This window comes from Paraflavitalea sp. CAU 1676, assembly GCF_029223285.1.
GTDB lineage: Bacteria > Bacteroidota > Bacteroidia > Chitinophagales > Chitinophagaceae > Paraflavitalea.
Map to the genome: position 1 here is coordinate 403,700 of NZ_JARHUJ010000008.1, position 115,343 is coordinate 519,042.

Annotated in this window: 80 protein-coding genes (1 of these 80 cut by a window edge); 31 read left to right on the top strand and 49 right to left on the bottom strand. The window is 50.5% G+C overall.

What is annotated here, in order from left to right:
* The 18 genes from P2H89_RS26435 to P2H89_RS26520 all read right to left on the bottom strand — a co-directional run.
* Positions 1-2,429, bottom strand: the 5' portion of a protein-coding gene (locus tag P2H89_RS26435) for an ABC transporter permease (protein WP_275832749.1). Its footprint begins 16 nt before the window's first position; only the first 2,429 of its 2,445 coding nucleotides appear in the window; its start codon is at positions 2,427-2,429; its stop codon lies off the left edge, out of view.
* 18 nt (positions 2,430-2,447) lie between these two features.
* Entirely contained in the window at positions 2,448-4,889 is a 2,442-nt protein-coding gene (locus P2H89_RS26440) for an ABC transporter permease (protein WP_275832751.1), read from the bottom strand.
* A 102-nt stretch (positions 4,890-4,991) separates the two neighbouring features.
* Entirely contained in the window at positions 4,992-6,029 is a 1,038-nt protein-coding gene (locus P2H89_RS26445) for a hypothetical protein (RefSeq protein WP_275832753.1), read from the bottom strand.
* Between the two features lie 26 nt (positions 6,030-6,055).
* Positions 6,056-8,440, bottom strand: coding sequence for an ABC transporter permease (locus tag P2H89_RS26450; RefSeq protein WP_275832755.1), 2,385 nt, complete (start codon positions 8,438-8,440; stop codon positions 6,056-6,058).
* A 20-nt stretch (positions 8,441-8,460) separates the two neighbouring features.
* Positions 8,461-10,872 carry an ABC transporter permease gene (locus P2H89_RS26455; RefSeq protein ID WP_275832758.1) on the bottom strand — a complete coding sequence of 804 codons (2,412 nt, stop codon included), beginning with the start codon at positions 10,870-10,872 and terminating at the stop codon, positions 8,461-8,463.
* A gap of 28 nt (positions 10,873-10,900) precedes the next feature.
* Entirely contained in the window at positions 10,901-13,306 is a 2,406-nt protein-coding gene (locus tag P2H89_RS26460; protein ID WP_275832760.1) for an ABC transporter permease, read from the bottom strand.
* A gap of 23 nt (positions 13,307-13,329) precedes the next feature.
* A complete protein-coding gene (locus P2H89_RS26465; protein ID WP_275832763.1) occupies positions 13,330-15,723 on the bottom strand; it encodes an ABC transporter permease in 2,394 nt (797 codons plus the stop codon).
* 54 nt (positions 15,724-15,777) lie between these two features.
* Entirely contained in the window at positions 15,778-18,168 is a 2,391-nt protein-coding gene (locus tag P2H89_RS26470; RefSeq protein ID WP_275832765.1) for an ABC transporter permease, read from the bottom strand.
* Positions 18,169-18,224: 56 nt separating this feature from the next.
* On the bottom strand, positions 18,225-20,666 hold the full coding sequence (locus P2H89_RS26475) for an ABC transporter permease (RefSeq protein WP_275832767.1): 2,442 nt from the start codon (positions 20,664-20,666) through the stop codon (positions 18,225-18,227).
* Between the two features lie 37 nt (positions 20,667-20,703).
* Positions 20,704-23,115, bottom strand: coding sequence for an ABC transporter permease (locus P2H89_RS26480; RefSeq protein ID WP_275832769.1), 2,412 nt, complete (start codon positions 23,113-23,115; stop codon positions 20,704-20,706).
* A gap of 56 nt (positions 23,116-23,171) precedes the next feature.
* Positions 23,172-25,544 (bottom strand): ABC transporter permease, encoded by a 2,373-nt coding sequence (locus P2H89_RS26485; protein ID WP_275832771.1) that lies wholly within the window; start codon positions 25,542-25,544, stop codon positions 23,172-23,174.
* 46 nt (positions 25,545-25,590) lie between these two features.
* The gene (locus P2H89_RS26490; protein WP_275832772.1) at positions 25,591-28,005 is read right to left on the bottom strand and encodes an ABC transporter permease; all 2,415 of its coding nucleotides are present in this window, start codon (positions 28,003-28,005) and stop codon (positions 25,591-25,593) included.
* 68 nt (positions 28,006-28,073) lie between these two features.
* Entirely contained in the window at positions 28,074-28,337 is a 264-nt protein-coding gene (locus P2H89_RS26495; RefSeq protein WP_275832775.1) for a hypothetical protein, read from the bottom strand.
* Between the two features lie 35 nt (positions 28,338-28,372).
* Positions 28,373-30,796 carry an ABC transporter permease gene (locus tag P2H89_RS26500; RefSeq protein ID WP_275832777.1) on the bottom strand — a complete coding sequence of 808 codons (2,424 nt, stop codon included), beginning with the start codon at positions 30,794-30,796 and terminating at the stop codon, positions 28,373-28,375.
* Between the two features lie 104 nt (positions 30,797-30,900).
* Complete coding sequence (locus tag P2H89_RS26505; RefSeq protein WP_275832779.1) at positions 30,901-31,578, bottom strand: ABC transporter ATP-binding protein; 678 nt, start codon at positions 31,576-31,578, stop codon at positions 30,901-30,903.
* 47 nt (positions 31,579-31,625) lie between these two features.
* On the bottom strand, positions 31,626-31,844 hold the full coding sequence (locus tag P2H89_RS26510) for a hypothetical protein (RefSeq protein WP_275832781.1): 219 nt from the start codon (positions 31,842-31,844) through the stop codon (positions 31,626-31,628).
* A 79-nt stretch (positions 31,845-31,923) separates the two neighbouring features.
* The gene (locus tag P2H89_RS26515; RefSeq protein ID WP_275832783.1) at positions 31,924-33,180 is read right to left on the bottom strand and encodes an HlyD family efflux transporter periplasmic adaptor subunit; all 1,257 of its coding nucleotides are present in this window, start codon (positions 33,178-33,180) and stop codon (positions 31,924-31,926) included.
* Entirely contained in the window at positions 33,173-33,421 is a 249-nt protein-coding gene (locus tag P2H89_RS26520) for a hypothetical protein (protein ID WP_275832786.1), read from the bottom strand. The genes P2H89_RS26515 and P2H89_RS26520 overlap by 8 nt, the downstream gene beginning before the upstream one ends.
* A gap of 88 nt (positions 33,422-33,509) precedes the next feature.
* Between P2H89_RS26520 and P2H89_RS26525 the strand changes: the two genes are divergently transcribed.
* Positions 33,510-34,874 carry a sigma-54 dependent transcriptional regulator gene (locus tag P2H89_RS26525; RefSeq protein WP_275832788.1) on the top strand — a complete coding sequence of 455 codons (1,365 nt, stop codon included), beginning with the start codon at positions 33,510-33,512 and terminating at the stop codon, positions 34,872-34,874.
* Positions 34,875-34,948: 74 nt separating this feature from the next.
* Positions 34,949-36,295 carry an ATP-binding protein gene (locus P2H89_RS26530; protein WP_275832790.1) on the top strand — a complete coding sequence of 449 codons (1,347 nt, stop codon included), beginning with the start codon at positions 34,949-34,951 and terminating at the stop codon, positions 36,293-36,295.
* Between the two features lie 971 nt (positions 36,296-37,266).
* Here the strand turns inward: P2H89_RS26530 and P2H89_RS26535 are convergent.
* Positions 37,267-39,543, bottom strand: coding sequence for a glycoside hydrolase family 95-like protein (locus P2H89_RS26535; protein ID WP_275832791.1), 2,277 nt, complete (start codon positions 39,541-39,543; stop codon positions 37,267-37,269).
* 93 nt (positions 39,544-39,636) lie between these two features.
* Between P2H89_RS26535 and P2H89_RS26540 the strand changes: the two genes are divergently transcribed.
* Complete coding sequence (locus P2H89_RS26540) at positions 39,637-40,545, top strand: glutamate--tRNA ligase family protein (protein WP_275832793.1); 909 nt, start codon at positions 39,637-39,639, stop codon at positions 40,543-40,545.
* Between the two features lie 13 nt (positions 40,546-40,558).
* Here the strand turns inward: P2H89_RS26540 and P2H89_RS26545 are convergent, their stop codons facing one another.
* The 12 genes from P2H89_RS26545 to P2H89_RS26600 all read right to left on the bottom strand — a co-directional run bounded on the left by P2H89_RS26545 (position 40,559) and on the right by P2H89_RS26600 (position 52,976).
* Entirely contained in the window at positions 40,559-41,218 is a 660-nt protein-coding gene (locus P2H89_RS26545) for a hypothetical protein (RefSeq protein ID WP_275832795.1), read from the bottom strand.
* The gene (locus P2H89_RS26550) at positions 41,215-41,757 is read right to left on the bottom strand and encodes a hypothetical protein (RefSeq protein ID WP_275832797.1); all 543 of its coding nucleotides are present in this window, start codon (positions 41,755-41,757) and stop codon (positions 41,215-41,217) included. Before P2H89_RS26550 ends, P2H89_RS26545 begins: the two co-directional genes overlap by 4 nt.
* Before the next feature lie 295 nt (positions 41,758-42,052).
* Entirely contained in the window at positions 42,053-42,844 is a 792-nt protein-coding gene (locus P2H89_RS26555) for a nuclear transport factor 2 family protein (protein ID WP_275832799.1), read from the bottom strand.
* A 92-nt stretch (positions 42,845-42,936) separates the two neighbouring features.
* A complete protein-coding gene (locus tag P2H89_RS26560) occupies positions 42,937-44,292 on the bottom strand; it encodes a DUF3526 domain-containing protein (protein ID WP_275832801.1) in 1,356 nt (451 codons plus the stop codon).
* A 3-nt stretch (positions 44,293-44,295) separates the two neighbouring features.
* Positions 44,296-45,744 (bottom strand): DUF3526 domain-containing protein, encoded by a 1,449-nt coding sequence (locus P2H89_RS26565; RefSeq protein WP_275832803.1) that lies wholly within the window; start codon positions 45,742-45,744, stop codon positions 44,296-44,298.
* 10 nt (positions 45,745-45,754) lie between these two features.
* On the bottom strand, positions 45,755-48,232 hold the full coding sequence (locus P2H89_RS26570; RefSeq protein WP_275832805.1) for a TonB-dependent receptor: 2,478 nt from the start codon (positions 48,230-48,232) through the stop codon (positions 45,755-45,757).
* 20 nt (positions 48,233-48,252) lie between these two features.
* Entirely contained in the window at positions 48,253-48,954 is a 702-nt protein-coding gene (locus tag P2H89_RS26575) for an ATP-binding cassette domain-containing protein (protein WP_275832806.1), read from the bottom strand.
* Positions 48,955-49,149: 195 nt separating this feature from the next.
* On the bottom strand, positions 49,150-49,509 hold the full coding sequence (locus P2H89_RS26580; protein ID WP_275832808.1) for a hypothetical protein: 360 nt from the start codon (positions 49,507-49,509) through the stop codon (positions 49,150-49,152).
* Positions 49,510-49,591: 82 nt separating this feature from the next.
* Positions 49,592-49,990, bottom strand: coding sequence for a DUF2809 domain-containing protein (locus tag P2H89_RS26585; RefSeq protein ID WP_275832810.1), 399 nt, complete (start codon positions 49,988-49,990; stop codon positions 49,592-49,594).
* An 87-nt stretch (positions 49,991-50,077) separates the two neighbouring features.
* A complete protein-coding gene (locus tag P2H89_RS26590; protein WP_275832812.1) occupies positions 50,078-51,379 on the bottom strand; it encodes a hypothetical protein in 1,302 nt (433 codons plus the stop codon).
* 221 nt (positions 51,380-51,600) lie between these two features.
* A complete protein-coding gene (locus tag P2H89_RS26595) occupies positions 51,601-52,110 on the bottom strand; it encodes a hypothetical protein (protein ID WP_275832814.1) in 510 nt (169 codons plus the stop codon).
* A gap of 89 nt (positions 52,111-52,199) precedes the next feature.
* Positions 52,200-52,976, bottom strand: a complete 777-nt coding sequence (locus tag P2H89_RS26600) for a (Fe-S)-binding protein (protein ID WP_275832816.1) — start codon at positions 52,974-52,976, stop codon at positions 52,200-52,202.
* 81 nt (positions 52,977-53,057) lie between these two features.
* On the opposite strand from P2H89_RS26600, the gene P2H89_RS26605 reads away from it, so the two are divergent.
* From P2H89_RS26605 to P2H89_RS26640, 8 genes are all read left to right on the top strand, one after another.
* Positions 53,058-53,759: a Crp/Fnr family transcriptional regulator gene (locus tag P2H89_RS26605; RefSeq protein ID WP_275832818.1), complete on the top strand. Its 702-nt coding sequence runs from the start codon at positions 53,058-53,060 to the stop codon at positions 53,757-53,759.
* Between the two features lie 62 nt (positions 53,760-53,821).
* Positions 53,822-54,286 carry a YHS domain-containing (seleno)protein gene (locus P2H89_RS26610; protein ID WP_275832820.1) on the top strand — a complete coding sequence of 155 codons (465 nt, stop codon included), beginning with the start codon at positions 53,822-53,824 and terminating at the stop codon, positions 54,284-54,286.
* Between the two features lie 75 nt (positions 54,287-54,361).
* Positions 54,362-54,751 (top strand): DoxX family protein, encoded by a 390-nt coding sequence (locus P2H89_RS26615; RefSeq protein WP_275832822.1) that lies wholly within the window; start codon positions 54,362-54,364, stop codon positions 54,749-54,751.
* Positions 54,752-54,842: 91 nt separating this feature from the next.
* The gene (locus tag P2H89_RS26620; protein ID WP_275832825.1) at positions 54,843-55,385 is read left to right on the top strand and encodes a YceI family protein; all 543 of its coding nucleotides are present in this window, start codon (positions 54,843-54,845) and stop codon (positions 55,383-55,385) included.
* An 87-nt stretch (positions 55,386-55,472) separates the two neighbouring features.
* Positions 55,473-55,973, top strand: a complete 501-nt coding sequence (locus tag P2H89_RS26625; RefSeq protein WP_275832827.1) for a hypothetical protein — start codon at positions 55,473-55,475, stop codon at positions 55,971-55,973.
* Positions 55,961-56,689: an NRDE family protein gene (locus P2H89_RS26630; RefSeq protein WP_275832829.1), complete on the top strand. Its 729-nt coding sequence runs from the start codon at positions 55,961-55,963 to the stop codon at positions 56,687-56,689. Before P2H89_RS26625 ends, P2H89_RS26630 begins: the two co-directional genes overlap by 13 nt.
* Positions 56,689-57,753, top strand: coding sequence for a hypothetical protein (locus P2H89_RS26635; protein WP_275832831.1), 1,065 nt, complete (start codon positions 56,689-56,691; stop codon positions 57,751-57,753). Before P2H89_RS26630 ends, P2H89_RS26635 begins: the two co-directional genes overlap by 1 nt.
* Positions 57,754-57,765: 12 nt before the next feature.
* On the top strand, positions 57,766-58,413 hold the full coding sequence (locus P2H89_RS26640) for a LysE family transporter (protein ID WP_275832832.1): 648 nt from the start codon (positions 57,766-57,768) through the stop codon (positions 58,411-58,413).
* 215 nt (positions 58,414-58,628) lie between these two features.
* Here the strand turns inward: P2H89_RS26640 and P2H89_RS26645 are convergent, their stop codons facing one another.
* Complete coding sequence (locus P2H89_RS26645) at positions 58,629-59,957, bottom strand: (Fe-S)-binding protein (RefSeq protein WP_275832834.1); 1,329 nt, start codon at positions 59,955-59,957, stop codon at positions 58,629-58,631.
* Between the two features lie 236 nt (positions 59,958-60,193).
* Between P2H89_RS26645 and P2H89_RS26650 the strand changes: the two genes are divergently transcribed.
* Positions 60,194-60,688, top strand: coding sequence for a phosphoribosyltransferase family protein (locus P2H89_RS26650; protein WP_275832836.1), 495 nt, complete (start codon positions 60,194-60,196; stop codon positions 60,686-60,688).
* Between the two features lie 9 nt (positions 60,689-60,697).
* Here P2H89_RS26650 and P2H89_RS26655 read toward each other — a convergent pair whose 3' ends face one another.
* The gene (locus P2H89_RS26655) at positions 60,698-61,717 is read right to left on the bottom strand and encodes a DUF2279 domain-containing protein (protein ID WP_275832838.1); all 1,020 of its coding nucleotides are present in this window, start codon (positions 61,715-61,717) and stop codon (positions 60,698-60,700) included.
* Between the two features lie 160 nt (positions 61,718-61,877).
* Here P2H89_RS26655 and P2H89_RS26660 point away from each other — a divergent pair, with 160 nt between their 5' ends.
* Positions 61,878-63,605, top strand: a complete 1,728-nt coding sequence (locus P2H89_RS26660) for a phospho-sugar mutase (RefSeq protein ID WP_275832840.1) — start codon at positions 61,878-61,880, stop codon at positions 63,603-63,605.
* 92 nt (positions 63,606-63,697) lie between these two features.
* Positions 63,698-64,270, top strand: a complete 573-nt coding sequence (locus tag P2H89_RS26665; RefSeq protein ID WP_275832841.1) for an OmpH family outer membrane protein — start codon at positions 63,698-63,700, stop codon at positions 64,268-64,270.
* A gap of 120 nt (positions 64,271-64,390) precedes the next feature.
* On the opposite strand, the gene P2H89_RS26670 is transcribed toward P2H89_RS26665, so the two are convergent.
* From P2H89_RS26670 to P2H89_RS26685, 4 genes are all read right to left on the bottom strand, one after another.
* Entirely contained in the window at positions 64,391-66,583 is a 2,193-nt protein-coding gene (locus P2H89_RS26670) for a PQQ-binding-like beta-propeller repeat protein (RefSeq protein ID WP_275832843.1), read from the bottom strand.
* On the bottom strand, positions 66,564-67,361 hold the full coding sequence (locus tag P2H89_RS26675; protein WP_275832846.1) for a hypothetical protein: 798 nt from the start codon (positions 67,359-67,361) through the stop codon (positions 66,564-66,566). The genes P2H89_RS26670 and P2H89_RS26675 overlap by 20 nt, the downstream gene beginning before the upstream one ends.
* Positions 67,362-67,439: 78 nt before the next feature.
* Positions 67,440-68,633 (bottom strand): Gfo/Idh/MocA family oxidoreductase, encoded by a 1,194-nt coding sequence (locus tag P2H89_RS26680; RefSeq protein WP_275832848.1) that lies wholly within the window; start codon positions 68,631-68,633, stop codon positions 67,440-67,442.
* Between the two features lie 68 nt (positions 68,634-68,701).
* On the bottom strand, positions 68,702-69,910 hold the full coding sequence (locus P2H89_RS26685; RefSeq protein ID WP_275832850.1) for a nucleoside permease: 1,209 nt from the start codon (positions 69,908-69,910) through the stop codon (positions 68,702-68,704).
* 445 nt (positions 69,911-70,355) lie between these two features.
* On the opposite strand from P2H89_RS26685, the gene P2H89_RS26690 reads away from it, so the two are divergent.
* From P2H89_RS26690 to P2H89_RS26730, 9 genes are all read left to right on the top strand, one after another.
* Positions 70,356-70,847 carry a MarR family winged helix-turn-helix transcriptional regulator gene (locus P2H89_RS26690; RefSeq protein WP_275832852.1) on the top strand — a complete coding sequence of 164 codons (492 nt, stop codon included), beginning with the start codon at positions 70,356-70,358 and terminating at the stop codon, positions 70,845-70,847.
* A 2-nt stretch (positions 70,848-70,849) separates the two neighbouring features.
* Positions 70,850-72,418, top strand: a complete 1,569-nt coding sequence (gene hutH / locus P2H89_RS26695; RefSeq protein ID WP_275832854.1) for a histidine ammonia-lyase — start codon at positions 70,850-70,852, stop codon at positions 72,416-72,418.
* 38 nt (positions 72,419-72,456) lie between these two features.
* The gene (gene hutU, locus P2H89_RS26700; protein ID WP_275832856.1) at positions 72,457-74,139 is read left to right on the top strand and encodes a urocanate hydratase; all 1,683 of its coding nucleotides are present in this window, start codon (positions 72,457-72,459) and stop codon (positions 74,137-74,139) included.
* Positions 74,140-74,504: 365 nt separating this feature from the next.
* Positions 74,505-76,739, top strand: coding sequence for a bifunctional alpha,alpha-trehalose-phosphate synthase (UDP-forming)/trehalose-phosphatase (locus P2H89_RS26705; protein ID WP_275832858.1), 2,235 nt, complete (start codon positions 74,505-74,507; stop codon positions 76,737-76,739).
* The gene (locus tag P2H89_RS26710) at positions 76,726-78,504 is read left to right on the top strand and encodes a glycoside hydrolase family 15 protein (RefSeq protein WP_275832860.1); all 1,779 of its coding nucleotides are present in this window, start codon (positions 76,726-76,728) and stop codon (positions 78,502-78,504) included. The genes P2H89_RS26705 and P2H89_RS26710 overlap by 14 nt, the downstream gene beginning before the upstream one ends.
* Before the next feature lie 22 nt (positions 78,505-78,526).
* Positions 78,527-79,774, top strand: coding sequence for an imidazolonepropionase (gene hutI / locus P2H89_RS26715; protein ID WP_275832862.1), 1,248 nt, complete (start codon positions 78,527-78,529; stop codon positions 79,772-79,774).
* Positions 79,775-79,802: 28 nt separating this feature from the next.
* Positions 79,803-81,827 carry a site-specific recombinase gene (locus P2H89_RS26720; protein WP_275832864.1) on the top strand — a complete coding sequence of 675 codons (2,025 nt, stop codon included), beginning with the start codon at positions 79,803-79,805 and terminating at the stop codon, positions 81,825-81,827.
* A 30-nt stretch (positions 81,828-81,857) separates the two neighbouring features.
* A complete protein-coding gene (locus tag P2H89_RS26725; protein ID WP_275832866.1) occupies positions 81,858-82,922 on the top strand; it encodes an arginase family protein in 1,065 nt (354 codons plus the stop codon).
* A gap of 143 nt (positions 82,923-83,065) precedes the next feature.
* Positions 83,066-87,463 carry a hypothetical protein gene (locus P2H89_RS26730; RefSeq protein ID WP_275832868.1) on the top strand — a complete coding sequence of 1,466 codons (4,398 nt, stop codon included), beginning with the start codon at positions 83,066-83,068 and terminating at the stop codon, positions 87,461-87,463.
* An 11-nt stretch (positions 87,464-87,474) separates the two neighbouring features.
* Here the strand turns inward: P2H89_RS26730 and P2H89_RS26735 are convergent, their stop codons facing one another.
* From P2H89_RS26735 to P2H89_RS26750, 4 genes are all read right to left on the bottom strand, one after another.
* Complete coding sequence (locus P2H89_RS26735) at positions 87,475-89,718, bottom strand: patatin-like phospholipase family protein (protein WP_275832870.1); 2,244 nt, start codon at positions 89,716-89,718, stop codon at positions 87,475-87,477.
* A gap of 127 nt (positions 89,719-89,845) precedes the next feature.
* Positions 89,846-90,220, bottom strand: a complete 375-nt coding sequence (locus tag P2H89_RS26740; RefSeq protein WP_275832872.1) for a LysM peptidoglycan-binding domain-containing protein — start codon at positions 90,218-90,220, stop codon at positions 89,846-89,848.
* A 15-nt stretch (positions 90,221-90,235) separates the two neighbouring features.
* Entirely contained in the window at positions 90,236-90,745 is a 510-nt protein-coding gene (locus tag P2H89_RS26745; RefSeq protein ID WP_275832874.1) for a BON domain-containing protein, read from the bottom strand.
* 153 nt (positions 90,746-90,898) lie between these two features.
* On the bottom strand, positions 90,899-92,905 hold the full coding sequence (locus P2H89_RS26750; protein WP_275832875.1) for an ATP-binding cassette domain-containing protein: 2,007 nt from the start codon (positions 92,903-92,905) through the stop codon (positions 90,899-90,901).
* Positions 92,906-93,077: 172 nt separating this feature from the next.
* Between P2H89_RS26750 and P2H89_RS26755 the strand changes: the two genes are divergently transcribed.
* The 3 genes from P2H89_RS26755 (at position 93,078) to P2H89_RS26765 (ending at position 96,854) form a co-directional block, all read left to right on the top strand.
* Positions 93,078-93,671, top strand: coding sequence for a DUF3347 domain-containing protein (locus tag P2H89_RS26755; protein WP_275832877.1), 594 nt, complete (start codon positions 93,078-93,080; stop codon positions 93,669-93,671).
* The gene (locus P2H89_RS26760; RefSeq protein ID WP_275832880.1) at positions 93,668-96,016 is read left to right on the top strand and encodes a TonB-dependent receptor; all 2,349 of its coding nucleotides are present in this window, start codon (positions 93,668-93,670) and stop codon (positions 96,014-96,016) included. The genes P2H89_RS26755 and P2H89_RS26760 overlap by 4 nt, the downstream gene beginning before the upstream one ends.
* A gap of 109 nt (positions 96,017-96,125) precedes the next feature.
* Positions 96,126-96,854, top strand: coding sequence for an Abi-alpha family protein (locus tag P2H89_RS26765; RefSeq protein ID WP_275832882.1), 729 nt, complete (start codon positions 96,126-96,128; stop codon positions 96,852-96,854).
* A 194-nt stretch (positions 96,855-97,048) separates the two neighbouring features.
* On the opposite strand, the gene P2H89_RS26770 is transcribed toward P2H89_RS26765, so the two are convergent.
* Complete coding sequence (locus P2H89_RS26770; protein ID WP_275832884.1) at positions 97,049-98,131, bottom strand: DUF4365 domain-containing protein; 1,083 nt, start codon at positions 98,129-98,131, stop codon at positions 97,049-97,051.
* A 768-nt stretch (positions 98,132-98,899) separates the two neighbouring features.
* On the opposite strand from P2H89_RS26770, the gene P2H89_RS26775 reads away from it, so the two are divergent.
* A complete protein-coding gene (locus P2H89_RS26775; RefSeq protein WP_275832886.1) occupies positions 98,900-99,184 on the top strand; it encodes a hypothetical protein in 285 nt (94 codons plus the stop codon).
* Between the two features lie 1,085 nt (positions 99,185-100,269).
* Here P2H89_RS26775 and P2H89_RS26780 read toward each other — a convergent pair.
* Positions 100,270-101,328, bottom strand: coding sequence for an SDR family oxidoreductase (locus tag P2H89_RS26780; protein WP_275832888.1), 1,059 nt, complete (start codon positions 101,326-101,328; stop codon positions 100,270-100,272).
* A 126-nt stretch (positions 101,329-101,454) separates the two neighbouring features.
* Here P2H89_RS26780 and P2H89_RS26785 point away from each other — a divergent pair, with 126 nt between their 5' ends.
* The 4 genes from P2H89_RS26785 to P2H89_RS26800 all read left to right on the top strand — a co-directional run bounded on the left by P2H89_RS26785 (position 101,455) and on the right by P2H89_RS26800 (position 105,301).
* On the top strand, positions 101,455-102,237 hold the full coding sequence (locus P2H89_RS26785) for an AraC family transcriptional regulator (RefSeq protein WP_275832890.1): 783 nt from the start codon (positions 101,455-101,457) through the stop codon (positions 102,235-102,237).
* Positions 102,238-102,390: 153 nt separating this feature from the next.
* On the top strand, positions 102,391-103,416 hold the full coding sequence (locus tag P2H89_RS26790; RefSeq protein WP_275832891.1) for an Atu2307/SP_0267 family LLM class monooxygenase: 1,026 nt from the start codon (positions 102,391-102,393) through the stop codon (positions 103,414-103,416).
* 149 nt (positions 103,417-103,565) lie between these two features.
* Positions 103,566-104,477, top strand: coding sequence for a hypothetical protein (locus tag P2H89_RS26795; RefSeq protein ID WP_275832893.1), 912 nt, complete (start codon positions 103,566-103,568; stop codon positions 104,475-104,477).
* Positions 104,478-104,581: 104 nt separating this feature from the next.
* On the top strand, positions 104,582-105,301 hold the full coding sequence (locus P2H89_RS26800) for a hypothetical protein (protein ID WP_275832895.1): 720 nt from the start codon (positions 104,582-104,584) through the stop codon (positions 105,299-105,301).
* 111 nt (positions 105,302-105,412) lie between these two features.
* Here the strand turns inward: P2H89_RS26800 and P2H89_RS26805 are convergent, their stop codons facing one another.
* The 6 genes from P2H89_RS26805 to P2H89_RS26830 all read right to left on the bottom strand — a co-directional run bounded on the left by P2H89_RS26805 (position 105,413) and on the right by P2H89_RS26830 (position 114,984).
* On the bottom strand, positions 105,413-106,102 hold the full coding sequence (locus P2H89_RS26805; protein WP_275832897.1) for a hypothetical protein: 690 nt from the start codon (positions 106,100-106,102) through the stop codon (positions 105,413-105,415).
* 41 nt (positions 106,103-106,143) lie between these two features.
* Positions 106,144-107,574, bottom strand: coding sequence for a hypothetical protein (locus P2H89_RS26810; RefSeq protein ID WP_275832899.1), 1,431 nt, complete (start codon positions 107,572-107,574; stop codon positions 106,144-106,146).
* Positions 107,575-107,974: 400 nt separating this feature from the next.
* The gene (locus tag P2H89_RS26815) at positions 107,975-109,135 is read right to left on the bottom strand and encodes a VWA-like domain-containing protein (RefSeq protein WP_275832901.1); all 1,161 of its coding nucleotides are present in this window, start codon (positions 109,133-109,135) and stop codon (positions 107,975-107,977) included.
* A 3-nt stretch (positions 109,136-109,138) separates the two neighbouring features.
* On the bottom strand, positions 109,139-110,239 hold the full coding sequence (locus P2H89_RS26820; protein WP_275832903.1) for an AAA family ATPase: 1,101 nt from the start codon (positions 110,237-110,239) through the stop codon (positions 109,139-109,141).
* A gap of 3 nt (positions 110,240-110,242) precedes the next feature.
* A complete protein-coding gene (locus tag P2H89_RS26825) occupies positions 110,243-111,811 on the bottom strand; it encodes a BRCT domain-containing protein (protein WP_275832905.1) in 1,569 nt (522 codons plus the stop codon).
* Positions 111,808-114,984, bottom strand: a complete 3,177-nt coding sequence (locus P2H89_RS26830) for a tetratricopeptide repeat protein (protein ID WP_275832907.1) — start codon at positions 114,982-114,984, stop codon at positions 111,808-111,810. The genes P2H89_RS26825 and P2H89_RS26830 overlap by 4 nt, the downstream gene beginning before the upstream one ends.
* Between the last annotated feature and the right edge of the window lie 359 nt (positions 114,985-115,343).

The following is a 115,343-nucleotide window of genomic DNA, read 5'->3' on the forward strand; positions in this document are numbered from 1 at the left end:
CTCTTCACCGGGCTTGTGATCACGGCTTTGGCGGCCTGCAATATGATGGTGGTGAGTGCGATGAACAGGGCCAATATGCCAGCCACCACAAATACCCACCAGGCGATGCCTATGCGATAAGCGAAATCCTGCAGCCACTGATGCATGATGTACCAGCCTACGGGGATGGCCACCAGCAGCGATACCAGGATCAGTTTCATGAAATCTTTCGACAGCAATACCAGGATGCTTTGTGCCGATGCGCCCAGTACTTTCCGGATACCGATCTCTTTGGTGCGCTGTATCACGTTGTACGCTGAGAGGCCCAGCAGGCCAAAGCAGGCGATCAGGATGGCGAGGAAGGCGAAGATGCCAAAGACCTTACCAAACAGGATATCGGCTTTGTATTGCGCCCCAAAGGTTTCGTCGAGGAAGGTATAGTTGAACGGATCGCCGGGGAAATACCGGTTCCATTCCTGTTGTATGGCGGCGACCGTTGCCTGCACATTGCCCGTATTTATTTTAATGGAATAGTAGCTGCGAATATCCGGCATATAACGTACCAGCATGGGCTCAATGGCTTTTTGCAAACCCTGGTGGTGATAGTTGGCCAGCACGCCGACCACGGTATTCGTATCACGGCCGCTGTTGATCCGCTGGCCAAGGGCTGCTGCTGCATTGGGGAATCCGAGGGTGGTCACTGCCTTTTCGTTCAGCAATACATTACGGTTTTCTGTACCATAAGTAGGGGAGAAGTTTCTGCCAGCTATGATCTTCATACCGAACATCGGTACAAAATCGGCATCCACACCCAGGTTGTACAGGGTGTTGGCCGCCTGACCTTCTTTACTTACCTGCTTGTGGGAGTTCGTCCAGTATATTTCCTGTCCCATCACGTTGGAGGAGTTCGCCAGCTGCTTTACCCCCGTTTGTTGTAATACAGCTGTTTTAAATGGCTGGAAGGCATTCCGGTAAACAGAGTCAGTTTGTGCCATGGCGCCTTCCACCACTAAAGTCTGATCGATATTGGCGCCCAGCTGTTGGTTGCGCATATAGCTCACCTGCTGGTACACGATGATGGTGCCGGCGATGAGTACTACTGAAGTGGCAAATTGCACCACGATCAGTCCCTTGCGTAGCAGAACGCCGCTGGTGGAGTTCCGGAACACGCCCTTGAGTACTTTGATAGGCTGGAAACCCGAGAGTACAAAGGCGGGATACAAACCCGAGAGAAAGGTGCCTGTTACAAACACCAGCAGGAACAATTGCCAGTAGTGGGGAGATAAGGTTAAATCGTTATCCGGCTGACCGGTAAAGCGCCCGAAGGGATGTATCAGCAGGAAGAACAATCCCAGCGATAAGATCAGTGCTGCCAGGTTCAGTAATAAACTTTCCATCAGGAACTGGCGGATGAGGTCAGTGCGCAGGGCACCGAGTACTTTTCTAACACCCACTTCTTTCGCGCGCTCTACCGAGCGTGCGGTGGCGAGGTTAATATAGTTGATCCAGGCGATGCCGATGATGAATATCGCTACAAGGAATAGAAATCCTACGGCCTGCCCGTTGCCATTCACTTCCGCTTCCTGGTTGAGTTGGGAGTACAGGTGAACATTTTTCAATGGCATCATGCCCAGGATAGTCTTCTGGTTATTCTTTTTGGCGTATTCCGAACTGTTCATGTATTTGTCGGCGAAAGCAGGCAATTTAGCCGCCAGCTTCTCGCGATCGGTGCCAGGCTTTAATTGTACATAAGCATAGAAGTCGTACCAGCCCCAGGCATTCTCCAACGGATTGCTGCTATCGCCCCAGGTGGTAAGGATGATTTTCTTCAGCGCATCATAAGGTGCGATGTATTTTATATCGAGGTGCGAATTGGCCGGGTAGTCTTTGAATACGCCGGTGATCTCATAGGGGAGCGATAGTCCGTTGTATTTTACCGTGAGGGTTTTGCCTAAGGCATCAGTAGTGCCGAAATACTTATTGGCCATCGTTTGCGACACCACCAGTTTGTCGGGACCGGTAAGGGCGGTTGCTGCATTACCCTGCGTGAGGGGGATGTTGAACAACCTGAGCACGGAAGCATCGGCAAAGTAGCCCTTTGTCTCGTTGAACTTTTGGCGGTTACTTTCGTTGGTGATGAGCGCATTGGCATCCATCAGCCGGCAGAAGTCGGCCACTTCGGGAAAGTCCTTCTTCATAGTAGGCGCAATGGCCGGGAAAACCGTCGCCGATTTCCATTGCAGGTCGCCCTGCTGGTACTTTTCGATGTGCAGGCGCACAATGTCATCGGCGTTCTTATGGAAGGTGTCGTAACTCTTTTCGTACGACACGTAGTGAAAGATGAGCAGGCAACAGGTCATGCCGATGACCAGGCCGGTTAAGTTCAGGAACGTATGTCCTTTCTTTTTAAGGAGGTTACGGAGGGCAATCCTGAGATAAGTGGCGATCATATAAATTTTTTTATGTTGTTATTCACTGCGCAGGCTCTTCACCGGGTTCGACAGGGCCGCTCTGATGGCCTGGAAGCTCACGGTAAACAGGGCGATGCCGAGGGCTGCCACGCCGGCCAGCAAAAATACCCACCATTGCAGGTTGATGCGGTAGGCAAAATCCTGTAACCACTGGTACATGGCCCAGGCCGCCAGCGGAAACGCGATCACGGCGGCTACCAGCACCAGCTTCAAAAAGTCTTTCGATAACATCGCAATGATGCTGCCAACGCTGGCGCCCAGCACCTTCCTGATGCCGATCTCCTTGATCCTTTGTTCTGCCGCATAGGTGGCCAGGCCAAACAATCCCATGCAGGCAATGAGGATGGTCATGCAGGCTACCGACAGGAAGATGACTTCCCGCTTGTGGTCTTCCTGGTAAAACAGGTCCCATTGATTGTCCAGGAAATTGTATTCAAACAAGTGCGATGCATCGATGGAGTGCAGGATGCTTTCCATCTGCTTCAAGGTTTCCGGAATGTTGGCTGTATTGATCCTGGCAGTGAAATAATCGATGTTGTGGATGGGCATGCGTGGATGGCCGATGATCATCGGGGCGATCTTTTCGCGCAGCGAACGGAAGTTGAAATCATTCACAATGCCGATAACCCGTACTTTAAAGGGGGTGGCAAATGTGTTCAGTCCGTCGCCGAAGATGGCGGCGGGTATCTCGATCAGCTGCTCAGAAGCGGCTGTGATGTTAAGGGCTTTGGCGGCGGTAGCATTGATGAGTACGGAAGGCGAATCGCTGATGTCGTTACCGGGTAAAAAGTTGCGGCCGCTCTTCAATTGTACTTCAAAGGTGCTGAGGAAATGATCGTCGGCCGCAATGTAGAACATATCCTGGGTAGCAGCTCCCTGCGATGCATTGCTTTTGATCCTGACCTGTGGAATATTCTTCCATTCACCCGGTACCCGGGATGTAACCGTAACATCTTTCACGGCGGCCAGTTTGGCATATTCGCTCTTGATGGTGGCGGCTCCCCGGCGAACGGCGCCGCTGTTGATATCCACCACCAGTAATTGATCTTTGTTGAAGCCCATGTCTTTGGAGTCGACGAACTTCAATTGCTGGAATACGATCACGGTGGCGATCATCATAATGATCGATATGGAGAACTGAAATACGACGAGTGCACGCCGGAAGGAGAGATGACCTTGACTCAGCTTCAGTTTGTTCTTCAGTAGTTGTAGTGGCCGCAGGCCCGATTGGAAGAGGGCGGGATATACGCCGGCCATCAGCGCTGCCAATACGGTGGCTGAAAACACGCCCAGCCAGATGCGGTAATCGGTGTGCAGGTTGAGGCTAAGTTCTTTGCCGGTGAAGGCGTTGAAGCGTGGAAGGATCATTTGTACGGCAGCGAGCGCTATGGCCAGTGCAATGGCCGTAACGAGAAATGCTTCTGCCAGGAACTGGACCACGAGGCTGCCGCGCAGTGCACCGGATACTTTACGCACAGCAATTTCTTTTGAGCGGCTGGCGAAGCGGGCCGTGGTGAGGTTCATGTAATTGATACAGGCGATGAACAATACGAACAGCGCCACCATGCCAAATACATAGAGGTGCATGATGCCGCTTTTGGACCTTTCATCATTTTGTCCGTCGGGGCGGAAATGTATTTCCTTCAATGGTTGCAATCCGAATTGGCTCACTCGCTTATTCTCTGTGTCGGGACGCCGGGCAGCCATCTGCTTGTTCAGCTTGGTAGCCGCTATGGTTGATTGGTTGTTATCTTTTAGTTGTACGTAGGTCGTAAAGTTCGTGGAGGTCCAGTCGGCCGCAGCAAACTGCCGGAACCGGGCATTCGTAAACTGGGTGGCTTCCGAGAAAAGGAGGTTGAATTGCAGGTGCGAGTTGGATGGTACGCTCAATACGGCAGTAACGCGGTAGGGCAGACTGTCGTCTTCTACTTTAATGGCCCTGTTCAGCACGTCTGTGCGGCCAAATAATTTGATCGCCATCTTATCGGTGATGGCTACGGTGAAGGGCTCTTTCAAAGCATCCTTGTTTCCCTGCAGCAGGGTGAAATCGAAGAGGTGGAGAAAAGCCGCATCGGCTGTCGTGTAATCGTTGTAAAAAACATTGTTGTTCTCCTCGGGCTGTACATTCACCCGCCCGTAGGTGGTAATCCGTGAACTGGCTTCCACTTCGGGCAACTCCTTCAGCACGATGGCAGAGGTATTGAAGGCTACGCTTACTGCGGTCCTTTCCTTGCCGGTTGGTGTGGTATAAGATTCCGTAACCCGGTACAGCGAGCCTGCCTTGCTGTGGAAGGCATCGAAGGTCAGTTCGTCGGCCAGGAATAGCGCAATCAGGAGGAAGCAGGTGAGGCCCGCCGCCAATCCAAATATATTGATGGTGGAAAAGGCTCTTTGCTTTAACAGATTGCGCCAGGCAATCTTAAGATAGTTTCTAAACACGGGTGGTATGTTAGTTGGTTAATCTTTATTTGACCTGCAGTTTCCTGAAGCATCACCAGTCCTCAAACAGTTGGCTCAAGGACCGGCGATGCCCGGAGCTGATTATTTGATCGTCAGGGTTACCCTGCCGCTGCTTCCTTTTACGGTTACGGGTATGCCGCCACCGTTGAGCTTGCCGTCGATAGAATCCTCATCTACCGTACCGCTGAAATTGTTGAGTGCGCTGGCTTTTACTTTGTCACCAGTAATACGAAGATCGAGGCCTTTGTTGCCCGGCAACTCGACGTTGATATTGCCGCCGGAGTTGGACAGTTTTACAAAGCTGCCCAGTTCCTTAATGGTGACGTTCATATTACCACCGCTGGTGGAGGCATTCACGCTCGCAGAAAGATCGGAGAGCATAACATTGCCGCCCGAGGTAACGGCCGAGAGGTCACCTTTGATGGCATTGCCACGCACCGTACCACCGCTGGTCGTTGCATCGATATTGCCACTCAGGTCCTCGAGCGTTACGTTTCCGCCGGAAGTGGTGAGGTGCAATTTTCCATCGCAGTTGCGGGCTTCTACATTGCCGCCACTGGTAGTGAGGGTAATATCGTCTTTAGAGTCTTTAAGGTGAATATTGCCGCCCGAGGTAGCCCCCTTGATCTTGCCGGTGAGGTCTTCGAGGTGGAGGTTGCCGCCACTGGTGCGGAAATCCTGTACGCCGGAGAGGTGAGCGAGCGATACGTTACCGCCACTGGTGGTGAGGTTGGTCGCTACATTGCGGGGCACATAGATCTTGAAGGAAACAGAAAGCGCCTTCTTCCAGTCCCAGCGACCCGATTTGGTTTTCGGTTTAGCGATGGCTGTCAGTACATGGTTGGCCGTGGAAACGGTAAATTCATAGTCCTCATTCAGCTTCTTTTCTATCTCCTCTTTAGTGAGATCATTTTTGCGGCCATTGTTGGGACGCACATACACTTCGATCTTCAGGTCGGTGGCATTGCCGGTGATCGAGATATTACCACCGGAGGTTTCGGCCGTTACTTTCTCAATGGCGGCGTCCTTCAATGATTTGGTCATGTAAGGTAGTTCTTCCTGAGCCTGTGCCAGGGAAACTATGCTGCTTGCCAGCAGGAGGGTGAGTATCTGCTTCATAGTATGCTGTTTATGTTGTTTATTGATTATTCATTTCTTAAACTTTTAACCGGGTTGGCGATGGCTGCCCTGGTAGCCTGGAAACTGATGGTGAGCAAGGTGACCAATAAAGCGCCCGCTCCGCTCAGCAGGAATATCCACCACGACATGGGGATGCGGTGTACATAATCCTGCAGGAAGTGGTGCATGGTAATGCCAGCTATCGGCGCTGCGATCACGAACGAAATGCCGATGAGCCATACGAACTCCTTGTTGAGCAGGCCCATTATGTCCATAAACCCTGCGCCCAGTACTTTCCGGACTCCGATCTCCTTTGTTTTGCGCATGCATACATAGGCAACAAGGCCGTACACGCCCAGACAACCTATCAATATGCCAATTATGGAGAACAGCGAGAGGAACCGCGCGAGTTTGGTCTCATCACTGTAAAAGCTCTTCAGGTTATCATCGAGGAACTCATATTTGAAATAGTAATCGGGAAAGAGCGCTTTCCATTCCTTCTCCACCAGTTGCAGGGCTGCTTCCTGTTGGACAGGATCGATACGGATAGAAGCGTTAAAGAATCGTCCATTGTACATGAATATATGGGGTGTTGTACCCCATTGCAGACTTTGCGACTGGTAGTCCTTTACTACACCTGCTATGGTGTATGTATCTTTCCAAAGGGTAACCTGCTGCCCCAGTGCTTTGGCGGGGTCGGTTATGCCCATATCACGGGCGCCTTTTTCGTTGATCAGGACAATGGCCTGGTTGCTGTCGGCTATGGTGAATGACCGGCCTGCCACCAGGGGTATCTTGTAAAAAGATAAGTAGTTGGTGTCGACGAACTGCTGGCGGAATTGCTGTTCGCCATCTTTCAGTCCGTAGTGTTTTACATTGGCCCACCACCAGTTGGTAGTGCCCGATGGGGTAGTGAGTCCGAAGGTGACATCGCGGATCGCAGTAGATTGCTGCAGGCCACGACGCAGCCTTTCCCGCAACAGCTGACTGCGTGCTTCGGGCATGGGTATCCTGATCACTGATGCCTTATCGAAGCCCAGATCTTTGTGCTGGAAATAATTGAGCTGTTTTACTCCGATCAGGGTGCAGATGACGAGGATAAGGGCTATCGTGAATTGCGTTACCACCAGCAGGCGACGGAGTGAGAAGCCTTTTCCAGGCATTCCGAATACTTGTGTGCGCAACATATTCACGGGTTTGAAACCCGATAACATGATGGCCGGGTAGATGCCCGAGAGGAGGGTGAGTACCAGTCCTGTGATGCCGAGGAACAGCAGGAGGTCGCTGCGCCAGGGATCCCATTGGGCTACCTGCGTTTGCAGTAGTTCGCCGGTAAAGGGCAATAACACATAAGCCAGCAGGGCACCACCCGCGAGGGCTGCTGTTACGACCAGACCGGTTTCCAGCAGGAATTGTCCGATGAGACTGGCGCGGCTGCCGCCTAATATTTTACGGATACCCGTGGCCTTGTTGCGTTGCATGGCTTGTACGGTGGCCATGTTGACGAAATTGATGCAGGCGATCATTAACAGGAAAATACCTATGCAGGTAAGCGTATACAGCAACCAGCGGGGCATTGCGTAATTGAAGAAGTCGATCTCGGGGTTGGCATTGAAATGCTGGTCGGACAAACGTACCAACTGATAGTTGATGATGCTGGCCTGGTCTTTCCGCGCTGCTGCTTCTTTATTGAGGGCAGTGACTATGCTGGCCGGCTGAACGCCGGGTTTCAACAGTACAAATCCCTGGAAATGCGAATCGCCTCCGCTCCAGTAATTCTCATCCTTGTACCAGTCCATGTATTTCAATAGCGATGCGTACGACAGGATCATTCCCATCCTGAACTGGGTGTTGGGCGGCATGGCTTTGATGATACCCGTCACGGTGAGGTCCAGTGTGTTCTCGTACCGGATGGATTGGCCCATGGCCTGTGTGGTCGATTTGAACAAGCGGATGGCAGTTGGCTCATCCAGTACTACCTGGTAGGGTTGACCCAGCGATGCCTGTGGAGAACCTTCGATCCATTGCACATCGATAATGTCGAACAGATCGGGCGAAGCAAAATAGGTTTTATCCTGTTCCAGGTTTTGTTCTTTGACCTTGATCACGGAGGGGGTGTATTGCAACACATTCACGGCTTTTTCAACACCCGGCACTTTGTCTTTGAGTGCGCGGATGGCTCCTTGTGGTATATGGGAGTTGAGGCCGTCAAATTTATCGGTGCCCAGCAGTTGGTAAATCCGGGGGCTATTGGTATGCCAGGTATCGAAGCTGTGTTCGAACCGGATGATCATGAATATGACGATGGCGATCCCTATACTCAACGACAGGCCGAGTATATTGAGGATCGTGTACATCCTGTTTCGGACAAGGTTGCGCCAGGCGCTGGAAAGATGGGTGGTAGGAATCATGGCAATTTCCTTTAATAATATTATTCGGTCTTCAGGCTTTTCACCGGATTCATCAGTGCCGCTTTCAATGCCTGAAAGCTGATCGTGAACATGGCTATTGTGAGGGCAATGCCGGCAGAGGCGGCAAATACCCACCAGTTGATCGTAATGCGATAAGCAAATTGTTGCAGCCAATGGTGCATAGTCCACCAGGCTACCGGCACGGCCAGTACGATCGCAATGCCCACGAGCTTCAGCAGATCGGCCGACAGCAGGGCCACGATATGGGCGATACCGGCGCCTAATACCTTGCGTATCCCGATCTCCCGGATCCGCTTATGGGCTGTGTAAATGATCAGGCCCAGCAAGCCGAGACAACCGATCAATACTGAGAGGCCGGCTGCAATACCGAAAAAGCTTTGCAGGTTTTCTTCTTTACGGTACTGGCGTTGGTAATCTTCATCGAGGAAGCGGTATTCGAGCGGGTAACCTTTAAACACTTCATTCCAGGTGGCCTGCAGGTTTGCTACGGCCTGCGATGGCGTTATGTTGTCATAGCGTGCCGCGAACAGCGAATAATAACCTACAGGGCTCAATACAACCGCGTTGATCTTTGCTTGCAGGCCGTGCTGATGATAGTCTTTCAACACGCCGACTACGATGCCTTCTTTGCCCGAGGTGGATAATTTGCGGCCCAGGGCCTGCTGCGGATTGACCCAGCCAAATTCTTTGACGGCCGTTTCGTTGATGATAAACGACTCTTTGGTATCCGCTTCGCTGTTGGGCAAGAAGTCGCGGCCGGCAACCAGTGGCAGGCCGATGGTCTTCACATAATCATGATCGGTGGTGATGTACTCAACCACGAGGGCTTCTTCTTTGGTTTTGCCTTCGGGATAGGCAAACTGACCGGCCCAGCCCGAACGGCCGGGAACGGCGCCGGCGGCAGTCATTGCCCGCATACCGTTCTTGCGCAACAGTTCGGTTTTGAACAGCGGCGCTTTATCATGTCGCAGGGTCCAGGGCAGTTTGTTGATATCTACCACGAGCATTTTGTCTTTGTCGAAACCCAGGTCACGCCCCTGCATGTATTTCATTTGCTGCCACATGATCACGGTACACATAATGAAGCCTGCCGAGATCACGAATTGCAGCACGACCAACGACTGGCGCAGCAACGTGCCGGAGCTGCTATGCGAAAAACTACCCTTGAGTACTTTGATGGGTTTAAAGGACGATAACACCCAGGCAGGGTAGAAGCCCGCTAGTGGTACCAATGCCAGGATAATGCCCAACAGCAGCAACAGGTTGCCGGGTGATAACAGGGAGCTTACCGTAAATGATTTACCCGCAAAGGCATTGAAGGCAGGTAGCAGCGCCACCATCAGGATGATGCTGATGAGGGCAGCGATGCTGCATAACATAGCCGCCTCAGTCAGGAATTGCAGGATGAGTTTGGGGCGATCGTTGCCGAGTACTTTTTGAATGCCGATCTCTTTGGCCCTATCCACCGAACGGGCCGTAGACAAATTGATGAAATTGAGGCAGGCAATCAGCAGTATAAAAATACCGATAGCCAGGAACAACTGTATGGTCTTGATGTTGCCAACCGTACCCCGTGCCGTAGGCATATCGGAATAGAGGTAGATATCTTTAATTGGGCGAAGCGATAAGGTTGCTTTGAAACCCGACTGAGCTACAGCTTCCTTGCCTGCCATCTGCACCAGGTTTTTGATCTTGGCCGATGTAGAGGCTACACCGGCGCTTTTCTTCAGGCGCACATAGTTGTAGACGTTGATGTCGAACCAGCCCTTGGTGAATTCTTCTTCGCACATGCCGGGGTTGAGGCTGCAGCCAGAAGCAAATGAACCGATCATATCGAACCGCAGGTGCGAATTGGCGGGTAGATCACCGAATACACCGGTTACCTTAAAAGGAACCGTATCGTAGATCATGATCGTTTTGCCGAGCGCCGACTCTTTGCCAAAGTATTTCTCTTTTAGTGCTTTGGTAAGTACCACGCTGTAGGGATGCTGCAACGCAGTGGCGGCATCGCCCTCTACCAACGAATAGCCGAATACGGGAAAAAACGATTCGTCGGCATACAGGGCATATTCAAAGAAGCGATCGTCTTTCATCTTTACGATGGGGCGCCAATCGCGCAGGTAAGTGAGTGCTTCTATTTCGGGATACTGTGCTTTCAGGGTTCTGCCAATGGGCCAGCCTACATTGCTGCTTTTGCTTGCCTGCCCATCGGGCATGACGAGGTCGCTTTCCAGGCGGCAAACCTGTTCCTGTACGGCGAAGGCGTCGTCGTAAGACATTTCATCCCTCACCCAAAGGCTGATGAGGAAGAACAGGGTAATACCTAATACGAGGCTTCCCAGGCTGATGGCCGTGAAGCTCCGGTTACGGATGGCGGTTCGCCAGGCGATCTTACAATAGGTCTTGAGCACTGTTTGTCATTTTAACGTTAACGGTCATCTACTCACTTTTGAGACTTTTTACAGGATTGGTCAATGCTGCCCGCACGGCACGATAACCGACCGTGATCCAGGCTATGATGATCGATCCTCCCATGGCGAGTGCAAAAATGCCGGCGCCCATGGGGATACGGTATTCGAAATCGGCCAGCCAGCGGCTCATCAGGTACCAGGCCACCGGCGCCGCCACTACAAAGGCCAGGAGGATCAGCAGCGTAAACTCACGGGAAAAGAGATACACGATATTGCCCACGGAAGCGCCGAGCACCTTGCGAATGCCAACTTCTTTAACACGCTGGGTGGCCATGAACGACACGAGTCCATAGAGGCCAAGGCAGGAGATAAAGATGGCGATGCCGGCGAAGATGGAATAGAGTTTAGATAATTGGGTTTCCCGACGATACAGCCTTTCTACCTTTTCATCGAGGAACTGGTATTCGTATACGAAATCGGGATAAGTGGTGGTCCAGAGTTTCTCAATGGCGGCCAATACTTCTGTTGTTTTTTCGGGTTTGATGCGCGCCCCGAACATACGATAGGTCGATTTGCCAGGCGCCAGGATCACCGGTTCAATGGCATCGCGGAGCGACTGGGTATGAAAGTCCCTGACCACCCCACAGATGGTACCCACCTTGTCGCCATCCCAGAGATCGATCTTTTTTCCAATGGCTTGTTGCGGGTTAGTTAATCCTGCTTTTTTTACAAATGTTTCGCTAACCACGAATTCACGGACAGTATCGCTAGGGAAATAGGAGCGTCCTGCCACAAATGCCAGATCGTAGGTCTTGAAATATTCGGCATCGGCAAATTTCAGGTTGGCTTCAAATGAGGCGTTCTTGGGACTATTGTCGAATTTAAAATCGGTGCCCCAGTTGCCATTGTCGAACGGACTGGTGAAGGCAAAGCTGACATCCGTGATGCCGGGTTGCCGCAGCAGTTCCGACCTCAGGTAATTGATGCGCGCACGTCCGGCGCTATCGCCGGGAATAGGTACGGTGAGTATATGGTCTTTTGTGAAGCCCATGGAGGTATTCTTGAAAAAGTTCATCTGGCTCACGACTACCAACATGCCAATGATCAGCACCTGGGCAATGGCAAACTGGAATACGACCAGCCCCCGGCGCAGTGTAAGTCCGCCGGATGATATCGCCACCACTTTACTCTTTAAGGCTGTAATTGGATTGTAACCAGATAACACGAGGGCCGGGTAGAAGCCTGCCAGCAGCGTAACGATGGCCGTAGTGCCAAACATGAACAAGGGTACGGCAGGCGAGGTAAGAAATGATCGTGACACTTCTATCTGCAAAAGCGTATTAAGTGCTGGCACTGTTAGCCAGGCAATGCCGGCTGCCAGCAATACTGCTGTGAACGTGATCAGGAAGGTTTCTCCCAGGAACTGGGTGATCAGGTTCCACCGGCTGCTGCCTAATACCTTGCGCACACCCACTTCCTTGGCCCGGTTTACTGCCTGTGCGGTAGCGAGGTTGATAAAGTTCACGCAGGCAATGATCAGGAGAAACAAACCTATTAGTGAAAGTGCGGTGATCAGTTCCCGGCTGAAAGCCTGGCGCGAGTACACGCCCAACCGGGTATCGAAGTGCATTTCGCCGAGCGGTTGTATGGCAAGCCCTTCCTTTAAATATTCTGCCGGTTTGTTTTTCTTGACAAAAGCCGGCAATTGACCAGCGAGGCGGGAGGCGGGATAATTTTCAGGTAATGCAATATAACAATGATGCCCACTCCAGACGCTGACCCAATCGGTGAGATTGGCTTTCCGGAAGGTTTTCATCGATGCCACGATTTGAAGCGGGATATCGGTGGTTGGCCGCGGGTTGTCCAATATGCCCGTTACTTTCAATACGGCATCATTTTCCAGTTTCAGGGAGCGTCCGATCGCCGAATGCCAGTCGCCAAAATATTTTTCTGCCATCTCTTTGGTCAGCACCACCATATCGGGGCCGGATAATGCCGATTTCGCATCACCTGCCAGCCAGGTGAAGTCGAACACTTCGAACAACTCCGGTTCTGCAAAGTAAAATCCTCTTGGTTCCTTGAATTTCTTACCAGGCTGATTACGTTCATCGAGTACCGTGATCTGATCGTTATTACTGCCGAATACACCAGCTACTTTTATCTCCGGAAATTCCTGGCGCAGGGCATTGGGCACGGGAAAGGGTACGCCCGGCGTACGGTCTTCGTTGGTTTCGGCTCCCTCTATTTTTGTAAAGACCCGATAGATGCGGTCTTTCTTTTGGTGATGCGTGTCAAAACTCAGGTGGTAACTGATGACCAGGTAGATCATGAGTGCGGCAGCGACGCCTACCGCCAATCCGGTAACGTTGATAAAAGCATAGCTTTTATTCCTCATCAAACTGCGGAAGGCCGTCTTGAAATAGTTTTTGATCACGGTGAATGATTTATTGTTGGTAATTATTCGTTCCTTAAACTGTTGATAGGGTTGGCCCGGGCTGCCCGAACGGCATGTATGCCGATGGTGACCAACGTAATGAACATCGCCAGCACTCCGGCCAGCACAAATACCCACCACTGGATACCGACGCGGTAGGCGAAGCCCTGCAGCCAGTTGTGCATGCCCATCCAGGCAATCGGCGTAGCGATCACGATAGCGATCACCACCAACCTGATAAAGTCTTTGCTCAGCATGCTGACGATCGATGGTACAGAGGCGCCCAATACCTTGCGGATGCCGATCTCTTTCACCTTTTGCTGTGCTGTAAACGCGGCAAGTCCGAATAAGCCAAGGGCTGCAATGGATACGGCCAGTATCGTGAATATCAGTGCCAGGGTTTCCTGTTTTTGTTCGGCGGCATACTGGCGGGCAAAGTTTTGATCGAGGAAGTTGAACTCGACAGGATTGCTCTTGTCGAGCTCGTGGTACACTTTTTCAATCCATGCCAGCGCCTCTTTCGTATGCGCCGTATTGATCTTTACATACACATTGTCTTCCATCGAAGCCACCGGCGGCATCATCAGCACCATCGGCTCCACTTTGTGTTGCAGGGAATAGGTATGAAAATCCTTGACCACGCCTACTACTGTTCTTTCACCCACCTCTCCTTGTCCGTAGGTAAAACGGACGCGTTTGTGCAGGGCATCTTTCCACCCCAGTTCGCGCAGCAGGGTTTCATTGATCAGGGCCGATCCGTATTTGTCGGCTTCATTGCCAGGTGTAAAATTTCTTCCCTGGCTTAACTGAATACCCATGGTGCCGAGGTAATCCGCGTCTACCATCAGTTCCTGCGACATTTTATTGCTGGTGGAGAAGGAGCCGTCATTCATTTCAAATACAAATCCATGCGCGCCGAGGTCATTGTTGCCGATGGGGTTTCCTGCTACCGCAACGCCTTCTATCAATGGGTTTTGGGTAAGCTGGATCTTCATGGCACCGGTTTGCTTGCGCACTTCCCGGTCATGTATATGGAAGGTGAGTACCTGCTCTTTATTGAAGCCCAGGTCCTTTTTGGAGGTGTATTGTAATTGCCGGTATATAATGATCGATCCGGCGATCATGATCACGGTGATGGTGAATTGGAATACGACCAGCGATTTGCGGAAGAGTATATTGTTCGACAAGTTGCCCATTTGCCCCTTCAAGGCCGGGATCGCTTTGAAGCGGGAGAGGAACAGGGCAGGGTAGAGGCCGCTGAAGGCGCCGGCCAGCAAGGCAAATACAATCACGCACAACAGCGTGGTGAAAGTACCAAAGCGCCAGAGGCTGAGCTCCTTTCCCGAGAGCGTATTGAATAAAGGTAGCAGCACGGTGGTGAAAAAGCCTGCGGCCAGTGTGGCTACTACGGTCAGTATCAGGGCTTCGGCGATGAACATGCCGATGAGGTGCCCCCTTCCCGAGCCGATCACTTTACGCACCCCTACTTCTTTGATGCGGGTAGAGGATCGTGCCGTGGAAAGGTTGATATAATTGATGATGGCGATGATCAATACCAGTATCGCAATAGAGGCAAAAATATACACCCGTGTAATGCTGCTGTTGGGGCCGATCTCTATCTGCAGATCGGAATGCAGGTGAATGGCGGTGAGCGGCTGCAACTCCATCCGGTAATCGTTCACCCGCATGATCTTTTGAATAGTTCGGGCGGCGAAGGCTGGCAGGGCTGCTTCGAGCTTCTTTACCTGCGCTCTTTCGCGAAGCAGCAGGTAAGTATAGCTGTTGAAGTTTTGCCAGTTGTCGGTATAGTTGGCAGGCAGCGAACGCAGGCCGCTGAAACGCATGTGCGTGTTGCCAGGCACATCCTTCATGACACCGGTTACTTTATTGGGAAAGTTATTCGAAAAGAAGACGGTTTGGTTGAGCGCCTTCTGCGGATCGTTAAAGAGTTTACGGGCCAGGGTTTCGGAGATGACGATCGATTGTGGCTCACGCAGTGCGGTTGCAGGATCGCCGGCAATAAATGGATACGTGAATACCTTGAATATGTTCGCATCGGCAAAGAAGACGTCCTCGGCCTTAACCGGGTTATTTTTAAAGGAAACGATGCCTCCGCCTTCCGGTATAATACGGGTAGCTTCCTGTATGTCCGGGAAGGTTTCCTTCAACGCCGGTGCAAAGGGGGCTGAGGTAGATGCCTGGTGTATATCACCACCATCCCAGCGGGTATGCTGCGCTACGCGGTACACCCGGCTGGCGTTGGTATGGAATCGGTCATAGCTCAGTTCATCGGCCACATACAGGGCAATGAGCCAGAAGGCGGTGAGCCCAATGGTGAGACCCGCGATATTGATGGCTGCATACGCTTTGTTGCGCTGCAGGTTGCGGAAGGCCGTTTTGAAATAATTGCGAAACATAGACTAAAGGTTTATAGTGCAAAGGCGGTGCAGGCACCGCCTGTTGTTGCCATATTATTCGCTTCGCAGGCTTTTCACCGGGTTGCTAAGGGCTGCCCGGATGGCCTGAAAGCTTACTGTGCCGGCAGCGATCGCCAATACAATTACACCAGCAGCGCCAAATAAGATCCAGCCAACGCTGGTGCGGTAAGCGAAATCTTCGAGCCAACGCTGCATCGCCCACCAGGTAGCGGGTACCGTGATGGCAAATGCGATCAACACCAGTTTCATAAAACCTTTCGATACCAGCAGCAATATCTGGGGCACAGTAGCGCCCAGTACTTTGCGGATGCCAATCTCTTTGCGACGTTGCTGCATGGCGTGGTACGATAATCCAAAGAGACCCATACACGCCAGACCGATGGCGATGGCGGCAAACAGGTTCATGATCTGCGACAGTCTTTGCTCGCCCTGGTACATTTTATTGTAATCCTCATCCAGGAAATGGTAGTCGAACGGCCGGTGAGCTACGAGCTGTTTCCATTTCTGTTGCAACGTACCGATCGTTTGCGGCAGGTTGGCGCTGTTCACTTTTACCAACAGGTTGTAGCTGTAAGCGGAAGGAAACAACACCAAAGGTTGAATGGCTTTGTGCAGGGATTGAAAATGGAAGTCTTCCATTACACCCTTCACAACGCCCGGGCGGCCCCCGTCAAGGAACATCCGTTGACCAACTGCGTTGGCGGCCGTCCACCCAAGGGCTTTGGCAGCCGATTCATTGAGGAGGAAGTGATACTGAATGCCCTCCTTTTGGTCGTCGGATACGTCTATGATGTCCTGCCTGCTCAGGTTTGATCCTGCAAGCAGTTTAATATTCATGGTGGGAAGGTAGTCTTCATCAATCGGGTTGGCGATCACCGACATATTATCGCTTTCGGGCATGGTAGCTGTGCGCATATTGTAACCACCTGCGATGGTGGTGGGCAGGTGGCCGGTGCGTGACACCGACTGAATGCCGGGTATAGCGGCCAGCTCCTGTTTGATGGTGCTGCCGATGTCATTCATTTTATTATCCCAGGGTAATACCAGTACATGGTCTCTGTCGTACCCCAGTTTCTTGTCTTGGATAAAACGCATTTGCTGGTGAATGACCATCGTGCCCACTACCAGGAATACTGATATGCCGAATTGGAACACGATCAGGGTCTTGTGCAGCCAGGCGCCGCGACTGCCTGTTTTGCTGAGCGATCCTTTCAACACCTTTATAGGTTGAAAAGAGGATAAAACCAATGCGGGATAACTACCAGCCAGCAGGCTGATGCACACAATGATCAACAATATAAAGCCGCCCACCACCGGCGTGAAGAGGGATGCGGTAGTGAGTTCGGTACCGGCCAGCCGGTTGAAGGCCGGCAGTAAGGCGATCACCATTGCAAGGCTAAGCAGTACCGCGAGTACCGACAGTAACAACGACTCGCTGAGGAATTGCCGGAAGATCTGCTGACGCAGCGCGCCAATGGCTTTGCGGATGCCCACTTCACGGCCCCGGTCGAGCGAACGGGCCGTGCTTAGATTCACATACGTAAAGCAGGCGATCACCAGGATCAATACGGCTACTCCAGTAAGGATGTAGAGGTACGCAATATTGGTATTGGGCTCGAAGCTGTCGAACTCCGAACGCAGGTGAATATCGTTGAAGGGTTCCAGTATGAAACGTACAGAAGCATTTTTGCCGGCCATGTCTTTTTCCATGTAGGCATCCACCTTCGGCTGCATGGTCTTCATGCCCGCTTTATCTTTCAGCAACAGAAAGGTGGTATAGTTGGCATTCCACCAGGTTTCCACCTGGTTGGCTTCCAGCGAAGAAAAAGAGGCGAGGAAATCGAACTGCATCTGTGAATTCGACGGACAGTTGGGAAGGATGCCCGTTACTTCATACGGCACACCACTGCTACCGATCTTTAATAGCTTACCCACGGGGTTCTGTGTCCCAAAATACTTTTGAGCCGTAGCTGTGGTGAGTATCACTTTATTGAGACCTGAAAGTGCCTGCCGCTGATCGCCCTCGAGCAGTTTGAAGGAAAACAGGTTGAAGAAGGTGGAGTCGGCAAACATGAAACGTTTCTCTTCGAATTGCTTGTCACCGATGGCTACTACCCGCTTCAATTGGGTCATACGCACGCCGTTTTCCACTTCGGGAAAGGTGGTGGCGAATACGGGCAATACCTTCGTGCTGGTCACAGGTACTTTTTTCCAGTCGCCACTCGAGAATTTGTAATCCATCAATACCCGCGTTATGCGGTCGCCTTTTTGTTGAAACCGGTCGTAGCTGTATTCATGCTGAATATAGAGGCCGATCAGTAAGCAACAGGTAATACCGGTCATGAGGCCCAGTATATTGATGAAGGCCATCGTCTTATTCTTCCACAGGTTCCGCCAGGCGGTTTTCAAATAGTTCTTAAACACGTGCCGTTGTTTTTATATTTTAATCGATCCAGGGCGCTTACGTCCTGACAATTCATTTATTCACTACGCAGGCTCTTCACCGGATTGGCAATAGCCGCTTTAATGGCCTGAAAGCCGATGGTACAAAAAGTGACCACCATGGCAATGGCGCCGGCCAGCACCAGTATCCACCAGCTAATATCAGTTCTGTACGCAAAGCTTTCCAGCCACCGGTGCATAAAGTACCAGGCAATGGGCGATGCGATCAGTGTTGCGATCAGCACCAGTTGGAGGAACTCTTTCGATAACAGGGAGGTGATACTGGCAACGCTGGCGCCCAGTACTTTCCGGATGCCGATCTCTTTGGTCCGTTGCTGCATCAGGAAAGCTGCCAGTCCAAACAGGCCGATACAGGATATAAAAATGGCCATGCCCATTGCGGTGTTCATCAGCCGGGCTGTTTTTCTTTCCTGTTCGTAAAAGGATGCAATGGTCTCATCAAAGAAGGAAAGGTTCAGTTCTTTGTCGGGATAGATCGCCTGCCACTTGCTTTCGATGGCGGCCATGGTCTTTTGCCAGGTTGCTCCGGGTTGTGCGCCAGTCTGGAGCTTCACACTGATAGTGCGGGCAGCCTTGGCTGTCGTGGTGAGGAAGAAAGGGTTGATGGCTTCACGGAAGGATTTCGAGTGAAAGTCTTCTATAACGCCTACGATGGGGCCTCTTTTCCCGGAAATACCTACTTCTACCAGGTTGCCGATGGCTTTTGCGGGATCTTCATAACCCAGCGCACGCGCGCAACTGGCGTTAATGACAAACTCGCGTAGGGTATCGGAAGGCAATAGGTTGCGGCCTGCTATCAGTTTAATGTTATAGAGTGGCAGGTACTGGGCATCCGCAAAGCCGAAGGAAGCGATCAGTTCATTATCTGGCAGATTTCCGCCAATATTTTTCATCGAGGTGCCACCATGACGGTTGGCCGCCGGCGTTTCTCCATGCAGACTAACAGCGGTAACACCGGGTAGTTGCTGCAGCTGTTGGGCCAGTAATATCTTTTTAGCAGGGGTTTCTTCCCTGCCGGGTTTAAGGTTGATGATCGCCTCTTTGTCGAAGCCGGCATCGGTGGTAAGCATGTAATGGATCTGCTTGCCCACTACAAGCGTTCCGATGATGAAGACCAGGGATACGGTAAACTGAAATACGATGAGTGATTTACGGAGGTATTGTCTGTGTTGTGGTGCACTGGCTGGTTGCCCTTTGAGGCTCGATACCGGATTGTACGCTGCAATGACCCGGGCCGGATAGAAGCCGGCCAGCAGGGTAGTAACGATCGTGATGCCCAGCAATATCACCCAGGTATGGATGGTAAAGGGTTGCAGGATCAAACCAGCCGGAATAAAGTCGTTAAAGGCGGCCAGTACCGGTTTTAGCATAAGGGCCGCTATTGTTACTGCCGTCAGGGTGATCAAAAACGTTTCTCCGAAGAACTGCAGGCGCAGGCCCAGGCGGCCACTGCCCAATACTTTGCGGATTCCTATTTCTTTAGATCGTTTGATGGATTGAGCCGTAGACAGGTTGATGAAATTGATTACGGCAATCAGCAGTATGAAAACGGCAATGCCCAGCAGGCCATACAAGGTTGGCAGGTGCACTTTGCGTGAATATCCATCTTCGTAAAGCGCATTGAAATGAAGGTCGGCCAAAGGCTGTAATGAAAGCGTATTCCCTTCGCCCCTTAAATTGTCTTTGGCGAATCGGGCCAGGCGGCTTTCCAGCTGGTTGCGTTGAACGCCGTTTGCCAGCTTTACATAGGCCTGCGAATAGTAATCCCACACCCCCCAACCTGTGAGGTCAATATCGTTTTTCAGGAAACTGTGTTGAACAGTAGGGAGGGAGATAAAATCAGTAAAGTTGAGATCGGTGTTCCCTTTCCAGTCCTGCACGATGCCAGCTACCTGCAGTGGCAGTGAGTCGCGGTAGATCACTTCGCGGCCAATCAGGTCTTGCGCAGGAGCTTCGCCAAAATATTTCCTGGCGGCCGAGGCGGTGAGCACTACCTGGAAGGGTTCGTTCATTACCGCTGCGTTGCCTGCCAGCCATTCGTAGTGGAAGATGGAGAAGTAGTCTTTTTCTGCTACGATGATGGGGGAAGGCTGTTCACGGAGTTGTTCAAACTTCAGGGGCTCCTGGCCGGCACGTGGGATCGTTACATTGGCGTAGTAGTTATAAAAGCCAGCTACCTCACCAAGGCCGCTCACCTGCTCGCGCAGGTGCATGGGTAGGGGAGAGGGGACGTAGCCTTTTGGTTTGGGCGGTTCATTTTTGAACTGACTCGACCCTACTACCCGGTAAATATTTTCTCCACCGGGATGGAAGGTATCGTAGCTCAGCTCATGCCTGGCGATCAGTACGATCACCAGGCAGGCGCTGATACCCATTGCCAGCCCAAGTATGTTGATCGTGGTATAGGCTTTATTTCTTAGTAAAGACCTCCATCCTGGCTTTAAGTAGTTCCACAACACTGGCAATGGTTTTAGTTGTTGATTAAATAATGTATGCTTATTCGCTTCTTAAACTTTTAACGGGGTTCATCAAGGCGGCTTTGATCGCCTGGAAACTGATGGTGACGGCGGCTATCGCCAATGCGATGAAACCGGCCACTACAAATACACCTGCATTGATCGTGGTACGGTAGGCAAAGTCTTCGAGCCACTGCGTCATGACCCACCAGCTGGCCGGTATGGCCACCACGAGGGCTATGCCTACGAGGTACAGAAACTCTTTCGATACCAGCAGCAATACCTGCTGTATAGAAGCGCCCAATACTTTGCGGATACCGATCTCGCGGGTGCGCTGCTCTACGGTATAAGCCACCAGTCCAAACAGGCCAAGGCAGGCTATTACGATCGAGATCACGGCAAACACCGTAAACAATTGGCCGCTCTTTTCTTCAGCCGCATATAGGGTGGCAAACTGTTCATCCAGGAACATATACGTAAATGGGGTCGATGGGCTAAAAGACTCCCACGCCGCCTTGGTATCGGTCAGGAATTTCTTTATATCGGTTGTCTTAACCTTGGCCATCAGGGTGCCACCATTTCGGCCCATCAACATCATCAGGGGGGCGATCTTTTGACGGGCGGTCGCTGTGTGAAAATCCTGTACAACACCTACAATGGTATATTCTATTTGACCCGACCGTACGATGGTGCGCCCTAGCGGATTGCCGCGGATACCCAGCGATTTGACCGCTGTTTCATTGATCACAACGCCCGATGAATCGGATGGGAAATCGGGTGAGAAGTTTCTACCCGCAACCACCTTCATGCCGAGGGTTGGTATGTAGTCATAGTCTATCCGGTAAATGCCCGATTGTATCTCTTGCCTTGTTTCTCCCTGTTGCTCCGCTTTCAGGTAGACCTGTGAACCATCCTTCTTGTCACTGGTGGGAATGGCCCAGGAGGTTGTGGCATGCAGGATGCGTCTGTCTTGTTTCAACTTTTCTTTGAAAGCGGTTTCATTAGCGCCTAACCCGGCATAGGTGTCCTGGATCACCAGTACCTGATCTTTATCATATCCCAGCTTTTGGTTTTGCATGAAATTCAACTGGCGGTATACGATCAGGGTGGATATGATGAGTGCCGTTGAGATCACAAATTGGAATACCACGAGGCCGCTCCTCAGAAGGTGCCCGCGTGGTTGACTGGCCAGGCGTCCTTTCAGTACTTTGATGGGCGCGAAAGAGGAAAGTACCAGCGAAGGATAAAGACCGGCGAGTACGCCTGTCAGCAAACTGAATCCGAATGCGGTCAGTAAAGAAGGCACCTGCAGGAAAAAGGTAATCCTGATATCCTTGCCCGACAGGTGGTTGAACGCCGGCAGCAGGAAGTATAGAGCTACGAGTGCGATGACGGTTGCCAGCAGGCTCAGCAAGATCGACTCGGCCAGGAATTGTGCGATCAGTTGCCCCTTCAATGAACCCATTACCTTGCGAATGCCCACTTCCCGTGCACGACGGGCTGCGCTGGCGGTAGAAAGGTTGGTGAAGTTTACGCAAGCGAGCAACAATATAAAGATTGCCAATGCGCCGAATATGTACAGGTAATTGATATCGCCATTGGCCTGCAATTCATATTTCGTATTGGAGTGGAGGTGAATGTCTGTCAGCGGCTGCAGGAAGAAGCGGAAAGTGTTCACCGATTTCTGCGCTTCGGCCAGCGATATGCCCATATCCTGCTGCACTTCCGGAACCACATATTTGGCTACCAGTTGCGGGAATTTGGCTTCAAGTTTCTTCGGATCGGTACCGGGCTGCAGGGTCAAATAGGTGTAGCGCGAAACATTACTCCAGGTTTCGTTTCTTGCCGGCAGGCTGCTCATGCTGATGGCCAGGTCGAAATGGAAATGCGAATTGCCTGGCAGTTGATCGAAAACACCGGTTACTTTATAGGTTTTGTCGTTAGCCGTCAACAGCTTGCCAATCGCTGGTTCCTTGTCAAAGTATTTGATAGCGACAGCCTTTGACAGAATGATCGAGTTGGGCTCCGTGAGTGCAGTTACCTGATTACCTTCCATCAATGGTATGGAAAAGGTATGGAGGAAGTTGGAATCGAGAAAAGCAACTTTATTTTCTTTAAACTTCTGTCCGTTGAAGGTGAAGTACCATTGTCCCAGTCCGGCAAACCTGGTGAAGGAGGTCACTTCGGGGAAAGCTTCTTTAATGCCCCTGCCAACGGCAGCGTCCACCAATGGAAAATCGGTCGTACCGCCGTTTTCATCCAGGTGCAAGGCGACCCGGTACATATTATCCGACTCTTTGGCATACCGGTCATAGCTGAGCTCATCGTACACGAATGCGGCAATGAGTAAAAAACACGTGAGACCCACCGTTAAGCCGAAAACATTGATGAACGAAAAGGTCTTGTTCCGGACCAGGTTTCGCCATGCAATTTTGAAATAATTTCTGATCACTGTTAATTGTTTAAATGGTTTTCTATGCTTTATCGAGGGTGGTGTATACTATAGTTCTATTCGCTTTTCAGGCTTTTTACCGGACTCGTCACGGCTGCTTTAATGGCCTGGAAACTGATGATAGCCAGTGCAATGACCAGGGCTGTTACGCCCGCCAGTACAAAGATCCACCAGGTTATCGTTGTTCTATAGGCAAAGCCTTCCAGCCATTGGTGCATGAAGTACCAGGCGGCAGGCGCTGCAATAAAGAAGGAAATGGCTACCAGTTTCAGGAAATCTTTCGACAACAGGTTGACAATGCCTGCTACGGAGGCGCCCATCACTTTGCGGATACCGATCTCTTTGGTGCGTTGTACCGTGCTGTAGGCGGCGAGACCCAGCAAACCCAGGCAGGATATGAAGATGGCCAGGATCGCAAAATTGAGGAACAGCCTGCCAAACCTTTCTTCCGCGCGGTATTGTTTGTCGAACATTTCATCGAGGAAGGTGTAGCTGTACGGCCTGCCTGGTATAACGGTCTTCCATTTGTTTTCTACAGCGGCCAGGGTAGCAGGCAGATCGGCTGCTGCTATTTTTGCCGACAGTACATTGCAGCCACCCGGTTCTATGCGCATGGTGAGCGGCTTAATTTCCTGCTGCAGGGAGCGGAAGTGGAAGTCTTTTACTACGCCGATGATCTTGCCTTCGCGGCCCCATTGTTTAAAACGGCGGCCAATGGCTTGTTGCGGCGAAGCATAGCCAAACAGCTTCACGGCTGTTTCATTCATCACCATCGCTTGTGTAGTGTCCGTAAGGAATTCACGCGAGAAAGCCCGGCCTGCCACCAGCTTTATTTCATATTGTTTGATATAGTCGAAGTCTACAAAGTAAAGATCCAGGTTGGCCACCTGCAGATCGCCTTTGCTGTTCTCGATCTCGGAATAGGCGCCGAGATTACCGCCACCGGGTACACTCGAGGCGAGTGATACTGATTTTACAGCAGGGATGGTGGTAAGTGCCTGCTTGAGAGCTTCTTTGCCCTTATCGCCTTTTGTATCAATGATGAGTGTTTGATCTTTATTGAAGCCGAGGTCGCGGTTGCGCATAAAGCTCATCTGGCGGTAAACAACGATGGTGCCGATGATGAGTGCAATGCTGATGCTGAACTGTGCTACCACCAAACCTTTCCTCAACAGGATGCCGCGCATGCCGGTGGAAAAGCGGCCTTTCAATACCACGATAGGCTTGAAAGAGGAGAGCACCAGGGCAGGGTAGAGGCCTGCCAGCAGACCAATACCAATAGAAGCTGCCGCCAATAAACCAAGGTATGGCCAGTTGCTGAAGATACCTGCATTCACTTGTTTGCCCGCCAGTTGATTAAAGAGCGGCAGCAACAAGGCAGCCAGGCCTACGGTCAGCAGGCAGGCTACGAGGCAAAGGATCACCGATTCTCCGATAAACTGGCCGGTTAACTGTCCCTTGAGAGCGCCCACTACTTTACGGATGCCTACTTCACGGGCGCGCTCTGTCGAGCGGGCGGTGGTGAGGTTGATAAAGTTGATACAGGCGATCAGTAATATGAATACGGCTACAATGGAGAATATATAAACGTTGTTGATATTACCCTTGCTGCCGCGCGTAGAATACAGGTACACGTCGCGCAGGGGTTCCAGTAATAAAGTTGCATACATCTGGCTTTCTGCTTCTGCTTTGCCATTTCGTTTTTTAACGAAGGCAGGGAATTGGGCTTCCAACGTTTTGGCGTTGGTACCGGGTTTCACCAGTATATAAGCTGCCGAACCATAATTGCCCCATTCCTGGTCGAGGCTGGGGCGAAAGCGCTTTGTTAGGGTGCTCATCGATAACAGGATATCAGCTTTTAGCTGCGTATTCTCCGGCATGTCTTCCATTACACCGGTTACGGTGGCGGGTATCGACTCGCTGGTTACGAGTATGGTTTGCCCAAGCGGATTGGCGCTACCAAAATATTTCTTTGCCGCCGTTTGCGAGAGTACAATACTCATCTGATCCGTTAGGGCTGTTTTGGCATTGCCTTGCAACAGCTTGAAATCGAAGACCTGGAAAAAGGAAGAATCCGCATAAACAACATCTTCCTGGAACTTGATATCGCCTTTACGGAACAAGGTGCTTTGGTTGCTCACGCGTACAAAGTGCTCTACCTGCGAAAACTCGTCTTTGATATTGGGAGGCACCGCCCAGGATGGCCCGGAGGTGTGGAGCACTTCCGAAGGTGTTTTGAGGTCAGTGACCACCCGGTAAATGCGATCGGATTTGCTATTGAAATTTTCGTACGACAGTTCGAACTGCACGTACAGGAAAATGAGAAAACAGGCCGTGAGGCCCACTGTCAATCCCATCACGTTGATAAAGGAAAAGGCCCTGTGTTTCCACAGGTTCCTGAAGGCCGTTTTTAGATAGTTCCTGAACATAAGAGACAAATTATTTTGGGTGAATGGGTGGCGGTGTTGATAACGATCACTCGCTTCGCAAACTCTTGACAGGGTTTCTCAAAGCTGCTTTGATCGATTGCATGGAAAGGGTAATGAAGGCGATCACAAGGGCCATTACGCCGGCCAGTGCAAATACCCACCAGGCAATATCGATGCGGTAATAGAATGACTGCAACCATTTATGCATGGTGAACCAGGCGATGGGTGATGCGATGACGATAGCGATCATCACCAGCAGCATAAAGTCTTTCGATACCAGGCCCACGATCTGCGGTACACTGGCGCCAAGTACTTTGCGTATGCCGATCTCTTTAGTGCGTTGCAAAATGGCGAGCAGGGCAATGGCAAACAATCCCATACAAGAGATCAGGATGGCCAGTACGGCGCCGCTCATGAATATTCGTGACATTCTTGTTTCCCGCTGGTAACTACGGTCTGTATTCTCATCGAGAAAAGATCCGCGGTAAGGAGTTTTGGGATTCACTTCCTTCCAGGCCTTTTCCACCACGGCTACCGAGGCAGGCAGGTTTTCGGGTTGAACACGAATAAAAATGTAGGTGAGGGGCCAGTTGGGGCGTATCACCATAGTTAATGGAGCCAGCTCCTGGTGCAGCGATTTGAAATGGTAATCCTTTACTACGCCCAGTACCTTCAGTTGACCACCATCGAGGTTGAGTACGGCGCTGAGCGGATCTTTTTCGCCCAATTGTTTCGCCATGGTTTCATTGATGAGCACACCGCCCGAGTCGAGTCCATAACTGCGGTCGAAATCCCGGCCGTTGAGCAGGCGTACATCCATCGTCTTGAGGAAGTCGTAATCTACGCGCAGCCAGTGGGTGGTTACCGTTCTTTCCTTGTAGCCAAAACCCATCATGGAAGTAGTGGAAGACCCATCGCGCCCGCGGCCCATGTTCATATCGGTACCGGTGATGCTGAGTATCTTCGGTTCGGCTGCCAGCTTATTGCGCAACAGGTTAAGCACCGTTTGTCCCTCCATATCGGGGCCTACCGGTATACTAAGCACCTGTTGTTTATTATAACCAAGCGGTTTATTGCGCAGATAATCGAGCTGTTGCCATACGATGAGGGTGCAGATGATCAACAGGGATGAAAGCACGAACTGTACCACCATCAGGCTATTGCGCAGACGGTTCGATTTACCCACCGGTAACTTCCCCTTTACGGTTTGAATGGTGTTGAACTTCGATACCAGCCAGGCAGGATAACCGCCTGCTATTAACGTGATCAGTGCAAAGGCAGCGAGGATATAAATGATCAGCAAAGGCGAGCGCAGCATTTCTACCGACAGCGAAGGGTAGAATACCTGTTTGTAAAAAGGTAAGAGCAGCCAGGCGATCAATACACCGGCGGCCAGCGCCAGGACGCTAACGATAAAGGCTTCTCCCCAGAACTGGCTGATAAGCTGCCAGCGTAAGGCGCCCATCACTTTGCGAATGCCGATCTCTTTGGAGCGGGTGAATGAGCGTGCCAGCGACAGGTTGACAAAGTTTACGCAGGCGATGAATATGATAAAGAGGCTGATGCTCAACAGCAGGTAGGTGTAAAAAATGCTAACACCGGCCCCGGTATTACTGATCTCATTAAAGTGGATGTCCGTAATAGGAATCGTGCGCAAGCGCATCAGCGTCCCTTCTCTATCAGGTCGCACTCCATCGCGTTTAAGATCTTCCAGCCTTTGTACATAGTATTTTTTTACAATGGACTGCATTTGTTTTTCGAAAGCGGCGGTAGTAACACCCTCGCGCAGCTCTACGAAAACTTCATGGTTTTCCGAATCCCAGGCATCCTTCCGCTCGTCATAACCGCTGAAATGTTCAAACCGGGATAGCACATCAAAGGTTAGACTGGAGTTTTCGGGAAAGTCCTCCGTCACGGCGGTGACGCGGAATGACTGCCATCCTTTGGGCGTTTTGATATCGATGGTTTTGCCTACGGCTTCTTCTTTATCGAAAAAACGGTTGGCAGCATGTTTGGTAATGACAATATCGTTCAGCTCCCGTAGCGGCGCTTTTTTATCACCCGCACTGATGGGGAAGGTGAATAGGGAAAGAAAGTCCGGGTCTACTGAGCGAATACTTAGATTGAGCTCTTTACCGTTGTATCGACCGATCTCTCCGCCGCTACTGCCCCAGCGTGTAATATGCTTGATGTCGACGAGCTCCGATTTCAGGGCCGGCGTGAGCGGCACCGCGAGGGTAGAACTTTTTTCGACGCCCCGGGGCGATTGACTTTCTGTGTAGAGCTGGAAGATGCGTTCCTTGTTTTGGTGGAACTGATCATACGACAGCTCGTGATAAGCTGTAACCGACAGCAGCAAAGAAGCTGCGAATGCGATGGCCATACCGAAAACAACAATCACGGAGAACGTCTTGTGTTTCCAGAGATTGCGCCACGCAATTTTGATGTAATTACTAAACATGATTAAAGAGTTGGTTGGGTCTTTATAAATATTCGAGGGTGGTATGGCCAGGCAAGGTGTATCAGATCCTATCTATCTATATTGGGCAAAGCGGCAAACGAGTCGATGACCTTTTTGCCCAATGCATCCCGTTCTTCTTTGGTTAATCCGTGAACATCGACTTCTTTCTCATAATCCTTTAACAGTTTGCCATCGATCTTTTCATACAGGGAAACCTTCATCACATCTTTGTTAAAGGAGATCGATTTCTTGATGACCGTGTTCCGGTTGCAGGCAGCCAGCGAGGCTACGAGAGCGGTGCAGGTCAGAGCGGTGATCATTGTTTTGCGCATAAGGCGATGTTGTACTTGTTTGTTAGGGTGATTTTTTATTCGCTCCGCAAACTCTTCACAGGGTTTGCCGTAGCGGCTTTGATGGCCTGGTAACTGATCGTAACCAGGGCAATGAGAACGGCAATAATGCCGGCCCCGGCGAATATCCACCAGGGAATAGTGCTGCGGTAAGCAAAATCTGCGAGCCAGCTGTTCATGGCATACCAGGCAACCGGGAAGGCGATCACGGTGGCCACGATCACCAGTTTCAGGAAATCTTTTGACAGCAGGGTAACGATGCTCGATACGGAGGCGCCGATCACTTTGCGAATGCCGATCTCTTTGATGCGCTGGTTGATGGCGAAGGCCGAAAGTCCAAATAAACCTAGGCAGGCGATCACGATGGCTATGCACGAAAAGATCGTGAACAGGGTGCCTTGTCGTTGCTCGGCCCGGTAGAGATCGCTGAACCTTTCGTCGAGGAATGTATAGTTGAAAGGCGTTTCGGGTAGAAACTTCTTCCAGGTGTTTTCTATATGAGCTATGGCGGCAGGCATATTGGCGCCGGCCACTTTTATCGACATCCTGTTGAAGCGGCCATCCTGCGGTATCAGCAATACGAGCGGAATAATGCGTTGGTGCAGTGATTCGAAATGGAAGTCATTGATAATGCCAATGATCTTACCTCTTTGTCCGCCATACCGGAAATTCTTACCCACGGCAGCTTCATTGCTGACAAGGCCCATGGCTTTTACGGCGGCCTCGTTTACCATAAAGCTGGCTGTATCCAGTCCATAATCGCGCGAAAAGGAACGGCCGGCAACGGTTTTAACACCATAGGTGCTGATGAAGTCCTGGTCGGCTTCCACATACTTGATGTCGGCCGATACGGGCGTGAGGGAATCACCGCGTTCCAGCGAGGCGCCCTGCGCATCGAGCAGGCGACCCGTTGGGATACGGGAAGAGCGGGCCACGTTCTTCACATTGGTATTGGCCATCAGCTCGGTGCGGAAGGCATTATACCGCTCTGTAAGGGCACCATCGTAGTTCATGGTCACGATGTGTTCGCGATCGAAGCCCAGTGATTTTTCCTGTATAAATTTCAGCTGGCGATAAACGACAGCCGTGGCAATGATGAGCATGATGGATACGGCAAACTGCGTAGTAACCAGTACCTGACGGAAGGAGATATTGGCGCCGCCTGTCTTCATGAATCCTTTAAGCACCTTCACGGGTCTGAAGGACGACATAAAGAGGGCAGGGTAGATGCCTGCGAGCAAACCAACGAGGAAGGGTGCGGCTATAATGGGTAACAATATTTCCCAGCGCAGCAATGCCTGGATGCTGAGCGTTTGTCCGGATACTTTATTCAATAAGGGGATCAACTGCCAGGTGAGGGTGAAGGCCAGTATCATGGCGATCCAGGTAATGAGGGTCGATTCGCTGAGGAACTGGAATACCAGCTCTCGCCGTTCGGCGCCTACTACTTTGCGGATGCCGATCTCCCGGGCACGCAATACCGACCGGGCCGTGGCCAGGTTCATGTAGTTGATGCAGGCGATAAGCAGGATGAATAAGCCAATTGCCGAAAAGATATATACCCGCCTGATATCGCCATTCTCTTCGATCTCCGAATCGAGGTGCGAATGCAGGTGAATATCGGACAGCTTTTGCAGAGAGAGCTGGGTCCACTTCGAGGCTTTTATGGTCGCGCCCTCCTCCGTTACGTGACGGTCCAGGAATGCAGGGAACTGAGCTTCCAGTTTGGCGGCATCATAGTTGGCCGGCAGGCGCATGTAGGTGTAGAAAGAGTTGTTGCCCCAATTGGTGGCCAGGTTGCGCTCGCCATAAATGAGAGTATCCCGCAAGGTATTGAAAGATACCAGCAGGCTCGGATGCAGGTGCGTGTTGGAAGGGAATTCCTTATAGACTCCGGTTACCTTAAAGGTTTGCTCGTTGTTGAAGCGCACCATCTTGTTCATCGGGTCGGCGGCGCCGAAATACTTGCGGGCCACGTCTTCGGACAGCATTACGGTAAAGGGTTCCTTTAAGCCCGTTGTGCGGTCGCCGGCTACCATATTCACGGTAAAGAATGAAGGGAATTGTTCGTCGGCAAAGTACACGTTGCGTTCAGTAAACAGTTTGTCCTCGTACCGCATCGTTACGCTGCCGGTTGGCAGTACCCGCGTGATCTGTTCGATCTGTTTAAAATCGTTGGCCAATAAAGGTGCGAACGGAGGTGCTACAGAAGCGAGGTTGAGATTGGTAGCGCCGGTCTCGGCATTCCGGAACAGGCGGGTAACGCGATAAGTTCGGTCGGCCTGCGGATGTTGCTGATCAAAACTGAGCTCGTGGAGTATATACACGAAGATGAGCAAACAGCAGGTAAACCCTACGGTAAGGCCAAAGAGGTTCGTGAAGAAGATAAACCTGTATTTTAACAGGCTGCGAAATGCTATCTTCAGGTAGTTGTAGATCATGACTATACGCTTTAGCGGTATATAATATGCTTGCCGCTGCGGGCGCACCTGGGGAGGCCCTTGGTATAAGGGCCGCTGTCAGCACGCCGGCGCGGATGGCTGGCTTATACCATGATGTTTTCCAGCACGGCTTGTCCGTCCAGCATACGAATGATGCGGTGACTGTAACGGGCGTCGTGCTCGGAGTGGGTCACCATCACGATGGTAGTACCTTGTTCGTTGAGGTCTGTCAACAGGGTCATTACCTCATTACCGTTCGAGGAGTCGAGGTTACCCGTGGGCTCATCCGCCAGGATCAGTTTGGGGTTGTTCACCACGGCGCGGGCTACAGCTACACGTTGTTGCTGACCACCGGAAAGTTGTTGTGGGTAGTGATTGCGGCGGTGCATGATCTGCATCTTATCGAGGGCTTCTTCTACCCGTTTCTTACGGTCGGCCGATTTAACACCGGTATAGATCAGGGGCAATTCCACATTCTCGAAAACTGTCAGCTCGTCGATGAGGTTGAAGCTCTGGAACACGAAACCGATATTGTGCTTACGCAGGTCGGCACGTTTGCGCTCATTGAAATGCGCGATCTCCTGGCCATTGAAAACAAAGCTGCCGGCATCGGGATCGTCGAGCAGGCCGAGGATATTCAACAAGGTCGATTTGCCGCAGCCCGAGGGGCCCATAACGGCTACGAATTCGCCTTCTTTTACTTCAATGGAGAGTTTGTTCAACGCCACAGTTTCAACTTCTTCTGTACGGTAGACTTTCTCGAGGTCTGTGATCTTGATCATGTTATTTGTTTTACTTGTTTCCCCCGGCATACCGGGATATTATGTGTTTAGTTTGCAAAGACGATGTTCAGTCCGGGCAGGTAACCGGTAGCTTCCGGCAGGGCCAGCGCTTCGGTACCCTTTTCTGTCTGTTCATTTCCTTCCGTCAAAACGGCCTGGCTATTGTGTTCTTTCAGTGCATCGCAGTTACCCGAATTCCTGTTGGAGGAGGCGCCCAGTGTACAGCAAAGCAGTACAAACAGTGCGTAGGTGAACTTGGTCTTCATGACGTATAAAGGTTGATGAATGTTACAGGTTGTTGTGTTGTTTTATGCACACCGGTGCTGTTGCATCGTTTTGATTCGGTTACTCTTTCTTCAATACCAGTTCCTGCATGTCCCCATAGTTCTCATAGCTGGAGGTCACCACTTTGTCGCCGGGTTTCAGGCCTTCCAGTACTTCGTAATAATCAGGGCTTTGACGGCCCAGGCTGATGTTGACCTTATAAGCCGTGCTGCCGCTTTCGCTCACCTTAAAGATCCAGTTGCCACCCGTTTGTTGGTAGAAACCGCCCTTCGCCAGCAGGATCGCTTCTGTTTCATCGCTCAGCGCCAGGCGGATCTGCAGGGTTTGACCACGACGGATGCCCTTGGGTACATCACCTACAAACAGCATATCTACCTGAAAGCGGCCCGCAGTAACCTGTGTATACACTTTGGTAATGCGGAGCTTGTAGGATTTGCCGGCAAAGTCGAAAGAGCCGCTGAGTTCGTTGTATATCCGGGAAAGGTAATGTTCGTCGATATCGGCCCTAACCTTGAATCCGCTCAGTACGTCGATCTGGCCAAGGCGTTCGCCTTTATTCTTGTTTTGACCCAGTTCGGCATCGAGCGAGGTCAGTTGGCCGTCTACAGGAGCGCGAACGATCAGGTCGCCCACTTTCTTACGGGTGAGGTCAAGGGCATTTTGTGAGCCTACATACAGCTGGCGGGCCTGGGCGATCTGCTGGTTGGTCGATACAGAGTCCTGGCGCAGGATCTCGGCCGTCAGTTTTTTCTTCTGCAGGTTGTAGTTGTAGGTGTTCTCCGATTGGCGGAATTCCTGTTCGCCGATCACTTTTTGGCCATACAGCTTCTTATTGAGGTTGTATACGCGCTCAGCTTCCTTCAGGGCATTCTCCACATCAGTCATCTGGTTGAGCTTGGTTACGGTATTTTGCTGCGCGTTGTTGCTCGCGATCTGCATCTGGGTAAGCAGGTTATAAACCGAAGTTTCCTGGTTTACGAGGTTGAGGGCCAGGTCGGGGTTCGAGAGGCGCAGGATCGGCTGTCCTTTTTTCATCACCGTACCATCTTCTACAAATTTCTCTTCCACACGGCCGCCTTCCTGGGCATCGAGGTAAATGGTGGTAATGGGGAGCACAACGCCATTGATGGGAATGGTTTCCTGGAAGGCGCTTTTCTTGACTTCACTAATGGTGATGCGCTGCGTATCGACATTCAGGCGTTTTTTGCCCGAAGTAAAGTAGATGCTGGCGCCGATCAATCCGGCCAGGGCTACTATCCCTCCGATCGTTAACAACTTCTTGGTTGACCACTTCTTTTTGGCAATGACTCTATCCACGGTATAAACTTTTAGAATTTAGCTTTTTTAAAAATGCCATCCGGCTGGCTGAAGGCCGGATGGCCGAAATAACAATCACATGAGAAATACCTAATTGCCGTACAATGAAAGCAACAACGTGCCAGAATACAATTCCTATGATTACCAAAACCTTAGAGGGCCGATGACTACGAATCTGTTCGTTACCGCTACAACCACTGTCCGCTTTCGATACAGTTGCCGCCGGACGGTGTTTTTGCATAAAAAATTGTTTGCCATGCCTTTGTATTTATGGTATAATTGTAGTTGGGATTTGTTGCATCCATCTCAATATTTATTTTTTTCCCATTATGTTACTAAAGAACGCCAGTGTTTTAATAATAGACGACGATACCGACGTGCTGACGGCCGTGCGCCTGCTGCTCAAAACGGAAGCAAAAGAAGTGGTGACCGAGAAGAACCCGGAGAACCTCCGGTGGCTGCTGTCGAAGCAAACTTTCGACGTGATTTTGCTCGACATGAATTTCACCAGTTCCATCAATACCGGCAATGAGGGCATCTTCTGGCTCACCAAAGTGAAGAAGGAGTTCAAGTCGGAAGCCGCCGTGATCATGATCACGGCTTATGGCGATATCGACCTGGCGGTACGCAGCCTGAAGGAAGGGGCCGCCGATTTTGTGGTGAAGCCCTGGCACAACGAAAAGCTCATTACCACCATCAAGGAGGCGCTGAAACGGCAGGGGAGTGGTAAGGCGGCGGCCGGTCCGTCGCTCAGTAATGATTCCATTATCGGCAAAGAGCTCCTGGGCGAATCGGAGATCATGCGCGATATCTTCTATAAGATCGAGAAGATTGCCCCAACCGACGCCAATATCCTTATTTTGGGCGAAAACGGTACCGGCAAGGACCTCATCGCCAAAGCCATTCACCAGCATTCGCTGCGGTCGGACAAAGCCTATGTGAAGGTCGATGTAGGTGCGTTGACGGAAAGCCTGTTCGAAAGCGAATTGTTTGGCCATAAGAAAGGGGCCTTTACCGATGCACGCGAAGACCGTGTGGGCCGTTTTGAAGGCGCTAATGGCGGTACGCTTTTCCTCGATGAAATAGGCAATATTTCCCTTCACCAACAGGCAAAGCTGCTGAGCGTATTGCAGAACCGGCAGGTAACCCGCCTGGGTACCAACGATGCGCTGCCCATCAATATCCGCCTCATTTGCGCTACCAACGTGCCGTTGGCAGAACTGGCCAACGAGAACCGTTTCCGGAAGGACCTAATCTACCGTATCAATACGGTAGAGATCATGGTGCCGCCATTGCGCAAACGTGATCATGACATCATCCTGCTGGCCAAGCATTTCAGCCGTATGTACAGCAACAAATACCTGAAGCCGGTATTGGAGTTCGATACCAGGGCGATGGAGAAATTGTTGCAATACCATTATCCCGGCAATATACGCGAGCTGCAGTATACGATCGAGCGGGCGGTGATCATGGCCGATGGCAATGTGTTGCAGGCTTCTGACCTGATCTTCTCGCCGATCGAGTCGACCGTAGTGGTAGATTCTGAGCCAGATGAACTGAAGCTCAGTTCGGTAGAAAAGAACACCATCCTGCGGGTGATCGAAAAGCACAATGGCAATATCACCAAGGCGGCGAAGGAATTGGGGTTGACCCGTACGGCATTGTACAGAAGGCTCAGTAAATACGATATATAACAGTCCGGGTTGGGTGATGCGTTTTTTCGGCGGCTCCCCTTGATACGAACCCCGGTACGCGAAATGGTTTTAATATGATGGATTTTCGAAACATAGAATGGCGCATCCTGAGCCGGATCTTCTTACTGCTGATAACGCTTACAGCTACAGCCTTCCTCATCGTTCACCAGCTCTTTATTTACCTGGTGATCATGCTGCCGGTGATCGCTTACCAGGTGGTAGACCTGTATCGTTTTCAACGCAAGGCGCATGATGAGCTGGATCAGTTTGTGGAGTCGGTCCATTACCGTGATTTCTCCCGTTATTTCGATGTAAAGCATGCCCCGCTGGAGTTGCAGCCCTTGCGCAAGGGTTTCAATGAGATCAATTCTACGTTCAAGGTGATCAGTAAGGAAAAGGAAACCCAGTACCAATACCTGCAAAAAATATTGGAATTGATCGATACCGGCATCCTTATGTTCAAGGAAGAAGGGGGCGAAGTGGTGTGGATGAACGAAGCGCTGAAGCGGATGCTGCAATTGCCTTACCTCAAAACGATCCATTCGCTGTCCAAACGCGATGGCGACCTGTACCGGCAGGTATTGATCCTGAAACCGGGCGACAGTAAGATCGCGACTGCCCACCCCGATAAGAACGCGGTGAAAGTATTGCTTTCTGCTACTGCGTTCCAAACGGAAGGCCTAAAGTATAAACTTGTAGCTTTTCAGAACGTAAATGAGGCATTGGACGAAACGGAATCAAAAGCCTGGCAAAAGCTACTGAGTGTAATGACGCATGAGATCATGAACTCCATTGCGCCGATCTCCTCGCTGGCGGCCACGTTAAAACTGCGCTTGCAGGAATCGGTGGGTACGCTCAATAACCAGGGCGGACAGCTTGAAGACCTGGAGTTGGGTATCGATACCATCAAACGGAGAAGTGAGGGACTGCTCAAGTTTGCCGAAACCTACCGGAACCTGAACAAGATCACGGCGCCGAATGTGAAGAAAGTGTATGTGCGCGACCTGTTCGAGAACCTGCACCAGCTGATGGAGCCAACGCTCGAGCAAAAGAATATCGAGATGGAGATCATCCTCAAAGATCCCGACCTGATGCTGGAAGCCGATACCAGCCTGGTAGAGCAGGTGCTCATCAACCTCGTCGTAAATGCGATGGAGGCGGTGAAGGATCAGGCAGAACCGCGGATCGTGTTATCGGGTTACCTGGCTTCGAATCGTAAAACGGTGATTAAAGTGGCTGACAACGGCATTGGCATGCCGGAAGAGCTCATCGATAAGATCTTCATTCCCTTCTTCAGTACCAAGAAAAGCGGCAGCGGTATAGGTTTAAGTCTGTGTAAGCAGATCATGATGCTGCACCGCGGTCATATCCACGTAAACTCCGTAGAAGGCGAGGGAACGGCCTTCGTACTCCAGTTTTAGATGCATTTTGTTGTCTTTCCTCGATTGGGATTTCCAGTTTTGGGAAGTTTAGGTGAGGAACTCTTTATGCCTGAGCGCCGCTCCGGGTGCATGGAGGGGACGCATGCAGTCCACACCAAACTTACTCAGACTTCTCGGAATATACGACAGAGGTATACGGGAAACGGGTATTTTAGTGAACCTTCAGTGAACCCTTAGTGGACTCTCAGTGAACTACAAGTGGAGTACCGGTAAGGCCAGTGTATAGTGCGGACGGTCAATGGAAGGTGTACAGTTAAAGCCGGTTTAGCCGGATTGGCAACTTTAAGCGGCAGGGTGGCGGCGAAAACCTAGTGGAATGGTAGCATAGGTCTCTAAGGGTGGTACGGAACTCCTACGAAACCCCTACACATACTCTAGTGCCTAAGACCATTCCCAGACCACCCTTAGAGCATTCCCAGACAATACCCTGAAAGTTACGCGCCCAGTCGGCACCCATTCCACCAGGCTTTTAACCCATTGATGTGCCGGATTGGTGTGAGTGTGTTGTTTAGGGGCGATAGGGGGCGCGTGGCGGGCTGATCTCTGGGGTTGGGGAATATAATAGGTTTTGTTGCATGGGTGTTCAGTTAAGGCGCTAATAGGATTCTGGCAACGTACAGGTTCTGTTGGACGGGCTTTGGTCGCAATGAAACCCAGATGGTACCTCAATGCTTCCGCATTGGGTCCTCATTGGGACCCCGGAATCCGAGGTAGCATAGAGCGGAGCGGCGGTAGCATCGGGGAGGCAATGAGGAGAAACTGGCAAAAGGCTGTTTTCCGTCCCTGGAATTAGGTCGTTCGTCCCCGGCACTTCCTTGCGCCGTCCCTTTTTGCGGGTGCATTGGAGGAAAAGTAGTTGATCGTCCCAGGTATTGGAGGTCCTGGTCCCAGGTTTCCGGGGAGGCTGTCACAATTTTGACGAGCGGGAGGTGGGATGATGTAGCTTTAGGTTATTCAAATCCCCCCTCCATTCTGCTCGTAAACGCAATCTTCTCATTGGCTTTCATCAGGAAAGTAATAATGCCCTTGTTCTTGGCGATGGGTTTGCCCGGCTCCGAACATGAAAAGCTTGAGAATGGAAGTTTCAGGTGCACCAGTCCGCTTCTTTCAGATTTGATCTCCACAACCGTGGGCAGTTCGGCCGTTTTAGCAGCAGAAACCAGCAAGCCGCCGGTGGCACGCAGGTCGGTAAAGGATACATCCGCCCATTGGGTAGGCACAGCGGGAAATACCTCCACATAACCATTCCGGCTTTGCAACAGCAGCTCATGCACGCCTTGCGCAAAAGCGAAATTCCCTTCGAGTGTAAATGGCCGGTAGGTGAAGCCGGAATACTGACCGCCTTTTTGATCGCCATTCAAATGGAAGCTATTGGGCGAACAAAAGTTGGACGCAAATATCTGCAATTGGCGAAGTGCGCTATCAGCCTTATAGGCTCTGGCATAGAGCGAGGCCATCCAGGAAAAGGAGTATCCACACCAGGCGCGGGTGCCTTTTTGTTCCAGGCGCCGCAGGGAATTTTCAATGATGGATTTGTCTTCCGTGCGGTTGATATCGAGCAGGGCCAATGGATAGATCGCCATGTATTGCGACATATGCCGGTGCGATTCGTTGAGGTTTTGTCCGGGTGCCACCGTGAAGCCGGTTTCATTCACTTCGTAGTCTGGTAACTCATTCAGCATATCACGCCAGTGCATAGACTGTTCTTTTTTGCCGGCAGCTTCGCTTACCTCAGCGGCAGCGGTAAAGAGAAATTTCGCCAGCGACAGGTCGAAATTGCTCCACTCCTTGAACCAGGCACTGATATCATTGTCATTGTATTCAGGACTCGAGCTCAGAGGCAGTTTCCTTACACCGTTCTCCAGGCGCGTGATGTTCTCCAGGTAAGTAGCGGCCTCCCTGATGTATGGATACGCTCTTTGCTTGAGAAAGGCTTTATCCATGGAGTATTTCCATTGCCAGTAAAAATGTTGTGCACACCAGGCGCTCACGGTGGGGGATAGGGAGTATTGTATCCACCCGCCCATGGGGTCGCCGCTTAAAGTAGCTACCCCGGGTACATTAAGTCCGGACACACCGAAGTATTGCTTCGTGTATTGCAGGTTCTTTGGTCTTATCTTCCACAGCCAGTCGGTGAAGGTCGCAGCTTCTGCGAGGCGGTTACCGGTATAGGCTGGCCAGTAACTGAGCTGCGTATTGAGGTCGTTGTGAAAGTCGCCCTTCCAGGGCGGCAGACTGCCATTGTCGGCTGTCCATACCGCTTGTAAAGTGATAGCTGGTGCACCGGCCCTCGCTACTGCCCCCAGTTTATAGAGGTCGAGGTAGTACTGCCTTTCGATCAGGTTATCGGGCAACATGACTGACGACTGCGCCCAATAGTTTTGCCACCAGGTGATGTGCGAGGGCCAGCCGGTGGGTTCTTCTTTGGTGGGATCGATTTTGGGCAACAGGGCAGGTTGGTTGTTGCTGATGGTCCAGCTGCCAATGATTTTGTTGCCAGGGAAAACAAGCCACTGTATAGCTACTTCATAATAGCGGCCATCGTGAGTGGGTTGTCGATAGCGTATGAGGTTGCCGGTGTTATCTACTTTTCCCTTTTCATACCCCAGCTTTTGTAATCCCTGACCGGCATGGCTGTTGTCGCTGCCGGCTGTGTTACCATTGCTGTAGTTGTGCACGATCAGTTGCGGGAGTAATTTTTCAAGCTGGTCAGCAGGTAGGTTCTCAAAACCAAAGTATCCTTGTGGTTGCGTGGCATGGATATAGCAGTTGAAGACCACACCGCTTTCGAACTTTACGGTATTGAGCGCGGTTTGTATATCGAGCACATTTGAAATTACTTTACCAAATGGGGCTATATTGAACTCCATGGCAGCTGCCGGTAATTTGGTAGGATAGGGGAAGTTATCGTACGGGTAGTCGCCCAGCTTCTGCACCGGCTTATAATCCTTTTTTATAACCTGTTCCTCCACCCATTTAAAATTGAGCTTTGAAATGTCCATTGCCTTGCGTTCGTCCCAGAGATCGGCCCGGTCGAGCGAAAGGCGTAGTTGACCATCCTTTTGCCATACGAGCGCGCCGAGCATGCCATTGCCAAGGGGCATGGCTTCATCCCATCGGGCAGCGAGGTGGTCGAACTTTAAATTGTGTTTGGATGGCTGGGCGTTGGCCAGGGAAACGGACAAGGCAAGCAGGTACAACAGGCGGTGGAGGAATGTGACTTTCATGATTGGCGCTGGAACGTGAATATTTAAACAAATTTGAATAAACTTGCCTGAATTTTAAAATCAGTTATTTAGCGGAAACAACCGGTTGCACAGATGGAAAAAGTCCCTGCCTTTCAGAAAACCAGGATTGCCCCCACGCCTAGCGGGTATTTGCATTTGGGCAATGTGTTGTCGTTTGCCCTAACGGCCGAGCTGGCCCGGCGGTCTGGCGCCCGTATCCTGCTGCGCATCGATGACCTCGACCGGCAGCGGGTGCAGCCCGCTTATATTCAGGATATATTCGATACGCTTCAGTTTTTGGAGATCCCCTGGCACGAAGGTCCGCGTACAGCACAGGAATTTGAACGGGAATATTCGCAGGTGCACCGGATGGAGCTGTACAAAGCTGCGTTGGTGGAATTGGTGGAGAAGGATGCGGTATTTGCCTGTTCGTGTTCGCGTAGCAAACTGGCGGCGGATGGCGGGGAGGCTTACCGGGGAACCTGCCTGCTGCAGACGATTGCCCTGGATGGGCCGGATATGAATTGGCGTTTATATACCAGTTTGGATAGAAAGCTACGGGTGCATACCTGGCCCAACGATAGCAGGGATGCAGTGCTGCCGGCTTCGATGCAATATTTTGTAGTGCGCAAGCGGGATGGCTTTCCGGCCTACCAGCTGACTTCGGTCGTTGACGACCGTCATTTCGGGGTCGATCTGGTGGTACGGGGGGCAGATCTGTGGCCTTCGACCTTGGCGCAGGTTTACCTGGCTTCGATATTACAGGAGGAGTCATTCCTGCAAACTACTTTTAACCATCACCCTTTGCTGATGAAGCAGGGCGAGGTGAAACTTTCCAAATCAGCTTCCGATACTTCCATTCAATATTTGCGTGGGGCTGGTAAGCGGCCGGCTGATGTGTATACAATGATCGCCCATATGCTGCACCACGAGGGTACCATCAATAACTGGCAGGAGCTGGGTGGGTTGGTGTTGGGGGAGAATAGTCGCCCGGCGAGCTGATGTGCTTAGACTATTAATGTTTAACGGGTTTAAATACATATTGGTTATCCAGGAACTCAATCCTTTGCTTCAGCATGATATAGAATTTGTAGAGGGGGGTGCTGGTGTTGTAGGCATAGTTCAGGTTTTTGCCGAGCTCCCTGAAAAGAGGCTGTATGGCATCTTCTTCAATTGTTTTTACGGTGACGCTGCCTTTTTGATAGTATGCCAAGACACACGTGGTTGGGTGGCTACTTCGTATCGCCCGGTAGGAGGTGTCGCCTTGATAAACCTCCTGGACAATCAGGTCCAGAAGCTTCTCATGGCGGATTGTCGGGAGTTGACGGGATAGCCAATCAAAAAGGGTATCATTCGAAATAGTTAACCATTCTGAGGCTGCTTCGAATAGTTCACCGCAATCATTTCCTATATAGGTAATTTCTTTGCGGGTGGTTATTTTGTTACCGGTTTTTACGAAGACATAACTAAAGCTGGTTAAATCCAATTTTCCAAGTCCGTTGATCGGGTAGGAGCGCCAGTTCCATAAATAAGGGCCGCATCGAATAGAGTCGGGCATATCAGGCTGCGACGGTGACTGGGCATTCCCTATGGTTATAGTAAGGAATGCTGTAACAGTCAGCATGACCGCTTTGAGAAAGGGACGTTGTAATATCGTTTGAATGTAATGTTTCATAATCGACGGCGCTTCGCTTCCATATCAATGCATATCAATTCCAGTTGCATGAATAATTGAAAGAACTTTGTGGAGGTATTGTGGGTGTAATTTATGTTGGCCCAATTGTGCAAGTTGGTTTTTTCGAACCAATGGGTAGCAAAATAAGTATGCGCTCTCGTTCCCGCGTAATACCATTCGATCCAATAGGTTCTGTATTCAAGTGGATTCCAAATCTTAAATTTTGGCAGGCTGTTTGAAATTTCCTTATAGATAAAGGGAACAAGCCAGTTATTAACACCTTCTATATTTTTGGAGAGCCAGCGGGATAAAGTATCGTTTTCAATATATTCGGGTACCGAAAAAGAGTCGGAGGTCATGCCGTCAAAGTCCTCTTGCCACCTATACTTGACAAAAAAGCTACTGTCATTTCTGACGAAAAACAAATAGCTGGTATTGGCCACCTGAATCGGGTCTTTTCCGAAACGATCAACCAGGTGGTTGAAAGATAAATTCAGGCGAATGATCGTATCCACGTTTTTCAGGGTAAGCTTTTTCATGTACGAAACGACGGTATCGCCCAGTTCGTGTTCTCCGGTCTTAAATCGCCCTTCAGGCATTTCCTGGGCCCTGGCCGGGAGGACGAAGAGTAAACTTACAACGCAAAAAAGTAAGAACGATATCTTTATCGGTAGCAAGCGTAGCAGTTGTTGGGTATTCCTGTTGGTCAAACAAAAAAGGTTTCGTTCCTTGGAGAACGAAACCTTTTCTTGTTTATTATCGATTACTTGTTAAGGTAATTTAAAAGTTTCAATCGAAAGGCGGTTCAAGTGGCCTGCATGTCGAGCGGCCAGTTTACTTCACCCGCTTCAACTCTTCTGCCACAGAACCGTTTTCCGAGACCTTCAGTGAAACCGACCCTGGCGTTGTCTCAGCAACAAACTCAAAGGTCAGGTTGCGTTCCTTGCTGAAGTATTTACTGGCCGACTCGGGATAGATCGCCAGCGTGCCTTTTCCGTTCTTGATCAGTAAACTGTTTTCAGCCGCTGCAATCACTACTCTCGTTGTTTTCGGACCATCATAGGTGCCAGCCCATTGTTGCAGGGTGGCAACAGGTACGGTAATAGACTTTTTATCCTCCTGATCTGCCTCCCGGTGATTATAACTTAAAATGCGCACCATCACCCATTGTCCATTCTCCACCAACCACAAATGGTTGAAGTTGGCCCGTCCGGTGCGGTATTCAGGTTTCCCCTTTTCTGTAATGTAGAAATAATGCTCACCCTGCAATATGGCGCCATAGAGCTTCCCATTGTCTGTCAGTGGATAGAATGCTACTGTACCGGGCACTGCTTCCCGGCGCAAACGCCAGTCGGCCCTGCTGCAGAGGTTCTTTTTCAGACTCAGCTGCAACGCCGCCTTCCCCCGGGTAATACCTCCTTTATCGTGGAAGAATTCAAGGTTTTCGGAAAGGTAAGGCGCGCACAAGGTGGTGTCGCATTTGTTATACCCATTCCAGAACAAGCTGTCCCTTTGCAGGATAATGGCTTTCAATTCGCCTTCGGTGCTCTGTGCAACAGCGAATGCAGTACTGGTCATGAACGAGAGTAAGACAATAGCGAAACGAATACAGTTTTTGTTTAACATGGCTCAATAAGTGTTTAATAAAAATGAAGGAAAGAGCCCGCAGCGGAACGCTGTTCAGGGAGGTTGAGGTTGGAAGACCATAAAATTAGCTATTAATTTGATTGTACAAATTGATTTCTCCCGTTGAAAAGGCTGAGCAATGATAAAAGGATTGCACTCATGACCAATGGTAACAGTAAACGGAGCCAGGAAATATCCTTCGGGCCCGAAAAGCGGGCTACCCGGAATGAATGCCAGTCGATCTCTTTGACCGGGGTGTTGGAAAAGATCTTGGGATAAAAGAATAAGCGGTGCTGTTCGTGAAACCTGGCGGCACTGTCCTGGTACTGTAAATGATTTCCCAACCCCGAATGTGCGAGGTCATTCATTTGCCACTGCGTGTGCAGGGTTGGTACAAACCACGAGATCCATGCCCCGGCCTTTTCGCGCTGGTGAAGCTTTTCTTTCAATTGGGCCGATGCCTGTTGCGCATCATCGTCGCCCATCTGCTGCATCGCATAATACCAAAGCCAGTTGAATGCCTCGCCCGGCTGACCGTAGTGGGCAAACTGCGGATAGTGCTTATAGAACCTCGCCATCGTCACCGATTTCTCCACATCCCATTTCTCATGGTAGCCTTTCCGTTGCTCCACAGCTGTATTCAGCGCTTCGGGAGTAGGGTATTTGTTGATGAGGAAATTGTTGATCACGGCCGGTGCTACCATCGTGAGTATCACCCAAATGGCCAGTAAACTGATGGCATTCACCGGCGAGCTTCGTTGCCACGATACCACCCAGCCGCTCACCGCCAGCCAAAAGAACAGGTACAAACCTCCTACCAACACAAAGGCCCACAAGCCGGAACTGATGGGCAACGCCAGTATCCACACGGCGGCCATCATTAATACCACAAACACTCCCAATATAACTGCGCCGCGCAGGGCAAACAATTGCAGGATCAGTTTACCCGGTTTGCCCGATTGCAGGGACAACAGAGGCCAGGTGCCGTTTTCCTTTTCGCCCGATAGGGTATTGTATGTGAGGCCAATGATCACCAGCGGAAACAGGTAAATCAGCACAAAGCTGAGGTCGAGATTGCCCAGCAATAGATTGGTAGGGTTGTACATTTCGGTATCGTATTGCTGGGCCTCGAGGTTGCGGATCGTAAGGCTCTTAACCGAAGGGTTTACATCCCGCTGACCAATAGACAATCCATTGAGCGGATGGGTTGGGTTCGCAAGGGTGAATCGCAGGTAATACAACAACAAACCGGTCTCCTTATCGAAGTACTTTACATTGTGGTCGATATGCTCCTGCTGCCAGGCAGTTACATCGGCAATATGCTGCTGCTGCCTTTCTACAAATTGCCTGCCGATGAACAGGCTGATGATGCCCGCTACTAGCAGCAACAGCAGGCCTGCCATTACACTGCGGGAACGGATAAAATTCCTGAATGCTAACTGGATCATGGATTAAATAGCTTTTAGTTTTTGAGAAGATACCTGTACCAGGACAGTCAACAGCAGTAGCCAGCAGATCAAAGCGGTCAAGGACAGTAGCTCATGCCCCACAGCAGCGCCAAGGCTCACAGGCCGGTAGCTGAACTCTGGCAGGGTGGCCCAATGCTCACGGCCAATGATAGCCGGCTTATCGCCGGGCCCCGGCTTGTGGTTGCTGATGTATTTCATCTGCAAGGCATTCATTTGTTGCGCGAGTCCGTAACGATACTCCTCCGCCTGCTGCTGAAAGCTGGCATACGATTGATAATCGGTACCGGTCATGGCCATCGATAAATTCTTCACCGACAGGAAGGGGTTGACAAAGGCAGTATACCGGGCCAACCTGTTTTGTTGTGCATAGATATGCTGCAATTGTTCCAAATGCCGGTTGTAGATCGTTGCACTGATCTTTTCACCCTCGGCCATAATGAAACCGCTGTAATTGAAACGCAGTTGTTCGACCGATTCAACCTGGTTCGCTTTCAGCACCGAATCCTTGATGGCTTTATAATGCCGATCATCCGGGTTGTGACTATCACCTTCTTTCAAAACATCCTTTTCTACGGCTGCCTGGAAAACCGTAGCAGAAGGCGCCGGATGTAACCACGAACCCACCGATTGCGTAGCCCTCGGCAATACAGTCGTAAACAGCAACCAGATGCCGATCAATTGCACCAGCGCCGACCGGGCTGTTTTGCTCCAGGCCGATATCAACACCGCGATGAGACTGTAAATAACGAAGTACAGGAAATAAATGCCAGCGATGCTGAGCAGGCGGATCAATTCATCGGCCGAGACGGCAAAGCCGGTCAACATCAGCCAAAACCCTATGGAGAGCAACAAAACGGGCAGGTACAATGCCAACACAACCGCAATGATGCCCACGGCCTTACCAGTAATGAGTTCCTGCCAGCTTACGCCCTGGCTAAACAATACTTTCAACGTACCGTCCTCTCTTTCGGTAGCAATGCTGTTGAAGCCCAGAAAGCAGATCAGCAAGGGCACCAGCACCTGCAATATCATGGCAATGCTGAGCTCGCCAAACCGCAGCAGGCCGGTAGAAAAGCCCGCCTCGGAAAAGTTCACGGCATTCTGCTTATGGGCTTCCAGGAACTGGGTGCTGCCCATGAAGTTCTCCATGCCAAAGTCGAAGAAGCTGAGTGATGGGCGCGGACGAAAGGCAAAATGTCCATAATGCGCCATCCGGTGCGGATGTTTATCGGGGTTGCTCAGCCAGTCGTGCCGCGCCTGCTCCTGGTATTGTTGTCGCATAGCTACCTGTTTATCGACAGTCATCCAGCCGGTAACGGCTGCATAGATCAACAACATAGCAATCAGCAGGTTGAGTACGAAAACGCCGCTATTGCTGAAAGCGCGCTTCCAGCTATGATGGGCGATCAGTTTTATGATGGGTATACGCATAGACCCGGTATTAAAATTTATAAGTGGCGGTGAAGAGAATGTTTCGTGGCGCACCGGGAAACAGGCGCAGGTAGTTTTGCGCACCTATCCAGTATTCTTCATCAAGCACATTGTTGATGTTGAGTGCCAGTTGCAGGTTACTCTTGCTGGGCGTATAATAAATAGCCGCATCCAGCAGGGTATAAGCGGGTATGGTAAATGATCGTGTAAACCAGGGCACTTTATCGCCGCTGTATTGCATACCAGCACCAATGCCTATATCGCGCAGCAAGGTTACCTGTTCGAAGTTGTAGCGTGTCCAGATATTACCGCTGTGAATGGGCGTGTTTTGCTTCCGGGCGCCAATGAGGCTTTTATCCCGGTCATTGCGGATGGTAGCGTCGATATAACTGTAAGAGGCATTGAACTGCCAATAGGGAACGATAAAGCCGGCTATATCCATTTCAAATCCCCTGCTTCTTTCAGCTCCCCGCGATACCAGCAGGTCGGGATTGGCCGGGTCGTTGGCATTCATCAGCAGGTTGCGTTGGTTGACCTCAAAGATGGCAACATTGACCTGTATCGATTTGAATACAGTCGCTTTCACACCGGCCTCTTTAAGATCACTGGTAATAGGATCGAATGTGCTGCCCGCGGGCGCCGCTACAGGAATCAGGGTAACGGTATTGGCCTGCGGCTGAAACCCTTCCAGGTAAGTAGCATAGACGTTTACTGCAGGTGAAACAGTATAGGTGATACCTGCTCTCGGAACGGCACGAAACTGTTTTACTTTGATCGTGTTGTTGGCCCGGTAGTTCGTAATGTCGGTAAACCAGTCGGCCCGCAGGCTAAGTAACATTGTAAATCGCTTCCATTTCAGTTGTTCCTGCACATACAACGCCTCCGATTGAATGAGGGCCGGCGACAGGGCCGATTTGGTAAACACATAATCGTTCACGTTGCGGATCGTGTACGCAGGATCGACCAGGTTGAAGTGGTCCACATTGGGCCGCGGCATTTGAATACCGTTCTGTGTGATGAGCTGGTACTGCGATTGGTTGGCCGGGTCGTAAGTGCTGGCCACTTTCCCGTTGGTGAGCAAATAGCCGCGCGCAGCATTTTGCCCGCCCCCTTTCAACTTGTGGGTGCGGATGAGATCGAATCCCACCAGCAGGTTATGCCCTATACTTCCGGTATTGCCCTGTAGAATAAAATAGCTGTTGAGGTTGTCGGTATTCCAGTTCTGCTGCCGTTGCACCATCTGCATGGCAGCGAGGGTAGGGATAGGCTGGTCATTGATATCGATCGCGAAAGCATTGGTGGTACGGTGTTCCTGCAAGTCCTCCGTCCAGGTTTGTTTCATGTACGACGTGTTGAACGTGATATAACGGGTCAGCTTGTGCGCCAGGTTGCCCTGGAATATCACCTCCTTCGATTTGAAGAAATCGTTGGGCACACCCAGGTTAAAGCGAATGGGGGTGCTGTTGAGGTTGGTTTTGCCGGCCACAGCCCCAAAGATGGGCTGGCCACGATCGAGGCGGGTGTTGATGTTGCTGTAGATGAGTTCTACGTTCACCGAGGTGCGATCGGTAGGGATGTAAGAAAACGAAGGCGCTATCAGCAATGCCTTCTGAAATTGCAGGTCACGAAAACTTTTGGCATCCTGCCAGGCGCCATTGAGCCGGTACAACAATGTTTTTTCCTTATTGAGCGGGCCGGTGAAGTCGAGCGAACCCCGGATGGTGCTAAAGCTGCCGACGCTCAGGCTTACCTCCTTCTTATCTATAGTCAATGGCTTTTTGGTCACGAGATTGATGGTACCACCGGGGTCAACGCTGGAGAAAGTGGCACTGGCCGGACCTTTTATAACCTCCACCCGTTCGATATTGGCAGTGAGGGGTTGATTGAAATAGTATTGCCGCGTGCGCATGCCATTGATGATGGTGCCTTCTTCATTTTGACTGATGCCGCGAATCGTGAATTGGTTGTAATAGCTGGTGGCGGTAACGCTACTGGCCGTCTTGAGCGCATCGGCGAGTTGAAAGGCCTGCCGGTCGCTGATCAGTTCTTTGGTAACTGTCGTAATGGCCTGTGGTAACTCTTTGTTGGCAACAGCCATGCGCGTGGCCGAAAACGAATAAGCGCTCGTGTAGCCTGTACTCGTGCGTCCCAGCACTTCTACTGTTTGTAATTGCTGCGCCTGACGTTTCAACTGAAATTCACGGAGCGAATCAGCAACTTCTGTAATGATACATGCCTGTTGCCAGGTCTCATATCCGATGGCCGTGATCGAAAGCTGGTATTCGCCCGGTGTAATGCCGGCAAATTGAAATATGCCGTTCGCCCGTGTGGTCGTTGTGGTATGAACGTTCTTATTCTTCAAGACAAGGGTGGCGCCCTCTATGGGTTCATGCGCTGTGTTAGTTACTTTGCCTGCATAGTTCACCTGGCCAAAGCTGGTGAGGGTGAGCAGCAGGAATAATACGGCAGTCGGTATTTGTTTCATCATTTGCGGGATGTTGTGTTGGGTTAAATGGTTTCGAGGTATAGTTGCTGCAACGCATTGGCGGTGATGGCTGAGGTAGACAACGAGTGAACCAGACTGCCGGACTTCATGATGCCGATGTGCGTGCCCACGTTTACGGCATTGAAAATGTCGTGGGTAGCCATCAGGATCGTTTTGCCCTGGCGGCCCAGCTCTTTCACCACATCGGTAAACTCCTGTGTGGCTTTAGGGTCCAGGCCGCTCGTTGGTTCATCCATAAAGATCACCTGCGCGTTTTTCGCCAGGGCGATGGCGATGCCCACTTTTTGCCGCATGCCTTTGCTATAGGTGTGCAGGCGCTTTTTATGGGCTTCCTCCTGCAAACCTGCTTTCAGCAGGAATTCAGGCAGGCGGATGGCAGAATAAGAAAAGCCGGCTAAACGGCTGAAGTAATCGAGGTTCTCGATGCCCGTTAGGTTGGGGTACAGTTGCACCACCTCCGGAATGTAAGCGAGGTATTGGCGCGTGTTAGCCCCATTGAGTGAAACAGGGGTGTTCATGATCTTTGCTTCGCCGCCGCTGGCAGCAATAAAGCCGAGAAAGATATTCAGCGTAGTGGTTTTGCCGGCCCCGTTTTGTCCGAGCAGGCAAAAGATATCTCCCTGTTTAAGAGAAAGGTGTAAACCATTGAGCGCGGTGTACTCACCGTACTGTTTGGAAAGGTTGATCGCTTCCAGTGTATGCATAAATGAATAATTGTGTGATGAGATGTTGCAAACGGGATCGACAGCAGCAGGCAATAGCAGGAGCACATCACCAGGGTAGGGGCATGCGAATACCCGTACTGCTGTGCGCAGTTACCGTGGCGTGGTCATGCTGCATAGAAACACGCGGGCACGCGGTATGCCAATGCTGATGTCAGTAAATTGAAAATGTGTCTATCAGGAAAATGACAGGGCAGGCGGCCCCTTGTTGGAGTACAGCTGTACAAAAACAGCTTGCGGCCTGATGATGTAGCCTGCCTGATGAATGGGGTAGTTGGTAACTACTACAGGGTAGGTGAAGCTTTCGGAAGGGGCGTAAACCGAATAGTGATGAGTGCAGATCTTACACACCGTACTATACGAATCGCCCTGGTGTTGGTCGAGAGTGCATTGAGTGGCCTGGTCGGATGCTTTGGCCATCGTACTACCCACCACCTCCTGGTGCTGGTGCCACCAGTGTACAGGCGTGGCAATAAAGAGATACAGCAATAATAATACTGCTGCTGCCAGAAGCCGGTATGGAGAATGAGCCTTCATGCCAAATATTCAACAATGTTGCAAATATAGGCCTCCGGCAGTAAATCACTTCATGCAGGGTGGAATTATTTTCAGGTCTCTATCAGGCTGCTGTTGCTACCGTTCGGGAAGACCTGCGCGCCAAAAAACTTTCAAACAATAATACGATGACTGTGCCGGCGGTATAGGCGATCAGGTCAATCCACTCGAAGGAGCTGCCGATAACTACCCGGGCCAGGTTGGAATGCCCAAGGCCCAGTAACTCAACCAGGCGGAAGTACTGAAGTATTTCTATGAGGTAGGAGAACAGCAACACACCAATGGCGGCAGGAATAGGCTTTACAGTAGTGAATGCCTTTACGAAGCAATACAGTAATATCACCACCAGTAGATCGCCAATATAAGGACGAATGATCGCATCATGAACATAGAGGGCGATAAAGACTTCTACCGCGAATAAGAATACTGCCAGCAGGAAATATCTCAGGTTGAATGTAAACATGGTTCGGCTTGCGTGTATCAATAAAAGGCCTGCAAATATTTGTATTTGCTTTTGTATTTGCAAGCCTTATCGCGTCATCTGCCTTAATTACAGCTTAACCAGTTTTACCGGAGCGGATTTATCCAGCATCCCATTAAAATATACGTAGTATTGGCCGCTGCCAAGCCCATGAAGATCGACAGTGATATTGTTAACACCGTTACCCAATGAAAGTGATCGTTTGATTACGGGGCGGCCAGTTTGGTCAACGATCAACAATTCTCCCTGTTGTACTCTGGGGGCCGCAATCGACAGGGTAGCGGTAGCTTGTTCTATTGGATTTGACAGTATGGTTATCTGCAATGAATTGACAGCAGCCAACAGGCGGATGGTGGAGGAGTAGGTAAACCGGCCGTCGATATCTCCCATCTTCAGACGATAGTACGAAGCGCCATTAACAGCTAATGAGTACTCGTATCTGGACGGTTGGTTACGGGCATTAACAGTTCCTGTATTAGTCCAGTTTGCTCCATCCCTGCTTCTCTCTATCATGAATGATTCCACGTTTTCTTCCCATGCAGTTTCCCAGACCAGTATGGCCAGGTCACCTCGCATAGTGCCTTTAAAGGAAGATAATTTTAATGGCATTGGCTGGCCCAGCACGCTGCCACAGCTGGTGCAGGGACTGACAACAGTAGCCGCGCCAATCACGACGGGTTGAGGAGCTGTTGCCCCAGCCAGCTGACAGATGTGTAAACCAGAAGTTGCCGAAATGGGATTGTTACCGGTGAAACTACTGCTGTAGCTTACACAGGCTATGCCGGTTGGTACCGTTGCTACATTGGTTTGGTTGTTCGTGATGTTGGTGGCATGGGCCGAGGCGTTGGCGCCAAAGCAGACATTGGCGCCCGAGTTGAGGATGATATCGTTAGCTGTAGCGGTTCCGTTATTAATGAATTGACCACTGTTGAAAACCGCCAACGATCCGTTTACCGTCATAGTGGCCCCGGCGGCGTTGAATATGAAAGTACTGCTACCCTGAACGTTTACATTCGCGTTGAAGGTTACCATGCCCGAGTTGAAAAAATTATTGGTGCCTGTATTAAAGCTGCCGTTAAATGTCACTGCGCCCACTGCTGTGATTACTACATCCCCACTGTTGATATTGATATTGGTGATTGTTACGGTTCCGCACAGCAATAAGGTTCCACCGTTCACGGTAATATTGGAAAAGGAACCTCCGGTACCATTGTAGTAATAGACTTGTCCGGCATTTATGGTCACGTTGTCGGCTAGCGGCGTTCCGGTGCCACAAACAATAAGAGGTACCGGATTGGGTGGCGAGCACTGTGCGGCACAATGAAGGGAGGTGCTAATTAAAAAGACGAAGGTTACAATCAGCATTCGCATATGGTCCGGTTTGATGGAGAAATAAGCTATAGCCTGGTAAGGTAGAAGGCTATAGTGGGAATATATTTTACGGCCGGGCCTGAAGGATTGGCGAAGTGAATTCTAAGGTATTGAAATTAGGAAGGATGGCAAATACAGATTTGCACGAACTTATAAATGCAGATCAGGCAGCCCTTTTTGTGGGCTGCCTGATTCCTGATATATTAATGTAGCGATGCTGTCTATGCCTTGATGGCAATTCGGCGCGTAAGCCAGCTCTCCTTTACCGGAATCATCCATTTGCTCTCCAGCTCTTCCTTGGTTTGAACCAGGTTGTTGAAGTAAATGGTATCGGGTGTAATGAAGTTATTGTCTACGGCATGTTGTAATTGCGCCAGCGGCAGCAACTGAACTTTGTCCTTTACCTGGAAGGCCAGCAACTGGCGGTCGAACAGTTGGATCTTGAACAGTTCTTCGATCTGTTTAATGAACCGAACAGAGCTATCGGTGCTGCACCCACTCACGCCCGTCGCGTTCTCATCGGCCATCAAAATGATGAACTGTCCAAAGAACAGGGTACCAAAACCCTTGACGGGGGTTCCGTGCGATTTCCAGTTCTCTACAAATGTATTGAGCAGTTCTTCGAATTGGAGGGCTTCACCCATAGAAAGCAGGCGGCTGCTTTGATAGATCCATACTCTCGAATCGGCGGCAAAATCAGCGGGTAACAAAGATTGATAATTCCAGTTCATGCCGCAAAGATACGAAAAACCGGTTTTGGGAAAGGATAGGGGGAAGGTCCTGTAACACAGGACCATAGATACAGTACGCGAATGGCCGCTTAGATCGACTGGGCGATCAGCTCGGCAATATCCAGCACCTGCACATTTTGTTCCTGCTCCTTGTTCTTAACACCATCCGTAAGCATGGTATTGCAGAAAGGGCAGGCAGAGGCGATGATATTGGCGCCGGTATCGAGGGCTTCGTTACTACGTTCAATGTTGATCCGTACTTCACCCTTTTCTTCTTCTTTGAACATTTGTGCGCCACCAGCTCCGCAACACAGGCCTTTGCTGCGGCAACGTTTCATTTCTACCAGCTCGGCGTCGAGAACCTCCAGCACTTTCCGGGGCGCCTCATAAATGTCATTGGCACGGCCCAGGTAACAGCTGTCGTGGTAAGTGATGCGTTTGCCTTTGAAGGGGCCGCCGCCCTGCAACACGATCTTGCCTTCATCGATGAGTTGCTGCAACAGGGTCGTGTGGTGGATCACCTCATAAGAGCCTCCCAGGGCTGGGTATTCGTTTTTGAAGATGTTGAAGCAGTGGGGGCAGGTGGTTACGATCTTTTTGATGCCATAGCCGTTCAATACCTGGATGTTCTGGTAGGCCATCATCTGGAACATGAACTCATTACCGGCACGGCGGGCGGGATCGCCGGTGCACATTTCCTCTTTGCCCATGATGGCGTAGTTGAGCCCTACTTTATGAAGGATGGTGGCAAACGCCTTGGTGATCTTTTGAGCGCGTTGATCGAAACTGCCCGAACAGCCCACCCAAAACAAAATATCCGGAGTTTGTCCACTGGCCATCATCTCTGCCATAGTAGGTACATGCATGCCATCAAAATTTGGGTGTAAATCTACTGCCAAAATACGAAACTCAAAACATTCATTACATTTGATAGCCCAATTGCCTGTATGCTGTCTGACGAAAAAATGTTGCTGATACGCCGGTACGATCTCTGGCGCCATATTTCCGATGAGGAATATGAAGCATTGAATGTGGTGCACAACTTCATCGAGGCAAAAAAGGGCGATTATATCTACTTCGAAGCTTTCCACCACAACAAACTATATTTCCTCAAGGAAGGACATGTACGCATCGGCTACATCAATGACAAGGGCGAAGAGGTGATCAAAGAGATCATCGAAAAAGGAGAGATATTCGGACAAATTACCCTCGAACGCAATAACCTGCAGGGAGAATTTGCCCAGGCTTACCGGCACGACGTAAGTCTCTGCGCCTTCACCATCGAGTCGTTCGAGCAGCTCTTGGCCAAAAAGCCCCAACTGGCGCTTAAATACAGCAAGCAGGTAGGCGCCAAGCTCCGTGTCATCGAAAACCGCCTGGTAAACCTGCTCAACAAGGACGTCAAAACGAGGCTCCTCCACTTTTTCTGGCTGCTGATACAGCAGCATCCCGAAGAAATGGCCGCCGGCCAGGTTCGTATCCCCAACTTTCTTACCCACGAAGACATCGCCCAGCTCATCGGGGCCAGTCGCCAAACCATTACCACCCTTATCAATGAACTTGCCCTCGAAGGCATTATCGGATTCAACCGGCAGGAGATCCGCATCCCGGATGTGAAAAAATTGCAAATACTGGTAAATGTCGGGTAGTCGACAAAAGCTCCAGTTACCCCTGAATAACTTCGACGTTCAAAATCAAAAATCTACGCGTCATGAAAAAGTTATTGGTTTGGTTATGTTTTGTGCTGTTGGCCGTTACCGCCTGGTCGCAGGATGCTACCGCCCTTCGCAAAAAGCAATTCAATGCCGAAGAAGGGCTGGGCATTCAGGGGTATGATCCGGTAGCCTATTTCACGGAAGGCAAAGCGGTCAAAGGGAGCAAAGAGCATGCGGTATATCACCAGGGAGTTACCTACTATTTTACCACCGCACAACATGCCGTAGCCTTTAAAAAAGCCCCTCCCCAATACGAGCCTCAGTATGGCGGCTGGTGTGCCTACGCCATGGGAACGAAAGGAGAAAAAGTACCGGTAGATCCCAAAACCTTCAAAATGCTCAACGGGAAACTTTACCTGTTCTACAACCGCTTCTTCAACAACACACTTACCTCCTGGAACAAGGATGAAGCGCATTTACAACCGCAAGCCGATAAGAACTGGGCGGGGCTCTACAAATAAGCAGTGACTTCGCCAGGCCATTGCGACGATCATAGCCCCGGGAGAAATGCCGGGCAAAACCTAAAACACATCATCATGAAACCGCTCACCATTTTCACCTGGGCACTGCGAATACTTGCTGCCCTCATATTGCTCCAAACCCTGTACTTCAAGTTTACGGCACATGAGCAGTCTGTCAAATTGTTCACCCAATTGGGCATGGAGCCCTGGGGGCGCATTGGCACGGGAGTCCTTGAGCTGATCGCATCCATACTGCTGCTGATACCCCGTACCACGGTGTATGGCGCCGGACTGGGAGCTGGCCTCATGGCGGGAGCTATTTTCTTTCACCTCACCAAGCTGGGTATCGTATTCGACGGCGATGCCGTACTGTTTACCTATGCCGTGGTCACTTTTATCAGCTGTCTGATACTGTTGTATCTTTGCAGGGCGCAACTCTTCAGGCTGCTGCGCCTGCAACACTAGGCAGGCTTTTAGATAAGTTGATCGCTAATTGATGAAAGGTAGCGCAGCTCTGCCAGAGGAGGAATACTTTTAGTAAAACAGGCATGGATATATGATTAGAAAGATGATGATGATGTGGGTAGCGATCACGTGGACTGCGGTTGCTTTTGCCCAAAACCTGGTACCCCTCGACGACAGTTCATCCGTTACATTTGTCATTAAGAACCTTGGTATAAACGTTAAAGGCAGTTTCACGGGTTTAGGAGGCACCATCCGTTTCGATCCGGCGCAGCCGGAAAATAGCGTATTTGACGTGTTTGTGGACGCGGCAACGGTCAACACGGGCAACAGGAAACGGGATGAACACCTCCAACAGGCCGACTTTTTTGACGTTAAGAACTTTCCGCATATCAAATTCGTATCTACGAAAGTTTCGCCCGGCAAGAAGGCTGGCACATTTTTTATGGAAGGTACCCTGACAATCAAATCGATATCATTGCCCATATCTTTCCCGTTTTCGGTAGAACCGGTGGCAGGAGGTTATAGAATGGAAGGTGGGTTTGGCACACGCAGGAAACCTTACGGAGTTGGCAGAACGAGCACCATCGCCAATAAGCTCAGCGTATCGCTGCAGGTGCTCGCCCTAAAAGCCTGAAATGTGCGTGAGGTGTTGATTAAAAATCAGTTAGCCGATTGGGCAGACGCTGAATTAGTGCTATTTTGCAATTAATAAAACCGACCGATGCAATTACAACAAGCTGTCAATACGGTATTCGTACAGCTTGCTGAGTCGCTTGCGCAGATCTCTCAGCAAGAATATGTGCAGCCATGTAAAACATTGTTCAATAATACCATTGGACAGCATGTGCGTCACGTCATTGAATTGTTCCAATGTCTCGAGAAGGGATACGATCAGGGAGTCGTCAACTATGAAAAACGCAAACGCGACCTCGCCATCGAAACCGATAAGGAGCTCGCCAGCCGCCTGCTACAGGAAATATACAGTGGCCTGGGCCGTAGCGATAAGCAACTCACCCTCGAAGCCACTTACGATGATCACGCTACCGAACCCTTATCCATCGCCACCAATTATTACCGCGAAGTAGCCTATAACCTGGAACACACCATACACCATATGGCGCTCATCCGCGTAGGGCTCACGGAAGTATCCACGATCACCCTGCCCGAAAATTTTGGCGTAGCCTCGTCTACCATCAAGTACAAGAAGCAATGTGCACAGTAACTTATATTCCTGCTCCCGATAAAGTCATACTCACCTCCAATCGTGATGAAAAACACGGACGTTCGCCCGCAATAGCGCCGGCTGTGTACGATCTTTCATCAGGTAAAGTGCTGTTTCCTAAAGATGCCGATGCCGGTGGCACCTGGATCGCCGCGCACGAAAACGGGCATGCCATCGTGTTCCTCAATGGTGGTTGGGTGGCGCACACGCCACAGCCTCCTTACCGGCGCAGCCGCGGATTGATACTGCTCGATCTGCTCAACAGCACGATGCCTTACCAGCATTTTCAAACCATACCGCTCGATAACATCGAACCATTTACTGCTATCATCTGGCAGGATGGTCAACTGTATGAATGCCGCTGGGATGGCCAACAGAAATATCAACTGGCGCTCGATACAGCCCAGCCATATATCTGGAGTTCGGTAACCCTGTACGATGAAACGGTGATTGCCCGCCGTAAGCAATGGTTCGAAAACTGGCTCGCCCGTCATCGCAGACCCTTCCAGGAAGATATCCTGGATTTTCATCAGTTTGCCGGTGATGGCGATTCGCACAACGATGTGCTGATGAATCGCAATGGACAGGTTTTTACCGTGAGTGTTACGTCACTCGCCATAGGCGACGATCAAATAGACATGCGCTACCTCGATCTCAACAGCAAACAGGCCCACACAAGCGATCTCTTCATCGAAAAAACAATGATGCTTCCCTGATGAACGTATTCCAACGCCTGTTACACCGTCCCTTTTTCATCAAATTGTTCAATTGGGAGTATTGGAGTTTTACACCGGTATATATCTGGATCTATCCCTTTTGGATCTATTGCTGTGTACGATGCCGCTCTTTGTTCTTTTTTGCGGCTGCCAATCCCCGTATTAAAAATGGAGGCTTCCTCAATGAATCGAAGAAAGACCTGGTTAGCCTCATTCCCGAGCAATACCATCCGCGTACTGCTTTTTTCAATATCCCCGCCAATGGAGAAGTAGCCTTGCTCGAACTGCGCAGGCAGGGATTGTCTTTTCCGATGATCGGCAAGCCCGATGTGGGAGGAAGGGGGCGCGGCGTAAAAGTGCTGGCCGATGAAGCCGCCGTACGTGATTATGTAGCCAATGCCTACCTCGATTTTCATATACAGGAATATGTACCCTGGAAAAATGAAGTGGGCATATTCTATTACCGCTATCCGGATGCTGCCCGTGGCCGCATATCCGGCATCGTCAAAAAAGAGTTCCTATCGGTTACTGGCGATGGTCAGCATAGCATCCGTCAGTTGCTGATGCAAAGCAAAAGGGCGCTGATGTATATGGAAAGCCTGGAGGCGATGCATGGCGAAAGGCTGAATGATATACTCCCGGCAGGCGAAAAACAGGTAGTATCTCCGTATGGCAACCACGCCCGGGGTTCGTTGTTTCTGGATCATTCGCACCTTGCCGATGAGGCATTGGAGGCGGTTATAGATGATATTTGCCACCAGATACCGGAATTTTATTTTGGACGGCTCGATATTCGGTATAATACTTTGGATGAATTGAAACAAGGACGCAACTTTGCGATCATCGAAGTGAATGGAGCTGGCGCCGAGCCCACCCATATTTATGACCCGCGGCATTCCTTGTTTTTTGCCTGGAAAGAGATCGTGCGGCATTGGTTCATATTAGAGCGCATCAGCCGTATGAACCATCGCCGGGGACACAAATACCTCACCTGGAAAGAAGGGGTGCAAATGTTCCGGGAGGATAAAGAGTGGTCGGCGAAACTGGCTGCCATGCCGAAATGATGAATTGACAACATGAAACTGTTACGCATATTTGTTACCGGGCTTTTTATCAGCTTCCTGGGCACATTGCCCTTGGGCACACTCAACGTGGCCGCCATGCAGATCTCTGTGGCTGATGGCATTCGCCCCGCGCTTTATTTTGCCCTGGGCGCGTTGCTGGTGGAGATGGGATATGTACGCTTGTCGCTCGTAGCGATGGATTGGGTACGTAAACAAAAGAAGCTCTTTCGTTGGCTCGAATGGTTTACCCTGCTGATCGTGGTAGCATTGGCCGTTACTACATTTATTGCAGCCGCTAACCCGTCGGGTGAAGGGAAAAACGTGATCCTCAGCAGTTCGATACATCGTTTTTGGCTGGGCGTCACCATGAGCGCTATCAATCCTATGCAGATACCCTTCTGGTTTGGCTGGAGTACCGTACTCTTCACCAAAAAAGTATTGCTGCCGCGGGCAGACCATTATAACTCCTATATCGTAGGCATCGGCATTGGTACATTCATTGGCAACTGCATCTTCATATTTGGTGGCCACCTCATGGTCGACCGGCTCAATGCCAACCAGAACGTCGTGAATTGGGTGATCGGCGGCATATTCGCAGTTACCGCGCTCATCATGGCCTGGAAAATGTGGCGGCACAAGGATGCGGCGGAGCAATTGTAGGACGACTTCACAAGGGACTGGAAACAAGAAGGCTTTCAACAGGCTCCACCCCGTAACACCGGGGCTTTTAAACTAGCCCAAAACGAGCCTGCAGCCGCTTGAAGCGAGAGAGGGCAGTGGTGCTATACCCCGCCTTACACAGACTATTTCCTGTTTTTCACAAAGAAAAAGGCCCTGCATCGCTGCAGAGCCTTCGGTAGTATCGTAAAAGAAGATTAAGATTGATTCTGTAACTCCTCCGCCCATTTGTCGCGGTCGTCCGGACTAAATTTCCAGGGGGCAAAGTTGTTCTCGATATTGCTGAACATGCCATTCCATTCCTGCGGTGCATTGCTTTCTTCCATGATCAGCGAGCGGCGAAGCTCGAGAATGATCTCCAGCGGACTGATGCTTACCGGGCACTCCTCCACACAGGCATTGCAGGTAGTGCAGGCGCGCAATTCTTCCGTAGTGATATAATTATGCAAAAGCGTTTTGCCATCGTCTTTGAACTCGCCATTGGCGTTAATGTTCTTACCCACTTCTTCCAGCCGGTCGCGGGTATCCATCATGATCTTGCGCGGTGATAAAGCCTTACCGGTTTGCGTAGCAGGGCACATGCTGCTGCAACGGCCACACTCTGTGCAACTGTAAGCATCCATCAGGTTGCGCCAGCTGAGGTCGGCCACATCTTTGGCGCCAAACTTGGCCGGTGGGGTAGCATCCGTAGGGGCCAGTTCGGGCTGCATCGCATACAATACCTCATTCTGGATCTCGGGCATATTGCGCATTTCACCCTTGGGCAACAAGCGTGTATAGTAAGCATTCGGGAAAGCCAGCAAAATATGCAGGTGCTTCGAAAAGGGCAGGTAATTGAGGAATGCGAAGATGCCGAGGATGTGCAACCACCAGCAAAAGCGCTCTACGCCTACAAGGGCGCCGTCACTGAGTCCGCTCAGCAAGGGCTGTAAAGCCTGCGAAACCACAAAGTTGCCGGTAACGTGGTCGCCATAGTGACCGTAACCGCGCGATTGTAACAGGGTGTCCGAAGCATTCAGCATCAGGAACAGGGTCATCAAAATGATCTCGGTGATCAGGATGTAGTTGGCATCGCTGCGGGGCCAGCCGTCCAGGTCGTGGCTGATGAAGCGTTTCAGTTTCATGATATTCCGGCGAACCAGGAAGGCCAGGCACACGCCGAACACACCTACTGCCAGTATCTCGAACGAATTGATGAGGAAAGTATAAAAGCCGCCCATGAAGCCGGCAAAAAGCCGGTGGGTACCGAATAGTCCGTCGATAAAGATCTCCAGCACCTCCAGGTTAATGATGATGAATCCGGCATAAATGATGAAGTGCATCAGGGCCACCATGGGGCGGCGGAACATTTTCTTTTGTCCGAAAGCGAGCAGGAATACATTCTTCCAGCGCTCATCCGATCGGTCATTGAACGGTTCATCCTTACCCAGCAGAATATTTCTCCTGATCTGAAGAACCTTTTTGGTGAAGATCCAGACGGCCACAACCGCCGCCACAAGAAACAGAAACTGTTGCAGGTATGCCATGCATTCGTAAATTGGTACCCGCTAAGATAAGCAAGGTTTCAGGATTTGCAGGCTTATAGAGATAATATTGACACGATAAGTAGTTCACAGGCAACTAACAAAGCCTATTGCAGCAGTTTTTGACAGCTGTAAAGCGGCCAGAGAAAAGACGCTGGCAGAGCTTACAATTGTAAATCACCCTGCTCTTTGTATTTTAGCAACCCGAAAAGCATATTTGAGTATTCAAATAAACAAGCATGGCAAAGAACTATATCCTGGATGCGGCAACAGCCAACAGAAAAATGCAAAGAATGGCCTACGAGATCGTAGAAAACAACCTGGACGAAAAACAGGTGATACTGGCTGGCATACGGGAAAGCGGCAGCGTGATCGCCCGCAATATCCAGCAGTTGCTGAACCAGATCGGCTACCTGCAAACAGAACTGATCACCATCACGCTCGATAAAAAGCAGCCGGCTGAGGTAACCCTTTCGCCAGCACCCGATTTCAATGATAAAGTGGTGATCATCGTAGATGATGTTGCCAATAGCGGCAAAACCATGCTATACGCCATCAAGCCTTTGCTGGCTTATCATCCGCGTAAGATCCAGACACTCGCGCTGGTAGAGCGAACCCACAAAGCGTATCCCATACATACTGATTATGTCGGATTATCGGTCGCCACCACGCTCCAGGAACATATATTCGTAGAGACCGAAGGCGAGCAAGTGCTCGGGGCTTATATGGAGTAGGGGGCAACGCTAAAAATAAACCCAATGTCCTTTCACCTTTCCTTTTGAAGTAAGCTCCAGGGTTGGGGCCGGAATCTTGACCATATTGAGGAGTGATAAGGCAGAGCGCAGGAACCTGCTCTTTGTTTTGATCTTGGTGAGGTCGATATCGGGACTCAGGTAGAAATGCCTGGTACGGGCAATGTCTGGCCGGTAGTGAGCTTCGCCGCCTTTGTCGGTCCAGCGGTTTTCATGTCCGCCCAGCATTCCATCTGCCGAATAGCCTACAGAAAGGTTGAGCCATTTGGGGAGATGGGTATTGGGCAAAAAAGATCGCAGGTTGGCGCTGAGCCAGTAGGTTTGCGAGTTATAATCTTTAAGGATCCTTTCCTGCACACTTTTGCCGAACAACTGATCGCGGCGGGCGCTTAGTTCAGGGGCATTGTAATCATAAGGCCAGTAGCTCAACTTCACCTGCAACCGCTGCTCCTGCCACAATAGTTGCTGAGCAGTATACAAGGCGGAGCCGGTGATGTTAGCCGCCATATCGCCCCAGCTAAAGCCCCATTCGTCCGAAAAACCGTCCTGTATTTCAATAATGCTTTGATAGGCAACTCCGCTCAGGCCACCCAGCCAGGCGCTTTGGTGGGGTTTTAATCCCGCCCAGTTCCAAAGCGCACCCGAAATACGGCTCATCTGATAGGCCGTCCACACATGGCCAGCCTTGTCCATTTGCTGCCACTCGCGGTTGTCATTGAAAAAGTGGAATGATGATTTGGGATAATCCTTGTACCAGGCCTGGTCGAGAGCAATGAAAGAAATGCCCCAAAGGGCTACATGGGCTCCGCCAACCAGCCACACCCGCCGCTTCTTTTGCTCACTGCTCAAATTGAGCCAGGGCTCATAGCGCATGTTTAACTTCTTGACGGAACTGTCGATGGTAACGAATTCGTAGGTAACAGGCAGGCTTTTTGCCAGGCTATCCGGCGAAACGGCTTGCGTACTATCCTGACCCGTAGCGGGCAGTGCGATGAAAATTAAGACGGCCAACAGAAGGGCCAACCAATTTATTGCTCTTAGTTTGCGGTAAAGCACAGTCAAAATTAACGATAACTTGTTGGGCGCTAATTTACAATAAATATGTGGCCTCGTTTGTTAATCTTCCCAATCTTAACGATATTAGTCCCCCAACTATAAAAACCGAATGAATATGGATGCTGCAATACAGGGCAAAGTGAGCGCATGGCTGACAGGCAATTTCGACCAGGCCACCAAAGAAGAGATCAAAAAATTACAGGCCGATAGTCCACAGGAACTGACAGAGAGTTTCTACAGAAGCCTCGAATTTGGAACCGGTGGCTTGCGCGGTATCATGGGCGTAGGTACCAACCGCATGAATAAGTATACCGTGGGTATGGCCACGCAGGGCTTTGCCAACTACCTGAAGAAAACATATCCCGGCGGTGTGATCAGGATCGCAATCGCACACGACAGTCGCAACAATAGCCGCTTTTTCGCAGAGATCACTGCCAATGTGATGGCGGCCAACGGCATCAAGGTATTCCTGTTCGAAGCTTTACGCCCCACACCGGAACTGTCTTATTCCATTCGCCACCTCGGTTGCCAGGCAGGTGTTGTTTGTACAGCTTCCCACAATCCTAAGGAATACAATGGTTACAAAGCATATTGGAGCGATGGCGGACAATTGGTACCCCCGCACGATAAAAATGTGATCCAGGAAGTAGAGAAGATCGCCAGCGTTGATGAAGTGCAGTGGGAAGGCGGCGAAGCCAATATCACCCTCATCGGTAAAGAACTCGATGAGGCCTATATCAAGATGGTGAAGAGCCTGAGCGTCTATCCCGAAGTGATCGCCAAACAACATGACCTCAAGATCGTTTATACACCCATACACGGTACTGGTATCACCCTGGTACCGGAAGTGTTGAAGACCTTTGGATTTACCAACGTAACCATTGTAAAGGAACAAGCGGTACCAGATGGCAATTTCCCTACCGTGGTTTATCCCAATCCCGAAGAGAGTGAAGCTATGAGCATTGGTTTGAAAAAAGCCAAAGAGATCGATGCCGATATCCTCCTCGGAACCGATCCCGATGCCGATCGCGTGGGTATTGCTATCAAGGACAAGCAAGGCAACTGGGTGCTCATGAATGGTAACCAGACTGCCGTACTGGCCTTCAACTACCTCATCGAAGCCCGCAAAGCCAAAGGCATTGCGCAGGCCAACGATATGGTGGTGAAGACTATCGTTACTACCGATATGATCGACAATATCGCTGCCCAGAACAAGATCAAGTGTTACAATGTACTCACCGGCTTCAAATGGATCGCCGAACTGATCAAGGAAAAAGAAGCATCAGAAAACTATGTGATCGGCGGAGAAGAAAGCTATGGACTAATGATCGGATCGCAGCTGCGCGATAAAGATGCCGTTTCTGCCGTGGCCTTCCTGTGCGAAATGGCAGCCTACGAAAAGGAAAAAGGATACACCCTGTATGATAAGCTCATCGACCTGTATGTGAAATACGGCTTCTTCAAAGAACATCTTATTTCCATAACCAAAAAGGGCATGAACGGACAAAAGGAGATTGCCGAAATGATGGAGACCTACCGCAGCAATCCGCCGAAAACGATCAATGGATCACCCGTCGTGCAGTTGCTCGATTATGAACTGCGCAAAGGAAAGAACCTGCAAACCGGAGAAGCGTGGGAGATCACCCTGCCTAAATCCAACGTATTGCAGTTCATACTCGCCGACGGCAGCAAGATCTCTGCCCGCCCCAGCGGTACCGAGCCCAAGATCAAATTCTACTTCAGCGTGAACACGAAGCTCGCCACAGCGGCCGATTTCGATAAAGTTCATAACGAGCTGAATGCGCGCATCGATGGTATTATAAAAGATATGCAACTGAAATAAAAGAAATGTTAATGCCGGCCTGACGACGCCGCATCAGGCAGCGTCAGGCCCGGTTTTCTTGACTTACATAAAAACAACTACAAACAACTAACATGCAAAAGAGAATTTCATTCGTGATCGTGGCAGTGGGCCTGCTCCTTTCGGCAGGAAAAGTGAATGCACAAGGGAAGATCGGGTACATCAGCCTCCAGGAACTGATCGTGGCTATGCCCGAGTTCAAAAAGGCCAATGAAGACATGGCAGACTATCAAAAAGCATTGCAGCAGCAAGCCAATGAATACCAGGAGTCATACGAGCGCCTGGATAGCATATTTGCAGCCGATTCCGTTAAGTGGACAAGCGCACAAAAGCAGGTGAAACGCCGCCAGCTCAACGAAGCTTACCTGAAAGCCGTAAACTTCAGCCAACAGGAAGCGCCTAAAATGCTCCAGGCAAGGGAACAGGAATTACTGGCACCGATACAGCAAAAAGCAGTAACCACTACCCAAACGGTGGCCAAAGAGAATGGCATAACCTATGTACTGAGCAAAGAGCAGCTGATCTCGTTCCCACAGGGCGATGATATACTGCCGCTAGTGGCTAAAAAGTTGAACATCACGCTCACCAAACCCGATGCAGCAGCGCCTGCCGCTACCAAGCCGGTTACGACAGCGCCCAAACAATAAGGCACAGGACAAAATGATACTTAGATCCCGGCACCAATTGCCGGGATTTTTTTATGGCATATGTCAGCGACATTTGGTGGTAGCATTCACCTCCCAGGGTTCAAGCGGGGGTAAGTTGATCTACTTGCTTTGAGGAGGCAGCGCAAAAGCCATGTAGGTGTCGCCTGAGGTGGTGCGCAATTTGCCGCCGCCACAGGCGATCACTATAAATTGACGACCATTCACTTCGTAAACAGAGGGCGTAGCGAAGCCCGGTGCCGGCAAATCATATTCCCACAAAAGTTTTCCGGAGAATTTATTGAAGGCGCGCAGTTTCCCATCCCTGGCAGCTGCAATGAATAACAGGCCTCCCGCCGTAACGACCGAACCTCCATAGTTCTCCGTACCGGTAGCCGGAACGCCCTTTGCTTTCAGTTCCGCGTATTCGCCCAGCGTCGTCTTCCACACATGATCGCCTGTATGCAGGTTGATGGCTGTGAGCGTACCCCAGGGTGGACTGATTGCCGGATAACCCTCGGGGCTCAGGAATTTGTAATATCCTGTCATGCTATAAGGAAGATTGAGAAAACTGTCGGCTTTGGAGGGTTGTAACTTGAACGACCGGCTTTGCTGTAGCTTTTGCTCCGTGATGAAGGACATGATTGCGGCTTTCTCTTCGGTGTTCAAATGACCAAACGCGGGCATCATTCTACGGCCCGAATTGATCAGCGATAACAGATCCGGTTCTTTATACCGGGTTGCAACACCGAGCAGGGAAGGGTAATTGCCAGCGCCTTTACGATCACCACCGTGGCACGACATGCAATGACGGTCATACAATCTTTTACCTGCCTGTCCGTAGTTTTCGGCCTTTGGTGGTCCCGTTTTGTTTTCCCGCATGGTGATCAGCCACGGCATCTCATTGGCATTCACATACAGCATACCCGTTTCGGGGTCGTACGAAGGGCCACCCCACTCGGCGCCGCCATCCAGACCGGGCAGCAATACCATCGTTTGCGTATTGGGTGGCATATACATGTTGCCATACCGATAACCTGCCAGGTCTTTTTTCAACTTCGCGCGTGAACTATCCGGTAAATAAGGATTGAGGTCATTATCCGTGAAACGTTGCCGCACGAAGGGCGCGGGTCGCGATACGATCGGTTGAGTAGGCCAAATCTTATCGCCGCGCAATGCTAAGCTGGTGTCGATCGCTTTTTCTTCGATCGGGTAAACCGGTTGACCTGTTTCACGATCAAAAATATATACCATGCCCTGTTTGGTAACCTGGGCAACAGCATCGACGGAGGCACCTTCTTTTTTTACCGTCACCAGCGCAGGCGCACAGGGCACATCGCGGTCCCATACATCATGGTGCACGAACTGGAAATGCCACTTGCGTTGGCCGGTTGCAGCGTCTAACGCAAGGAGACAGTTGGCAAACAGGTTGGCGCCAAGTCTTTTGCCTCCATAAAAATCGAAGGAAGCCGAGCCAGTAGGGGCAAAGAGAATACCGCGCTCTTTATCCAGCGCAAAACCTCCCCAGCTATTGGCGCCGCCAATATGCTGGTAAGCGTTGGGATCGTCCCAGGTATCGTATCCATATTCACCGGGTTGCGGAATGGTGTGGAATATCCATTTTATCTTTCCGCTGTGTACATCGTAGGCCCGGATATGTCCGGGCGCAGCAGCCGAACCTTCATCAACTCTTGAGCCCAGGATAAACAGGTCATTATAAATAATACCGGGCGAAGTTGCAGTCACGAAGCGATCGCCTACATCGCGTCCCAGGCCATCGTGCAGGTCAACCCGGCCATGGGTTCCAAAAGAATCCACCAGTTTACCTGTTGCTGCATTTACAGCGTAGACAAACGAACCGGCGGTGTATAGTATGCGCGCATCGTCACCTCCCTGCCAATAAGTAACGCCCCTGTTATTATTGAGAATAAATCGGGCGCCGTTGTTTTGCTGGGTTGAGTCGGCTGGGTCGAAGGTCCATTTGTGCTGACCGGTTGCTGCATCCACCGCAAACAGTTTAGTAGTGGGTGTAGTGCCGTACAAAATCCCGTTTACGATAATGGGATTACACTGTATCTGGGAAAAGTGAACGGTATCGGCATCGCCTGTACGATAAGCCCAGGCCGGCTCTAACTGCGAAACATTACTGGTATCGATTTGCCGGAGGGAAGAGTAATGGATGTTTTCTGCTGACCCGCCATAGGCAGACCATGAGACATATTCCTTTGTTGGCGCTTCGTTACAGGCAGTCCAAAGGCATACTGCGCAAATGAAGATCGTCGTAGGTAAGTTGCGATTAATGTATTTTGTCTCCATTGATGTGGGAGTATTTAAGAACCGATTTGCATAAAGTTTTAAACGGACCATCCCCGGGTGACCAATAATGCACCAGATGATGTTTACCATGTGCCATAACTTCAAGATACCAGCTGCCTCCATCGGCGCCGGGGTAAGGGCTGTCGTAAACGTTCCATTGCCAAAATCCAGCTGCGTCTATCCTGGTGAGTAGGTCTCGGACAGGTGAAGGATCGATCTGGGTTGTTGTCAGGGTATAGACCACGAAATCAACCACTGGCACTCTTTGTTTGTTTGAGAGAACCGAGAGATGGTCTATTTTTTCGTAAGGTGCGGGCGGGGGCACTATACCAGTCATATCTTCCTCACGTGCTACCCGCAATACGTACTCACCAAATTCCCTGTCCGCGACCATTTCCGCCTGTTCGCTGACAGACAAAAGTTGGATACTGTCTTTAAACGTCAGGCCTTTTTGCGTTTGATCAACTTCTTTAACCACGATTTCTTTGTTGTCGATTCGTATTACAAAAGGATCACGCAATGATTCACAATACACAAAACGGACAACCGGCGTATTAATCCCATAATTGGGCAAAGGCTTTTCTCCTATGGCTGAGAGAAATTTAGGGAGCACAACGAGGGATATGGAGTCTTTGGCCGTCCATTTTCCTCCATCGGGGAAATACCTGGAAATGCCATCGTTCCAGTCGTAATGGGCAATTTCCTGGGTGGTAGATTTCTTTCCTTTTAGAATGCACGAAGTCAAAAGTAGGGAGACAAACAGGCAGCAATACTTCATACCCATAAGATAAAAATAAAACAGGGATGCCGCAATTAAATCTGCTGCATCCCTGCACTTATATGACCAGATCGGAAATTATCCTAATGTCTTCTCGCTGATCTTGCCGGTCTTTTTGTTCTTGATGATCACCTTTTTCGCGCCGTAGTGCGTCACTTCTTCCTTCACCAGGTAGTGGTCGGCATCGTATTCGGTGAGGTGACCGTCCTTGGTAACGCCTTCCTTACCACGCCATACCTCCAGCTTAACGGGTTCCCATTGCTTGCTCTTGGCAGAACGGTAGGCGGCATCGAGGATGCAGTTCACCACATAGCCGTCGTAGAACGTTTCTTTGGGATCTTTGCCGCTCTCAGCAGCATCGAACATGTCCATGAACATATGGTTATAACCCAGTTCGTTCAGCTCATCGCCTACGGGGAACAACCAGCCTGTATTGCTTTCTGCTTTTTCAGCTACATAGTCAGCCCCTTTACCGGTGGTGAACATATCGAAACCGGTACGCAGGAAGCTATTGATCCAGATCGTTCCTTCCGAACCCATTACTTCGTCGCGCAGGTCGAGCCCGCCGCGGAATGTCCAGCTTACTTCAAACTGGCCAATAGCGCCATTCTCGTATTTCACCAAACCAATAGCGTGATCTTCCGCATCGATGGGTTTTACCTGCGTATCGGCCCAGCACATCACCTCTACAGGTTTGATGTCTTTACCGATATAGCTGCGGGTGATCTCCACGCAATGACAACCCAGGTCGAGGATACAACCGCCGCCTGCTTGTTCAATGTCCCAGAACCAATCGCTGTGCGGGCCAGGATGCGTTTCGCGCGATTTGGCCCACAGGATACGACCCAATGCACCGTTCTTCACGCTTTCGAGGGCCTTGATGAACTTGGGAGTATAAACGAGGTCTTCGAGGTAGCCATTGAAAATGCCGGCTTTCTCTACCGACTCCAGCATGCGCTTGGCTTCTTCGCCATTGCGACCGAGTGGCTTGGTTGTGATCACTGCTTTCTTGTGCTTGCAGCACAGCATTACGGCTGCTTCGTGGAGGTTATTGGGCAAAGCGATACAAACCATATCTACTTCTGGATGGGCAATGGCTTCTTCCATATCGATGGTCCAGTGCGGCACCTTGTAATCCTCCGCAAACTTTTTAGCACTCTCTTCGCGGCGCGAATAAATACTTACGATCTTATCCTTACTTCTGTAGCCCTGAATAGAATCGGCATAAAAACGGCCGATGAACCCGGAGCCTAACATGGCAATGCGTTGCATAAATATTTGTTTAAGTTGATGGTTGTTGTTGAAAACAGGCTAATCGTGCCGGCCTGCGAGGCAACCGCTTAAGCGGCCTGTGATATCTCTTTTTTCTCGCGGAAAAAGAGCGTGAAATATACGATCACCGCCACTGCAATGATGGCAGGTACATACCAGATGCTCTTCCAGTCGTGCGCTGTAGTAGCACCGGCAATGGTATACTTGTCGACGATGATGCCCGAGAACCAGGTACCAATCAGCATACCCAGACCATAAGTGGCAAAGGTAAATAAACCCTGGGCCGCATTTTTGATCTTTTCGCCTGCTTTCTTTTCAGTATACATATATCCGGTTACAAAGAAGAAGTCATAACAAATACCGTGCAGAATGATACCGGCATACAACATCCAGGTATTGCTGCCTGCATCGCCATAGGCAAATGCAACATAGCGCAGCACCCAGGCGGCCATGCCCAGCAACAACATTTTCTTCACGCCAATCCTGTTGAACAGGAATGGAATGGCAACAATGAAGATCGCTTCGGAAAACTGCCCCAGGATCATCTTCTGAGCCGGTTTGTCAAGGCCAACTTCGTTCAGGAAGGGGTTGGCAAAGCCATAGTAGAAGGAAAGGGGAATACATACGAGGATGGCTGCGATAAAGAAAATGAGGTATGATTTACTTTTCAGCAACACGAAAGCGTCTTTACCGAGCATCTTGCCAAAAGAAGCTTCTTCGCCTTTGGCTTTGGGAGGTGTATTAGGCAATGCAAAGCTGTACAGACCCAAAGCGGCCGAAGCGGCAGCAGCGATCAGGAAGGTCGTATTGCTCTTTTCAATAGCCAGACCACCAACGGTAAAGCCGGCCACGATCCAGCCCAAGGTACCAAACACACGGATCCAGGGGAATTGCTTGCCGGGATCGCTCATTTGTGAAAAAGCAATGCTATTCGATAAAGCGATCGTAGGCATGTACAAAAGGGAATAGCCAAGGATCACCCAATAGAAGGGGCTATTGCTCTCTACCTGGGTGGCCAGGAACAACATAGCAGCGCCAAGCAGGTGCAAAACACCCATAATGCGTTGGGCGGCAAAATACCGGTCGGCCACCAGGCCTACGAAAAAGGGTGAAATAATGGTAGCTAAAGCCAATGCGCTATAAGCGGCGCCGATCTGAACCCCCGATGACTGCAGGTGCTCACCCATATAAGTTCCCATCGTCACATACCAGGCCCCCCATATAAAGTATTCGAGGAACATCATCAATCCAAGCGAAACGCCAGTCGTAGTTTTCATTAGTCGTGTTTGTTCTGTTTTAGTTAGAAAGAATAAGCGTGGCGAAAATTACGAAACAATCTCTTATTAGCTGCATCGTTTTAGAACTAACCTTTCAGCCGTTTTTGAGGGTGCGCGAACCTGGTCGAACTAGCCCGGAAATGGAGCATGGCCCGCTAATCCCTGTCGTTGGTCCGGATCGAATAGAAAGTTGTATTGCCTCTTCCATATCCTCACTTATCTAAGCGCCCAACGCCGGGGTCGCCTAAGGTGCCTGGGTGGCCATGATGCCTGGCTGTCACGACGCATGTCGGGATTGCCTAAGGTGCATACTGTGCCTAAGATTGCTTGATGCCTGCGCTGCCTCAGTTGTCCCGGCGCATGCCGGGATTGCCTCACTGCCTTTCTTCCCCCCCTTGCTCATTTCCCCAAAATCCCTACATTTGTATAAGTACTTATATAATTTATGAACTTCTACGAATCCCTCGGTTTTCTCGTCTTCGGCAGCCGCCTGCGCAGGCTCAGCGAAACCTTCCTGGGCGACGTAAACCGCATTTACGAAGCCCATAACCTTACTTTCGACGCAGCCTGGTTTCCCGTATTCTATATCCTGTCAAGAAAAGAAACCGTTTCCATCCGGGATATAGCCGACGAACTCCTCATCTCGCACTCCTCCGTAAGCCAGCTGGTGAGTGCCCTGCAGCAAAAAGGACTCGTCAAAACCACCGCCGACCCCAACGACGCACGCCGGAAGGTCGTAGCGTTCACGCCCAAAGGAAAAAAGTTACAGCAACAAATAGCACCCGTTTGGACCGCCCTGTCAACAGCCATGGAACAACTCGTCAACGAAGGCCGCCACAGCAAGCAATTGCTCAAAGCCATCGGTGAAATGGAGTCGGGCATGGCAGCACGCAGCCTGTTCGACCGGGTAGAACAAATCATGAATCATAAAGATTGATTATGGCCAACGAAAAAGTATTTGAATACGGTATCGATCAGCTCACTGTCGGAAAAGCACTGGCGATAGCCAGCGGCGCCATCAAGGGCGTTATCAGCAAAGAGGCGCGCGAACGCATCATTCGCAGCCAGCAACAGGTACAGCAGATCGTCGATGACGACCGTACCGTATATGGCATCACCACCGGCTTTGGTATCCTCGCCAATGCGAAAATATCCGACGAAGACACCCGCATCCTGCAGCATAAAATATTACAAAGCCATAGCGTAGGGGTAGGAGAGCCCATCCCCACAGAGATCGCCAAGCTGATGCTGATCACCAAGATGCAGGCCCTCGCCAAAGGATACTCCGGCGTACAGCTCGAAACCCTCGAGCGCATCAACTGGCATATCGAAAATGATGTAATACCCATTGTGCCGGAGAAGGGAAGTGTCGGCGCCTCCGGCGATCTGGCGCCACTCGCACACCTCTGCCTGCCACTCATCGGCCTGGGCGAAGTGATCTACCGCGGCCATCGCTACAAGTCGCAGGAAGTATTGCAGCAGTTCCAGCTGCAGCCCATACAACTCGGTCCCAAAGAAGGACTGGCCCTCATCAACGGCACCCAGTTTATTCTTTCCTTTGCCGTCAAAGCTGTTCAACGCATGCACTACTGCCTCGAGGTAGCCGACGTCATCGGCGCCATGAGCCTCGAAGCCCTTACTGGCACCCAGGCTCCCTTCGATGCACGATTACACCAGCTACGTCCCTTCGCCGGCACCCAGCTCGTAGCCCAACGCCTACGCCTGTTGTTGGACGACTCTGCGATCATGCAAAGTCATGTCGATTGCGGCCGCGTGCAGGATCCCTATTCCCTGCGCTGTATGCCACAGGTACACGGCGCCTCCCGCAATGCCTGGCTGCACCTGAAGGAACTCACCGAAGTTGAATTGAACTCCGTGACCGATAATCCCATCATCCTGAGTGCCAACGATACCATCAGCGGCGGCAATTTTCACGGCCAGCCATTGGCCCTGCCGCTAGACTATGCCTGCTTTGCCGCCGCAGAAATAGGCAATATCGCCGACAGGCGCTGTTACCTGCTGCTCGAAGGTAAATGGGGCCTCCCCATGCTGCTCATGAAGAATGTAGGACTCAACAGTGGATTCATGATTCCGCAGTACACAACCGCCGCCCTCGTTACCGAGAACAAAACATTGTGCTTCCCCGCCAGCGCCGATAGCATACCCACGTCACTCGGTCAGGAAGATCACGTAAGCATGGGCAGCATCAGCGGCCGCAAACTCAACCAGGTGCTCGACAACCTCGAGTACATACTGGCCATCGAGCTTCTCAGCGCCAGCCAGGCCATCGAGTTCCGTCACCCCACCAAAAGCAGCGCCATCCTCGAGTTCGCACACGAACACGTACGCCGCATCGTAAGCTTTGCCGAAGAAGACAGGATATTCGCGGAAGACATCAATAAGATCAGGTCCATCATTCACGACTTCTCTTTTGTTGAAGCCGTGAATACCTACACCTCCCTGGCCGGAGTTGAACTCAATAAAGGGTACGAACCGTTTGGCATATAAAGTCCCAAACAAAAACATCAACGCATAAAACGATGCATATGGAAAATACTACTGTTCGCCGTTATGATCCCGTAAAGTATAAAACACCTACGGGCAATCAACTCACCTGCAAAGGATGGGTACAGGAAGCAGCCCTGCGTATGTTGCTCAACAACCTCGATCCGCAGGTGGCCGAAAGGCCCGACGATCTCATCGTATATGGCGGTCGCGGAAAAGCAGCCCGCAACTTCGAAGCACTCGACCTCATCATCAAAGGACTTAAAGACCTGGGTGACGATGAAACCCTGCTCATCCAAAGCGGTAAACCCGTAGGCATCCTGAAAACGCATCCCGATTCACCCCGCATATTATTGTCCAACTCCCAACTCGTTCCCCGTTGGGCAACCTGGGAGCATTTCGACGCCCTCGAAAAGAAAGGCCTCATGATGTATGGACAAATGACCGCCGGCTCCTGGATCTATATCGGCTCACAGGGCATCGTGCAAGGCACCTACGAAACCTATGCGGCTGCTGCCAATAAACATTTTGGTGGTACACTGAAAGGAACATTGAACGTAACCGCCGGCCTCGGTGGCATGGGCGGAGCACAGCCACTTGCCATCACCATGAACGAAGGCGTAGCCCTCATCGCCGAAGTAGAAAAATGGCGCGCCGAAAAACGCCTCGAAACAAAATACCTCGATCTGCTGATAGACGACATCGACGAAGCGATCGACCGTGCCCTCGAGGCCAAACACAAAGGTGAAGCACTGTCCATCGGTGTTTGGTGTAATGCTGTTACCCTGCTTGAACGCCTCATCGCCCGCAAGGTAGTACCCGATACCCTTACCGATCAAACATCGGCCCACGATCCCCTCATCGGCTACTGGCCCCATACGATCAGCTACGAACAAGCGAAAGTGTTACGCGAGCAGGATCCCAAACAATACGTCGACCTCGCATACGATTCCATGCGCGTGCACGTAGAGCTCATGCTGGAATTGCAAAAACGCGGCGCCATCACCTTCGATTATGGCAACAATATCCGTGCAAGGGCACAGGAGCGCGGACTGCAAAATGCATTCGACTTCCCGGGCTTCGTACCGGCTTACATTCGTCCGCTCTTCTGCGAAGGCAAAGGCCCCTTCCGCTGGGCAGCCCTCAGCGGCGACCCGGCCGATATTGCTGTCACCGATCAGGTGATCGGCGACATGTTCCCCGAAAACCAATCGCTGCAACGTTGGTTACGGCTCGCTAAAGAAAAGATCGCCTTCCAGGGATTGCCGGCCCGCATCTGCTGGCTCGGACAGGGAGAACGAGAAAAAGCCGGGCTCGCCTTCAACGAACTCGTGCGCACCGGAAAAGTAAAAGCACCCATCGTTATTGGCCGCGATCACCTCGACACAGGGTCCGTAGCCTCACCCAATCGCGAAACCGAAGCTATGAAAGATGGTAGTGATGCAGTGGCCGATTGGCCCTTGCTCAATGCACTCGTCAACACCGCAGGCGGAGCCTCCTGGGTTAGTCTGCATCATGGCGGTGGAGTAGGCATGGGCTATAGCATACATGCCGGCATGGTCATCGTGGCCGATGGAACAACAGCAGCAGCAGCACGCCTTGCCCGTGTATTGCGTAATGATCCCGGTATGGGCGTTATTCGCCATGCCGACGCAGGATACGAACTGGCGCAAACAACCGCCACGGCAAATGGTTTAGATATAAAAGAACGACTCGATAAATAAGTTTTGAAGAACCACTACTGCCTGCGGGATGTGCTATCCTGTCAGGCAGTTTTTTTTGCAGCTTGTTTAAGCTAAGCCCCTTACCAATAGTCCCGCCAAAAACGTTTGTACAGGAACTTCCACATTTTAATGTAATTGTAATGTGGTTATAAGACCCGCCTAATACCTCGCCTATACATTTACAACCAGGGAATTATATACTCATACCCCGGCTATTGCCTGTTGTCAGTCAACAGGGCCACCCAGATAACACCATGCTGGATAGCTTCCCTTCCCGTTTGCGGTACGCATTACCCAAACTGGCCTCTTTTTTGAAAACCATTTAGTAATCATTTTAAATAATCCGTACCCCTAATATATTTACCATGGGTAGACTATTCATTGTTTCCAACAGGTTACCGTTTTCTGTCGATCGGGATGGAGAGCAGGTGACGATAAGGCAGAGCTCCGGAGGGCTGGTCTCTGCAATAAAAAGCTACTTCGAAAGCGACGCTGCTGCAACCGGTAATTTCGAAGCAAAGATGTGGATGGGCGTGGCCGACTTCTCCAATGAAGACTGGACAGCCGAAGTAGAGCCACGTCTAAAGAAATACGACTTCACAGCATACCCGCTGTTCATCGACAAAACGGTCTATAAGGACTATTATAACGGGTTTGCCAACTCCGTGTTATGGCCCTTATTCCACTATTTCCCAAGCCTCGTAGACTACCAAACAAATTATTATGACGCCTTTGTACAAGTGAACAAAGCATTCGCCAACCGCCTCGCAGAAGTGGTGAAGCCCGGAGATACCGTGTGGATCCACGATTACCAGTTGATGCTGTTGCCCGAAATGCTGCGGGCTGTGCAACCCGAAGTCAACATCGGCTTCTTTTTACACATACCATTCCCGTCGTACGAGATATTGCGCCTCATGCCCGCCGAGTGGAAAACAGCGCTCTTGCGTGGCCTGTTGGGTGCCGATCTTATCGGGTTTCATACGCACGACTATGTACAACACTTTATGCAAAGCGTAAAGATGTTGCTGGGCGTAGATAATTATTTCTATACTATGCAGTACCAGGACCGGCTGGTCAAGGCCGATCTGTTCCCCATCGGTATCGATTACAAACGCTTCCACAATGCCGCCTACGATACCGACGTGCTCGACCTGCGCAACGACATTAAACGCAATTTCGAGAACAAGAAGATCATCTTTTCGGTCGATCGGCTCGATTATACCAAAGGGCTCATGGACCGGCTCAATGGGTTCGAATACTTCTTGCAACAACATCCTGTCTGGCAGGAGAAGTTGGTATTTGTGCTCAATATAGTTCCATCCCGGGATGAAATACCAGCGTATCTCGAAAGGAAAAAGCAGATCGAAGAAAAGATCGGCACCCTCAATGGTAAGTTCTCGACGATCAGCTGGCAGCCCGTCATCTACCGGTACAATCACCTGCCATTTAATGAGCTCTGTGCGCTGTACCAGGCGGCCGATATAGCCCTCATCACACCGCTGCGCGATGGCATGAACCTCGTGGCCAAAGAATATGTAGCCAGTTGTTCAACGCAGAGGGGTGTGCTTATCCTGAGCGAATTGGCCGGCGCCGCCAGTGAGTTGAATGAGGCACTGCTGGTCAATCCGACCGATGTGGTCGATGTATCCAATGCCATCGAAAAGGCATTGCACATGCCTTCGCACGAACAAAAGAACCGCATGGCCCTCATGCAAAAAAGGCTGGCCGATTACGATGTCGTGAAATGGGTCAACGATTTCCTCGACCAGCTGGTGAGTGTGCGGAAAGAACAAATAAAGATGCAGACCAAACTGCTCGACGAAAAGATATACAAACGCATCCATCAGCATTACCAGAAGGCGCAGAAACGTTGCCTCCTGCTCGATTACGATGGCACCCTCGTATCCTTTGCGCGGCTGCCGCAGGAAGCTGTACCCAGCAAAGAGTTAAAGGAACTGCTGTACAAACTCGGCAGCGACGAAAGGAATCACGTGGTCATCATCAGCGGCCGCGATGCAGAAGTGCTCGAGAAATGGCTGGGCCACCTGCCGCTCACGCTAGTAGCCGAGCATGGCGCCAGTTACAAAATGAAAGGCGAAAGCTGGCAGCAGGCTATACCATCTTCCGATCAATGGAAAGAGGTCATCAGGCCCATCATGCAAATATTCGTAAGCCGCTGTGTGGGATCATTTGTAGAAGAGAAGAACAATACCATCGCGTGGCATTACCGCAATACCGCCGCCGATCTCGGCTTCAGCCGCTCACGCGAGTTGATCAACAACCTCTCGCAAATGGTGCAAAATACCATGTTGCAGGTAATAGATGGCAACAAGGTCATAGAAGTGCGCATGTCGGGATTCGATAAAGGGGTAATGGCCCTGCGCATCGTCAATGACCTCAGTCCCGATTTCACCCTGTGCATCGGAGATGATACAACCGATGAAGATATGTTCAAAGCGCTGGGCAGTAAGGCCTACAGCATTAAAGTAAGCAATGGAATAACAGCTGCACAGTACACCGTATTTTCTCAAAGAAAGGTGTTACCACTGTTGGAGCAATTGTTGACACCTTTAACTGAAAGAGAATATGCCGGTGCATAAATACAACATGGGCATCATAGGTAATTGCTCCTACCTGGCCTACATAGATTTGAAAGCAGATGTAAAGTGGATGTGCCTGCCACGCTTCGACAGCAGTTTCCTGTTCGGTTCCCTGCTCGATGAAGAAAAAGGCGGCCACTTTTCAATATTGCCAGCCGCAGAAGGGTACACCGTCCGGCAGTACTATATACCCAATACGAATGTCTTGTGTACCGAGTTTACCGCGTCCGATGGCAGTTTCGTAGTAAAGGATTGCGCACCGCGCATGTTCATCCACGAACGCCAGTTCAGGCCGCTTATGCTCATCCGCAAGATAGAATTGATCCAGGGCGATCCGGCTATCCGGGTCACCTGCGACCCGCGGGGCGACTATGGCAACCTGGTGCCCGAAACCACCACCGGCAGCAACCATATCCGGTACATGAACCTCAACCAGCAGGTACGCCTCACTACCGATATATCGCTTACCTATATCCTCAACAAGCAGCCGTTCATCCTCGACCAGGACCGCTACCTCGTGCTCACCTACGGCGAGCCGCTCGAAGCACCGCTCAAGGAAACCTGCGATGAGTTCCTGCGTAAGACCATCCACCACTGGCAACAATGGATCAAGAGCTGCTACCTGCCGGATATCTACCAGGACGAGATCATCCGCTCGGCCCTCGTGCTCAAACTGCACCAGTATGAAGATACCGGTGGCATCATCGCATCGGGTACCACGAGCCTGCCAGAGTTTCACGATAGCACCCGCAACTGGGATTACCGTTTCTGCTGGTTCCGCGATGCACACTATACCCTGCGCGCCTTTAACCAGATCGGTCACTTCGAAGAACTGGAAAAGTATTTCGATTTCGTACACAACATACTCGCCAATGCCGGCAATTCCTTACAGCCATTGTATTCGATAGCAGGAGAGAAGGACCTGGAAGAGCTGAGCATTGATCTCAAAGGTTACCTCGGCAACCGTCCTGTACGTATCGGCAACAAAGCCTACGTACAGGTGCAGCATGATGTGTACGGACAGGTATTGGTGAGCCTGCTGCCCCTCTACACCGATCAGCGCATTACCTTCATGCGTAAATACAATTACCGCTCCATCGTGCCCTGGCTGCTCAACCAGATCGAGCGAACGCTCACCCTGCCCGATTCCGGATTGTGGGAGTTCCGCAACCAGGTACAGGTACATACCTACACCTTGCTATTCCATTGGGCAGGCGCCAAAGCGGCCTTCAAGATCGGCGCGGTATTCAACGACCAGCCGCTTATGCAGCAGGCACAGAAACTGGCCGCCGCAGCCCACAAAATGCTCGAAGAATCCTACGATAAGGAGCGAAAGGTCTATCCGCAGGCCATCGGCACGCCCAACCTCGATGCCAGTACCTTGTCGATGGTGACCATGAATTACCTCGATCACCATTCTCCCCGCGCCAAAGACCATATTGCGGCACTCGAAAAGGAACTGCTGGCCGATCATGGACTGTTCTACAGGTACAAGCACTACGACGATTTCGGCTTTCCCGAAACCACCTTCCTGGTATGCGCCTTTTGGTATGTGGATGCGCTCGCCTGCGTGGGCCGCACCGATGATGCCATCCGCAACCTCGACAAGATATTATCCTTCAGCAACCACCTGGGTATATTCAGTGAGGATGTGCATGTGGATGGATCGCAATGGGGCAACTTCCCGCAAACCTATAGCCACGTGGGCCTCATCAATGCCGCATTCCGCATTGCCCGAAAGGTCGACAAAGTAGATTTCTTGTAAAGGCATTCCCTATCTTTACGGCATGCCTTCACTACTGATCAAAAACATACAACAACTTGTCGGCGTACGTGAACAAAGTCCCTTGTTACGCGGTGTTGCATTGGCACAGTTGCCTGTCATCCACAATGCCTGGCTGCTGATCGAAGACGATACCATTGCTGCTTTTGGCAGCATGGACGACCTCGATACAACACATCACCATACCGTCACCACCTATGTGCACGATGCCGCCGGCGCCTGCGTATTGCCCGCCTGGTGCGATAGTCATACACACCTCGTGTTTGCTGCCAGCCGCGAAGAAGAGTTTGTATACAAGATCAAAGGCATGAGTTATGCGGAGATCGCGGCCAAAGGAGGCGGCATCCTCAACTCGGCCCGCAAGCTCCACGACGCTTCTGAAGATGACCTGTTCAACAAGGCCTGGAAACGCCTCGAAGAGGTCAGCCACCTCGGCACCGCCTCCATCGAGATCAAGAGTGGCTACGGCCTCACGGTAGAAGGCGAATTGAAGATGCTGCGCGTGATCAAAAAATTGAAACAACGATCTGCCCTCGATATCAAAGCCACCTTCCTGGGCGCACATACCTACCCGGTCGAATACAAGGAAAACCACGAAGGCTATATACAAAGCATCATCAATGATATGCTGCCCGTCATCGCCCGCGAAAACCTGGCCGATTATATCGATGTGTTTTGCGAAGAAGGATTCTTCTCGCCCGAAGAAACGGAACGCATTTGCCGGGCAGGCATGCAGCATGGACTTAAACCAAAGATCCATGCCAACCAATTGAACCTCTCTGGTGGCACCCAGGTTGGGGTGAAGCTCGGCGCCATCAGTGTCGATCACCTCGAAACCATGGACGAAGACGCCATACAAACCCTGGCCCAGTCCAATACCATCGGCACCCTGTTGCCGACAGCCGCCTTCTTCCTGCGCATGCCCTTTCAACCGGCCCGCGCCCTCATCGATGCGGGCTGTGCCATAGCACTCGCTACCGACTTCAACCCGGGTTCATCACCCAGCGGCAACATGAACCTCATGCTGGCCATGAGCTGTATACAAATGAAAATGCTGCCCGAAGAAGCCATCAATGCAGCCACCCTCAACGGCGCTCATGCCATGGAGCTGGGCCATCAAACCGGCAGCATCACCATTGGTAAAAAAGCCAATCTTATACTAACCAAACCAATACCATCGTTAGCGTACTTGCCCTATGCATTCGGGTCCAACCTCGTCGATAAAGTAATGATAAAGGGAGCCTGGTTGTAAAATGTTGTAAATTCATGTATAGCACACGATGAAGATCCGCAAGAAAAAGAACGTAGATCCATTGGTCGGGTTCCTGCAACAGCGGCCAAAGGTTTCTATCAAAGACAGAGAACATTCGCTCGATTACCTCATCACCTTTATTCACCTCATAAGGCCCAAAACAAGTAAGCCCGAAGAAGCCATACAGAACTTCGGCAGGGTATTGGCCTTTATGCACCAGCAGCCCCAGGTGGTGGGTGAGCTGCGCACTGCCATTCTCGCGCAGCTCATCAACAGCAACCTCTTGCCCATGCTTACCGAAAGTGGGGTAACCGTATCGAGAGGCGTAGGGCGCGAGTTGTATGCCAGGTTCAAACATAAGTTCCTGCCGCCCGTGCAGGATACCAATGATTTCCTATACCTGCTCGATCGCATCTTTTACAAACACCAGGATTATCTCTGGGTAGAAGAGATAGGACATGCCCGCTGGGTACAGTTCTTCGAAGCAGTGGGAGTGTACCTAAAAGGTCGCGAGCCTGTCATCACCCGCCAGGCCATGGTGGCCATGCAGGTATTATCGGCCGGTGTGGCGCAACTGGGTTGGGAAAATGCCATCATCAAAAGTGCCCCCTTCAAAGAGCCGGAGGATGACAATCCCTTTGCGGTACAACAATACCTCGTGTATGAATTGAAGGAGCTGCTCATCCACGACGCTCATCCCGATGAGATACGGCTGGTTCTTCAGCGGCTGCGCCAGGTGTTGGCAGAAGACCTGGAGGTAGTGCAATACATCCGCAACCAGACGGCCGAAAAAGGCGCCAGTCTCTCCCAAACTTATATACTCTTCCAGATAGAGCAGAAGCTAGACCGTATGCAGCTGCTCCTCGATACCGTCGATGTAGACCAGCGCATGGATACGGCGCGATTGGCCACCCTGTTCATGAAAGTGGTGCGCAACGAAAACCGTAAGAACAGTATACTGGAGTTTCTGTCACAAACCACCGGTTACCTCGCCTACCAGATCACCGAGCACAAAACAAAGAAGGGCAATAAGTACATCACCTCATCGCCGCTCGAATACTGGCAAATGATCCTCAGCGCCATGGGCGGCGGCCTGATCGTCTGCTTCGTAGCCATCATAAAAGTATTGCTGGGCAAAGTACACATGGCGCCCTTCTGGCACGGGTTCACGTATAGCGTCAATTATAGTATCGGCTTTGTAGCCATCGAAGAAACAAAGACCACCCTCGCTACCAAGCAGCCGGCCTTTACTGCCAGTGCAGTAGCCAGCTCGCTCGATACCCGCAAGGCCGATGATACGCCGAACCTGTACAACCTCGCCGTAACGGTGTCGAAAGTATCCCGCAGTCAGATCGCCTCCTTTATCGGCAACCTCATCATCGTGTGGCCCGTCACCTATCTGTTGGCCTGGCTATATGATCTCTGCTTTGGACAGCCTCTCGTAAGTGGTGAGGCGGCCATGAAAATGATTGAAGGGCAGCACCCCTGGCATAGCCTCTCACTGCTCTATGCCTGTAATACCGGCGTCTTCCTGTTCCTCAGCGGCATCATTGCCGGGTATGTACAAAATAAGATCAATTACGGGCGCATTGGCCGCCGCATCGAGGAGCACCCCTTCCTGCGGCAATACATATCCCGCAACCGCCTCGGGCGCATCGCCCGTTACCTCGACAGCCATGCCGGCAGCCTGGCGGGCAATATTACCCTCGGATTCTTCCTGGGCATGGCCACCACATTTGGCGACCTGTTCGGCATCGGATTCGATATCCGCCACATCACCATCGCCGCCGCCAATACTTCCATCGGATTGTATGGAGTCGGCTGGAATCATGTATCTTTCAGTTATATGGCCGTCGTAATGGTCGGCGTACTCGGCATCGGCTTCTTCAACTTCCTGATCAGTTTCGCACTGGCATTCATTGTAGCCGTACGGTCGAGGGGCGTTCACCTGCGCGACTACCCGGAGTTTCTGGGCATACTCTGGAAATACTTCCGTTCCCACCCCCTGGATTTCTTCAGACCGAGAAAGAGGCTGCAGCCCGATGCTGCATAACATAAATCATCTCAAATACTCTTTAAAAGAATGAAGCACTTCAAAACATACGATAAGCAGGATGTACTGTCGCTTACCAGGCTACGAAGGTTCGAAACCAGGCTGGGCGAAAGCATCCAGGTAATAGCCGACAAAGCCCATTGGGAAGAATCGCTGGCGCAATCTACCGCCCGTTATATAATGTTGGGTATACCCGAAGATATCGGCGTACGCGCCAATCATGGGGTAGGGGGCACCGATTCCATCTGGGTACCGTTCCTCTCCGCATTCTTAAATATACAGAGCAATGACTTCCTGGTGGGTGATGAAATCTTGCTGATGGGTCATTTCGATTTCGGCGATCTCAAATACGTCATCGAACAAAATGCTCAGAGCTACGACGAAAAGATCGATGCCTACCGCCATGCCGTCAATACCATCGATGATGAAGTGGAAGAACTCATCCGCCACATAACAGCCCTCAAAAAAGTGCCTATCGTCATTGGTGGCGGGCACAACAATGCCTACCCGCTCATTAAAGGCGCCGCCAAGGGATTGCACAAAGCAGGCATCCTGCCCCTGGCGCAGATCAACAGCATCAACCTCGATGCCCATTCCGATTTCCGGCCGGCCGAAGGGCGCCATAGCGGCAACGGCTTCCGCTATGCCGAAGAAGATGGATACCTGCAGAAATATTGCATCATCGGACTGCACGAGAACTACCTGCCGCAAAATGTTTGGCTCGATATCGTGAACAATCCGTTCATGGATTTCATCACCTACGAAGACATATTCGTGCACGAGAAGCGCACCTTTATGCAGGCCGTAGCCCACGCTACCACTTTCACGGAAGATGGTTACACCGGCATCGAACTCGATCTCGATTGCATCGAGAAAACCCTGTCCAGTGCACTGACACCCGCAGGCATACTGCCGCTCCATGCCCGCCAGTACCTGGCCTTTACCGGGAGCGACAGCAATGTAGCTTACCTGCACATATGCGAAGGAGCAGCACAGCTGGCCGATGGCCGCAAAGACGAAACCACCGGCAAGCTGGTAAGCTACCTGGTGAGTGATTTCATCAAAGCGCACGACAATACCACCCAGGTGGTTTAACCCTTTTACATAAGTAATAATACCCTTGCCCCTAAGCCGGATAATCAGTAGATTACAGTACAGAATTCCCGCCGTTTAAGTATCCCCTGTACTGAATTCCGTGCCCTGGTAAAATAGTTTCACCAAAACTTACCAGGACGACTATGCCTACCATTTCCGGCGCAAAACTCAGCAATGCCCTCGGGCAGTTTACCCGGCGCTATGCACCAGCTTTCATTACCCTCATCCTCTTGGGCGGAGCCTTCTTTTACTACACGCGCGTGGTGATGCAAAGGAACCGGGAAGACCTCCTGTCGAGGTCGTTCAGGGGCCTGCAAAGCATTGGTAGTAACATCCGGTCAAAGATCGTCGTATACGCCGATCAGAACAGCCAGCACTTTCTCCGGGATATGGATTCGTTAAAAACTATGAACAGTCCCGATACAGGGCTGCTGGAGAAAGAATACGGACTCACCTTCCTCAAAAGAAATCCCGGCAGCGGAGAATCGCCAACTGTCAAGATAGCCAGGGCTGGTCAATGGAAGATCTTTTTTACCGTCGATGATACCCTCCAGGCAGTAGCGCGGATGGCCGAATTTGTACAGCCCTTTCTGCGCAGAGACCTGTTCCATCACTATTTTCTGGCGTATGACAAACACGTTGTTTTCGATGAGCTCAATATGTCGCACGACACGATCCCGGCCATCTGGAAAGGCCGGGAGATAAAAGATACGGTTACCCGCGAAAAGCTCACAGAATACAGCATCGTGGAATTGGTAGAAACAGGCGGTAAAAAATACCGGCTGTTCCACATGCCCTTCACCGTGCAGGGAACCCATCACTTTGTGATCGGCGGGTACATGCCACTCGAAGAATACAATGCCCGCAGCACGAAGATCATGGGCATCTTTATCATGTGGCTGGTATTCGGCATCGTAATCGTGGTATTGATGTTTCCCCTGCTCAGGATCTTTTTGATGAACCGCAGCGAGCGCCTCAACGCCCGCGATGTGCTGAATTCCTACATGTCGATCCACCTGTTGGCCTCCATCCTTACGATCATATTGGTAAACCTGTACGTATACTGGGCCTTCCTCAAACCACATTCCGACCAAACCATGCAGGACCTGGCCGGCCAGATGCAAACCAATTTTTTAACAGAGGTCAACGATGCACTTGATGAGATCACCGAAGGCGAAAAAGAACTGATCAGGTTTGCACAGGAACGTACAAGGCCGGGAGAGCCAACCGCCTGGCCCGATCTGTATCAATACAATCCCGCCGATTCAGAATACAGGGTGTTGCGCACCGGCATTTCAAGAGGCGAAACGGATCCATACAGAACTGCCTACCTCCGGAAAAAGTATCCCTATTTTGAACACCTCATCTGGACCGATTCCGCCGGGCAGCAGATCATCCGGTGGACCAACAAGAAAATGGTGCCCCATAAGGTAAATGTGTTCACCCGCGATTATTTCCAGGCAGTCATGCAGGGGGCTCTGTTTCGACGGGATACTACCGAATACTACCTGTCCGCCATCAAATCCTGGGTGGCCGACGAAAAGCTCGTCAGCATCGCAAGAAGGTCGCACCTGCCATTGATGGTACAGCAAACGCCCATGAAGGATACTGTACTCAAACAGCAATTATTACGCGACCTGTCACGCCCCAAAGTAGTATCCCTCAACGCACCGCTGCGGTCCTTATTCAACCCCGTATTGCCATATGGTTATGGATTTTGCCTGGTAAACGAAGAGGGAGATGTGCTGGTGCACAACGACCTCAACCGTAGCCTCAACGAAAACCTGCTCCATGAATGTAATGAGGATATGCAACTGGAGTCGCTGCTCAACACAAACGCCACCGGGTTCTTTAATGCCGGGTACTCGGGAACCAATACCCGGTTTTATGTGCAGCCCATACAGGGAATGCCCTATTACCTCGTTACCTATTTCGACCGGGAGATATTATGGAACCAGGACCTCGATATGGTAAGCGCAACAGCCATCCTGGTACTGCTCAACCTGGCGCTGATCCTCCTGCTGGTGCTCACGGCCAGGATACTGAAGATCAAAGCCATCTCCAAAGCCGTTTTCTTTATCTGGCTCGAACCCAAACTGGACCGGTACGAAGCTTACCTGAAAGTGTCGATCACCTTCGGGATCATGGCCCTGGGGCTCTTATTATTCATCTTGTTCGAGAATGGCGTAGATGGATTATACCTGGTGGGCGTATCGCTCGGCTTAACCTACATCATGGTAGTCTATTCCTACATCGCTTATAATTATAGTGACTGGAAAAAAAGCCGCCAGCATCGCGGGTGGCATGCCAGTTTCATCGATTTCCTCAAACTCGAAAAATACACCCTGGGCATCCTGGCAGGGGTATACCTGGCATCCTGTAGCATATTCCTCATCAACCTCAACAAAGGAATAGGCTGGTTCCTGATTACGCAGCTGGCATTGCTGGCTGCCATATATTTCATTGAACGGGCAGTACAAGTGAGTACTGGTCAGCAAACCGGATCAGCCGGTCAGCCCACCGAAACAACGAAAGAGTCCCCGCGCAACGAGCGGTTACCCCACCAACGTTCCTTTGAGTTTTGGTATCACTGCTCGGTATACGGTTTTATCACCGCCACCGCCATCGTACCGGCAATACTGTTCTTTTCACTCATATGCAGGGAAGAACAGCAATTGGTGCTCAAATACCAGCAGCTCGATTTTGTCAACAATTTCCTGCACCGCAAACCATTTGATTTCTACAAGCAGGATTCCATACCCCGGTTGTCGTACCATTTTCCGGTTCATTATACCTATGTGGCAGATAGTCTTGCGTGGGAAAAACGCACCGACCGGCTCAAAAAAGAAAACACGCGATTCGGAAATCTATACAACGTCATCAAACCATCCTTTTCATCGTACGCCAAAAGAATTGAGTACCTGTCAGACACTACAGGAGGCAAGTTTGCCTGGGATATACAGGCGCTCGATACGTTGAAATTCTGGATGGATGTGAATATGACTGGCACCTTTGCCCGCAGCGACTCCCGCATCTTTGCCGCCAAGCGGCTATCAACAGTACTGGGCACATTTGGAGATCAAACGGGCAAGCGCATCTTTATACAATTACTATTGATAGGAGCGGTCATATTTTTCTTCCTGGGCGTACTCCGCTGGCTGCTGGATGCGCTGATCGATTATACCTTCTTCTTCGATAAAACGAGGGAGTCTCCCCTGCAATTGGTGGATGAAACCTTTACGGCGCAGCAGGATGCCGGATTGCATCCCGGCCGCATGTTCATCATCGGAATGATTAACAGTGGAAAGTACAGTGCCACGATCCGGGAGCTGAAGATACTGGATGGAAAAGCCAGACCATCACCTGGCAAAGGCGCGGGAGATGCAACGCGGATCGGCCTGGCTGATATTGGAATCGTCAATCCGCCTCCCAAACAAGACAGCTGCCTGCGTTACCTGGATGCGCAGCAGGAGGTAGCCGAATATGATTTCTCCCAATTGATGAAAGATGGCAATGACGGTAAGCAACTGGGCAAACCGGCGGAGGCAACAAAAACCATCCTCGTCAGGCATTTCGACCATCGTATGAACGACTTTAAAGTATCGAAACGTAAGCTGGAATACCTCGAATACTTATTGACACTCGGCGAAAAACGCCTGATCATATTTTCCGGTAGCCACTTCGATAAAATGGTGCTACAGGACAACAGCGCCGACAATAAGCCCGGAGAAGACATCTCCGGACGTTGGTATAATATCATGAGCAACTTCACCGTATTCTATTACAAATGGCCAGGGAAGGAAGCTGTAACGCCGCCCTTAGTATTAACATCCGCTGCATCACCAGCGGCTACATCACCAGCACCTCCAACAGTCGGGGAAATCGATGCGGAAGTAATATTCAATTGCATTAACAGGCGTTTTGAAGCAGAATGCCGGCACAGCCACTTTTTATACAGTCTCTACCAACCCATCATCTCCTCCATGCAGGAAGGTATAACACACACGATAGGGCAGGAGCTGAAAGCCGGGCGGCCCGTTGAAAAGATCATGGCAGAACAATTTGATATCCTCAGCCTCAAATTGCAAACGCTGGCGCACTATTATTTTCTCTCTTTGTGGCAATCCCTCACCCGGCATGATCAGTGGGTGCTATACGACATTGCCTGCGATGGACTCATCAATCTTCGAAACAGGGATGTGGCCGAAAACCTGCATGCCCTGGGCATACTGAATATCAATGGCAGCACCACCGGGTATTGTGTCATGAATGAAAGTTTCCGGCAGTTTGTACTTACGCGCATTGAAAAGCGCGAGATCATGATCGACCGGGGAGGGCAGGACCCTGGCCATAGCTGGAACAGGTTTCAGCTGCCCGTCATACTGGTAGTGGTAGCCGTGAGTGTATTCCTGTTTACCACCCAGCGCGATGCATTCAACAACCTTACCGCATGGCTGGGTGCTGCCGCCAGTGCCATTGCCATATTACTACGTGGGCTCGATATGTTGTCTGCTCCCAAAGCAGCAGAAGCGGCCAGGTGATACGCTATCCCTTAAAAAGGAATACCGAGGTTCACGTACGATTGAAAGCTTCTGGTTTGATCGCAGTACATGGCGCTGATCTCCAGCGGCCCCAAAGCGAAATTATAAGCGAAGGTGAGGGCATAGCCCGAAAAGAAATCGCGTGTAGTGAACAGGCCCACGTCCTTGACAAAATTGTTGAAGAGCACATTGGCCCTGCCCATCAGGTAAGTATTGTTGAACACCTGCCAGCGGATACCTCCCTGCAAAGCGGCCACACTGGCCGAGTATTCCGCACCCTCGGGTAAGCCGGCAAAAGTGATCTGGTTGCGGAAAGTTCTGGTAAGGCCACCAATAACAAATTCATTCAGCGCGTTGTCCGAATAATTGAAATTCGCGCCCCCCTGGAAATTGAACAGCAGCGTCGATTTCCGGGTCAGCGGGGTATACGACTCCAGGTTCACGTTGGTGCGGTAAAAGCTGCGATCGCTGACGACGATCAAGCCACGAGGTAGTTCAACGCCGTTTTCATAAAAGCGCATCCGGGAATTCTGTGGGGCCACCCAGCCCGCTTCAACATCGAGCTTAATGCCCCGCCGGGGGTAAATGCTTTTGTCGAGCGAATTATGGTTGAGGTACACGAAGGGCGTAAAGAACTTCTTACTGCCTTTGAACTCTACTTCCGAAGAGATCTTGGGATTGTATTTTACCCATTCAAGACGGCCGCCGGCACCCACGGTAAACTGTCGCTTGGCCGAGAACTGCAGTTTGCTGCCGAATTTGAAAAAGTTGAGGTTGTATAAGCCGTCCTGCTTCGACTCGGTATACGTACCAATGTCGAAATTGTCGTACTGCGTTTCCAGGATCATGGCCACATTCTTCAGGCGGCCCAGGTATTGCAAATGCTCACCGCGAATACGGAAGGTTTCTCCGATATTGACCGTTACCAGGCTGCGCGAATTGGGGGTAAAGAAGTTACGGGCAGTCAGGTTGGCGATCAGGCCCACACCGGTAAAGCGGTTATAATGCAGGCCCAGTTTGGCAAACGTGAGCGGGTACTCGGTTACGTCGAAAATGATCTTGGAAGTGCCGTCCGTTTGTGGCTCCAGCGAGTAGGTAACGCGGCTATAATAGCGGGTGCCATAAGCCTGCCGCACCATATTGGCCAGCCGGCGGGCCGTATAGAAAGTGTTGGTCTCGAAGTTCATGGTATGCACGAAGAACTCGGCCGACGTTCGATCGGTGCCATGCACTTCGTACGATGAGATCACTACGCCATGTACTTGAGGCAAACGGTTTACTTTGGGAACAGGCGGTCCGTAGATCGCGTTGAGCGAATCGGCCAGTGCTTTAAAGCGGGGATACAGCTTGCGGCCCTCCTCCAGGCCGAGCTCCATCAACTCCTTGGCATCGCCAAAGCTTCCCATGCTGTACTTCTCCATGTTGAAAGGAACATAGATATCGCACTGGGCCACTTCTTTCTTATTGTCTTCCGCTTCGCGGAAGAAAGCAACCTGCAATAAGATCTGCAGGGCATTGCGCACTTTGTCCGAAGGCATCAGTCCGGTAGCTACATTGCTGCCGATCACATAATCAGCGCCCATTTCTTTCACGTCCCTGACCGGGAAGTTGCGCACCAGGCCACCGTCGATCAGCTTCTTGCCATTGTATTCAACAGCGGTGAATACCGAGGGGATCGCCATGCTGGAGCGGATGGCGCTGATGATCTCGCCTTCTTTCATCACAACGGCTTCGCCGGTGCCTACATCGGTACCAATGCATCGGAAGGGAACGCTGAATTTGGAAAAGTCTTTTTCGTTATAGACGGGGAAGAAGAGTTCGGAGAATTTGAGCCAAAGTTCCTGACCCTGTAAAACACCGCTGGGCAGGCGGAACCGGTGGTTCACCCACGGTAGCTCGATCACGTATTTGGCATACTCGTCTTTTTCTTCCATGAAAATGCTGCGAAGCGAGGATTGGTTGCTCAGCAACAGGTCCCAGTCGATGGCGCGGGCGATCTTTTCGATGGAGTCGGAAGTATAGCCAACGGCATAGAGACTGCCGATGATGCTGCCCATGCTGGTGCCGGTAATGTAGTCGATATTGAGGCCGGCCGAGTCGATGGCTTTGAGGATACCGATATGGGCGAGCCCTTTGGCACCACCACCGCTGAGTGTAACGCCGATCTTGGGCCGGGAGGCCGCAGGCAAAGCACTCGGTTGAGCGAAAGCCAGCACGGAGCACAACAGGAGGATACAGGTTACACTGAACTTCATGACCACTCGGGGTTAAGGTGTAATTTACAATTTACAACCGCATCTATTACAAAATAAAAGCCGTTCCGTTTAATCGGAACAGCTTTTTTTGAAAGAAATGTTAAAACGGCGGTGGTTGCCTCGCTGCCTACTTCCTCGGTATCTTCAGTTTCCACCCCACCTGAATCTTATCCGGATCCTTGATCAGGTCGGTATTCGCAGCATGGATGTCTTTCCAGGTCATGCCAAACTTCTTCCCGATCTTGGTCAGGTTATCACCCGCAACCACTTCATATTCTTCCGGTGTGGCATTCGCCGCAACGGTGATGTTCAACACCAGGTCCGAAGCGCGGTAATCCGGGTCGATCTTATCATAGATCTTCCACAGGTCATCCTTTACTGAATAGCTGGGCGCTTCGCCATCCACATACAGCACATTGTCCTGTTCGCGAACCTGCAGGTTGGTAACACCCGAGCCACGGGCGGCATCTACCAGCTCTTTGTATTTGTCTTGTAAAGCCATGGTTTGGTCCCTCCGCTATTTAATGGTGAGTTTGTTCTCGATCTTTTTAGGTTTTAAAGCATGCAGGGTCGGCATCAATACCTGTAATTCGGCTTTCTTGATATTGCCGGTAAGTGTTACAACGCCGTCCTTCACATCCGCCTTAACGCCATTGTAGGCCTTAATGGCCTCTGTAACGGCATTTCGCAAGGTCTCGTCGGGAGAGATCACTACGGGTTCAGGAGCTGCCGGAGGAGGCGCAACGGTAAGGTTGTTGTTCACCTGCTTAACGCCCGGGATGGTCTTAACGGCCGACTCATACGCCACCTTCGCCGTTTCGTCGGTCACTTCACCGCTCAGCGTTACCACACCTTCCTGCACGGAAGCCCTGGCAGTGCCCAGCCCTGAGATGGTTCTAACCTTTTCGTCAATCGCCATCTGGATATCGCTGTCTTTGACCTTACCCTTACAGGATATCATAAAAACGCCGCTTACTGCGATCAGTAATGAAAGCAGTAAAAGCCTCATGGAGAGTGTTTGCTTCATAGATTAACTTGTTTAATGAACGATAACAACAATACCGTGCCACGGCATCAGGGCGAGGTTTGGGGCAATAAAAGGATAGCGGGTAACGCGCGCACGCGCGTATCCACGGAAAGAAGTCGGGGAAAAACGTTCAGCCAGTAAAAGGAGCGGGGGTTATTGAGATTCCAGCTCTATAATGCTCTCAAACACTTTTTCGTATTGCTCGGAAGTCTCCTTGATCGTATTGTTTATGCTGATGTAATCGCGTTCAGTAGTCAGGAATTTGCTCTTGTCGGAAATGATGTCTGGTGAAGCCAGCATGGCTTCCAACTCAGCCTTACGCTTCGTTAAGGTAGTTATTTTTTCCTCCAGTTCTTTAAAAAGCTTTTGCTTTTTTTGAAGCTCCTTCTTGGCTTCTTTATTGATGGGCTCTTGTTTAACCGGCGCAGGGGCTGGCGCTACAGGAGCGGCGGGTGCAGGTTTTGCCTCTTGTTTGGGCTGGTTGTTCTCTGCTTTCTTATCGTTGTTCTTCTGGTTCTTTTGCTCACCAGCCAGGGCCTTCGCTTCTTCATCCTGCTTTTTCTTCATACGCTCTTTCCAGTCCACCCACTCTTCATAGCCACCGTCGAAATCCTTGATCTGGTGATCTTCGATCGCCCAGATCTTGTTGGCCACTTTCGAAACGAAATAACGATCGTGACTTACGAGGATGATGGTGCCTTCGTATTTGTTGAGGGCCTCGATCAGGAGGTCCACGGTATGCATGTCAAGGTGGTTGGTAGGCTCATCGAGCATCAGGAAGTTCGCTTTGCTGATGATCGTTTTGGCCAGCGCCACACGCGCTTTCTCACCACCACTCAAAACTTTGATCTTCTTATCGGCATCATCACCGCTGAAGAGGAAGCAACCCAAAATGGTGCGCAGCTCCAGTTCAGTCTTCTGACTGCCGGCTTCCTTCATTTCGTCGATGATGGTATTGTTCACGTTCAAAGCCTCCAACTGGTGCTGGGCATAGAAGCTCTCGTCCACATTGTGGCCCCAGCGACGGTCGCCGGTATACGTTTCAACACCGGCAATGATACGCAGCACGGTCGATTTACCTTTACCGTTGGCGCCGATCAGTGCGATCTTATCGCCACGGTTGATCTCGGCATTGGAGTGTTCGATGATCTTGTTGGTGCCAAAACTCTTGCCCACATCTTTCAGCTCGGCCAATACCTTACCGGGCGTTTTATCTACCTGGAAGTTGATGCGCAGACTGGGTCTTTCCAGGGCTACATCTTCCAGTCTTTCGATCTTGTCCAGGCGTTTCATCGCACTTTGGGCAGCGGCAGCCTTGGAGGCCTTGGCTTTAAAACGCTCGATAAAGCGCTCCTGTTGGCGGATATAATCCTGCTGGTTCTCGAACGCACGCTGCGCAAGTTCCATCCGCATCACCTTTTCCGTTTCGTAATAGGCATAGTTGCCGTTGTAGATGTGCATCTTACGCTGGTACAGTTCCACGATCTTCGTCACCATGCGGTTGAGGAAGTATTTATCGTGGCTGATGATCACTACCGAACCCTGGTAATGGGTCAGGTATTTTTCGAGCCATTCGATCGAGGGAAGGTCAAGGTGGTTCGTAGGCTCATCGAGCAGCAGCAGGTCGGGCGCCTGCAGGATCATCTTGGCCAGCAGCACACGCATACGCCAGCCACCGCTGAATTCTTTATAGGGACGTTGCAGGTCGGCATTCGCAAAACCCAGACCTTGCAAAACTTCTTCTGTTTTGTGGTGAATATTGTAGCCGCCCAGCGTTTCCAGCTCGTGCAGCATATCGGTGTATTTGTGCAGCAGCACCTCGTCGCCGGTCTTTTCAAGCTCTTTACCAACTTCCTCGATTTCTACTTCCAGCTGGCGCACCCTTTCAAAAGCGCCCAGGGCAACCTCGAGAATGGAGTCGTTGGTATCGAAGCTCAGCAGGTCCTGGTGCAGGTAACCGATGGAAGTACTACGGCCCCTTTCTACCGTACCGGCAGAAGCGGAGTACTCTCCAACGAGCAGTTTCAGTAAGGTCGATTTGCCGGTACCATTGTACCCGATCAGCCCGATCCGTTCGTTCGGTTGAATATGCCAGGTAGCATCTTCCACAATAGCACGTGCACCAAACTCAAAGGTCATATTCGTAAATCCTGCCAGCATAGTATAAAAAGCTTGATTTGAAACCCCGCAAGTTACACATTATCACTGAAATCCGGGCCCCGAAAATGGCATTTTAAGGCCTTAGGATAGGTTAAATCTTTTAACTTTGCCCAACCAAATCGGGGAGGCACCCCTAACTGCCTCCTGCTCAAATGGAATAAACAACAAAAAGATGAAAAAACTGATCATTGGAGTGCTCGCCGTTGCTGTAATCGGACTCGTGGCCTGGAAACTGTTTGCCGGCAAGGAAGAAGCGCCCCGCGAAAAGCAGAAACCGCTCGCCATTGCCGAAAATACAGGACCCTTCAATCAGTCATATGCGGTCTTATTGAATGCATATTATAGTGTAAAAGATGCACTTGTGGCCAGCGATACCACAAAAGCCAGAGCTGCAGCACAGGGCCTCATTACTGCCTCCGAATCATTGAAAGTCAATGAAATACAGGGCGATAGCACCGGCATGATCAAAGAAACCGCCAAAAGCTATACCGCCAATATCAGCACCACCGCCAAAGTACTGGCCGAAAGCAAGGGCCTCGAAGAGCAGCGCAAGCAGTTCGAAATGATCGCCGATGCCATCTGGAGCCTTACACGCGTGGTCAAGTACGAAGGCCAAAAGCTCTACTGGCAATATTGCCCCATGGCCTTCAACGACAAGGGAGCTTATTGGATGAGCAATGAACCGGTCATCATGAATCCCTATTTCGGCGATGAAATGCTCCACTGCGGAAGCGTGGAAGACTCGCTCGACTATTCCAAAAAGTGAAACAAGCGCTAGTAACGATACTTATCCTGCTTCAACTAATAACCGCTCAGGGCCAAAAACATACCCTGAGCGGTTATGTAAAAGACACCCTCTCGGGCGAGTCGCTCATTGGCGCCACCATCGCCGTTAATGGACACGGCCAGCAGATCACCAGCAACCAATACGGGTTTTACTCCCTCACCTTACCCGCCACTACGTACAACCTTTACATAACATTCGCAGGTTACCTGCCATACCAGCTAACGATCAATCTTAAGGCTGATACGGTACTCAACTTCGAGCTGATGCAGCGGTCCATGATGGAGGCCGTGGTGGTATCCTCGCGCCGGCGAGATGGTAATGTGCAGCAGGCGCAGATGGGGAAGATCGATCTGTCGATGACCCAGGTAAAGGCCGTGCCGGTATTGCTGGGCGAAGTAGACTTGCTGAAGACCCTGCAACTGATGCCGGGCGTACGCAATGCCGGTGAAGGCAATACGGGCTTGTATGTGCGTGGCGGTGGACCCGATCAAAACCTCATCTTGCTCGACGATGCCATCGTGTACAATACCGGCCACCTCTTCGGATTCTTTTCCATTTTCAATGCCGATGCCATCAAGAATATCTCGCTCATCAAGGGCGGCATGCCGGCTCAGTATGGTGGTCGCTTGTCCTCAGTGCTCGATATAGCGATGAAAGAAGGCAATATGAAGAAGTGGGAGGTAGAGGGTGGCATAGGCGCCATTGCTTCACGCATATCTGTACAAGGTCCTATAAAGAAAGACAAAGCCTCCTTCATCCTATCGGCCCGGCGCACGTATATCGATGTGCTTGTGAAGCCCTTCATCAGTAAGAGCAATTCATTCTATGGATCAGGTTATTATTTCTACGATGTGAACATGAAGATGAACTATAAGTTCTCCGAGAAGGATCGCTTGTATTTGAGTGGCTATGTGGGGCGCGATGTGTTCGATTTCCGCAACTCCGTGCGTTCTTTCAATGCCAATATACCCTGGGGCAATGCAACGGCTACTTTACGCTGGAACCATGTATTCAGCCGCAAGCTGTTTGCGAATACCACGCTGGTGTATAACGATTACAACTTCTCCTTTGGGGCAGCCCAAAATGATTTCTCCGTCAAATTATCATCGGGCATACGCGATGTGTCGGGTAAGGTAGATGTAGATTATTATCCGTCGCCCAAGCATAAGATGCGCTTTGGCGGTATATACACGTACCATCGTTTTACGCCCAATGTATTGACCGGCAACCAGGGCACAACGGTTTTTGAACCCAATAACGAAAGCCGTAAGTATGCGCTGGAGTCGGGCGTATATGTGCAGGACGATTGGGAACTGAGCCGGCGCATAAAAGTGCAGGCGGGTTTGCGGTATAGCAATTTTACCCAGATAGGTCCGTATAAGATCTTCGAGCGGGATCCCGATGGCAATAAACTGGATAGTATAGAATACGGAAGTGGCAAACGGGTGAAGGCCTATGGGGGATGGGAGCCGCGGTTGACGGTGCGTTACATCATCGACGACCAAACCTCCTTGAAAGCAGCGGTAACGCGCAATAACCAGTATATTCATTTGGTCAGCAATGCAGGATCCACCTTGCCTACCGATTTGTGGGTGCCCAGTACCTACCGGGTAAAGCCGCAGCAGAGTTGGTTGTATGCGGCGGGTCTTTTCCGCAACTTCAACGACAATACCTTCGAAACCTCACTCGAGGTATATTACAAGTCGATGGATAACCAGATCGAATACCGCGAGGGGTATACGCCATCGTTGAAAGATCCGGAGGAGGAGTTTGTGTTTGGCAAGGGGTGGAGTTATGGGACGGAACTGTTCATCAACAAAACCAGGGGCCGACTCACGGGTTGGATAGGGTATACCTTATCCTGGACCTGGCGCAAGTTTGCCGGATTGAATGAAGGCGAGCGTTACCCGGCCAAGTACGATCGCCGGCACGATATGTCGGTGGTGGCGATGTACGAGATCAATAAGAAGTGGAGGCTGTCGGGCGTGTTTGTGTATGGCACAGGCAATGCTACTACCTTACCGGAACGATTCTATATCGTGGGTGGGGTGCTGACGCAGGAGTATAGTAAGGTGAACCAATATCGTCTGGAAGCTTATCACCGTGCCGATATATCGGCCACGCTCACGCCGAAGCACAAGCCGGGCCAGCGTTTTCAGCAGAACTGGGTGTTTAGTATTTATAACGTCTACAGCCGCCTGAATCCCTACTTCATCTACTTCGACCAGGAGGGCAGTCCCTACGATGGCTCACTTAAAGTAGAGGCCCGTCAGGTATCGCTGTTCCCCATCATCCCGGCGGTGACGTGGAATTTTAGGTTTTAATGAATGGGCTTGCCTCTCAATTCTATGTTGACCATAGACTATATTGGTGTTGACGATAAAAAGATGTATACTGTGTAAGATATTCTTTGTTTAAAAACGGCTAAAAACAATGAGCAATCAAAAAGCAACTGATTTATTAGGCGTCCAACCAATTGCAGAAGCTGTTGATACTGCAGTTACTTTTTCAACAGAAGCAGCAAAGGGTTTTTTGAAACGTGTTTGTGCGCCAGCTTTGGAAGAAATTGGCCTAATGTTAAAGGATCAAGTTCGAAGTTGGCGATTGAATAACATACTGCGGATCTTGCAAAAAGCTAAAGGTAAGATTGATTTTGAGAATGAACAATTACATATTAAAGCTCATCCACGGGTAGCTTTGTCGATTATAGATAATGGATCCCTAAATGATAGTGATGAAATTCAAGAGCTTTGGGCAGGGCTTTTAGCCTCCTCTTGTACGAAGGACGGGCAAGATGATGAAAACCTAATATTTTCTGACTTACTTAAACAATTGACTGTCATAGAGGCGAGAATTCTTAAATATAGCTGTGAGAAAGCATCAAAAGTGGTCTACCCAAATGGATTGTTATTTGCGAATTCTTTAAATGTTACATGTGAAGATCTATTTAAGATTTGTGTAATTGACGATATTTTCAGAATAGACCGAGAGCTTGATCACTTAAGGACTATCGGGTTAATTGGAGGCCCGATAAGCGGGGGATTTGATTTTGGAGATCACTTTTTAAATAATGCAGATATTACTCCTACCGCACTTGCTCTGAACCTATATGTAAAGAGTCAGGGCCACAATGGAAATCCTGCCAAATTTTGGAACATTTGAAACGTGAGTGTTTGATACTTCTTAGGTGGCGATTGGGGAATCGAATTTATGGAAGTGTTGATTTAATTGCGTTCATACTTTCACACATTCCAACAAATTTACCAATTGGGACCCTTCAAACAAAGATCACCAATCTGTCTTATCGCGATTCGTTTTAGTTGATACTAGCCATTAACGCTGCGATTTATATGGATTTAACCAACAGGCCACAAAATGCCTTGTTCAATACTTTGCTTTACCCCAACTAACGATTCGTCTCTAACGGAAGCCGGAAATTTTGAAAAATACTCATCTGCCGTTTTTAAAGTTTCGTCAATGGACAAAAACTTAGAGATTTGCATATATAGCCAAAAACAGAAGTTTCTTCTTTCTTCCTCTACATTTGAATCGAAAGCAATTTCTTTCAAGACACAATGAAGGTCGTTTATCATGTTAATGACTAAGAAAGTCAGGTAGCTAAAACTGCCCCTTGAGATACCCAATTCCATATATGGCAAAACTAATTCGATTTCATTTCGTCTAAAGCATGTGGACATAATGTTACGCAGGTCCTCGAGTTTGTTTTTTTGGTACAATTGCTCGATATTCTTTGCATTCCAAAAAATGTTGGCGTTTGTATAATTGCTAAGAAGTCCTATAATAGTTTGCCTAATAGGTTCTTCCTTTATTCTGGAAAAGCTCGTGATTATATAAAGCCATGTAGCTGTTCTTTCTCGATGAATTGAGTAAAGCGCTTTGAGTCCCTCATAACAAATGTTCGGGCTTGAAGTATTTGCAAACCATTCGAGCGCAAGACCAAAGCGCTCATTATTAGTGTAGGTGTTTTTATACTGAAAACAGTATTCCAAGAAATCTGCGAAAGTGGTTTCTGTAAACTCATTAACTCGATCAACTCTTATATTATGATATTGTTGTTTAAGGACTTCCGGCTTCTTTTTTATATAATCGGTAATGTCAACCCAAAACGCCTTTTTTATTGAATGGTCATAAACGATTCCGATTGCTAGGCTAAGTCCCTGGCTCCAATATTGTAAGTGGGGATTGCCTGCTTTTATCTTATAACCTAAAGAATCCTTATGGCTCTTACCGCTTTTGATTTGAGCGAATACTCCAAAATTGGTCGCTATACCATTTCGCACAAACTCAATATAGCAATCATTTCCTTGATCATTTTCCCTGGAAAAGGGTTGAAAAATGGAATTGTTATCTTGAACAACACCTTGGACAAATCGTACTCCCTGCTGTTCTATTATATTATTGGTATGTCGTTGAGTCATTCTTTTTTGTCGGCGTTATGATTTCTTTTTGCCAATCAAATGGCGCTGCGAAACTTCAATTAAGGTTCTTAAAATTATTAATGAGATCATTAAATGGATCTTATTTTGATGGATCTGCCAATGAATTTAGATCCGTACTGAGGGCCTTGGCAATTTTAAGCAACGTCGTTAATGTAGGATTTGACAATCCAGACTCAAGCCTCCCCACTGAACTATGCGATATCTCCGCTTCATAGGCAAACTCTCTCGTTGAAAACCCCTTCTTCTCTCGTAGTTCCTGAAGATGCTTGCCAAATTCCACCAAGGTCTTGTTTTGAGTTGTCATATATCTGGAAAGTTCAGGCGAACTCAAAAAATAAGTGTACCCGTACTTGGGTACAATCGAAAATTGTTGTTACTTTGTTTTGAATGCAATCAATGCTTCTGGCAGTAAGCTTGTAAAGCACTACTTTTACTGCTTAAATCATTAATGCATTCGCGTTTACGCTAGTCCAGGGTCTGGAAAATCAAGGATACTAGATGTAAAGGCGATGCTCGCGCTTTGGCGTGGGTACTCGTTTCCGTCATCCGGTTTCCAGACCCTGGGACGGCAAGTCGAGACCTGCGCCTCTTCTTTTTAGGCTGTCTCCACTTATTTCATTTTCCCTTTTTTCGCCTGCGTAATTGATCCTTTTTGACTTTCTGAAAGTCAACCTCCGGTTGACAAGGTGAACCTGTGCCCCAATAGGATTTCACACAATACTGCTTATAATTTTTAAATCACACCTCATGAACAACAAAGCCAAAAAGCAACTGAAGAAAGCGAATCGTTTACAACTGTTAGGAAAGCAGGAAAGGAAGGAACCAATGCTAGTATTGGATGAGTTCTTTTCAAACTATCACCTTATTGATTTACGGACCGATCTATGGGAATGGCTATGCAGCGCTCTCACAAACCCCAGCGGCCCTCACGAAACCGGTCAGGCACGCGGTAATTTGATATTCCTCTATGAGAATATTGGTAAGCTAACAGAAGCTGCCTACCTCCTTCAGAAAAAAGAAGAACGTAAATAATTCATCCAATAAACTATACTCCAATGAACTTCCAAATATCTGTTTCCCGGTACGGGGTTCACCTGTTTAGCACTTCCACCGATAGTAGGTCAACAACCAATTGGCTAATTGAAGTACACACGACATTTCTTGAAAAGTTTCCACCTGAGGAAGGTTTCAAAGTTAGGGTTCGGGCGAGGAATGAAAAGGTCGATACTTTCGAGTTTGCCGACATCGTCAGAATGATTAATGAAGCCAGAGAACATCACAGGTCCGGTCTGCCGATCGAACACTTCTTGCACAAAAAGACCTAAATTGGATGGCTTACATTTTTTTACACGCATGATTACATTTCAAGAAGCCAGAAAAATAGCGGAAGATAGTATCCAAGGAATACCTGAGATGGGAGGATATGGAGCAGTGTTGGACCTCGTAATTGTCGATGAATCAACAATTGAAAAGCCATATGCCTGGATTTTTTCTATACATCCAGAAAGTACTTAGAGACGAAGGAATTTAAATACGCTCTTGGAGGAAATGGTCCACTATTTATTTCAAAAATGGATGGGCAAATTTCCAAATTTCGTACTGGCTTAAGCACTGCACAGAAGATTGACGAATATGAGGAGCTTCATAAGTTTTGGCAGTTACATTTGATGGAAGATGTTTATAGTAATCCTAATCGGGTCCACGATCTAAAGATTGCCCTTCATTTGCCGATGGATGAGGTTGCCGAGTATAAGCTTTCAAAAAGACTCGTGCTCGCCGAGGGATCGTATTCACGGCTATCTACGCTTTTAGATGATCTTAATTGGAAGAAAATAGCAGCGAAGATAATGTTAAGAAACCTGGAATAACGTCAGCTAAACTCTCCAACATGTAATTAAAGCGCTATTCAACAGTTTCCTAAACTAATTGATCCAAAGTTGCAGGGATGGTTCAGTTACAGATAAATAGAATTGTGTCCGCACTGCGGACACAATTCTAAAAACTTGGCGCTTTAGATTGTGCACACACTGCGTTCACAATCCCGAAAACTTGGCTCAATTGCGTCCGCAGGGCGGACGCAATTGGTATAATCCGGGTATTTCAGCGGCAATCCCGCCCTACGGAATCACCTTCCGCTCCCTCAATTCATCAAACAACCTATAAAACATCTCCTCCGTATCCACATACTCGTGAAAGCCCAGGCGCCGCGCCTTGCTGCCATCACCAAAGAAGTCATAATCCCACGAGAACACGAAATCGGCAAACCGCCAGTGCGAAAGCGCGCTATAGTCATGAGGGGCCAGACCATGCTTTGCCTGTATCTCCTGCCACAGCGCTCCTTTATCTGCCATGATCGTATCCAGGTTCATCGGCAGGGGAGGCGCCACCGCCAATCCGAAATAAGCCGCCAGCTTCGGCCACAAGTCGTTCCAGCGAAACAGGTCGCCGTTCGTGATGTTGAAAGCCTGATTGGCCGCAGCAGGAGTAGTTGCAGCCCACACCGTCGCCTTCGCCAGCAAACCCGCATCCGTCATCTCCATCAGCTTGTCATAAGCCCCCGGTTTACCGGGAAACCGCAAAGGCAGCCCCAGCTCTTTCGAAACAGACGCATACACCGCAATGTTCAAAGCCAGGTTCATCGGGTTACCCAACGCCGTGCCGCCCACCACAGAAGGCCTGATGGCCGACCAGCTCCAGCTTTTACCAATCTGTTTCCGCTCCAGGTATTGCTGCTGGTCAACGTTGAACTCCGGCGGCATATGCCCCGCATCACTTTCCTTCGCCGGGGTTTTAAACGGCCCCAGGTGCGCGCCATATACTTTATACCCCTGCATCAGGCTGATGTGTTGCAATCCCTTCGCAACCGGCTCTACGGCCACTACAACATTCACCAACATCGCCAGGTTGGGTGGCACCAGCTCCGCCCAGGTCGCACGGTCCTGGTAAGCCGAATAAAAGATATGCGTCACCCCGGTCAGGTGCGCCAGCCGCTCACGCGTAGCCACCGCATCCAGCAAGTCTACGGCGATATGCTGCAAACGAGGCCCCGCAACACCGCCCTTCCGCGATAAACCGATCACCTCCCAGTTGCCCAACGATAATAAATGTTCAATCAAATTGGTGCCGATCACTCCATTGGCGCCCACCACCAGCGCCGTATGTACGGTAGCATTCATAAATGATAATGTTAAGTTGAAAGCCTGCCAGCGGCAAAGCCGTCATCGATAAATGACAACACAAAGTTGCCAAACGCCCACCCGTAACATTGGTATAATTCCGTGAAGATTTTGTAACTTTCCGACATGAAGCGTTATCATCAGTACCAGCCCTTGCTGGTGTCGGATTTTGAGGCAGACCAATGGCAGCATCCCGAGCACAACCACAATCATTACGAACTCATCTATATCAAAAAGGGTAGGGGCGCCCATGTCATCAATCAATTGTCGCAACGCTATCAGGCAGGAAGTATCTTTCTGTTGGGGCCCGATGATGAACATTACTTCGACATCAGTTCGCCTACTCGGTTCATATACCTGAAGTTTACCGATCCCTATCGTTACAAAGAGATCAGCGGCACCGGCCGCAATTGGCAGCACCTCGAATACCTGATCAAGAGCCGCGAAACCCACCTGGCCGGCTATCAACTCTCCGCCGAGGACCGCCGTATCGCCGGTCATCTCTTCGATACAGTAGCCACCATGAAACACGATACCACCCACAACGAGCAACTCATCTGGCTGCAACTGCTGGCCATCGCCACCATCCTGCAGCGTAATATGCCCGAGTTAAAAGAATTGCCCGGCCGCAGCCAGGATATGCAGGCCATGTACTGTTACCTGCACAAGAATATTTACAGCCCCGAACAATTGCGCGCACCCGCCATCGCAGCGCAGTTCAACATGACAGCCGATTATGTAGGCCCCTACTTCAAGCGCAATACCGGCACCACCCTCCGCGATTATATCCAGGATTACCGCAAAGCACTCATCAACCAGCGCCTCGCCAGCAAACAATACAGCCTCAAAGAGATCGCCGCCGAATTCGGACTCACCGATGAAAGCCACGTGAAGAAATTAGTATCGTAAATGCTGAAATCCGGGTTCGATGCCCCAGAGCCCCCCGCTCCGCTAAAAAGACCTACTTTTATAACAATCTCCTGATTTCGTTGTAATTGTTACATCACCAGGTTGTATTGACGCAACCAATTGACTGATCCTCATAAATTCAAAATAAGAACCATGGAAATAGGCATCGATAGTTTCATCGCTACAGGGGCATATGAAGGCCCTTTGAATCCCCAGGAAAACGTGGCAGCCATGGAAGCCTTGCTATCGAAAATAGAATTTGCCGACCACGCCGGACTTCATGTATTCGGATTGGGCGAACACCATCGAAAGGAGTTCCTGGACGAAGCGCCGGCGGTGATACTCGCAGCCGCAGCAGCCCGCACCAAAAACATACGCCTCACCAGCGCAGTCACCGTTTTGAGTGCTGCCGACCCGGTCCGGGTCTTCCAGGAATATGCAACGCTCGATATCATCTCCAAAGGCCGTGCTGAAATTGTGGCCGGTAGAGGATCGTTTATCGATGCATTTCCTTTGTTTGGATTGAACACGAACGATTATGATGCCCTGTTTGACGAAAAAATACAATTGTTGCTAAATCTCCGCGCCAATGAAACGGTTACCTGGAAAGGGAAGTTCCGTCCTGCATTAAATGCGCAACCGGTATATCCAAGACCTCTGCAGGAGCCGCTTCCCGTATGGATAGGTGTAGGTGGCACGCCGCAGTCCTTTGCACGCGCCGGCACGCTGGGCTTGCCACTGATGGTAGCCGTTATCGGTGGCGAAACACACCGCTTCCGCCAACTGATCGATCTGTACTACCAGGCAGGTGAAATGGCAGGCCATAAGCGCGATAAACTGAAAGTCGGACTGCATTCCCTGGGATTTGTCGCCGAAACAACACAGGATGCAAAAGACATCTATTTTCCCGGATACCAGGAAATGATGGGCAAGATAGGCAAGGAGAGAGGTTGGTCCACGCCCACACGCCCAATGTTCGAAGCACAGGCCGCACCACTGGGCGCTTATGTAGTAGGCAGCCCGGAAGAAGTGGCCGAAAAGATATTGCGGCATAGTGAGGCACTGGGCGGGATATCCAGGTTTACCTTTCAGATGGACAATCCAGGCCTCAGCAAAGAACAGGTCTATAGATCCATCGAACTGATCGGAACCAAAGTGATCCCCCTCATAAATAAGTAGATGTGGGTACTGGAAATCAGGCCGCATTCAGTTCATCTTGCTAAATAAGTACGTTAAACTACGTTTTCCTGCAATTGAGCGTGTTTGATGGAACACTTAATAAAAAGTGCGACTTTTTTCCGTTCTAGTTGGAACTGAAAAAAGTCACCATGGTCGAAATTGAAATAACGCTAAACGTTACAGGCAAAGACGAAGAAAACGATAGATACTTAACGCATGCCATTACAAAAAACGTTCGATCTGCCCACTTACAGACCGCTGCCGTCGAAGACATGGGGGAAGATGCTTGTAGAAGCGTAATCGAAACCGTGCACGTACAGATAGTGGAGGCGAAGAACAAGTTCTCGCCCAATGGTGGCAAACCCGTGAATCTCTACGAAGTCCAATACGCGTTCAAGTTTACGTCCAACGATCATAAAGCCGGGGAGCCCGAAATAGAATTCTCAGAAGGAGATTTCTACCATCAGGCTGTAAAGTTTGAAAGTCTTCATACGCTGATCATTCAATTTGTTAAGGCAACCACAGATGATTGCAGTAGCCGTCCCGAACATTATTGGGCCGATGATGAAACGGTCGTCGGCACAGCAGCCATGCTGGCATTGGTCTATCACGATAAGAAATACATTCCTGACTACATCGCATTTCTACGAAAAAACGACCTCGATCACGAAGTAAATCAGGGAGTAGATATCAATGGCGTTATAAAAAGATATGGCTGGTGTCGGGAAACTGCTTATCTCGCCGCCGCCCGGTCGCTGAGCTGCTATGGGCACCATGGGCGCGATTTCTTTAAAGACCTCCTGCAAACTTCTGAACTGAAGACATTCATAGCCAAAACAGAGAACTTCGAATTATTCTACGAGGGAATAGTGCGGGATTTTAAAGAAAATCACCACCCGCTGTACAAAGGCCATTATTTAGGAGGGCCAAAAGAAGAATATTGGTCTTCCATTGATTACATGGTCGACAACCTCAACCCGCTTTTGAAAGAGGCGCATAAACAGCGCCTGCGGAACGATCTGGAGACTTTTTGGGATGAATACCATAATGGCGAAGGGTAGGTAGCAACCTTCACAGTCAACCGCAACCCTGTAAACTGTTTTGGAAAAATGGCGTAGCTTAATGGGGTAAACTAAGAACGAACAACCCGATCAAACCAACCCCATTGCTCAAACCCACCGAATTTAAACCCTCCTTTTTCTGGTGGATGTCTCTCGTTGCGCTGATAGCCGTACATATCGGATTCGCGAAGACATACCTAGCGCCCGTAACTGCCGGCACCTTCAGCGCACCTGTGGTAGTGTACGTGCATGGGGCATTGGCCTTTGGCTGGATCTTCCTGTATTTTGTACAAACCACGCTGGCTGGTTTTCACCAATACCTGCTTCATGCGATAGTCGGAATAATAGCGCTGCTAACAGCGGTGGGCGCAGCGGTAACGATGCCATCGCTAGGCGTTTACGCGGTGCAGAAAGAATTGAGACAGGGATTGGGAGAAACGGCCGTATCCGGCATAGTGGGCGTATTTACCTCGGCGATCATGTTTCTGGCATTGGTAATAGCGGGAGTCCTGAACCGTGCCTATGGCGCCATCCATAAACGCCTGATGTTACTTGCTACCATAGTTATCCTATGGCCTGCCTGGTTCCGGTTCCGCCATTATTTCCCATCGGTGCCGCGTCCCGATATCTGGTTTGCGGTAGTCCTCGCCGATAGCCTCATCATCATATCCTGGGTATGGGACAAACGTAAAAACGGTTACATCCATCCTTTGTTGAAGTATATAGGCACTGCCATCATCCTCGAACATATCTTTGAGGTCGTCTGCTTCGACAACCCCACTTGGAGAGTAGTGGCGGCAAAACTATACCAGCTTGCAGCTTAGACTTTTAAATAGCTAACACCTCTTATAATCAGCGGTTTGCGATTCTTTTTTGCGCCCATTTGCATAATTCTGCTACTGTGTCCCTATAAAAATATGTAACAGAATTAGGGTCTATAAGCCACTTTCCAACTGCCTCAAATAAATCTTCGTACTCTGCTCATCCTTATTATTCAAGCGCCCCAGGTAATAATGCCCTTCACCAAGTTTGGCGTACTGCGCATCTTTAGAGATCAGGGTAATGCCGGCAATGTTGTTAAGAGAGTCGTATTTCACAGCAACATCGAAGTTTAGGGAGATGGTGTTTACGGTCTTCCTGTATTTGCTGTCGAATGCAATTTGGAAAGTCTCATCCCCTTCGGCGGGTTTACTGCCATCCTCGTTTAGGAGGTCGGTTGTATTTTCGCTTGTTAAAACGGGAGTTCTTGAAATGAGGTCTATACTAAGGTCTCCTTTTACCTGGAAAGTCGAATCGGTATTGTTCAGGACAATCGAAGGCGCTAAATGCAACGAACAGCCTATTTTAGCGTCGCTGCTAATTGATTTAGTGCCTTGCACCATGATAGGGTACTCAAATTCCCTGCCTCGAAAGGTAATGGTCCCGATATCGAACTTGATTTCGTATCCCAGAAGCCCGCCGGAGTTTTTAACAATACCTTCCTGTTCAAAAAACGATAGGTTGGTAGAATATGTGTCTCCTTCACTTTTTAAAGCGATCTCAATGGGCCCCGGCTTTGATACCGTTGACTTGCAGCCCTGCACCGTCACTATGAGCAGGGCAGCTAAATAGGTTAGGGGTTTCATACTCCCTAAGATAATCAATTACCCATATCCGTCACGAATAGTCAAACGGAATCTTTTATTGTATCCGCGCCAGTCAAAATTGCTTCGTCTGCACCTGAATTCCACCACCTTGCCACTGCCTTTTTCCGGCTAATAGCCTGCAAATTCACATCTTCATGAACCTCGAAAGCGACGGAACGCCTCAGTCGCTGGCTCAAACGATCTTCAATCGCCTCCACCGTCTCCAAAGCAAAATCATTACACATAGCAAAACCCGCTGGTGCCACCTCCAAAGCCGGGACTACACCAACATTTTCTCTCAGAAGCTCATCCGCCACCCCAGCGTTCTCTACCGCCCCAAACGCACTTTCCCAGATGGCTTCGGCATACGTATTGATCCGCTCCGCATCCGCCAGCGCCCGCTCCCAAACTTCCTCCGCACTTGCAGGCCCCGTCACCATTTCACACACCTCAACTTCCTCCGCACTTTCAGGCCCCGTCACCATTTCACACACCTCAACTTCCTCCGCACTTTCAAGCCCCGGTACCGCTTCACACAACTCCTCTTTCTCAGCCACCAATGCCTCCCCGGCACACACCTCCACTTCCTCCGGCCCAAAAAACTCCGCACATTCAACCCCGTCGCACATCTCCGTAACGATTTCCACCGGCTCCAAAGCGTTCAAAAAGTCCACTGTGGTCACATCCGCACTACCCACTTGCTCACCCACCGTATCCCCACAAACATCCTGCGGCACCCATTCCATCACCCGTAAAGCGCCACCCTTCACCAGCACCGGCTTCTCCTGCACCAGCTTGTAAAACTCGATCCCAACAATCCATAAACAACCCTGCGCCTGGTCAGTAAGGAATTCCTGTTCTATAGCAAAAGCACCACCCGCTTTACGCCCCATGGCATACAACTCACTATGCACCCGGTTACAGACATATTTCTTCTTATCGAAATCAATGCTCAGCACACACGACACCATCCGATAATGCGTAGCCTTCGCCGGCAGGCATTTCTTCTTCCGCACCCGGAAAGCTGGCATGTTCAATTGCACCTTGCCGCCTTCCACCGAATAGCAATCTGAAATGTTCAAAGGCAGGGCATCATCCAGGTCTAGTTTTTGGTTAAACTCGAACCCTGCTACCAGCGAAAGGTCACCGCAACTGGCTCTCCGGTCCCCCCAGTGATGCTCCATATCCGTTTTAACCACATTATGCATCAGACCATTTACACGACCACACAGCCAGGCGTTGTTCACAGAGTCTATCAGCGAACCGAGGGCATTTCGCATCAGTTGAGCAGCCTTCGTAGCCCGCTTGAAATCCCGGTTGATCCGGCGGGTATTTTCCATCGTATCCTTGTTCGCTACCTGCCAGGGCGTGGCCCCGCCTTTACCCTTCAAAATGTTGCCAAATTCAGTTCTGCAGAAGACCGAATCAAAGGTCATACCGCTCAGTTCAAAAGGTGCGTGAACTTTTGCCATAAAATGGAATTTTAGTGAATGGTGTATCTTAATAAGACGCAGTGTACCACTCAATTCCATACATAAAGTAGAAATATTTTTAATAAATAATTCCAACTTGGTTGCAATCGCCTGGGCCCAGCCCACAGCCAAAGTCAGCCCCCATTTCCCGACTATCACCTGGCCTTTTCCTGCCGCAAGTTTGGTCCATCCCTGAGCCACTCCTCACCAGTCTCCGGGTAAGCAGTGGGCAGCCTTTGAGTACTCCCTGGGGAGGGCTAGCGATCAACTAAGGGAGATATAGCGGAGAACTAACTCGAAAGGGGCGAGATGCAGTGCTAGCGCGGGTTTGTATTGTTTTGAATTGGCAAACGCAGTGCCGGTAAGGGTTTGATCGAAATGTGCCTGGCCGGCAACCGCCTTATTTCATTTTAACCTTCCTGCCGGGCAGAAAGTTCCACGCCGGATCCCCGATGCCGCCGGGCGAAAGTAGCCACAATAGGGGCGCCCTGCTCAACACGGTAGGAGTATTCGCATGACCGTCGGTAAAGTAGATAAGGCCGTCGGGGCGGAAAACCTCGTTGGCATAAACGATAGGAGGGGTGAGGTCGGTACCGCCGCCACCTTTAATGTGCTCCGGCACCTTGCCTTTGTAGGTCCAGATCTGCTGAATGTCGGCGTCACATTCCACGACCAGCACTTCGGCCCCCTGTTTCCAGATATGGTAAACCTCCTGGAAGAAAGCCGCCAGGTCTTCTGCCGAAATACTCCCCGAAGTGTCGATCGCCACCAATAGCCGTTGCTTGCTCCGGATGCGGATGCCCGGCACCGTGCCATATCTTTTGGAGGGTTTCTTTAAAGTGCCTTGCAGGTAGGTCTTCCGGGCGCTGGCTGCAAAAAGCTTGAGCACGCGCTTCCAGCTCACTACCGGCTTAAACCGGTCAATAATTTGTTGAAGGTATTCCTGGATCCCGCCAGGCAGCTTGCCGATCTCGGTGCTGGGCAACCTGCCACAGCTGGCCGTGATCATGTCGTCTACTTGTTGGTTCATTAAATGCTTCAGGGCACTGCTGGAGGAAGGATCCATATGCCAGTGCTGGTGCTCGTCCAGCGCACCGTCGCCGCCATCACCCGGGTTGTTATCAACGCCAGCATCCTCCTGTTGCTGCAAAAGCCGGTAATAAGCCTCGAGCGTTAAATTGGGAGGAAACCCGAATTGTTCAATGGTAAAAGCGTCATAGCTCAATTGGGCTGGCAGTAAGAACTGGTTCACCACCAGGTCGGCCGCCAGATCAAAAATCCGCTTATTGCCAAAGCCATTTCTCCGGAAAGGATGTTTCAAAACAAGGTGCAGCAATTGATGTTTGATAACACCTGTCTTCAGTTCATCGGTCGCCAGGTTCATCCAGTAACCAGGGTTCACCCGCAGGTAAAAGCCCTTCCGGTCATCCCATACGATGGCTATCCTGCATGCCTGTTCCGATAGCTCCCGCTGCAGCAGCGTGCAGATATGGCCGTAGAATGGCTCCCGGATCAACAGCTTGATACTCGCTTTCGTGATATCGTCGCTTACCTTATGCATCCATTACATTTTCAATAGCAGCGATTTACTCAATTGTGGGTCTGCCAGCACCGGTTTCAAAGCCGGGATCTTTAAAATATCCTGCATGGCCGCCATCCGGATATCGTTGGGCATCAGGTCTGTTTTCAGGAACTTTTTGATATTGTCCAGTTCGGCGGCAGAAAGCTTTCGGTCAGTCGCAGCAACATGGTGCAGTAACCGGGTAGTCAAAGTAGAAAGAATATCCAACCGCATAGATCCCTTCATAGACTCCTGCAGCCGGGCTACCACCTCAGTATCGAAATCGCGGGCCTGTAGTATCTCTGCTATAGTGATCATTTTGCCCAGGTTGTGCTGTACGTAGGTGATGAAGGTGGCACTGGTAACAGGGTCCAGACAAGCATTCGCCAGCAACTGCACCAGCGAAAGTTCATCTTGCAATTGAGCAATATGCTGAATATTGTCGAAGAATTGAACCAGCGTTCGCGGAGTACTGCGGTTGCCATTCACCATTTCAGGATAGGTAAGCACGAAGTCGATGCCGCGGTGGTCTACGCCCTGCTTTTCGGCCCACAAAGCCCAGGCTTTTACATCAAACTCCAACGTGATGTGCAGCATCCGCGTGATCATTGCGTCATCCATCGGCGTCACGGAATAATCGCCGCCATCAGGGTTCGCCGTTAATACGATATGCCATTGCGGTGGCAATCGCCACGTAGCCAGCTCATAGTTTTGCAGCAATTGCATGATGCCACGTAGAATGCGGTCATCAGCCCGGTTCACGTCATCGATCAGCAAAATACCAGGCACATCCTCCACAGGCACCCAGGCCGGCGGGGCAAACTGCGTAACGCCATCCTTGATCGCTGGCATACCCAATAGGTCACCCATTTCCTCAAACTGCGCCGGAGCAATATACCTGAACTCATAGTTCAGGTCACGGGCAACAGCACTCACCAGCTCCGTTTTGCCGATGCCGTGTGTACCCCATATACATACCGTTTTCTTTTTTCTTCCCTGTTTGATCCCGGCCATGTTAACGCCCACCACGTGCTCAATGAACCGCGCAACTTCCTGCGCATGGGTCTTGCTGCCGTAAAAAATATAGCCGTTCTGCTGATTCATTGCTTATTGTTTAGGAATTACTTCATAGATGATCTCGCATCCCGCCGGCAGTGTCGCTTCCAGTCTTTGTTTATCAGCATCATCGATCTTTTCCCAGTATTGCGATTGAATGATCATGCTGCGCAAACTCGCCGGCCATTGCGCACCAGCGGGAAATTGGGTATACTGAAGCTGCTGGATCTTCAGGTGCTCAAGCTGCGGAATGGTCAATATGCCCTTTGGAAATTTATCCAGCACACCGAGTTGCAGTTGTCGCAAACTGGTAAGCGATTCCATATTGTCGGGCAGGCCTGTGTGCACATAGTGACGGTTGCTGAGGATCAATACCTCCACCTGGTGCAGTGATGTTAAAACCTCGCCAGGTATCATACAGCCCATCGTTCCCCGGCTGATCAAAATGCGGATAGGCAATGTCGCCAGCAAACCCGGCGTAAATTGATCGATCCTGATCTCCGATAGGTCAAGTGTTTCATCCTCTATCAGCTGCAACATCATTTTACGGCTATTCTCCAGCGATCCGTAAGCGATCAGACTGCTGTAATCACGGTTATGCAGCGCGATTTTCACGACGTCGAGATAACCGCCACTTTCTGCCCATTCAATGAAAGATTGAAAATGGGTATAGACTTCCAGCGTGCCAAGATGCTTATGTGCATTGGCTTCTAAATAGGTAACAACAGGTTCCGGGGCATGCTGCTTGAAGATCTGCTTGGCTTTTCGCTTTAAACCCTTGTCCTGCGTCTTATGATAGAAAAGGAAAAGATCGGTCAGCAACGCCTTGCTCACGCCATTCGTCTTCAACATCTGCAGGGCCAGTTCGGCATTGGAGGCATCGCCACTGTGCAGCATGTCCGCAATATTCTGTCTGGCATCCTTGTTCTCTTCCGTGTCATTCGACAGAAAGAGTTGATCAGCTTTGTTGAGCCATTGATAAAATTGCTGATCGGTCAGGATCGACTTGCCAGCAGGCGCCTTACCGTTCCAGCCAGGCTCCTCTGCAACGATCACGTGCGTCACAGATGCATTCGGTTTGTCGGTCAGCTTCAGTTGCAGGTTGTTCAGCCTTTCCTTGATATCCGAAATGTTGAAAGCCGACGGTTTACCCTGTATACAGATCACAGAACCAGCGGCAATAGAGTCAGGCACAGGCATATTATGCAGCCGCGCCAGGGCAGCACTCCTCACCGCTGGCAACCGGTAATCCAGTGCATCATAGAGCAAAGGATCGGTACAATCCGCAGTGCTGTCAGATTTCAGCAGGTCGAGGTAAAGCTCGGCATGCTCGCGGGAGATCTTTTTGCGCTGATGATCATACAACACCAACGCGGCCACCTGAACATTGGCCGGTTCATTCCGCTCGAAAAAGAAAAAAGTTTCATGGAGTTGAAGCAGCCCGGCCGGCAATGCATCCACCTTGCAGTCGATCAGGTGCAGTTCTTTTAATTGTTTTTGCGTGCCGATGTTGGCAGGCAAACTAATGGTCGAATTCCTGACCACCAGTTTTACAAGATCATCACCTTTCAAAAGGTCGTCGGGCAAACCGTCTGTATGCTGAAGTAGTAAAGTTCTCATATATAATGCTCATTGTTAAAATGTCCATACATCGTAATGTCTGTATTCGGCAAAAGCCCGCGGAGCGCCGTAAACTGCTCCTCCAGGTCACTGCTCAGTATCAGCCTTGTCAATTGCTGCAATTGGCCTATGCTGTGCGGTATCGAACCTTCACAATCAATGTCGAGCCTTTCCAGCGATAGGAGCCCGGACAATACAGCGGGGAACGCATCGAACTGGTTTCTCCGGGCATAGTTTACTTCATAGGTCATCCTGCTGCTGCTCGCCACCAATACTTTGAGCTGCTGTAGCTTCGGGAGAGAGGAAGGCAGGCTTGTTAGCATCGTGTCTTTCACTGCCAATACCTCGAGGGCCGCCAGTTCCGTAATCACCTCCGGGAAATTACCAAGACCGTTGCCGGTTAGGTCCAACACCCGCAGGCACTGCAGTGATTTGATCGAAGGCGGGATCGCTGTTATTTGTTGCGTCGATTGCGGCCGCGAAATATTCAAACACAATACTTCCAGTTGCGGGAGGGAACAGATCTCCTCAGGGAACTGCTTGAACGAACAATCGGTGAGGATCAACTTGCGCAAGGTCGTTAGCTGCGCAAAGCCGGCCGGTAGTTTATTGATCTTGCAGGCAGTGAGATTCAGTTCTTCCAGCGCCGGAAGTTGTAAAACCGCAGCAGGGATTTCCTTGATCTTCGTATGCTGCAGGCTCAGCTTTTTGATGCTTGAAAAGCCTGCCAGTTCATCCGGGAAGAACATAATAGGATATCGCTCTCCATCGAAGTTCAACGCGCCGTCTTTCGTGATCATGTGTTCGAGGGCTTCGGTCTTCATCCAGGACTCGCCATGTTCAAATAAGTAGGCAACCGCTCTCGGCGATTGAATATGGGTGGTACGCCGGAAGATGGCATAAGCCAATCGCACCGGGTCCATGCCAGCTTTTGCCGACAGGTTATCAAGATATTCCTGAATGGTTTTCTCGCCAGCGGTCGACATACCATACTTGCCCGCCAAAGCAGCCTGCAAAGCCGCACTGCCCGTTTGTTTGAGCAGGATCTGGATCAGCTTTTTTTGTTCTTTGTCATCCGAGAACTGGAAAGCCACGAACAATTCTTCATGCCAGTCGCCGCTACATCCTAACTCCCTGATCAACTCGAGCGCTATGTCAACATTGGTAGGCGACGTGCTCAACAGCAACATCCGAACCTGTTCTTTAACATAAGGAACCGCTTCTTTTAATGCTTGCGCCGAAGGGGCAGTGGCGCCCTGCAGCAACGCTTCAGTAAGCAGTTGAGCCTTGCCCTGCAAGATCTCCGCAGGCAGGTCGCCCGGCTTTTCGCCGGTCAGCACATGGGTTGTTGTAGCCGTAATTTTCGAAACCACCCTGGCGCCCATATCCTTCACTTGAGCCTTGATGTCGGCAGTGGCAGCATTGAACTTGCCCGCCACCAACACTTCGGAACCGGCGCCGACCGGAACAATAGAAGCCTGCGCCTTCAACCATCCGTTCAGCCACACAAGAGCGTTACTGCGTAGCATGCCCACCTTCGAATTCAAAGCAGTCAACAGCTGTTCAATCTGGGCATGCTGTTGCAGGTAGGCATCAGATTGCTGCAGCAAGGCCAGGTACACAGCCAATGTTCTTCGGTCGGTCTTATTTAATAGCGCCTCCCGGAATAACTGCTCGGCCTCCGTGCTAGGAAAACCATTCTTCTTAAGAATAATGCCGCCCCAGGCCAGTGTAGGCAACAACGCAATTTCCGGTGGCAGGTAAGGCAGTTGCGCATTATCGGTGATCGTTAAGCTCTTCAATTGCAGCATACCTTCCCCTAATTGCGGAAGGCTTTTCAGCGCGGTATTTGTAAAGGTCAGTTCCCGCAGGTTATACAGGCTGCCGATCTCATCACTACAGCGCTCGATGGCAGTGTTCCTGATTTCGAGCGTCGTCAACGAACGCAGACTGGCAATCTCATCAGGTATATGAGTTATTTTAAGGTTATTCAAAGTGAGAGAAAAGGAGCCGGCGATCTGCAAACCCGATAGGAAGGCGGGAAAGGCCGATTGGTTCTTCATCTCAAGTCGAACATGGTACAGCTCCAGCTGGTTGAGTGAGGCGGGCAGATCAACAAGGGGGTTATCCCGGATATGCAATTCTTTCAGTTTCTTCAGTTGCCCGATCTCCTCGCAGAGGTGCTTCAGACCATAATTGCTGTTGATCTCGATCTTGGCAAGGTTAGAGGCCCGCGCAATCAGCGGCGTCAAGGTGTCTCCTTTGAGTTTCTTATTGGTATACAACGTATCAATGCAATGAAACCGGTACGAAGCATCGTCGAAAGCCTCCGGCTCGATGCTCTCGCATCGGCTATAGCGATAGTCCTTCAGGTTCTTGATAAGCTGCGCAAAAGCCGGCAACGACCGTACGCATTCAATATCAGCCTCAGTTTCCATTCTCTTCACCCGTTCAGAACTGGTATAGCCATTCTGTACCGCTTTCTCCACCCATTCCATGGTCTCGGCCTGCAGACCTTGCTGGCCATACAAACAGGCCATATTGTAATAGGCAGCAGGCTCTTCCGGGAAGCGTTTGATCCCTTCCAGTAAAAGGGCTTTGGCTTCCTCTCTTTTACCGTTGCCCATGTGCACGATAGCCAGGTTGTTGAAAGTCCATTGATCAGTAGGTCCAAGTGCAAGGGCTTTTTCATACAACGGTTCAGCGTCACTAAGCCTGTTCATTTTGTGGAGGGTGAACCCCCATTTGAAATAACAGCGCCACAAATCGGTATGCCCGGTGCGCGTTCCTGCCTCCGCTGCCCGCTCAAAAAAAGGCAGCGATTCTTTCGTGTCTACATGCAGCAGAGCGGCCTGCCAGTAGCCGTCATAGCTATCTGCCCTTAAATAGTATTGAAGTGCTTTTTCTTTATTTTTCAGTTCAGCATAGCAACAGCCCAGCTCATAGGCTGTAGCGGGTAAACCCTGTTCCAGCATGGAAGCGGCTGCCTGATAGTCCTTGCAGCGCAGCAATAGAGCGCCATATAGGGTCGCAATAGCACTTGCCTTGTCCGGAAACCGCTGCAAAGCCGCTTCACCATATTGTCGGCCTTTTACAAGATGGTTTAGATCGAGGCATTTTTCGATGGCGGAAATGGTTTCCTCGTAAGAGAGTTCGGAATGAATGGGTTGCATAGCTTGTTTAAACGCATAAATGAGATATCTCTTTTGGCGCCACAGCGCCAACTAGCTTAAACTGCCGTATTGTTAGATTGAAGCGTATAAATTGATGGCTAACCAGCCTCGGTGAATTCTATGACTTTCTGCCCTTTTCCTTCGTTGTCCCGACGTTTGTCGGTATTGCCTCGCTGCTCTTCATGCCTTACTTCCCCTCGCTGCCTTTCTCCCCTCGTTGCCTCAATGCCTCGTTGCCTTGATGCCTTTCCAAAAGGGGTGTTTTCACCTTAGCTCAACCCTCACCGGCACAGTATCTTGCTGCTGATTCAGGTCAGGAGGCCGCCACCCGGGAATGGAAATTGATGGTACGATCCTTG

Coding starts and splice junctions, on each gene's coding strand:
- P2H89_RS26785 (WP_275832890.1), top strand. CDS start 101,455: ATGAAGCGTTATCATCAGTACCAGCCCTTGCTGGTGTCGGATTTTGAG.
- P2H89_RS26600 (WP_275832816.1), bottom strand. CDS start 52,976: ATGCATGTACCTACTATGGCAGAGATGATGGCCAGTGGACAAACTCCG.
- P2H89_RS26750 (WP_275832875.1), bottom strand. CDS start 92,905: ATGCTGGCAGGATTTACGAATATGACCTTTGAGTTTGGTGCACGTGCT.
- P2H89_RS26685 (WP_275832850.1), bottom strand. CDS start 69,910: ATGAAAACTACGACTGGCGTTTCGCTTGGATTGATGATGTTCCTCGAA.
- P2H89_RS26490 (WP_275832772.1), bottom strand. CDS start 28,005: ATGTTTAGTAATTACATCAAAATTGCGTGGCGCAATCTCTGGAAACAC.
- P2H89_RS26450 (WP_275832755.1), bottom strand. CDS start 8,440: ATGATTCCTACCACCCATCTTTCCAGCGCCTGGCGCAACCTTGTCCGA.
- P2H89_RS26485 (WP_275832771.1), bottom strand. CDS start 25,544: ATGTTCAGGAACTATCTAAAAACGGCCTTCAGGAACCTGTGGAAACAC.
- P2H89_RS26550 (WP_275832797.1), bottom strand. CDS start 41,757: ATGAAAAAGCTTACCCTGAAAAACGTGGATACGATCATTCGCCTGAAT.
- P2H89_RS26595 (WP_275832814.1), bottom strand. CDS start 52,110: ATGAACTGGAATTATCAATCTTTGTTACCCGCTGATTTTGCCGCCGAT.
- P2H89_RS26790 (WP_275832891.1), top strand. CDS start 102,391: ATGGAAATAGGCATCGATAGTTTCATCGCTACAGGGGCATATGAAGGC.
- P2H89_RS26650 (WP_275832836.1), top strand. CDS start 60,194: ATGGCAAAGAACTATATCCTGGATGCGGCAACAGCCAACAGAAAAATG.
- P2H89_RS26565 (WP_275832803.1), bottom strand. CDS start 45,744: ATGCGTATACCCATCATAAAACTGATCGCCCATCATAGCTGGAAGCGC.
- P2H89_RS26605 (WP_275832818.1), top strand. CDS start 53,058: ATGCTGTCTGACGAAAAAATGTTGCTGATACGCCGGTACGATCTCTGG.
- hutH (WP_275832854.1), top strand. CDS start 70,850: ATGGCCAACGAAAAAGTATTTGAATACGGTATCGATCAGCTCACTGTC.
- P2H89_RS26560 (WP_275832801.1), bottom strand. CDS start 44,292: ATGATCCAGTTAGCATTCAGGAATTTTATCCGTTCCCGCAGTGTAATG.
- P2H89_RS26525 (WP_275832788.1), top strand. CDS start 33,510: ATGTTACTAAAGAACGCCAGTGTTTTAATAATAGACGACGATACCGAC.
- P2H89_RS26755 (WP_275832877.1), top strand. CDS start 93,078: ATGAAAAAACTGATCATTGGAGTGCTCGCCGTTGCTGTAATCGGACTC.
- P2H89_RS26775 (WP_275832886.1), top strand. CDS start 98,900: ATGAACAACAAAGCCAAAAAGCAACTGAAGAAAGCGAATCGTTTACAA.
- P2H89_RS26810 (WP_275832899.1), bottom strand. CDS start 107,574: ATGGCAAAAGTTCACGCACCTTTTGAACTGAGCGGTATGACCTTTGAT.
- P2H89_RS26505 (WP_275832779.1), bottom strand. CDS start 31,578: ATGATCAAGATCACAGACCTCGAGAAAGTCTACCGTACAGAAGAAGTT.
- P2H89_RS26640 (WP_275832832.1), top strand. CDS start 57,766: ATGAAACTGTTACGCATATTTGTTACCGGGCTTTTTATCAGCTTCCTG.
- P2H89_RS26770 (WP_275832884.1), bottom strand. CDS start 98,131: ATGACTCAACGACATACCAATAATATAATAGAACAGCAGGGAGTACGA.
- P2H89_RS26675 (WP_275832846.1), bottom strand. CDS start 67,361: ATGAAGTATTGCTGCCTGTTTGTCTCCCTACTTTTGACTTCGTGCATT.
- P2H89_RS26535 (WP_275832791.1), bottom strand. CDS start 39,543: ATGAAAGTCACATTCCTCCACCGCCTGTTGTACCTGCTTGCCTTGTCC.
- P2H89_RS26610 (WP_275832820.1), top strand. CDS start 53,822: ATGAAAAAGTTATTGGTTTGGTTATGTTTTGTGCTGTTGGCCGTTACC.
- P2H89_RS26555 (WP_275832799.1), bottom strand. CDS start 42,844: ATGTTAAACAAAAACTGTATTCGTTTCGCTATTGTCTTACTCTCGTTC.
- P2H89_RS26635 (WP_275832831.1), top strand. CDS start 56,689: ATGAACGTATTCCAACGCCTGTTACACCGTCCCTTTTTCATCAAATTG.
- P2H89_RS26765 (WP_275832882.1), top strand. CDS start 96,126: ATGAGCAATCAAAAAGCAACTGATTTATTAGGCGTCCAACCAATTGCA.
- P2H89_RS26615 (WP_275832822.1), top strand. CDS start 54,362: ATGAAACCGCTCACCATTTTCACCTGGGCACTGCGAATACTTGCTGCC.
- P2H89_RS26575 (WP_275832806.1), bottom strand. CDS start 48,954: ATGCATACACTGGAAGCGATCAACCTTTCCAAACAGTACGGTGAGTAC.
- P2H89_RS26720 (WP_275832864.1), top strand. CDS start 79,803: ATGAAGATCCGCAAGAAAAAGAACGTAGATCCATTGGTCGGGTTCCTG.
- P2H89_RS26510 (WP_275832781.1), bottom strand. CDS start 31,844: ATGAAGACCAAGTTCACCTACGCACTGTTTGTACTGCTTTGCTGTACA.
- P2H89_RS26665 (WP_275832841.1), top strand. CDS start 63,698: ATGCAAAAGAGAATTTCATTCGTGATCGTGGCAGTGGGCCTGCTCCTT.
- P2H89_RS26570 (WP_275832805.1), bottom strand. CDS start 48,232: ATGATGAAACAAATACCGACTGCCGTATTATTCCTGCTGCTCACCCTC.
- P2H89_RS26500 (WP_275832777.1), bottom strand. CDS start 30,796: ATGATCTACAACTACCTGAAGATAGCATTTCGCAGCCTGTTAAAATAC.
- P2H89_RS26795 (WP_275832893.1), top strand. CDS start 103,566: ATGGTCGAAATTGAAATAACGCTAAACGTTACAGGCAAAGACGAAGAA.
- P2H89_RS26630 (WP_275832829.1), top strand. CDS start 55,961: ATGTGCACAGTAACTTATATTCCTGCTCCCGATAAAGTCATACTCACC.
- P2H89_RS26540 (WP_275832793.1), top strand. CDS start 39,637: ATGGAAAAAGTCCCTGCCTTTCAGAAAACCAGGATTGCCCCCACGCCT.
- P2H89_RS26465 (WP_275832763.1), bottom strand. CDS start 15,723: ATGTTTCGCAATTATTTCAAAACGGCCTTCCGCAACCTGCAGCGCAAC.
- P2H89_RS26830 (WP_275832907.1), bottom strand. CDS start 114,984: ATGCAACCCATTCATTCCGAACTCTCTTACGAGGAAACCATTTCCGCC.
- P2H89_RS26645 (WP_275832834.1), bottom strand. CDS start 59,957: ATGGCATACCTGCAACAGTTTCTGTTTCTTGTGGCGGCGGTTGTGGCC.
- P2H89_RS26520 (WP_275832786.1), bottom strand. CDS start 33,421: ATGCAAAAACACCGTCCGGCGGCAACTGTATCGAAAGCGGACAGTGGT.
- P2H89_RS26825 (WP_275832905.1), bottom strand. CDS start 111,811: ATGAGAACTTTACTACTTCAGCATACAGACGGTTTGCCCGACGACCTT.
- P2H89_RS26805 (WP_275832897.1), bottom strand. CDS start 106,102: ATGAAACCCCTAACCTATTTAGCTGCCCTGCTCATAGTGACGGTGCAG.
- P2H89_RS26735 (WP_275832870.1), bottom strand. CDS start 89,718: ATGAAGTTCAGTGTAACCTGTATCCTCCTGTTGTGCTCCGTGCTGGCT.
- P2H89_RS26580 (WP_275832808.1), bottom strand. CDS start 49,509: ATGAAGGCTCATTCTCCATACCGGCTTCTGGCAGCAGCAGTATTATTA.
- P2H89_RS26590 (WP_275832812.1), bottom strand. CDS start 51,379: ATGCGAATGCTGATTGTAACCTTCGTCTTTTTAATTAGCACCTCCCTT.
- P2H89_RS26745 (WP_275832874.1), bottom strand. CDS start 90,745: ATGAAGCAAACACTCTCCATGAGGCTTTTACTGCTTTCATTACTGATC.
- hutI (WP_275832862.1), top strand. CDS start 78,527: ATGCCTTCACTACTGATCAAAAACATACAACAACTTGTCGGCGTACGT.
- P2H89_RS26545 (WP_275832795.1), bottom strand. CDS start 41,218: ATGAAACATTACATTCAAACGATATTACAACGTCCCTTTCTCAAAGCG.
- P2H89_RS26705 (WP_275832858.1), top strand. CDS start 74,505: ATGGGTAGACTATTCATTGTTTCCAACAGGTTACCGTTTTCTGTCGAT.
- P2H89_RS26585 (WP_275832810.1), bottom strand. CDS start 49,990: ATGTTTACATTCAACCTGAGATATTTCCTGCTGGCAGTATTCTTATTC.
- P2H89_RS26680 (WP_275832848.1), bottom strand. CDS start 68,633: ATGCAACGCATTGCCATGTTAGGCTCCGGGTTCATCGGCCGTTTTTAT.
- hutU (WP_275832856.1), top strand. CDS start 72,457: ATGGAAAATACTACTGTTCGCCGTTATGATCCCGTAAAGTATAAAACA.
- P2H89_RS26625 (WP_275832827.1), top strand. CDS start 55,473: ATGCAATTACAACAAGCTGTCAATACGGTATTCGTACAGCTTGCTGAG.
- P2H89_RS26495 (WP_275832775.1), bottom strand. CDS start 28,337: ATGCGCAAAACAATGATCACCGCTCTGACCTGCACCGCTCTCGTAGCC.
- P2H89_RS26780 (WP_275832888.1), bottom strand. CDS start 101,328: ATGAATGCTACCGTACATACGGCGCTGGTGGTGGGCGCCAATGGAGTG.
- P2H89_RS26730 (WP_275832868.1), top strand. CDS start 83,066: ATGCCTACCATTTCCGGCGCAAAACTCAGCAATGCCCTCGGGCAGTTT.
- P2H89_RS26740 (WP_275832872.1), bottom strand. CDS start 90,220: ATGGCTTTACAAGACAAATACAAAGAGCTGGTAGATGCCGCCCGTGGC.
- P2H89_RS26620 (WP_275832825.1), top strand. CDS start 54,843: ATGATTAGAAAGATGATGATGATGTGGGTAGCGATCACGTGGACTGCG.
- P2H89_RS26670 (WP_275832843.1), bottom strand. CDS start 66,583: ATGGAGACAAAATACATTAATCGCAACTTACCTACGACGATCTTCATT.
- P2H89_RS26660 (WP_275832840.1), top strand. CDS start 61,878: ATGGATGCTGCAATACAGGGCAAAGTGAGCGCATGGCTGACAGGCAAT.
- P2H89_RS26530 (WP_275832790.1), top strand. CDS start 34,949: ATGATGGATTTTCGAAACATAGAATGGCGCATCCTGAGCCGGATCTTC.
- P2H89_RS26445 (WP_275832753.1), bottom strand. CDS start 6,029: ATGAAGCAGATACTCACCCTCCTGCTGGCAAGCAGCATAGTTTCCCTG.
- P2H89_RS26690 (WP_275832852.1), top strand. CDS start 70,356: ATGAACTTCTACGAATCCCTCGGTTTTCTCGTCTTCGGCAGCCGCCTG.
- P2H89_RS26815 (WP_275832901.1), bottom strand. CDS start 109,135: ATGCATAAGGTAAGCGACGATATCACGAAAGCGAGTATCAAGCTGTTG.
- P2H89_RS26820 (WP_275832903.1), bottom strand. CDS start 110,239: ATGAATCAGCAGAACGGCTATATTTTTTACGGCAGCAAGACCCATGCG.
- P2H89_RS26725 (WP_275832866.1), top strand. CDS start 81,858: ATGAAGCACTTCAAAACATACGATAAGCAGGATGTACTGTCGCTTACC.
- P2H89_RS26710 (WP_275832860.1), top strand. CDS start 76,726: ATGCCGGTGCATAAATACAACATGGGCATCATAGGTAATTGCTCCTAC.